We start from the raw sequence: 108,954 nt of genomic DNA, 5'->3' as shown, positions 1-108,954 counted from the left end.
TATAGCGAGGATCATGGCGTTCTGATCATCATTGCGGTGATGGTCGGCATGCTCTTCGTCCAGCCGGTGGTCGGCCTGATGAGCGACAAGATCGGTCGCAAGCCGTTCCTTGCCTTCGGCAGCACGGTGATCCTGGTGCTTTCCCTGCCGGCCTTCCACTTCATCGCCAGCGGCAATTCGGTGATGATTTTCTTCGGCCTCTTGATCCTCGCCATCGCGCTGAACTGCCTGATCGGCATCATGGCCGCCACCTTGCCGGCGCTCTTTCCGGCGCGCATCCGCTACAGCGCGCTCGCCATTTCCTTCAACATCTCGATCATCGTCGCCGGCCTGACGCCGACAATCACGGCATACCTCGTGGAACTGACCGGCAATATCTACGTGCCGGCCTTCTACCTGATGATCGCTTCTCTCTTCGGCCTTGCAACGACGCTCTTCCTGCGCGAGACGGCAAACCGGCCGCTCTACGGCGACACGCCCAATGCGTCGAGCCGCAAGGAGGCCCGCTCGCTGGTCGCGCAGCACCACGATTATATCGAAAAGAACGTTGAAGAAATCGACGAGGAACTTGCCAAGCTGGAAGAGCAGAAAAAGGCGCTGTTGGAAAAGCGGGAAGAGCTGGTAGGTCAGCATCCGCGCCTGACGTGAGGTGGAGGCGAAAGCCCCTTAGTTCTTCACTTCGAAGCGCTTTTTCAAGAAGAAGCGGCGTGGGCCATCCTCGCCGCCTTCCAGCTCGCCAAAGAGCTTGTAGCCAAGCTTTTCGTAGAAGGGTCGCGTCTGGAAATCGAAGGTATCGAGAAAGATGCCGATATAGCCGCGATCCCTGGCGACACGTTCTGCCTCGTTCATCAGGGCCGTTCCGCAACCTGCGCCTCTCAGCTCATGCGAGACCGCGAGGTATTTGACGAACAGCCAGTTGAACTCGTCCGTGGCGAAAAGGCCGCCCAAGATTTTCCCGCTTTCGGGATGACGAAGGACGATGCCGATATCGTTGCGACTTGGATATTGCTGGGTGAATGGCCGGTTATACTGCCGAAGCGGAACGAGAATGTCGTCGATCTCCTGCTTTGTCGGCACCTGCGGCAGCACTTCCAGAACCGCCCTCATTTCGAGGCCTCGAAACGCAGCGTGCCTGCCACTTTCGAGGCGCCGCCCGTGTCGTTGGGATGGGCCACACCATCCATGACGGGGACCGCCGCAAAATCGAAGGGGCTGACGCCTTCGATGCAGGCGACATTGATGCCGAACTGGGTCGGGTCGGAGCGGCGCTGATGGTGAGTGTAGATGCCGCAGGTCTTGCAGAAATAGTGCTTTGCCGTGCGCGTATTGAACTCATAGAGCGTCAGATTGTCTTCGCCTTCGAGGAATTCGATATCGGCAAGCTTTGCCGAAACGGCAATGGCACCGCGCATGCGGCAATAAGAGCAGGTGCAGCGGCGGATCGTGTTGAACTCATCGGCCAGGCGCAGGCGGAACTTCACCGTTCCGCAATGGCAGGCTGCATTATGCTGTTGTCTCTCATCGCTCATTTCGGCCGCCTTTTCTGTTGGATCAAATGCTTAACAAAGGCAGGCACAGGCTGCAATCTTTGGCTGTGAGGAAGCTGCAGATAGAGCCGCGTGGCTTCAGCGACCCCGGCGGCTATGAATTGCCGGCCGTTACCTCCTGTTGCTGGCGGAACATGCGCGCAAAAAAGGTGCGGTCCGAAAGCGCGTTGAGCACGGCAGCGATCGCGGCCGTTGCGGCGATGGCGAAGACGAGCCGGCCGATCAGCACGCCATAGGCATTGGCGCCCAGCGAGATGACGATCAGCGTGTCTTCGATGATGCTATGGGCAAAGCCCATGAAGACGCAGGACAGGAAAACCTGGCGCGGAGCAATGAGACCGGAGCGCGCCTCGCGGATCAAAAGCCCGCCGCCATAGGAAATGCCGAGGAAGAGGCCGACAGCTGTGAGATATCCGGCATCGCCCTTGATGCCGGCAAGGCGCAGAAGTGGCGCCAACCCGCTCATCATCAGCTTTAACAGGCCAATGATTTTCAGGAATTCCAACCCAAAGGAAAGTGCAAAGAGGATGACGAACATCGTCGCCATGGTCTCGCCAAGGCTGATGAAATAGGCCGTCCAGTCGGGCGTGGCGCTCATCGGGATCCAGCTCGGCGCGACGGGGGCTGACAGCCAGCCTGTGGCGGAGAGCAGATGATGCAAGAGAAAGGCATAGAGAAGCCCGCCGCAAAGGCGCAAAAGCGTGGTGGCGAGCATGTTTGGTCCCGCCTTCTGGATGATTTTCTGCTCGATGGGCAGTCCATGGGCAAAGAGGATGAGCCCGGAAAACACCGTTACGTCCGCGACACTGAGCGAGGACACCGGCACGACCGCGAACAAAAGCGCAAGGCCGCCCCACATGCCGACCATCATGGCCGTCAGCCAGGCAAGGCCAAGCGCCGGCGGCAGGCCGACGAGGCTCATGACCGGCGAAAAGATCGGCGCCACCGCTTTGATCACCCCCATGCGCGACAAAAGCTCCGTCGCAATCATGATCGGCACGGTAATGCGAACCAGTACCCAATAGATCTCGAGGGTCTCGCGCAGCTTCTTCAATAGCGCAGCCATTAAGTTCTCCGGTCTTGTCGGGCAGGGCTTTTCCGGCCGCGAAGCATCGGCCCGAAACGCATGATGCGTGTGCGGGTGTCCAATGCGGGGTCTAGAGATTGCGCGATCAACCAAACGGGTGCACCGCACGCTCTTAAGGTGGCCACAGCGCCTGGTTTGACGCTATCGCCCGTATTCCTTGCCGGCAGCGCCGCGCACCCTTTAGGTGCGCTGACATTGCTGCCGACTGTTATTCCGGTCCATGCCGCGTTCGAACGCCATAGTTCGGCCGCGACATGCTTCGAGCGGACGAGGTTAAGAAGGCACACCCAAACCGCTCTCGTTCTTTGCTTTTACCCACATACGCGTGCAGCAGATTACGGAAGGCTCCGCCCTCTCAAGACGCAGTCTGAAGCAGCGTTATACAGCGCTGCACGGCGTCCCTGACATCCTCAGCGTATTGCTCTGAATAGACCGGCGCGTTTCGAATTTTTCGTCAAAAATTGCAGCCTCCTGCAATTTTATTGCAAACTATTCGATGCTGCTTATCCTTCGGTCATGGACCGGATCGATCGAAAACTATTGAACCTGATGCAGCGCGATGCGGGGCGCACCAATCTCGAACTCGCCGACGCGGTGGGGCTATCCCCGTCCAGTTGCCTGAGGCGCGTGCAGAAGCTGCGAAGGGCGGGCGTGATCGAGCGCATCGTCGCCATCCTCAATCCTACGAAAGCGGGCCGGCCTCTCAAGGCCCTGGTGACGGTGGAGCTGAAGCTCCACGGCGAACAGCACATGCGCCGCTTCCTCGACCTCGCCGCCGCCGAACCCGCCGTCACCCAGGCCTATGCCGTGACCGGCGCATCGGACGTGGCGCTGATGATGCGCCTTAGCGACATGGACGAATTCGACCTCCTCGCCCAAAAGCTCTTCCGCGACGAAACAAACGTCGCACGCTTCGTCACCATGCTGGTCATCCGCACCGGCAAGGAGGACACGGCGATGATGGTGTGAGTGGGCATTTTGCGCTTACACTAATTCACACGCGACGGTATCTTTACATTCTCCGTGACGGTCCCGCGAATAACGACATCCTCCACGCCATTTCTGACTATAGTACCGATATCGGTGTTTTTGATCTCGTTGTTTTCAATCAGAACAGATCTAATGGAAGGTCTATCGGCTGTCGATAGTCCAACTATTCTCAATGATGATCCAGACATTAAGCGGTTGTTTCGGATTACAATTCCTTTGACCAGCGTTGCGGTGTTGCCGTCAAACTGGTTTCCATTAATTTCTATACCAGACTGCTTGTTTATAATCGGAGCCGAAAGGGTGTTGTTTAGATACTGTATGTAGAAAACCGGTTGTAGATGCTTATAATTTAGCCCCGTTGAACTAAACCCGCCGGACCTTAAGGTTTTATTTTCAAAAAATATAGATTTATATGATGTTCCAAATGCTTGCACGCCACCAGTATCGGTGAAGGAATTATCGACAAATAGTTCGTTCTCCTGCGCTTGAACGACCGTCACTTCTGAGCTTTCGTCTATGATATTTTCAAGAGGACGATCGAGTTTTATCTTGTCACTGTCTCTTGATGTGACGTGCGCAACAAGACCAAGGCCGCGCCCATTTACGACAAATAGTAAGGCGCCTCTCCAATCCTTCTTTTCAAACCATCCATAGCCATTAGAATCGCTCAACCGCGCACTATCCGCCTTAACATCCTGAAGTTTGCCGTGATAGAAGCCGCCAGGACCATCGGTCGTCATTGCTTCGCGGTCACCGCCAAACATATAGTCGAATTTATTGCCGCGCATTAAAACGTTGCGGGCAGAAAAACCTGCATTTGCTGCGATACCACCTCCCGAGCCAAGCAAATCCGCTGATGTGAGGTAATTGTTTTCGAAGAGCACGCCATCCGGCTGTGTCAACGAATACCAACCGAGGCCATTTCGGAATGCGTTTCCTGTCACCACAGCGCCTCGAGGCCGCTGCAAGACAAAAGAACGCATAGATGAAAGGACATCGCACCCTTCGACGACGATGTTCTTGCCTCCCAAAAATAGTCCGATCGCGCCACCGGGGAAATGATCTTCCATTTGCTGTTTGCGCTTTATCACGTCCTCCATTGTGGCGCGGCCGCCAAACGCGAAAGCGCGGACCACGACATTTTTAACCAAGATATTTTCGCCCGTGGGAGCGCGCTCAAAGTCGAGCACTCCAAACCGGATGACATGGAAATGGCGTTGTGCATTAATTGTGAGATTCTCGAGCCCAACATTCTTATCGCCTGAGACAAGAGCATCAGGAGGTACATCCATGTCATTCCAATTCAAAGTGGTGAGTTCTGGTCCTTCCCCAACCAGGCTGACACCGTCCGGTATAGTGAGTGGTCCGTTTAGGTGGTAAACGCCGGCGCGGAGCAACAGTCGACCGCCGCCTTTTTTTTGTAGGCCCTGCATCGCGGCATTCAACCGCGGGGCGTCGTCGAAATTAGGCTTTTCTGGCTGGTTGCTGTAGAGATTAAAGGTTGTTGGAGGCGTCGCGGGAGGCGCCGCCACGACGAGAGTTCCAAAAGGAGTCCAAGTGCTTTTATCACCTAAGCCATTCCATAAACTCACCGTGTAGCTTCCGGAAACATTGGAGGGAACCGGAAAACTCGCCGACCATTGATCAACGTCTCTCGCATTCAGGGTGATCTCGCGTCCCTCTTGCGATTTTAATTTTACGGTCGACTTCGGTGAGAAAGCGATGTTTCTTCCGGAAACCCTGAGCCAGCCGCCCGGACTTGCGATACCGTTTCCTCTATCGCCCTGTGGCCAATAAACATCGGGTGCGTTCAGCTTAAATGCAGCGATGTAGGCATTGGAAGCTTTTAGCTTCACATCGAATATTCCGGGCGTGAAATCGTTCGGCAATACAAATGACAGGCTGTTTTCTGTTTTTGCAATGATTTGCGCGGTCTTAAACAGTGTCGAGGCAGTGGCGGTATCCGGATTATCATCAAGGCGCCTGACTTCTACATTTGATACGCGTTCAAAGTCAGTACCGTTGACTTGAGCTGTCTCTCCAGGCTTTACCGGGTCGCTAACCCAAAAAACCTCTGCCGCACTGGAATAGCAGCAAGAAATAATCGTAGTAAAAAAAGACAGAAGCAGGCTTGTTAGTAAAGTCTTTAACTTATTATCCAAAGCAAATTCCGCCAAGGCAATGTCCTCGCGTTGGTAAATGTTGAATGAAACTTCCTCTCAACCTGTGCTTAAAATATTACGTCCATGTTGTGTCAATTTAGCAAGCATCAGTCTATTATTCTCCATTATTACTGCTGTACAATCCCTCTCTGTGACCTATGCTTGCAAACGTCGCGATTGAAGCTATTAGTACAAGGACGTAAGCGCCTAGGTGAGAAATGATCGGTAGATATGTTGATAGCAGTTACCTCCAAGGGGTTGGGCTTTCAACCATCCTTTCGAGCTACATGTTCTCATGGACGCTTGGCGCTGCAATTGGGCTCTCTAGCTTCGTCGGAATTGGCTTTTTTATTTTAATCGGCGCCTTCTGTATCTACTGGACTTCTTCACAAAACTACTTCTCAAATTTGACGGAAAGCATTGCCACCCATTGGTGGATTTATGTTCTCATCGCCATCTTAGTTGGCGCGAGTATATTTTTTGGCGATTCCAAAGATTTTGCTTGGTCTCTCTTTGGGGTACTTTTCATCCTCCTTCTCCCTCTGCTAGACCTCAAAGAAAAATCGCGTTTCACGTTGGGATTTGCACACGTTGCCGTGTGTGGAGCAGCATTTTACCTAGCTCTGAACCAAGATGCGGTAACTGCAGCCAGCGCTTATGGAGATGCCTCTCGCGTTGGTATTTCGGAGGATAATGGCGCCTTTTCTCTAATTGCTTATGCTGGGGCGTTTGGTCTCGTTGCTTCCTTCAACAATGCCTTTTTAGGGATCGGCAATAGAATAGTAGCACTTTTATCAATTATCATATGTGCGATGACGATTGTAATGGCCGGAACGCGTTCGGTATATGCAGGCGTTCTAATGGCTCTCCTATATATTCTTTTTTCCAAAACAGGTCGCAGTGCCGCATCGGCGATATTGTATACAGTTGTAGCTATGCTCATCGTCTTGCTGATAGTGATGCTAGGGGCTGATTTGATGGGAGATCGGCTTGCCCACATTCAAGAGCAAATTGTTAACGGCGCGTATACATTTCTGCAGATTGGGGGCGTACCGGTTGATGATTCTGCTATGGGGCGTGTCTACCAGCGAGATCATGCCTTATCGCTTTTTGCGGATAATATTGTCCTTGGTGCGGGCTACAAAACCTTCTGGGTCGACTGTCCTGTACTACAAATTTTTTCTGATATGGGACTTTTCATTGGGGCGCTTTATGTCTTCAGCGTTCTAATCTATCCGCTATATCGAATTGCCTTGTTTAGGAACATTACAGCACCTTCAGTGCGGTTGATGTTCATTCTCTATATCGTCGATATTCCGCGGCTTTTTCTTCACGGTCAGCCCTATGACTGGGCTCACTTTAGTTATGTCTTCTTGCCTTATCTAATATATCATCAACACAGTTATAGGGCTGTTGCTTCCAATCCAAGTTTTAGAGCATCGAGACGGCAGCTCATGCCCGGTAAAACAGCGTCGACTTGAAAGCCGAGCTTCGGAAGTTGTAAGGCTATCTGAATAACGTTGAAACATATAAGTACTTTTCAAGTACTAGGGCAGACATGCAACCGAAAAACAGAATAAAGCTTAGAATTCGACATGTCCGTTCGACCGCCGATTATCTAATTGGCAAGATCAAAAAACCATCATCAAAGAATTGGATCGCGATTGGCGATAGCCTGACTTCCTATGATTTGACCCATAATGTGGCTGAGGGTCTTCACGTTGTGTCGAAAAACCTGGGTTTTCCCGGCGCCAAGATGTCCGGTCCGACCGATCACCTCGAAACACTCTGGCTACAGGTTGCTGATGGCGTTCCCCTCAACTCGGACCTCGTCACCATTATGGCCGGAACGAACGATTGGAACCAAGGTCAGCCTATCGGCTCCTTGGGCGACATCAACACAAATACCTATTTAGGCGCTTACCAGACTCTCGTTAAAAAGATTATCAGTCAAAAAAGACCCAGAAAGCTTGTTCTTATTTCACCACCTTATGCAGAGCCCAATCGCTCGGACCGCCACATTTTTCAAGACGGTAACTACATCAATCATGCTGGGCACTCGCTTGAAGATTATGCGCTGGCGGTCCGTCATCTTGCCGAGCATCTGGGCGTCGGATTCATTGATCTGTACAGACTATGTGGTTTCCAAGGAAATATGCACGAATTCTTTGCTACAGAAGATCGAATTCATCCGAGACAGCATGGTAGAGATGTTCTTGAGCGCCTTCTCGTCGACAACCTGCGACTTTTTTAAAGTGCGTTTATACATGTTTAGAGCGTCCCTAAAGTAGCGTTGCGTCCGGTTAATACGTCAACCTGCAAAGGACGACAATTCTTCGAAAGAGCAGGGAACTGTCGCGTAGGACAGGCTATATGTGAGTTCTGCTGCATCAAGCTAAGCTTCTGAAGACGCGGCGCTAGTTCAGGCTCGCTGTGATTCCGCGCTAATGCAAATTTTTGGCTGTAACTTCTCCAAACATCCTGCCGCTCAAACGAAAAGAGACGCTCGAAGGCGTCTCTTTTGCAGTTCGTCAGCATAGGTTGTTATGCAGCCGGATTGGTGCCCTGGCGGCGGCGCTTCAGGTAGAGGGCCATGCCGCCCATGGCGATGGCACCGATGCCTGCGCCAGCTTCGGGGCCGGGGACGGCTTGAACTGAAGCGAGCGTGATCGTGTTGCTGTCGTTGAGGTTGATGCCTCCATTCGACCGCGCGCTGCACAGAACGGTTTTGCAGCCCTGCACATTGGCGGAGGCGGTGAAGTTCATGGTGGCCGTGTAGGTCACGATGCCATTGCTGACCGTCTTTTCCAAATCGGAAAGATAGGCGGAGAATGTTTGCTGGGCGGTCTGAGCGGTGTTCTTGCCTTGGATCTTGTCGCTGCTGACATTGCCGAGCGAGAAGTTTGCATCGACCTTCGAATAGGAGTTTTCATTCGCTAATTGGTGCCAGCCGAAATTGTCGTTGCTGCCCGCATTCTTGTTGGACTGCACGTATCCGACAGAGGTCAATTGGCCGTTGCCATCGCGGGAATATCCCCATTCATTGACACTGCTGAAATTGGCGAAGAAAGAGCTGACGATGGTGTTGGACGTAAATGCCATTGCACCGACGCTCTGGAAAAAACTCGTCGCCGTCGTCAGCTGGTCTTGAACCCAGTCATCGGAAGCCAATGTGAAATCTTTGACGGTGCCACAGCTCAGATTTGCGCCGCTGCTGGTGCAGGCGGCATTTGCTGTTCCATGGAATGCGCCGAACATCAGGGGCGCGGCAATGGTTGCCAAAATAAATTTGCTTTTCATAACGTACCCCAAATGGCTTCAATTCATCCTGGGGATCGTGTTTACCGAATCTTAATACTTCGTCAAACTCTTTGATTTCATAGAGTTAAAGCTCAATTTTTATTAAACTCCGTCGCATCCTCCGCAAAGGCATAAGGTTACCTACATCCGTAAAGATGGGTCGATTGTAAAAGTGCCGCGCTCTGTCGTTCATGTTTCGAAAGAAAAACGGGAGGCTGCCCCAACCTCCCGTTTCCCCCCCCGATGCTGAGCCCCCGCATCAGCTTCTGTTGGTAAGTCCTACCTTTTCGCATCGTCTTGAGCTGCGTTGGTGAAGGCAGGTTCACATCCGCGGCTATCACTCAATGTTTTTTCCTGCGTTCCCGGGTTTCCTGCGTTCCCAGCCGGTGTTCCATCACGCGGCTGTTTGCCGCGAGGCGCTTTTTAAAATTCGTCCCACCCTTCCGAGCTGCCACGCATGCCGACGGCGTTGGCGACCTTAGCCAGCATGCGCCGGGCAGGCGAAGGGGCCGGGGCGTGTTTGCCGGAGGCGGCTTGCGGTGCAGCGTTTTGCGAAGAGCCCGTCGGCGCCCGCGCGTGGGCGCTTGCGCTCCCACCGGCTTCCAATTTGAACTGGTGGATGATTTCGCGCAGGCGGATCACTTCATTGGAGAGGGATGCGCTTGCCGCTGTCGATTGCTCGACCATCGCGGCGTTCTGCTGTGTGACCTGGTCCATCTGGTTGACGGCCGTGTTAACCTCGGCAAGGCCGACCGACTGTTCCTTCGCGGAGGTGGCGATAGCGTCAAGCTGCGTGTTGATCGTCACGACCTGCTGTTCGATGACCTTCAGCACTTCGCCGGTGTCCTGCACCAGTTTCACGCCGGTCGAGACTTCCTGCACGGAATTGCGGATGAGGTCCTTGATTTCCTTGGCCGCTTGCGCGGAGCGCTGCGCCAGCTCGCGCACTTCCTGGGCCACCACTGCAAAGCCCTTGCCGGCTTCCCCAGCACGGGCTGCCTCGACACCGGCATTCAGCGCCAGAAGGTTTGTCTGGAAGGCGATCTCGTCGATCACGCCGATGATGTTGGAGATCTGGCTGGAGGAGGTTTCGATCCTGTGCATGGCATCGACCGCGCTCGAGACGACTTCGGCGGACCGGCGCGCCGACTGGTTGGCCTCGACGGCGACCTGACGGGCTTCTTCCGTGCGCTTGGAGGCATTGGCGACATTGGCCGTGATTTCGTCCAGCGCAGCTGCCGTTTCTTCCAGAGAGGCGGCCTGCTGCTCGGTGCGCTTCGACAAATCCTGCGCGCCCTGGCTGATTTCCCGCGCACCGTTATCGATGGAGCTTCCCGCAACCGAGACGGAGCGCATCGTGTCGGCGAGCTGAACGACGGTGGCGTTGAAATCCGTGCGCAGCGTTTCGAAGTCCTGCGCGAAGGGCTGCTCCAATCGCACCGTCAGATCGCCTGCCGCAAGGCTCTTCAGCCCCCCGGCAAGACCTTCCGTGGCCTGGGCCATAGACTCGGCGCGCTGGCGATCCTGTTCGGCGCTGCGGGCCCGCGCTGCCTCGTTGGCAGAGCGTTCTGTTTCGCTTTGGCGCGCCGCTTCCAGGGCCGCCAGGCCGTTGTCCTTGAAGATCTGCACGGCGGCTGCCATGGCGCCCACTTCGTCGCGGCGCTCAGCATTGTGGACTGTCGCCGTCAGGTCGCCGGCGGCGAGCACTTTCATGGTGGCGGCAAGATCCCTGATCGGGCGAACGACCCAGGATCGCATGGCGAAGAACCCGGCGGCCATGACGATAACGAGGCCGGCAATGAGTGCTGCAATCGTGATCTGCATCGTCTGAGCTGCCAAAGCGCTCAGTTCGTCCGAGGCCTTATCGCTTGCATTGCTGATATCGGTAACCGCTTGCGTCATCTTAGGGATGATCTGCACGAAGGATGGCTGGCACTCCTTCAGGAATTGCTGCTGCGAGACAGAAATCTCGGTATCGGTTTTCGAAGCTTGCGCCGCCTTGACCGTGGCCGCGCAGGTCTCGTTCAAGATTTGCAGACCTTCCGCCTGCAGCGCAGGAATGATCGCATCGTCCGGCAGCGCCGCCTTGGCCTTTTCGGTGAAGTCCGCAAAAGACTTCCTGTTGCCCTCAAGCTCCTTCATGGCTCTGTCGTTGTCCTCGTCCGTGCGCGCCATCAAAAGCTCGCCGATCGAGGCGCGGCCCGCCTGCAAGGAACGATTGGCGCGGGCCAGATAGGTTGCCGCGACTGACTCGCCATCGAGCAGTTTTGAGTATTTCGTGTCGATATAGCCGATGTTGAAAACGGCATAGCTGGCAGCGCCCAGCGAAAACAGGCCGAAGACGGCCATGATGATCAGGAATTTTCCGATAATAGAGATATTTTTCACGGGTGCTGCTCCACGCTCAGCAGATGGAAGACGAAACAGGGAAAATGGATTACGCGATCGTCGATCGACTGAGGCAGGAGGGCACGCCTCCTCCACCACTGTCGGCGGCTTCGTCAGCGCTCTAGTTGCGAAGATCGGCCGCTACGCTGTCGATCTCCGCTTGATAAAGGCCGCGCATTTCCTCGATCTGATCGTTCAGATTGTCCATCAGCCCCATCAGCCGCTGATAGTAGCCGGCGAGGATCGCCATGGCCGCTTCTTCCGAGGCCGGGTGGGCGGATAATTTATCGCCGCTCAACCTGATCACGCGTGAAGTCTCGCCCCGTTTTTTCCCCAATTTGGATGCGCACATTCGAGCCCCCTACCTGTGCGATTACAGTGCTCAAGTTTTACCGTCACAAATTTAAGCTTGTGCTTAATAAAGCTTCGCGGCATAAAATCTGTCGTGGGCATTTGGTGCTCAATGCGTTTGGCATGAGCACCAAATGTTCTTTCGATTGTTTAGCGATGAGCAATCTGTGTTCTCATCAATGCATTATCCATGGGGGATGGGTGCCGCATCGACAGGCGAAATCGGCAGAAGCAAAGCTGCAATTGCTCGAGACCATGCTGGGGGCGGGCACCTGGACTTACACGGTCGCAACCCGCGAGCTTTACTGGTCTCGCGGCCTTTACCGGCTGTTGGGCCTCGATCCCCAAGTCGTGTTTGCCGACCGCACCCTTTACGAATCACTCATTCATCCGGACGATCGGCTGACGCATGAGGAACTCGTCGAGCGTGCCGAAGCTGGCGAGCTCTCCCGCCGCCGCTTTCGCATGATCCGCCCGGATGGGCATTTGATATGGCTGGAGAGTCGGACAGATCGCCAATATGATCGTCAGGGCAATCTCGTTTTACTGCAGGGCGTCGTGCAGGAGGTGAGCGAGCAGGAACAACAGCGTCAGGACCATGCCCGTTTATCGACAATTGTGTCTTCGATGCGCCGCATGACCGGTGGGGAGTTCTGGCGAACGGATCCGCAGGGGCGCTTCATCGATACGGCCGGCTGGACGCGCTTTACCGGCAAAGACGCCGAGCAGCTCCGGGATCACGACGGGCTGCCCGCCGTGCATCCAGACGATCGAGAGATCCTGCGCCAAGCGCGCGAGGACGGCATGAAATTCAGACGCAAGGTCGATATGTCCATCCGCGTTCGCCGCGCGGACGGAGCGTTCCAGCGCGTCCATCACAGGATCTTGCCGGTTTTTGGTCCCGATGGCGAGTTGATCGAATGGCATGGCATGTCATGGATGCCTGAGGACGTGGGCATGCCGAATGACGAGGCGATTGTTCTGAAAGGCTCGCATGTACGCGCGGCACGCACATTGCTTGGTGTCACGGCGCGCGAGCTGGCGGCGCTGTCAGGCGTTTCCTTCTCCACCATCCGCCGCATCGAGGACGATATTGGGACCATCAAGCCTGAGAGCGTGGAAAAGGTAAAGGCAGCGCTGAAGGCGAAAGGCATTCGCTTCGGCGATATGAGGAATGGCGCCACCGGCGTCAGCCTGCGCAGCGACTAAAGTCGGACAGAGGTTCTCATATCGGCGTGCACGCCAAACTTGCCATGACATCGGTCTCCGCTAATTCCTGTCGATAGGATGTTTGAGGAGCTGTGGCTGATGAGGCTGAACCGACGCAACTTCCTGGCACTTTCGGCACTTGCCGGCGCCTACCCACTTTTTTCTGAGGCGGCGGAGACCGACCACGGGGTTTTCTGGCGTGCCCAATCGGCCCGCTATCAGCTGACAATCTTCGGTTACGCTCGCGTTCGGGCGGCTGATGTGCCCGATATGGTGCGCGATGGCAAAGGGCTGATCGACAGAACGCAAAGCCTGCTCGTCGACATGAGTCCCGATATCAAACTCGCCAATGCCGATTTCGACAGGCGTGCGCTTTCGCCAATCCTGCCGGCGCTGCCCGAACCGGCGCGAACGCAGCTGCGCAGCCTTCTGCCTCCATCGGCAGGCCAAAGCCTGATCGACAAGCTGTCGGGCTTTGAGGTCAGTCTTTTCCTGGAGGGTGAGGGGGCGCAACCAGTCACAGCTGCGACACCAACCGTCGGGCTTGAGCTTGTCAATTACGGCGTTTCGTTGCGTCGCCCGGTGACAACGCTGCTCTCGGAGAAGGATGTTCTTGGTTTCGCACATGTCCTGAGCTTGGACACGGTCAAGTCTGTCGGCCCGCAGGCCATTCTTTATCTTCTCGATCTGAGAAGGCGGGTCGGCCCGATCGGCGCCTATCTTCAAAATCTCTATCGCAGCCGGCAGACCGGCGAACTCGACAAGGTCAGCCGAGAGATCAAGGCTCACACGCATTTTTCACTTTCCGATCTCGTCGATGCCGAGCGCCTGAAGGCCTTACTCGTCGAGCGGATAGGCATGTTGCCGGCTGGAACGAGCGCATTCTTAACCGTGCCGATTGGAATTATTACGGGTCCAGCCAGCATTCTGGATGCATTGCAGGCACAAGGCGCTGAGGTAAGTTTGATCGGCTGATAAACTTTTAGGGACGGCCAGCGTGATCTCGCGGCAGCAACGTGACGTCAATCGGTCGCCCGACCCCGTTCTAAAGTTAACGGCGGTCGCGTCCTGCAGGGCTTTTGACAGATCGCAAGCATGAAGTCCAATTGAAAGGCTCTATACTAGTTGGCGCTTGGCCACAGTGAGCACCGCCTTTGTCAGCGCGGTTAGACGGTCGGCGGCAAGCCGGTTGATCTGCCAGTAAAGGGCGATATCAAGCGGCGTGTCGGCAATGAGTTCGACGAGCCGCCCGGCCTTGATATGGCTGTCGACCAGTTGCGCAGGGTTCATGCCCCATCCCATGCCGGCAAGGCTGGCTGCCACGAAACCTTGCGTGGAGGGTATCCAATGCGCGGGCGGATTGATGTCCGCCTTCAGGTTGGTGCGGATCCAGTCCTCCTGCAACCTGTCTTTCTGATTGAAGGTGAGGCGCGGCGCCTTGGCAAGAGCCTCTGCCGTCACGCCATCCGGGAAATGCCGCGTCATAAAGCCTGGGCTTGCGGTGGCGCGGTAGCGCAGCGCGCCGAGGGCAAAACGCCGGCACCCGGCGATCGGCTTTTCGAGACTGGTGACGGCGGCCATCACCCGTCCGCCGCGCAGCCATTCGGCTGTATGATCCTGGTCATCCACCGACAGATTGACGAGGTAGGGCGTCGTCCTCGTAAAATCTGCCATGGCGTCCAGAAACCAGGTGCCGAGGCTGTCGGCATTGGTGGCGATCTGCAGCGTGATCCGCTGATCGGGCGCATCGTCATCGGCCAAGGCCGGAAGTTCGGCCATCAGCTCGCCCTCCAACATGCCGACATTTTCCAGATGCCGACACAGACGCTCGCCTTGTTCCGTCGCAGTGCAGGGCGAACCGCGCAGGATCAGCACCACGCCAAGGCGCTCCTCCAGTTGCCGCACGCGCTGCGAGACGGCCGAGGCGCTGACGTGAAGCCGTGCGGCCGCCTTTTCGAAGCTGCCTGTCTCGGCCACGGCATGAACAAAGCGAAGGGCGGCGTAGTCAAGCATGATGAAGCTCCGCTTCATTTGGATAAGTATATTTAACTAGCCTAAATCTGCTCATTCTTCTAGCAGCCTCTGCGACAGGCATCAGTTCAAAAGCTCTTCCTCTTCGCGTGTGCGAAGAGGGCACAAAGACGTGGCGCAAACGACAATGAATCCAATCTCCTCTTTCGATGGCTCAGTCTATTTTACGGGCATGACGATGGGCCTCAGCCTGATCGTGGCGATTGGCGCACAAAATGCCTTCGTGTTGCGACAAGGCCTGCGCAACGACCATGTCTTTGCCGTCTGTCTGGCCTGCGCGCTATCGGATGGTGTGCTGATCACCGTCGGCGTGACAAGCTTTGCAGCAATTGCCAAGCTCCTGCCTTGGCTCGATCCCGTGATGCGCTATGGCGGCGCAGCTTTCCTCATCTGGTATGGGGCAAAAAGTATGCTGGCGGCGCTGTCGGCCTCCGGTGCGCTTGAGATTGGCGGAGGCAAATCCGTCAGCTTCGGCAAGACTATGGCCACCTGCCTTGCGCTGACATGGCTCAACCCGCATGTCTATCTCGACACCGTCGTGCTGCTCGGAACGATCTCAACCCGCTTTCCCGGCGGCCAAGCCGCCTTTGCCGCAGGCGCGGCCACCGGCTCGTTCCTATTTTTCTTTGCGCTCGGCTACGGTGCCCGCCTCCTGCGCCCCATCTTCGCCCGCCCGTCTGCCTGGCGCGTCCTGGAGGCTGTCATCGCACTTGTGATGTGGGTGATTGCCGCAAAGCTGCTGTTTGGGATGTGATGGGTATAGGATCGTGCGCACCTTAAACGCGTGTATTTTTCAATAATAAACTCACAGAATGCATTACCTGAGAAATAATGCATCGTTTTAACTTTCAGTAATATTTATAGTTGACGGAGTATTAAATGTATGGCTTCGCTGCCTTGACTTAGAATTTACTCGGGGGATCACCATGTTGAAGAAATTATCCATCGCTCTCTTGCTCGGCGCCACATTTGCTTACGCGTCCTCTGCAAGTGCCGCGATGACGACTGACCGCGACGAATTTGAAGATGCTGTCTCAAACTTCACTGTCACTTCGAATTACGGCACTATTTTAACCGATACTAAGGCCGTGGATCTTGGTGATTTGAACGCGTCGTCCAACTCTGATCTATCAATTCGCAAAATAGGTAACGGTGGCTGGGCAACCGGAGCTTGGGTCCAAAAATATACCGGCCAAGTTTTGTTCTCGAACTTTGCAAACTCGATTACGTTAACCTTCGACAAGATGGTGACTGGCTTCAGCTTTCTGGCGACCGGCAACAGCTACGGCACAAATGCAATCACTTTTAAAGCCGGTGGTGAAACGCTCACGCAGAACGTGTTAACGACCGGCCAGCAAGGATCAGCTGGCTATTTTGCATGGTTTGGCAATGCTATCAGCTCGCTAACGATCAGCACTTCGGACAGCAATGGCTTTGCGTTTGGCAAAATCGCAGTTGCCACGAACGGTGCGTCTGTACCGACGGCAGTTCCCGGTCCGGAAGCCGGTGCAGGTCTTGGTGCGCTCGCGATGGGCGGCATGGCGCTTTACCTGAAGCGTCGTCGCAACCAAGACAAAGTGGCTGCGTGATCGACACGATCATTTCACGGATGAGAGAGGCGCTTCCGGGCGCCTCTTTTTGTTTGGCTTTCCCGTTGGACGACGTTGTTTGAAAATCAAACGTCATGTGAGCTGTTTGGCGGCTGTTCGCATTGGTCCTCGCCGCTCCCGCTAAGCCGATCGTCTTGGACTCAGCGGCAAAAAAGAAAGCCCCGCCGAAGCAGGGCTTGTCGCGTGCGAACAACAGGTCTTAGTTGTTGTGCGAAGCGCAGTTCTTGTCCTGGGCGCTGGCATCGCTCATGCCGCCCTGTGTCTGCAGGGAGCCGCTCTTGCCGGAGCTGTCGGCAGCCTGATTGCCGCCGCCGCACGGGCCTACGGTCGAGCCGGTCGTGGTGGAATCCATTGTCATTGGCTTGGTGCTTGTGCCGCTGGTGCCCGACGTGCCGGATGTCGTGCCGTTGTTCACGTTGCTTTCGGCCGAACCTCTGTCCATGCCCGTACCAGTTGCGGTCGTGGCGCTCTGGGCAAAAGCAGCCGAGGCCACGCCGGCGGCGAGCAGCGAAGCTGCGAGAAGTTTCATATGCATCTGATGTCTCCGAGATTGTTTACCTTTTCGAAACTTTAGCTCTCGCTCATTGTTCCCAAAGAAAAAGACCATAAACTTCAAGCGCCGGGTTCATCTTCCCAGTAATCTCGCGCGCTATCGCTGCGCCCGACAAAGCGGAATCTCTCACCGTCGCTGCGCTTGGAGATCGCCTGGAACTTGCCGGAATCGGGATATTCGACGAGATCGGCTGCGGCATTGGCCGAGATGGCGAAGTAGATGAGAGGCGTCTGGCCTGTGTTGATCAGCTGATGGGCGGTGTCGGGTCCGCCAGCCGGCGCGCCGAGGACATTGCCGGGGCCGACATCGTAATGCTCGCTGCCGAAACGGTAGCGTCCGATACCAGAGAGAATGACGAAAGCCTCGTCGACATGGTGATGGTTGTGGAACGGGCAGCCGCTCTTGCCCGGTGGAACTTGGCAATAGCTGATCCCGAGCTTTTCGAGCCCCAGCATCTTCCCAAAGGACTGGTCCCGGCTTTCATAAAGCTCTCCTTGCGTCCAATGATCCAGCGAAAGGTCGTGCGGATGGATGACCGGCTTCATGTGATGCCTCTTTCTCCTCGGTTTTGCTTGCAAAGCTAGCTCGCCTGACGCTGGAGGGGAAGGATCAGGCCGATTTCGTCATGAAGGCGACCGTTTTTGCCGCTTTTCGTCTTGCGGGGAAAGCGCCGTTGTCGCATACCGCCATGCGGAGCAAACCGAAAATCGCCATCGGCTTTCGGGACGCACGATGCGCCTGGCATCCGCGCTTTGCGTGATCCGGCGCAGGCAGAAATTAACAAAGGTCGCCAGCATGACAGCGGAAACAAGCACGCTTGACTTCACCATCGTTCCCAATCCATCGCCTTTTCCCGAGGAAGACCGCCTGAAGGCGTTCGAGGCGCTGGGATTTGGAACCCTGTTTTCCGATCATATGGCCGTGGTGCAATGGAGCGCCGATCGCGGCTGGCATTCGGCAATGATCAAGGCGCGCGCTCCCTTCCTGATCGATCCGGCCAGCGCGGTTCTCCATTACGGGCAGGAAATCTTCGAAGGAATGAAGGCTTATCGCGATGCCAGTGGCCGCGCCGTTCTCTTCCGTCCGGATGAAAATGCAAAGCGCTTCAACGAATCCGCGCGTCGCATGGCGATGCCGGAAATTCCCGAAGAGCTCTTTCTCGCCGCCATCGAGCAATTGGTAAAGGTCGATGCGCGCTGGATTCCGCAGGGTGAGGGCAGCCTTTACCTGCGTCCCTTTATGTTCGCCAACGAGGCCTTTCTCGGCGTGCGCCCCTCGCGGGAATATATTTTCTGTGTCATCGCCTCGCCGGTCGGCCCCTATTTCAAAGGCGGCGAAAAGGCCGTCAGCATCTATGTGTCGGAGCATTATACGCGTGCTGCCATTGGCGGCACCGGCGCTGCCAAGTGCGGCGGCAATTATGCCGGCAGCCTTGCCGCGCAGGCCGAAGCGGCCGAGCATCAATGCGATCAGGTCGTCTTTCTCGATGCGGCCGAGCGCAAATGGATCGAAGAACTTGGTGGCATGAATGTCTTCTTCGTGTTCGAAGACGGCTCGATCACCACTTCGCCGCTTGGAACCATCCTGCCCGGCATCACGCGCAAATCGCTTATCGCGCTGGCACGTCAGGATGGCATCAAGGTCAGCGAAACGCCCTATTCTTTCGAGGAGTGGAAGCGTGACGCGCAAAGCGGCCAGCTCAAGGAAGCCTTCGCCTGCGGCACTGCCGCTGTCGTTGCCGGTATCGGCTCCTTCAAGTTCAAGGACGGCGCATTGCAGATCGGCGACGGGCAGACCGGCCCGGTGACCCGCAAGCTGCGCGAACAGCTCGTCGGCATCCAGCGTGGCCGCCAGCCTGATCCGCACGGCTGGGTACAGGTGCTCGAAGGCATTTAAATGCTATTCTGATGCAATTACACATGGCCGGTTGCGGTGACGCGCCGGCCTTTTTTTATTTAAGCCGAAAATGCCTTCTAGCCTTACTCGCTCGCAAGCTCCTGGCGATGGAAGATGAGGCAGGCAAGTGAGGCGGCCGCGATGAGCCATAAGATCAGGATGCCAAGACCTTCGATGGCTGGGAGGCTCGGTGCTGCGGAAAAGAGCCAGTTGCGGATGGCGTCCGCGGCGATCGAGGTCAGGGGCAGCATGCCGTCATCTTGTCCGAGATAGATCTGCAGCAGCGTGGCTGCGATCGGCAGGAGAAAAGCCGGGATGACGGCTGCGATCAGCGACCGCGTTGCGATGGTGATGGCAGAGACCAGCGCGGCAAGAACCCCCAGTTCCAGAAATGCCGTTGCGAACGCCGCGGCGATCAAGACAACACCAGAGGCTGGCCCATCGGCAGGCGGTAGAATGGGCGGACCGAGGAAGGAGAGCGCCAGCCTGAGCGCGAGATCGCCGAAAAGCGTTAGGAGAAGGCTTGCTGCAAGGCAGATCAGGCAGGCGAAGAATTTTGCGGCGAGGAGATGGGTTCGGCTTGTTCGTGGAACGAGAAGCCGCCAGGTCGAAAAGCGATATTCGTTGAAGAAAACCGAAGCGACGCCCATCGCATAGAGAAGCTGCGCCAGCGAATTGCCGGAAATGCCGAGGCTTTTGGCGCCTGATAAGAGCACGTCGGCGCCGCCATGCACGGTAAAGCCGCTGCGCAAAAGCACGAAACCCTCCGTTGCCGCCTTGAACAGCAGGGAAAAAAGCGGTGCTGCGAGAAAGCCCCAGAAGAGGATGGCGGGCTGACGGGATAGTTTCAAAAGCTCGCCGCGAAGAAGGGCCATCATGCATCGGCCCCCCGCGTTTGCGACAGAAAGAAGGCTTCTAGGTCCGGCCTGATCCATTTTGCTTCGTGAATGCGCACGCCCGATGCGGCAAGCGATGCAATGAGCTCCGGCACTTCGTCGGCTTCGGTGCGGATGTATAGGCCATCGTCAGCCGGCTCGGCTGTCGACCCGAGCCGCGCGGCAAGCGCCTGCGGCTCATCGACCTTCAGGAAGAAACGCCCTTCGCGGTCGAGAAGATCGATGACCTTGCCTTCCGCGACGAGCCGGCCAGCCTGCAGGATCGCCACGCGGTCGCAAATCCGCTCCACTTCATCGAGGAGATGCGAAGACAGGAGAACGGTAATGCCATCGCGATGGGCAAGCTCGCGGATCAGCGAACGCATCTCCAGAATGCCGTCGGGGTCGAGCCCGTTGGTGGGCTCGTCCAGGATCAGCGCCTGCGGCCGGCCGATCAGGGCCGCGCCGATGCCCAGTCTTTGTTTCATGCCGAGCGAAAAGCCTGACACTTTCTTATCGGCCGCCTTGGTCAGGCCGATCCGCGCCAGAACCGGTTCGATATCGCTTCGGGTCTCGGTAAGCCGCGCCAGCATGGCAAGATGCTCACGCGCTGTCAGGAAGGGATAAAAACTCGGCGATTCGATCAGCATGCCGAGCTTTGCCCGCATCCGTGCATCGGCGGGTTGGCCAAAGATCTGCACGCTGCCGCGATCGGCGCGCAAGAGCCCGGCGATAACGCGCAAGAGCGTGCTTTTGCCCGCGCCGTTGCGCCCAAGGAGCCCATAGACCCCTGAGGTGGGGATCGATAGCGTGAGGCTATCCAGCGCCCTGACGCCGCGCGCTCCGCCAAAGCTTTTTTCGATGGCGGTGATGCCGATCGCTTCGGTGACTGTGATGCTCAACCGGTGCCCCTGTCCGTTTTTCGCAGCCGGCAGCATAGGGCCTTTTCCCGCGATGGCAACGTGACCGATGAAGATAAGCTGTTGCTTTCCAACGGAACAGAGCGGTCAGCCGGCCGAGCGGAGAGCCGCGTCCTCAGCGGGGGTGAGCAGTGCATCGGCAAATGAGACGCGGCCTTTGCCAGTTCGCTTGACTTCATAGAGCGCGGCATCAGCGGCATGAAACAGCTGCTCAATGTCGTGGTTCTTATCTGTTGCCCGTGCAACGCCGATGCTGGCGCCCATCACCACAGGGATCAACTGGCGGATGAGGAAGGGCGCGCTGACAGCCTTGATGAGCATATGCGCCACCGCGCCGGCGCGTTGCGTGCTGGCATCTGGCAGCACGACGACGAATTCGTCGCCGCCAATGCGCGCGGCAATGTCATTCGGTCCGATCGTCTGGCGCAGAAGATCGGCAACGCGCAGCAACACCTCATCGCCCGCCGCATGGCCATGGCGGTCGTTGATCTGCTTGAAGCCGTCGAGATCGATCCAAAGGATGGAAACGCAGGACGGGCCCTGCGGCGCCCCGATGCTGTCCGTGAGTTTTGCAAGGCTTTCGCGCAGGAGAAGCCGGTTCGGCAGTTTCGTCAGCGGGTCGTGCAGGGAAAGCTGGCGGTTCGCATGTTGGGCCCTGATGGCGCCGATGAGGTTCGCGTGGCTTTTGCGTAAAAGCAGGTAAAAACCGAAGGCACCCGCGCCGCCGAGCCAGGCGAAACACCGCATGGCGTCAACATCGTTAAAAATGAGTCCGAAGGTTGCGAAAGCATCGACTATGAAAATATTGACGGTGCCGAACCGGCGAAAGGCGGCATGAAGCGCGCATATGTAACCGTTGAAACCGCAGGCGACGACAAGGCCGTAGATATTCGCGGCCTGCGAGGGCGACAGCAGCAGCGCAGCGCAATCCAGCCCCACCAGAAACATGAGCGCCATATTGATCCAGACCGTGTAGACCTCGAAATTTTGGCCCGAAACCGGTCCGTCACCGGCAAATTTATGACGCAGCCGCCAGCGCACGCCAAAGAGCACAAGATCGGCAACCATGCAGGCTACGATCCACATCCAGCCGCTGGCCATCAAAGTCCAGATCCAGCCGAGCTGGGTCCAGCCCAAAATGGTAATGGACATCAGGTCGTCGTCATAGAGCGTGCGCAGCGAAAGACGCAGAACTTCTTCCTCGACCTCATTGTCCTGCGCGATCAGAAACTCGCTGAAGCGGCCGATGGTGGTCGTTGCGCGGGCTGGCCCGGTCGGGTGCGCGCCGGCTGCCCGATCTGCCTGCTTCTGCATGCGGAAAAACGTCATGTCATCCGATCCTTGTATGCGACTTCGTCGGCGCATCCGTGCTTTGGTGAGGCGTTATCTAGCGGGCAGATCTTTAATTTTTTCTGTCGAGATCGTGTAGAAATGGATCTTTCAAGATGTACAGGCAACGCGACTTTTCCTGCCATATCGGCTTTGCAACATCAGCGTGCCTCTCAGGAGATCGGATGCACGGAGGGCGGGCTAAGTCTCTGACAGTAAAAGGCTGGCGTGCAAAATATCGAAGCCCATTTGGACGCAAATCATCGTTCTCACGCAAAGCAACAAAGTCGCAATCATATGCGTTGAGGGCTTTGGCCGGGCAAACGTGACAATGTCTGGCCCGTTTTCGATGGCATGGAAAGGCTTGACGCAATGGGTAAGAAACTGGAGCGGGTTTATCACGCGCTTGTCGAAGGTGCGGCAAAGGGTCTCAGCGATGATGCGCTCTATGACTATGTGATTGACGAGTGCCCGAAAACATCGAGCAAACGGGTCGTTAAAGCCTCGCTTCTGGCGCTCACCGATCCTGATCTGAGGGATCCTGAAAGCTTGAAGACAATCTATGCCCTGGCGATCAAATATCGCCTGCAGGATCTTGGCGTTGCGGAGGATGTCACCGAGGAAGACGATGACGATGTCAGCGTGCCGAAGGTCACGAAGAAGGCCAAGCGGCGGCTGGAAGCATCCGCGGCCGACGTGTCGGCCATGATCCAATGAGAATAGGAAGAACGGACGGGCGGAGCACGATGCAATTCCCTGACCGATCAGGCTCCGCCCGCTCGGTCATTCCTTGGAGAAGGTAGTGGCGGTCTGCGAGGTCGACACCATCATGTTGTAGTCGTTGACCAGCCATTCCAGATCCTCGCCGGCGCGACCCTTGCGGGCGTCGCCTTTGGTTTTCTGCAGCTTTTCACCGAAATTGCGCAGCTTCGACAGAAGCGAGCCCGGCTGATCCTCGAAAACGTGGAAGGAATCCGGGTGCGCCAGAGCATAATCGTCGAATTCGCGCACAGCGCTTGCATAATCGTCGAGTGCCTGTTTGTAGGCGGGCATATCCACGACTGGCTTTTCGTTTGATGGCATCAGATCCATGATCGCTTCGGCGCGGAACATGACGTTGCGGACCTGCCAGCGAGCCTTCCTGCCCTGTTCTTTTTCCAGCGCGGCCAGCGTTTCAAGGTCCAGCTTGACCTTCTCCTTGCGCAGGGCAGCATCGGCGGCCTTGCGGCGCTCCCAGTAATCGGGTGCAAGCGCGGCAATATCCTTATGAAATGCCTTGCCGGCCTCCATCTTGTCGCTCTTGTAATCCTCCCGCTCATAATATTTGTCAGCGCGGTCGATGACAGGGGCAAGCTTCTGATAGGTCTCCAGATAGGCCAGCATCGCGCTATCGAGTTCGGGCATTTTGGGCTCGGCGGCAGCGGCGGCGGTCACGGCGTCTGCCTCCTTGCGCACATCGTACAGGGAATAAAGCCCATAGATGATCCGTTCCTTGCCGGTCGGGCCCTTCTTCATGTCCACCCAGCTGTCGTAGCGCTGCAGCGATTCCGATGCCCGCAATGAGCGGTTCAGAAACTCGACATAGGCATTGATCTTGCTCATCGCGGCCTGTGAGGGTTCCGAGGTCTGCGTTGCGGGCGCCTCGGTTTGCGCCGAAGCGGGCAGCGCGCCAAGAACTTCCAACGGTGCCTGAAGCGACAGGATTGCGGCCGTCACGAAAATGCATTTGGCAAAACGGTTCATGGAAATACCCCCAACGGAAAAGACAACCTCCATCTGTAACGGCGGTGCGGAAGGTCAACGTTGAAGGGGAAGAAAAATGCCGCGGCAGGCAGTTTGATGCCCGCTCGAATGGCTGGCCCTTTTCTGTTCAGATCAACATGAAAGGCTATCCGAGAGTGCCGGCCTTTAGATTTTATAAGACCCCTGGCACTCTCAATTTGTTGCAAACGTGCTTTTGCAAAGGAATTGATATGATGGGCCATCATCAAATGTTATCGCAAAAACCTTTAGCTCGGCGGCAGAGGCACCGTATTGCCCATCTTGATAGTCAATTTCAGCCAGCCAACTGGTTGCGTCGAGGGAAACAAGCCTTCCATAGGACAATTTCATCAACTTGCGGTCCAGTGCGAAGAGAAAGTTGCATTTATAGGCCCAGACGTTCGGAAAGCGAAAAGCCATTTTTTCAATTTCGCCGTCCTCATTTTCAAATGAAAAGCGGAGAGAAAATTCTCTACCGCCTTCGTCTTTTAGGACGGGTCCGTCGTAAAGCGAGGTCGGCGCATTCGGAAAACTCAGATCACTTCCATTACTCGCCTCCTCATCGAATGTGCGTGCTTGGCGTTTAGCAAGCCTATAGAACCTCAATCAAAGATTTGCGAAGCTGATTTCCGGATGCAGTCGACATTCGTGATCAATTGGTATCTCCACCTGTGCGAAAGGCTGCTGCCGAAGATGCTGTAATGGCATCTCGGACTTACGCCCGCAGATGCTCGATCAGGGCGCGCAGGGCTGGGGGCGATTGGCGTCGGCTTGGATGGTAGAGATAAAAGCCCGGAAAGCGTGGGCACCAATCTTCCAGAACCTCGATGAGCGCGCCGGAGGCGATGTCTTCGGCCACGTCATGCTCCATCATATAGCCGAGCCCTGCGCCCGCCCGAATGGCGGCGGCGATCAGTTCGCCGTCATTGGAAATCAGAGGGCCGCTGGTGCGCATCGCGATCTCCTTGCCGTCCTTCTCGAACTCCCAGGGAAGAAGGCCGCCTGAGGTCGCGAGACGATAACCAAGGCAGGCATGGTGCTGCAGATCGAAGGGGGTTTGCGGCTTCGGGTAGCGCTCGAAATAAGCCGGCGTTGCCACAATGGCGCTTCTGAGATCCGGCCCGAGCTTGATCGCTACCATGTCCTTTTCCACGCTTTCGCCCAGTCTGATGCCGGCATCGAAGCCGGATGCGACAATGTCGGTAAGGGCGTCATTGGTATCCACCTCCACCCGCACATCTGGATGAGTGAGGAGAAAGCCCGGAAGTTTTGGCGAAAGCACGATCTTGGCAGCATAGGCAGTGGTGGTGATCCGCACCGTTCCGGAAAGGTTGTCTCGCCATTCGGCAAGCGCTTCGAGACCTTCTTTGATGCCGGCAAGAGCCGGACGCAGCGATGCGAGCAGCCGCTCGCCGGCTTCGGTCGGGGCAACGCTGCGGGTGGTACGGGCCAGAAGCCGGACGCCGAGCCGTTCTTCCAGTCCGCGCATGGCGTGGCTGAGCGCCGATGGCGACATGCCGAGGATGGCGGCGGCACGCGTGAAGCTGCGCTCTCGCGCCACGCTTGCAAATGCGAGGAGATCATTGAGTTCACCACGTTCCATTGCTGCATTCTGCTCACAAGCGCTTGCGCCTCGCAACCCCTAATCTCCATGGTTTGCCGCCGCTACATTCCGCTGCAGCAAACACAGGAGACGGCTATGGACCTCACCAGCTATCGCACGCTTGGCAATTCCGGATTGATTGTCAGCCCCTTGACGCTTGGCACTATGACCTTTGGCGCGGGCCGCTGGGGTGCGGAAGAGACAAGCGCCCGGGCGATTTTCGATGCCTATGTCGATGCCGGCGGCAACTTCATCGATACGGCCGATATCTATTCAGGCGGCGAGAGCGAGCGGATGCTGGGCGCTTTCGTCAGCGATAGCGGCCGCCGCGACCGGCTTGTGATCGCGACGAAGTCGGGGTGTTCGCGAGAGCAGGGAATGCCGCTGTCGGGCGGCAATAGTGCGAAGAACATACGGCTCGGCATTGAAGGCTCGCTGAAGCGGCTGAGGAGCGATTATATCGACATGTACTGGATGCATGTCTGGGACCGCACCACGCCGCCCGAAGAAGTGCTGCAGGTGATCAGCGATGCGGTGCGCGCCGGCAAGATCCTCTATTACGGCTTTTCCAACACGCCATCCTGGTATGTGACGCGCGTTGCCACCCTTGCCGAAGCCCATGGCCTGCCGCGCCCCGTCGGTTTGCAATATGCCTACTCGCTGATCGATCGCGGCGTGGAGCTTGATATTCTGCCCGCCGGTCAGGCGCTTGGGCTCGGTCTCGTACCCTGGAGCCCGCTTGCCGCGGGACTTCTGACCGGCAAATACGGCCGTGAGAAGCTTGCCGACGCTGCCCGCGCGCCTGCGGTGCCGGACCGGAGTGCGCCGGCAGGGGAGGGCGACAGCGAGGGACGGCTCAACGGCGACAACCCGTTTGGGGGCATGCTGTTTACCGAGCGCAACTTCACCGTGGTGGATGCCGTGGTTGCTGTGGCGAAAGAGATCGGCCGCAGCCCGGCGGAGGTGGCACTTGCCTGGGTCTCTGCGCGGCCGGGCGTTTCCTCTGTGCTTATCGGTGCGAGCCGGCCCGACCAGCTGTCGCAAAACATTGCCTCGCTCAATGTTCAGCTGTCGAACGTGCATCTCGAGCGCCTGGAACAGGCAACGGCGCTGCCGCCTATCAATCCCTATTTCATCTTTCAACTGCCGAAAAACATGATCTTCGGCGGGCATCAGGTGGAAAGCTGGCAGGCGGGCTGACGGAAGACAAACCGCCCGCAGGACGCGGGCGGTTTGGCAAGGCGTTTGTCACGCCACCCGGCGACGGGCTTGTGCGCTTGGTTGGCTGTTGCTGGCAAGCTGGAAGTGCTGCACCAGTTGCATGAGATGGTGCGCCTGATGGGAAACGCGCTGGCTGAGATCGGCCGCCATGCGACCGGACGCAGCATTGCGCTGCGTTGCGCTGTCGATCTGATGCAGGCCGGACGTGACCTCGGCAAGACCGGTAGCCTGTTCGGCAATCCCGTTCGAAATGATGTCCATATTGGCATCGACGCGAGCGACATATTCGCTGATGCTGCCGAGTGCCGTTCCCGTTTCGCCGACGAGCTTCACGCCGTTGGCAACTTCCAGTGCGGACTTGTCGACAAGCGCCTTGATCTGATGAGCGGCCGAAGACGAGCGCTGCGCAAGCTCCCGCACCTCATGGGCAACGACGGCAAATCCCTTGCCGGCTTCCCCGGCACGGGCCGCCTCGACGCCGGCATTGAGCGCCAACAGATTGGTCTGAAAGGCAATCTGGTCGATCAGGCTGGTGATGGTGCTGATTTCGCCTGAGGACGCCTCGATGCGGTGCATGGCATTGATCGTCTGCTCGACGACGGTGCCGGAGGCCGCCGCCCGCTCGCTGGCTTCGCGCACCAGCGACCTGGTCGTTGCCGCGTAATTGCGGCTTTCAGCGAGCGTGGCGTTGATTTCCTCAAGCGCTGCCGAGGCTTGTTCGATTGCGGACGCCTGCTGCTCCACCTGGCTTGCGAGCTCCTGGGAGGCTTCCAGCATCTGCCGGCTGTCGCCCTCGACGGCTGCGGTGCTTGACAGAACCTGCTCCAAGGTTTCCTGGAAGGCCTTGATGGAGCGGTTGAAGTCGGCGCGGATCTTTTCAAACTCTTCGCTGAATTTCTCATCGATCGTCATGCGAATATCGCAATCGGCAAGACGCCTCAGACCGGCGCCGAGGTTTTCAACGACGGTCAGGACCGTGCGCGCCCGTTCGGCCGCTTCCGCCTGGCGACGGGATTGCTCTTCCAGTTCGTTCTGCGCTCTTTGCCGGCGCTCGGCTTCGGCTTGCTGCAGTTCCAAGGCGTTGGTCTTGAAACGGGTGACGGCCCGGCTGATATCGCCGAGGAGGTCGCGGCGCTCCGTATAGGGCACCTCCTGCTCGATGTTGCCGCCGGCAATATCGACGAGAGCATGCACGACCTTCTTGGCCGGACGCACGAAGCGGCGCTCTGCAATCAGCAGGCCGATGATGGCCAGAAGGCACAGTCCCCCAATCACCGCATAGCCAGCATAGGCAAAATGGCGGATTGCGATCAGCTCGCTGCTATTTTCGAATGTTGCATTGGGAACCGCGCGCCACAGGGTCCAGCCGGCCTGACGGTCAGGCGTCTTCAGCTTGACGGCTTCCGAATAGATGAGGTTCGGGTCCTGCTCGCCTTTGATGACATAGGTTTTGGATGCTTCCGCCTGGCCTGCCGTTGCGGCGTTGATGCCGTAGCCTTCGCCCACATTGACGAAAGCTGCATCCTTTTCAGGCAGGAACTGTTCCAGCACGCGAAGCCGGATGATGGCCGAGACCACGCCGGCAAATTTTCCGGTACGATCGAAATAGGGGACCGAGAAGACGAGGCCCTTGCGATCATATTCGTTATGCGTGTGGTTGAAGTCCGTGTTGTCGCAGGTCGTGACCACCGGTCCAGACGTCATGGGAATGTCGAGCCCTTTGACGGTCGACAGATCTGGGTTTTCCTGGCGGAAATGCGCAATCTGCTTGGCGATCAGCGCATATTCCTCGTCCTCGATCTCGGGTGCGCCTTGCTCTTCCGTCTCGCCGCTTTCCTTTTTCGTATCCCAGGTGATCAGCTGGTCATACATCATGGCAGGCTCTTCCGGCTTGCCGGTGACGGCGTCCGGGGTGCCGGGCGAAAAGCTGGCTGGAACGAAATAGATTTCCGAAACGCTCACATTGCTGGCGATGTTGTTATAGACCTGCTGAATGGTCTCCTTCGCGCCGGGACTGACATTTTCGGCATGGCGCTGCAGCTCGCGAATATCCGGCAGAAAGGCCAGCGTTCGCAGATTCTGGTAAATCTGCTTGAACGTCATCTCGGCCTCGTCGGCATATTGATGCGTGTCGCCACGTTCTTTCGTGACGATCTTCTGCAGCGTTTGCGCTTCGTTGCGCTCCGTCATAGTGTGAAGGCCGTAGGCGAATAGCCCGGCCGTGCATACGATGCCTGCTATGAAAAGAACGGTAAGACGATTGCTGAACGTTTTGCCCTTATGCTGAGCGTGGGCGGCCGGCTTGGTCATGGTTCACCATGTCATTGAATTTTCTCAGCTAAGCTTTATCGACCTTGTCTTAAGGATTTGTTCTTGTGCTTCTCCTGGATGGCCGATTTCAGCGCGATCGTGCGAAATGAAACGCGCTGGTTGCTGCATCATGTCGGCACCATTTTGGCGCGTGCAAATTCGAGTTCTGTTGCCGCGCTGGCACAGCAGGGGGCGCCTCAAGTTGGCTGTGCCGCTACGCCCGTCAAAACCACAGATCGCGCACGCAACGACCCTTGGACGGCAGATCCTCGAAGCTATCGAGCCCCTCGAAATGATCGATCGGCAAATCCTCGACGGCATCAGGCGGGGCAAGGCGGATGTTGACGGCCATGCGCCGGCGATCGTCCTTGTCCGTGCGCAGGCCGCGCCAGGCGATGACGCAGGCGCAGGTCGGGCAAAACAGGATCTGGAGAGACGGGTTGGTGCTGTCGATGCGGGTATAGGAAGCCTGCTCTCCCGTCACGGCAATGCGCTCGCCCTCATAATCATAGGCCCAGAGCGCGCCATAGCGCCGGCAAAGCGTGCAGTTGCACGCGGTGATCGAACCGGGATCGCCCTCGAGCGTCCAGCCTGCCTTGCCGCAATGACATGAACCGATCAGCATCGTAGATCCCCCCATTGATGCCGGCTCCTCGTTTCCGGCTCCAGTTTTTGCTGGCGTCGACGATCCTGACGCAAAGACGCCTATTGCGCAATCAGGCCGACCTTTTCACCCGGAGATGATATGCGCGCTTGTGAGCCGATGATGCTCTTGATCATGACAGGCTTGCCTGCTTTGACGATCGCGATGGCCATCGAGAGAAAGGCGCCAGTGATGGGAAGAGCATGATGATCTGCATTCTCGGCCTGCACGGTTCGTCGGGGCGCCCGTCCTTGATCGAGCCCTTTATCGAAGAGCTGGCGCCGGCTTGGCCTCGATACTGCCCGCAGGGTACCATTGCTGATGGCGATGGCTTTACCTTTTTCAAGCGCCGCGCCGACTTCAGCATTCCGCCCGCCGCGCTTGTCTGCCTTGCGCGGCAAAGCTTGATGACGAACGGAAGCATTGGCAGCTGGGGTGCAAAGAACTTCCTTGCCGTCGGCTATTCGAGCGGGGCGATTTTTGCGACAGCGCTTTTATCCGTTTCGCCGCATCTCTTTGCCGGTGCGATCCTGCTGCGCCCGCAGCCGATCAGCGATAATTTCGAATTTCCCGACCTTGCGGCAAAGCCGGTGCTGATCCTTTCCGGCCAGCATGATGAAAGGCGAAAGCCGCATCATGCAATAGTTCTGGCCGAGCAGTTGCGGAAGGCACAGGCAAAGGTGACCCATCACGATCTTGAGGCTGGCCATGCATGGGCAGGCGCAGATCTGACGCTGTCGCGCGCCTGGCTCGCAGGTTTGAGAGCGTCGAACTGATCCATAAGATCAAGCGCCGGGTCAGGTCGCTTCGGGGACGATCTTGCGATCAAGCAGATGCGATGGTATTCCTCTCGGCATGCTTCGAGAGAAAGGAGGGTCACATGCATAATTTCTATATCCGGTTTTACCGGACACGTGGCCCTGTAAACGCCCTGCAGATGCGTTTGCAGGGCTGACCAGAGACCCGTTTTCTCGATAAGCTTTCCTGGTCTGCCTGCCCAAAGCCGCAGCAACGCGCATGAGCGCCTGCGCTTTTTCAAACGCTGCACACGAACTTGCATCCGTCAAGGCTGCGCGCCTGCGATGCGTTTTAATCTGCGGCATTGTTAAATTCCTGCATGGATCTGGTCCCGATCGACCGGCATGCAGAAGGCAAGAGACCTGACCTATGAGCATCCTCAATCTTCGCAATCTCGGCGTGAGCTTTTCCTATCCGCTGTTTTCAAACCTCAATCTGACCATCAATGCCGGCGACCGGCTCGGCATCGTCGCTGCCAACGGTCGCGGCAAATCTACTCTGCTGAAGGCGATCGCAGGCCTTGCCGAAACGACAGAGGGTGAGATCACCCGTGCGCGCGGCCTGACCATCGGCATGGTCGAACAGAATGTTCCGGCGGCGCTGATGGGCCTCAGCTTTCGTGACGCCGTTGTGGCTGCCTTGCCGGCCAGCGAGGCAGAGAGCGAAAGCTGGCGGGCCGATGTCGTTCTCGAAGGGCTTGGCGTGCCGGAGGATCTGCGCGAGCGGGCGCTCGGCGCGCTCAGCGGCGGCTGGCAGCGATTGGCGCTGATTGCCCGCGCCTGGGTCCGCGAGCCGGACCTTCTGTTGCTCGACGAGCCTACCAACCATCTCGATCTCCAGAAGATCGCACTCCTCGAAGACTGGCTGAACGCGCTGCCGCGCGAAACGCCCGTCATCATGGCAAGCCACGACCGGGCTTTTCTGGATGCCGTCAGCAACCGCACGCTCTTCCTGCGGCCGGAAGCGAGCCAGGTCTATTCGCTGCCCTATAGCCTTGCCCGCCAGGCGGTGGACGAAGCCGACGCCGCCGACCAGAAACGCTACGAGCGCGACATGAAAACGGCCGAACAGCTGCGCCGTCAGGCGGCCAAACTGAAGAATATCGGCATCAATTCCGGCAGCGACCTTCTGGTGGTCAAGACCAAGCAACTGAAAGAGCGGGCCGAAAAGCTGGAAGATGCGGCAAAGCCGGCGCATCTTGAGCGCTCGGCCGGAGCGATCCGCCTTGCCAATCGCGGCACCCATGCCAAGGTGCTGGTGACGCTGGAGGACGCTGCGGTCACGACGCCGGATGGAGCGCTTTTGTTTCGCACCGGCCGGCAATTCATCTGCCAGGGCGACCGCATCGTGCTGCTTGGCCGAAATGGAGCCGGCAAGACGCGGCTGGTCTCCATGCTGCGCCGGGCGATTACCGATGCATCGGCGGCGAGTGAGAGCATCAAGGCAACGCCTTCGCTGGTGCTGGGTTACGGCGATCAGGCGCTTGCCGATCTCGATGACCGGCAAAGCCCGATGGAGACCATGACACGGCGCTTCGACATCGGCGATCAACGGGCCCGCACGCTGCTCGCCGGCGCGGGCATGACGATCGAGATGCAGGCCCGTCCCGTCGCCGCCCTTTCCGGCGGGCAGAAGGCGCGGCTCGGCCTATTGGTTCTGCGGCTGAAGGAGCCCAACTTCTATTTGCTCGACGAGCCTACCAACCATCTCGATATCGATGGGCAGGAGGCGCTGGAAGGCGAACTCATGGCCCATCAGGCAAGCTGCCTCATCGTCTCCCACGATCGCAGCTTCGTGCGTGCCATCGCCAACCGCTTTTGGGTGATCGACGGCCGCAAGCTGATCGAGACAGACAGCCCCGAAGCGTTTTTCGAGGCGGCAAGGAGCTAGCTCGGCGCGTGCCAGATTGGGGCCAGTCCCGAAAGCGGGGAGCCGCCAACCGCAAGTCGGAAGGCGCGATGAGAGATCGCTGCGCCTTCATCAGCCTTGACGCTCGTATGGGGAGGCGTAGTATCGACGCGTCTGAAACAGGTTAGGTATGGGACGGTTGGCCCGGCCCCCGCATCAAAGGCGGGTCCTTCCGCTTCGTTTGGAGCGGCCCAAGACTATCGAGGCGCGCCGCATGTCGCGGACGCTGGTAGAAGGGGTATGGACATGAAACCGCGCATTTCTCTCATCACGCTGGCCGTTGCCGATCTTGAACGCTCGCTTGTCTTTTATCGCGACGGTCTTGGTTTGCCGACGGATGGCATCGTTGGTCGCGAGTTCGAGCATGGAGCCGTTGCTTTCTTCGATCTCGCAGGCGGGCTAAAGCTTGCGTTGTGGGCGCAGGACAATCTTGCCCATGACACTGGCCTTGAAAAGCAACCGATTTCCTCCACGGCCTTCGCGCTGGCGCATAATGTGGAGCATCGCCAAGAGGTGGGCGCCATCATGGCTGCCGCCGAACGGGCCGGCGCTGCCATCGTCAAGGCGGCGCAAGATACGTTCTACGGCGGCTATGCCGGCTATTTCAAAGATCCCGACGGCCACCTGTGGGAAATCGCCTGGAACCCACACATGCTGCCGGGGTGAGGCGGCTTCGCGCTCACTTCTCAGCCTCATCGTTCAACAGGGCGTCGAGATCCTGCGGGTCCATCTTGCGCAATTTGCGCTCCAGCTTGTGGTCATAGTGGCGATCGTTGGGATCGTGACCTTTTCGCGCCGGCCTTGCGACCTGCTTCAGGAAGAGATCGATTTCGGCGATTTTCCTGTCCCGCTTGCTTTGCTTCACTAACGGCTCGACCTCAGTTTCCGACTGCCAAATTCGTCAATCCGCGACAGTCACCTCGAACATATCAAGCCGAAGTCCGTGCATCATTCGCTCAACGACGGTAAAGGAAATGCGCTTGCCATGACTGGCATAATAGCAAATGGGTCGCCCTCCTGCCTTCAGCGCCAAACCCATCGTATAATGGCCTATACTGCGAGCAGGTATGTAGCGGTAGATGCCGGGAGCCGTCGGCGCGACGTCTTCAAAAATGCCGACGATCATCCCCTCGTAAAAGAAGGTCTGATACGCGATCTCGCCGTTGCTGTCATCTTGCATAGAAAGAGTTTTAGCAGACCGCTAAATTCATTCAATCCGTTTGCATTCCAGCTTTGTCGCCCGCTATTTGGAAGGCGGCACGGTTCAGGCGGCCGTTCTGCCGAGGCGGGTTTGCTAAACGAGCGTCAGCTGCGCTTCGTCCTGTGACGGCGAGAAGCCGTTTCTGCGCGCAGAGACTATCAAAACACCACACATTGCGGCTTCGATGCAATCGGCGTCATCTCCATCAATCTCGAACAGGCCGAAGCGGAGTTTGTAGCCCCAGTTGGGTTGGTCGCGTGTAAAGGCGAGGTGGGGCAGGAGCGGGCGAATGGGGGTTTCTCTGGCCTGACGCCACAGAACATTGCGGCGCCAGGGCGTAAAGCCCTGACACATGTCCACTTGATAGGGCGGCGCGTCCTTTGCCGTTCCCAGCGCGGTGAAGGCCTGCAGGCGGTCATTGCCGCCGAAGGTCTCGGTCGGCGAGTAGTAGATGACCCTGTCGCCGGGCGATATGCGCCGCAGGGGCGCGGCCTTGCCGTGGCAAACCTGCATGAAGCCTTCGGCGCGACCGAGGCGAACATGCGATGCGGAGGCGACGGCGATGAAGGAGCGCGCCATGGCTCAGCCCTCGTTCACGGTGTAAACGCGCAGGCGATGACCATCGGGATCGAGGGCAACAAAGGTTCGGCCGAAATCGAGCTCGGTCGGCGCCAGCAAAATTTCCGCGCCCTTCTCCACCCATTCGCCATGGAGGGCATCCACCTCGTCCGGCTGTTCGACCTTGAATCCGATCTCGCTGCTGCCAGGCGCACCCGCAGCCTGAGGCTCGACGCCAGCTCTGCCCCACAGGCCAAGGCCAAGGCCCGATGGCAGGATGAACATGGCGAAGGTCTGGCCTGCCTCCACCGGCTCCAGTCCAAGAAGCTTGCTATAGAACCGGGTACTTGCAGGCGCATCGCTGACATAAAGAAGGACGCTGTTGGTCATCGGGTAACTCCTTGTTGCTGATGGAGAAGCCCTAGCCCCACCTGCTGCCAAATTGTGGCAGTAGGGTTTAGAACTGGAACAGAATTTTGGAGGGGATGAACCACGCGCGTCTTTGGTGAGCTTTTTGCTGCCGTCATCCTCGGGCTCGCTTCAAGGATCGACGCGGGTGGGCGCGACGATGGCTGTGGATCCCGGAGGGTCAAGCAAGGGAATGACGGGGGAGAGGGTAGCGCCATGCGGCCACGGCAGTTTCGCCTAAACCATTAATTCTGCTTCATGACGCAGTTGTAACGCAACGTGGCAGGACAGGTGGGGTTATCATCCTGTTGAGATCGAAGGCGCGTTGCAGTGTCGAAGACCCGCGATCGCGATGGCCTCCGGTTGTTGACGTGAACCATCTTGAATGGAGAAGTACCATGTTGATCCGTCGTAATATTGCCGTCCTGATGATTGCAACCAGCGTGCTTGGCGGGGTTGCCTATGCCGCCGATACGGCCTCGCAGGTGGAGGCGCAGCAGAAGCAGACGGCGACGATCAATAAGAAGATCGATCAGGATGTCGGCAAGCTCTCGCAGGATGGCCAGCAAGCCTTGCATGATATTCAGCAGACTCGCCTTGCCATTTTCAATGCCCAGCCTGATCAGGCCAAGAGCCTGATTCATAAGGCCAAGGATGAAATGCAGAAGGCGGCCAAGGACGACGCCGTTTTCATGAAGGCGAAATCCGAGCTGACGACGCCGGGTGCGCCTGACGCGGCCGCCAAACCTGCCGATGCCAGCAAGGATCAGGCCCAGCAGATCGCCTGGCTGCCGGTCGACACGCAGCTGACCGTCGGCGAGGGTTTCGTGCCGACGCCCGAGAAAATGGCAGCGGTGAATGAGGCCAATGACAAGCTGAAGAGCGCCGATCGCAAAGGCGCACTCGAAAAGCTGGCGGTTGCCGATGTCGATGTGCAGTTCGTGACGGCCGTTCTGCCGCTGCAGCAAAGCACGACCGACATCAACAAAGCCGCCGACCTCATCGACCAGGGCAAATATTATGAGGCCAATGCCGCGCTGAAGGATGCGACCGATCAGGCCATGCTCAACATCGTCGACATCTACGGCCAGCCTTACAAGGCAAAGCCGGTCAAGACGGCCGAAAACAAGGCACCCGATAAGCCCGCTGCCGCAACGCCCGCTCCCGGCGACGCCGGCAAAACAGTGACCAAGTAAAGTGCTGCCGAGAAGGCCTTTGCCGTTTTGCGCTCTTCGTCTTCATGACAGAGGCCTCCATCCTCGGTTCGAACCGAGGATGAATGGAGCGGACGCGTGTTTGGCTGTGGATCCTCGCGTCAAGCCCGAGGATAACGGAGAGAGGGCCGGGTGATGCGGGCATTGAGATGGAGTCGCAAGGCGGAAGGCTTAGCCGATGAGAAGGCTGATGCAGCGAGCAACGATTGCATTGGAGAAATGTTCTCCTGTCGTTATGCTCGCGAAACCGAAGCCCGCCGAAAAAGCGTTACGATAGGCGCAAATCCAGACCGAGCATGGTGCTGAGGACAAAGGCGATGAGAGCGACGCCGGCCAGCGCTGCCAGGAAGCCTGCGGCCATGATGCCTCCAGAGCGCAGGAGTGCGCGGCGGTCCATCTTCTTGCTTTGGTCGTAATGCCACTTGATCGCGAAGAACATGGCTAAGCCCAAGGCAACAAGTTTGAACGTAACGAAGACGACAGGAATCCAATCCATGACCATAACCCTCAAGCGCATCGGTTCAGCGCTTTATGATCCTGTCTTCTGAAAGCACAAAGGTCTTATTCTGCAACGCTGATATGTGAGAGCCGATGGCCATTTGCCGGCGCATTCCCTTTCAGGTCTTCCCGGTCTATGGAAAGGTTTAGAGGGTTAGGTCTTTGCAAAAGAGAAATGGTGAATGAAGTGGCCGGTTTCGAGAAAGATGCCGAACTTCTGGCGCTTGCGGAGGATCTGCGCGTCACGGTCGGGAAGTTTGTTCGCGGCGTGAGGACGCACGCCAATACGCCCACCACGTCGCAGTCGGAAACGCTGGCGCTTTTGGATCGTGCCGGTCCCCTCAGCGTGGCCGAACTTGCGGAGCGCCGTAACGTCAAGCATCAGAGCATGCGGCTGGTGGCCGGTCAGCTGGAAGCCGAAGGGCTGGTGCGCAAAACGCCCCATCCGGCAGATGGGCGCAGCCAGCTGCTGTCCATGACCGAGGCGGGGCGGGAACGATTGGCTGACGCCCGCAAGGCCCGGACGTCGGAGATCGCGAAGCTGATCGAGGAGCGGCTCTCTGCCGCAGACAGGCAAACGCTCGAAGCCGCGATCGGCATTATCGAGCGGTTGTGCTAGCACGTTCGTGCGCGAGATCGTGTCCTAACGCGCATCGATTTTCGGGCAAGTTGGATGCCGCGCTCTAGGCTTTCGCCAGTTCGGCAAGCACGGTCGATAATGTATTCAGCCCCCAGTGCTCAGCATATTTGCCGTCTTCCACCCGCACGATATCGATGACGTCGATGGCGATCTTTTTTCCTGTAGCAGGCACGCCGAGCAGAGTGCCTGTGTGAGTTCCGCTGATCGTCTTGCGCGTCGTTACCTTATCGCCCTCGGCGATCTGATCGTGGATCGTCACGGTGAGGTCGGATAGCGCAGGGCGAAGAACGTTTTCGAACGTGTGCCACATGCCGTCGGGGCCGTTCGGCATGCCCTTTGGTGCGGCGTGGTTGACGAAGTTGGACGCCATCAAAGCGCGAAATTCCGCTTCATTGCCATTTTGAATGACATCGATGTTGAAGCGGCGCACTACTTCCTTGCAATCGGTCGACATGATGGATTCCTTCCTCAATATATACAGTCTAACTGTATATATAGCGATAAACCTTTCATGGCTTTCGGGCAAGATCAGACTGTCCAAGATCAGACTTCTATGTGTTCGCATCGGACGGCGATGACGCCGATTGAAGGACACTAGACACCCGCAACCATGAGATAGGCCGAAATCGTCAGCACGGAGAGTATGGTAGAGGAAAGGACGACACGGCTCGTCAGGGTGGCTTCGCGGTTGTAGAATTCTGCCAGCATGAAGGGGCCGGTGCCGGTCGGCAGGGCCGCGAGCAGAACGGCGGTATGGGCCGTCAGGGCTGGCAGGCCAAGCAGCGGTCCGGCAATAACCCAGGTCACCGCGGGCTGGACGATGAGTTTCAAGGCAACGATGATGCTCGTGGTCGCCGCGCGGTTTGCCTGGGGGGCATCTGACTGCTGCGCCTTGCTGCCGGCCAGGAACAGGCCAAGTGCCACCAGCGCGCAGGGAGAGGCTGCCCCGCCCAGGAGCTTCATGAACTGATGCACGGGTGCCGGTAACGGCAGACCCGACGCCATGACAATCACGCCAAGGACGGGCGCGATGAGAAGCGGATTCTTGGCAAGCGCTGCGAAGGTCTTGAGCGCGATATCGCGTCGGCGCTTTTGCGACTGCAGGCCGCCCTCGATCAAGATGATGGCAATGGCAAAGAGCACGCAGACGGTGAGGATGGTCGCAATCAGCGTCGGACCCATGCCGGTCTGGCCGACAAGCGCCAGCACCAGCGGAAAGCCGACGAAGCCGGTATTGGCATAGCTTGCGTTCAAGGCATCGAGCGCCGCATCGGCCAGCGGGCGACCTCCGGCCATGCGCCACCACAAGGTTGCGCCGAAGATGACGAAGCAGCCGCCGGTAAAGGCAAGGATGAAGCCGGGCTGCCAGATCTCGGCGGTCTTTGCATTCGCCATGATGTCGAACAGCAATGCCGGCAAGGCAAGATAGACCACCAGCCGGTTGACTTCCCGTGTGGCGGCAGGGCCAAGCGCGCCGGTCTTGCCTGCAAGCCATCCGGCGAGAATGATCGCGAAGATCGGCAGGACGATCATCAGATTGGTCAGCATCGAAGCCACCTGGTTGTGCGGTCCTTTTCCGTAAGGACGACGGAGGGACCACGTGCGTTGTCTTATGGTCGTGCTGCGCTGAAGCTTGGCACGCCCATCTTTCTTCTTTGCTTAAGCCTTTCGATCGATATAATCCAATGCTGATTTTGGCTAAGATCAATACTTCTGAGGTATCAATGGACACGCGGCACATGCGCTATTTCGTGGCGCTGGGGGAAACGCTGCATTTCGGCAAGGCGGCTGAGCGCATGCACATGAGCCAACCGCCCTTCAGCCGTCAGATCGCCGCGCTTGAGCAGAAGCTTGGCGTTGCGCTAGTCGAGCGCAATTCGCGGCACGTGGCGCTGACGGCGGCCGGACGGCATTTCCTGGAAGATTGCCGGGCTGTGCTATCGGGCTTCGAGGCGGCCTGCCGCGATGTGAAGCTGGTGGCCGAGGGCATGAAGGGTGAGCTGAAGCTCGGCTTCATGATGCATGCCGCCCATAGTACCGTGCCGGCCCTGGTGCGGGGGTATGCGCAGGCGCGCCCCGATGTACGCCTCGTGCTGGAAGAGCGTATCCCAACCGATATCGAAGACATGCTGGTCGAGGGAAAGCTCGATGCAGCGGTGACCTTTGGCGGATCGCCGGCACCGCATCTTAAGATTGTCCGGCTGGCGCGCGACCGGCTAAGGCTCGTGGCCCCGCTGAACCACCGGCTTGCCGACCTTGAAATTGTCGCGCCTGCGGATCTTGCCGGCCAGGCGATCATTGCCGCGCCCGCCAGCGTCACGCCGATCCTGCGCTCGGCTATTTCGAGCTATTGCGCAGCCGGCGGCAGCAGCCCGCATTTTTCGTTCGAGCCGCGCTTGCAGCAGACGATCATCCGACTGGTCGCAGAGGGGCTCGGCATCGGGCTGATCCCGCAGTCGATGTGCAGCGATCTCCCCAGCGCGGTAATATCGCGGCCACTGAAGGATGCGCCCGAATTCGATGTCGTCCTTTCTGCCCTGGCGGCAACGAACAACCCTGCCGTTCCCGCGCTTTTCGAGGTGGCGGAGGCGCAAAGCCAGCAGGCGTCATCACGGTGATACGCTCTTCCTGAAGTCTGGGATTTACAGTGATTTCGGCCCGTAGTTTAACCGCAGGCAAGATGCGGAAAAGGCAGTTGATCAATGAAGCGGTTTTTGCAGACAGCGGGTGTTCTTGCCGCCGATATGGCGTCCACCCTTGTCTTTGCGCTGGTCGTCGCCCTGACGCAAAAGACGTTTCCGGCTGTCTTGCTGGCAGTCGCCATCGGTGTCGCACAGATCGGCGCTGCGCTTTACCGCGGAAAGCCGGTCAAGCCGCTGGAGTGGCTCAGCCTCGTCTTGGTCGTCCTCTCCGGCGGAGTGACGCTCGTCACGAACGATCCGCGTTATGTGCTGTTCAAGCCCAGCCTGATCTACGTCGTCATCGGTCTTTTCATGCTGAGGCGTGGCTGGATGATCCCTTATCTGCCACCGATCGCCCGCGCCGTCGTGCCGGATGTTGCGGTCACGATCGGCTATGGATGGGCGGTGTTGATGTTCGTTTCGGCTGTCTTGAACGCAGCGCTCGCTTCCGGTTCCGGGCTTTCCACCTGGGCCGTGGTCATGCCCTCTTTCGCCATTGCCAGCAAGGCAGTGCTCTTTACCGGCGGCTTTCTCGTTCTGCGCCTCATGGCGCGCCGCCGGCTTGCCGCCATGCCGGAGGAAGAGCGCGCGCGGCTGATAAGCCTGGACGCTGCGCCACACGGCGGGGCCGTTGCTTAGGATCCCACTGCGGAGCCTCAGCGTAAAGAGAAGGGGCCGCGTTTCGTTTTACGAGACGATCACATCGCTACGGGGAAAGCCGGCGGCGAGGGCATCGATGAACTTTCTGATGGCAGGGGGAAGACCGCGCCTGGTGGTGAAGACGAGATGGACGAGCCCCTTCACGCCACGCCAGGCCGGAAAGATGCGTACGAGCCGCCCGTCGTCCAGCGCTTCGCGGCAGGTATGATCCGGCAAAAGCGCGATGCCGAGGCCTGCGATCGCTGCTGCCCGGACCGCTGTAAAATCCGCGCAGCCCATGCGCGGCGTGTGCGTGATGACGAGGCTTCGGCCGTCGTCGGTTTCAAGATGCCAGTCCACCTCATCATGGTCGTCGATGGTGGCCAGCGTTGGAAATGCGACGAGGTTTTCCAGCCTCTCAATGCGGCTTGCAAGTTTCGGTGCGGCCACGAGGATACGCACCGAGTGACCGAGCGAGCGCATCGTCAGGGAAGCATCGGTATCAAGCGTTGCGCGCACGCGCAGCGCGACGTCGATCCGCTCCTCGATCAGGTCGACAGGTCGGTCGATGGCGACCAGTTGAAGGCGCACCTTGGGAAAGCGGTCGAGGAATTGCGATACCATGCCTGAAATGGGCTCGATGAGGCCGGTCGGGCAGCTCATTCGGATCAGTCCGACGGGTTCTGCCTGCGCTTCGGCGACCAGCGCCTGCGCCCGTTCGGCCTCTGCCAGCATCGCCTTGCAGTGCTCGAAAAATTTCTGCCCGATATCAGTAACGCGAAAGCGGCGGCTTGAACGCTCGATCAAGCGTACGCCGAGTCGCGCCTCCAGCCCGGCGATCCGCCGGCTGAGCTTGGATTTTGGTTCGCGCAATGCCCGGCCCGCTGCGGCAAAGCCGCCATGCGCCACCACTTCGGCAAAATAGACCAGATCGTTCAGGTCCTGTCGCATCATCGTTCTCCTTATAGAACGCTGAGTAACAGTTTTGCCCACTAATAGCACCAGCGTTCCAATACTATCTCTGTTTCAGCGGAAAAAGAACCGCAGAATATAAGGAGTCAGACGATGACCAAGAGATTTGAAAACAAGGTTGTGATTGTAACCGGCGGTACCAGCGGCATTGGCCTTGCTACGGCGAAGGCCTTTTCTGAAGACGGCGCCTATGTCTTCATCACTGGCAGGCGCAAGGATGCGCTTGATGCCGCCGTCAAGGAAATCAGCGGGCGCGTGACCGGCGTTCAGGCTGACATGAGCAAGCTTGCCGATATCGACCGGCTATACGATGCCGTTCAGCAGCGGCATTCGCAGATCGACGTCCTCTTTGCCAATGCCGGCGGCGGCGAACTTGTGCCGCTTGGTGCGATCACGGAAGAGCACTACCAGAAGACCTTCGATACGAACGTCAAGGGTACGCTGTTTACAGTGCAGAAAGCCTTGCCGCTGCTGCGCGACGGTGCATCCATCGTGCTCACCTCCTCGACGACGAGCATTTCCGGCACGCCGGCCTTCAGCGTCTATTCCGCCACCAAGGCCGCGATCCGCAACTTTGCCCGCAACTGGATCCTCGACCTGAAGGACCGGCGGATCCGCGTCAACGCGATCAGCCCCGGCGTGACCGACACGGCTGGCCTCAACGAGCTCTTCGGCAGCGGCGAAAAGGCGGAAGGCACCAAGTCCTATCTGGCAAGCCTGATTCCGGCTGGCCGGATCGGACAGCCGGAAGAAATTGCAAAGGCGGTGCTGTTCCTTGCCTCGGACGATGCTTCCTTCGTGAACGGCGTCGAATTGTTCGTCGACGGCGGTCAGATGCAGATATAACCGAACGGGGTTGCATGCACATCTGTCCGATGCGCATGACGATTTAAAGCGGATAGGCTGCGCGGCAGACGTCAGTGACGATGTCGCGCAGCCAGCGATGGGCAGGGTCCGCATCGACGCGCGGATGCCAGATGGCTGAAATGAGGATATCCGGCAGCTCGACCGGCAAGATGAAACTACGGAGCCCTTGAGCGGCAAGGCGGCGGGCCTTTCCGTCTTCGCCCTCAACCGCCCTGCCAAGGCAAGAGCGTGGCACAGCGGCAACAAGATCGGATGCGGCGGCAATGCGCATGGCATCCGGATAGCCTGGCACCACGACCCGCACCGCGCGCTTCAACTGGCGCAGGTCGAGCGCGGCATCGATGGCATCGACGAAGATGCCGCGTTTGGAGGCGACGATATGGTCGCAGGCTGCATAGGCCTGCACCGTCACGGTTTCATTTGCTGCCCTTTTGCCAAAGAGCGGATGATCCTTGCGCGCCACGCCCATCATCCGGTCGCGAAACAGAAGCCGCGTGCGCAGCTCCGGCGCTGGTGTGCCGAGCACTCCGATTTCGAGATCGGCCTCTCCTTCACGCAGCGGATCGGCATCCCGCTCCGGTTTCAGCACAAAGCCAAGCCGTAGCTGCGGCGCAGCCTTGCTGATGGTAGCGACGAGCGGAGCGGCCAGCATTTCCAGGAAGGCTTCGCTGACGCGGATCAGGAAGGTGCGCTCAAGTTTCGCAAGGTCGAGCTTGACCTTCGCAGGACGCAGCAGGGCGCGCGCATCTGCGGCAACCTCATGAACCCGCGGTCTGATCTCCTCTCCATAACGGGTCAGGACAAGCGAACGGCCGGCCCGCACCAGAAGCGGATCGCCGGTGGCCGCCCGCAGCCGCGCCAGGGTTCGGCTCATTGCCGAAGCGCTGAGGTTCAAGCGGTGTGCCGCGCGCGTTACGCTGCTTTCGGCCAGCAGAACATCAAGCGCCAGAAGAAGGTTGAGATCAAGCTCGTCCATGCACTCAGCCTATCGTGTTCACGCGTTTTGGCATAGCGTGAAACGCAACTATTCTTTGCATTCTGTGCGTCTGGTGAAACATTGCTCGCTCAGCCATATTCCCTTCGACCAGACAAAGAAGGAGGCTGACATGGCGGATTTACCCACGCAGACCAACGGCTCCATCCTGATCATCGGTGCCTCGCGCGGGCTTGGCCATGCCATGGCCGAGGAGTTCTATGAGAAGGGCTGGCAGGTCATGGGCACGGTGCGGGTGGGCTCCCGCGAAACCAAACTGCATGCGCTCGCCAAGACGGCTGGCGGCCGTGTCGAGATCGAAACGCTTGACATTAACGCGCCCGATGAACTTGCGCAGCTGCGCCAGCGGTTGTCGCAACGGCGCTTCGACATGCTTTTCGTCAATGCCGGAACCACCAACGAGCCGACGGAAACGATCGGCGAAGTGACGACCGAAGAATTCTGCCGGGTGATGATCACCAATGCGCTAAGCCCGATGCGCTGCGTCGAGGAACTTGGCCATCTCGTGAGCGATCAAGGCCTCATCGGCATCATGTCGTCAGGCCAGGGCAGCGTCACGAACAATACCACCGGTATGCGCGAAGTTTATCGCGGCAGCAAGGCGGCGCTCAACACCTTCATGCGCAGCTATGCCACGCGCCGCAAGGCGGATGGGCGCGCGCTGGTGCTGATGGCGCCGGGCTGGGTGCGCACGGACCTCGGCGGCTCTGATGGACGCCTCAGCATCGAGGAAAGCGTGCCGAACCTCGTCAACGTCCTTCTTGAAAAGCGCTACCGACCCGGCCTCGAATATCTCGATTATCTGGGGCGGACCGTGCCCTGGTAGGCGCTAGGCACGCTCACTTTCTTCTTGTCCGAGGGCTGCGAAGAGTTCGGCGTCTTCTCCAATGTCCGCATTGGGGGTGGTGAGCAGGGTATCGCCATAGAAGACCGAATTGGCGCCCGCCACGAGACACAGGATTTGCGCTTCGCGGTTCAGCGCGGAGCGGCCGGCCGACAGCCGCACCATGGAAGCGGGCATCACGAGACGGGCGGTTGCCACCATGCGAACCAGCTCCAGGGGATCGATCCGCGGGCGCCGCGCCAGCGGCGTCCCTTCGACGGGAACGAGCGCATTGATCGGCACGCTCTCAGGATGCGGGTCCATGCACGCCAGAACCTTGAGCATCCCGGCGCGATCTTCAATGGTCTCGCCCATGCCGATGATCCCGCCGCAGCACAGATCGATACCAAAGGCGCGCACGATCGCGAGCGTTTCCAGCCGATCCTCATAGGTGCGCGTGGTAATGATCTTCCCGTAGAATTCCGGGCTGCTATCCAGATTATGATTGTAGGCGCTCAAGCCTGCCTTTGCGAGCCTCTCAGCCTGGTGCGGCTTCAACATGCCTAGGGTGACGCAGGCCTCCATGCCAAGCGAACGCACGCCTTCGACCATTTCGATGACTGCATCGAACTCTTTTCCATCGCGTACCTGGCGCCATGCCGCGCCCATGCAGAAGCGCTCGGCTCCAGCCGTCTTGGCCTTGCGGGCCATGGCGATGACGCTGGCGGGGTCCATAATGCGGTCCCGGGTCAGATCGACCTCTCGATGATGCGCCGACTGAGGACAATAGGCGCAGTCTTCCGGGCATCCTCCTGTCTTGATGGAAAGCAAGCTTGCCTTCTGCACCTTGTTCGGATCGTGATGCCGGCGATGGACCGCATTGGCGCGGCCGATCAGCTCGAGCAAAGGACGTTCGTGCAAAGCGGCGATTTCCTCGACGCTCCAGTCATGCCGGATAGCCCCGTCCATGATCGTCATGCTCCTCGGTTCGGACGGTTCAGCTTTGCGAGGGCTGCGGGCACTGCGGCACCAAGCGCGGCCACCACTCCGATTTTCAGGAGATCGCCGGGAAGAAAGGGCAGGATGCCGACGGCAAAGACGCGTCCTGCCGGAACATAAAGCGAGAGCCAGGCCGCACCGAGACTGTAGACGACGGCAAGGCCAAGAAGCATCGCGCCGAGCCGTCCCAAGGTGTGCCTGCCTTGTGCCAGGATTCCGACCAGCCAGGAAGCAGCCAAGAAGCCTGTAAGATAGCCTCCCGTAGGACCAACCATATAGGCAAGGCCGATGCCGCGCTCGGGCGTGCCCGAGAATACCGGAAGACCCACCGCGCCGGCTGCCAGATAAGCGAGGCAGATGGAAACCGCCATGCGCGGGCCCAATCCCACCGCGAACGCCATGAGGGCGAGCGTGTGAAGGGTCATCGGCACGGGCCAGAAGGGAACCTGCACTTTCGCAGCGAGTGTCATCAGAGCCGCGCCAGCAATCACGACGAGGCCCATCTTCACCTGTGCGCCTCGCCTGCTGTCGGTCGGCTTCACCAGTAGCTCGGTCATCCATTCACTCCTTTTAAAATTATAGATAATTTATTGATTCTATCGCTAAATGAATCCACAGCGCGACAAGCATGGCAAGGGCTGCGTCAAAGAAATCTATAATTTTGCGGGAGGGATAGAGTCGGAGAACGCTATCGCGGCTTTTTCTGGCTAATCGTTTGGACGTGCCGAGCCAGCACGGAGGCTGCGAAATCGACTTGCCCGGCTCTCAGAGCATCGAGAATTGCGCGATGGTCGCGATCGGTCGGTGCTTCCCATTCGGCCCGCCATCCGGAAAACAAAAAACGCGCGCTCGCCGTCTGGAGATCGTCGATCGACTTCAGCAGGCGCGGCATGCCGCACGGCGTCAAGATGATGCGGTGAAAGCGCCTGTTCGCTTCTTCCCAGGCATGCACATCGGGCGCGCGGTCCCCCGCCTTGTTGGCGTCCTCGGCTTGATCGAGAATGGCCTTGGTGAGATGAGGGGCGGCATGCCGCAAGGCCAAGGCTTCGAGTGCAGCGCGCATTTCGGCCACCTCCCGAACTTCCTGGAGGCTGAAGCCGGCCACACGGACGCCTTGCCGCGGCTTGCTGACAACAAGCCCCTGCGCTTCCAGCCGTCGAAACGCCTCGCGCACCGGAACATGGCTCGCGCCGAATTCTTCGGCGATCTGGTCCTGTCCAAGCCGCGTTCCCGGCTCGAGATCGCCGGCAATAATACGCTCGGCCAGCGCTGTGCTGATCCGCACGGAAACGGGGAGGGCTTTTGCTGTGGTCATATTTTATAGATAATTTAACGGAGATACGCCGTCGAGCCTACTCAATCACCGTCCGCAGGATTTTCGACACGGTCGGTTTCGGCCTTGCCCTGCGCCTCACCGCCGTGCCAGCGCCAATTGCACGGCGAGCGCGCCGAAGGCCGTAGCAAAGCTGCGGGCCATCCAGCGCTGGACCCGATGGCTGGCGAGAATGCGCCGGCGCAGGATGGCAGCGAAGATGCCGTAAACCGAAAAGATTACGAAGGTAAGGGCCATGAAGACCAGGCTGAGATCGATCATCAGCGCAAGGGGGTTTGGCGATGCGGGTGGTACGAATTGCGGCAGGAAGGCAAAGAAGAAGATGGAAAGCTTGGGGTTAAGGAGGTTGATGAGGATGGCCGCGCCGACCACTTGGCGCGCACTGCGCTGATCGGACTGGGCATCCATGCGCAGGCTGCCACGCTGCCGGAACATCGACCACGCCATGAAGAGCAGATAGATCACGCCTAGCCACCTCAGTGTTTCAAAGGCCAGGGCACTGGTGTGAAGCAGCAGCGACAAGCCGCTGATCGCCGCCAGCATATGCGGAACGATGCCGAGCGTGCAGCCGAAGGCCGCAACGAGACTGGCTCGTGCGCCGCCCGATAGGCCCGCTGCCAACGTATAGATGGCTCCTGTTCCGGGTGAAGCGACAATGATGAGGCTCGTTGCCAGAAATTCCCATGTCATCGCGGTTGCTCCCTTGTTCGATCTGCCCTTGGCAGAGGTCCCGCCGGGTCTGGTGCAGTCGGCCGATGTCACTGTCAGCATGGCGAGATTGACTGCCGAGCGGTCCTGACGTCTTGGACAAAATTGCAGGAGATCTTGTCGATCGTCAGTGCGCCGTTTGTCGAAAATGGGCGGCGCATTGGCCTGGAGTCATGCCGAAGCTGCGCAGGAAGAGGCGGTTCAGGTGGCTTTGATCGAAAAAGCCGGCGGCAAAGGCAACCTCTGCCAGCGCCTCGCCCTTCAAGATCAGCCGGCGTGCCAGATGAAGGCGGCGCTGGATGAGATAGGCATGCGGCGTCAGTCCCGTGGCGCGGGCAAAGCTGCGCAGAAGCTGGAAGCGGCTGAGGCCTGCGAGCGCTGCGAGCTCTTCCAGCGCGACGGGCAGGGCGGGATTATCGTCGATCCGCGCTTTTGCCGCGGCAATGGCGGAGGACATCGGCAAAAGGAGCTTTTTGTGGCGCGCAGTGGCTGGGTTTTCCCGCAGCGTTGCCAGCATCAGGAAAATGCTTTCTTCCAACTTCAGCGCATCATTGCCGCTAATCGCCTGAAACAGTCGGTGGAAGGATGCGGCGGCTGCCCGTGCGACAAAGACAGGGCGGGTGAATTCATAGTCGGTGTGGGCTCCCTCGGTCATATCAGCATAAAAGCGCGAGAGGATATCGGGATCGAAATAGAGTATGGACCAGGCGCGCCCGTCATCGCCGATCGGCGCGCCATCATGCACCTCTCCAGGATTGACGGTGATGATATCGCCAGCGCCGGCTTCCACCATGCCGCGCCCGCTGAGCGAGCGTTGCGCGCCGCGCCTGATGAGGCCAAGGCCGAACTGATCATGCATATGCCGGCCAAAGGAAAAGCCCGTGTCGGCCTCGACGATTTCGACGCCTGGGATCAGGCCGGCGCGGAGGGAAAATCCGGATCCGCCCTTTCGTACAACTTTGGCTTTATCGGCCGCCAGCATGTCTCCTCCCTCGGGCAACTGCCTGTCCCGCTTGCATGCAACACGATATTCGCGCGGCCTTCAATCCGGCTTGACCGGCCAGGTCTTTTATTGAGGTCGCGTACACCTCATGCGCGTTGCCGATCCTTGCCGATCTCGGCGGAAGGCGCTTAAGATTTATCGGCGGCGGAGGAAGGGTGTGGCGTGTGGTTTTGCTGTCCGACAGCGGTGAGCAGGGCGCTAGATCATTGAAATAGTTAGCTGCGTTAACAGCCTGTTACAGCCGTTTTCCGAGCGGAAGGCAAAAAAAGCGGCTGGTCAGCATTGCAAAATTTTAAAAAACCCCTACTTTATGAACATCGACCATTGCTTGTGATGCCGGTTGAAGCCTTTGGCTTTCGTCGGATTTCCTTTCAACTAATCGATCCAATCCCGCAGGGTATCGCGGGCCCACAACGATTACTAGGAAAGGAAATCGTTATGAATACTGGCACTGTAAAGTGGTTTAATGCAACCAAGGGTTTCGGCTTCATTCAGCCTGACAACGGCGGTACGGACGTATTCGTTCATATCTCTGCTGTTGAACGCGCTGGCATGCGCTCGCTCTCGGACGGTCAGAAGATCCGTTTCGACATCGTGCAGGACCGCCGTTCTGGCAAGAACTCTGCCGATAACCTTCAGGCAGCTTAATTTGTTGCTCATGCTCGCTGACCACGGATGTACTGGCAGCCGAGCGGAGTAGCTGAGAGAGGTCGGGTCAACGCCCGGCCTTTTGTTTTTCTGCGCCCTGCGCCGCGCATGACTGTTCATCAAGTGCTTAAAACCTGCGGCATCATCTTCGGCCTGTAGCTTAGCCTATCGGCGCCGGTATCTGACACTTCCCCGCTCTCCAGAGCATGTATCTGTTTCTGATCCGACGCCTTGCCTTGCACCCACTATCTCAATGCCTGGCAATTTGCTTTTCTACCCAAGCTTTTCGCGCTTTTCTTCCTATATTGCCTTGATGCCGACCATTCTTTTTGACGCTGCTTGCTTTGGCAGCTGTTTTTCAACCACCATAAGGGGCCAATGTGCGCGATAGCCGTGATCAGCGACAGCATCTAACCGAAAGTCCAGGTGAGTTTTCGCGTTATCCGATGCGCCAGATCAAAGTCCACGCGCGTCCTTTGTGTTTCACCAACGTCGCTCCGTTTGTTGGATCAACCAACGCCATAAAAACAACCAAACAGCAGGAAGCTGCATAAAGGAGACATGCTTGCAGGTTATTGTCAGGGACAACAATGTCGAACAGGCCCTTCGTGTGCTGAAACGCAGGATGCAGAAGGAAGGTATCTTCCGCGAAATCCGTGCGCGTCAGTCCTATGAGAAGCCATCCGAACGCCGCATCCGTGAAGAGGCCGAAGCGATCAGTCGCCACCGCAAGCTGGCAAGAAAGAAACTGCAGCGCGAAGGCCTGCTGCCAATGAAAAAGGCGGCCCGCCCACGTCCCGGCAGCGAGCGTCCGGCGCCGCGTCGCGAAGATGCCGGCGAGGCTTAAACTTATGCCGACCGTTCCCGGACCGAATTCCGGTTCGGGCGCGGCTTGCATAAGAGGAATGGGTCCAAAAAGGGAAATGGTTTTCGGACTGTCCGATGCGGAGCCAGCAAGACACGAGGCGAAGATGCGCAGGCGGGACTTTCAAGGTTCCGTCGCAACAACAGAAAGGGAGATTGTCATGACAGCCACGAAAGAAGAATTCTTCAAGCCTGCCAAGGTTTCACCCCAGCAAAAGGCGACCACGACCGATCAGGCCGCGCGCCAGATCATCGCCAGCGAAGCGGCTGAACGTTTGAAGAAGACGGAACGACTGCGCCTCTTGCGTGAAGCCAAGGAGGCCGAAGCGCCGGTCGCCGCACCGGCCCGCAAGAAGAAGACTGCGGTCAAGGCATAAAACCCGCTACAATCTCCCCTACGCCGATCCAAGCGCGGCAGGCGCCACGCTTGCTGCGTAAAGCCCGTTCGCGGCACCATCAATGGCGGTTACGCCATCACATCGAGATCGAGCGTCCATAGTCATCGGCATTCAGGCTCACGATCAGACCCTGCCATTGGCCGTCAAGACCCTTCAAGATAGCGCGATTGCGCACAGCGACATCACGCAGACGCCGGAGCGCCTGGCGGCTGTTCAATGTCACTGTATCCTCGTTCAGATGCTCGACGAACAGTTCGCATCGAAGGCTTTTGGCGATGGCGGCGTCCCATATTGACGCGTTCATCTCTGTGTGGCGGCCCAGAGAGTAGCTGTGCAGGTTGCACGAGCCGATCGTTGCCCAGACGTCATCAACGATCATCGCCTTCCCATGAACATAGACAGCTTTTGCCGTATGTTCCCGTAAGACGGCGAGGCCCATCAGGGCAAAGTTGTCGTATCGTGCGAGCGCGGCAAGGCAACTGAAAAGCTCGACCTCGGCAGGACTGCGCTCAGTTGCATCCCTCGGCATGTCTGTGTTGGCTGGAACCACAAGGGCCACCTCGATGCCGCGCCGCAGGGCCGCCTCCAGCCGATGCGCAATCGCGGGAATAGGGATTGCCTGATTTTCAATGTAGATCGTTAATTGCGCTGCATCGATCGCTTGCTCGTATTGTTCAAGAATCGATCTTTCGCCGCCGGAGATGTTGTGATGCAGGCCGTTCGGGGCTGCGTGGCCGTTTGTATAAATTCCGGGCGGGATCATGCGCTGTATCTGGACAAGGCTCGGACCTGCGGGATCAGATGCTTTGACGGGGAAGGCAAGCGTTGTGGCAGCCTTCGGTCCCCACCAGCCGTCTGGCTTGTTGCGTTCGCTGGCCTCATTCCACCGCTGCACAAAATTGTGGTGAACGTCCGTGGCGGAAGGACCAGCAATCTCCACATAAAGGTCGTGCTGCCCACCGTCCCGATGTCCCGGGGAACCGAGAGCTTTGGCTGTCAGATTGATGCCGCCGATAAACGAGGTTTCCGTGGCATGGCCTGCATCGATCATCCAGCACTTCTGGTGGTGGCAAAATGCGGCGGGCGCTTCATCCCACCTGATGTTGAACTGCGCGTCGCGCATTCCCAAAAGGTGGAAATCGGCAGGCGTGCCGGCAAATGTTCTGCCATCTCCCTCGCTTTGCCGGTTTGGCCGCCAGCATAAGACACGCACATCGAGCCCGCGCTCCACAGCGTGATCCAGCATATCGAAAAGCGCCTCGTCGCTATCTGGTAATCGGAAGTCTGGTGCGTAAAAGGCAAGTGTAAGCCAGATGCTATGCTGCGCTTTGGACGTTGCTTCCGCAATTCGCCGGAAGGCCGGCACTCCGTCGATCAGGGGCCGAACCATATTTCCGGCGCGCCGCGGATAACTTCCTGCCATTGCCGGAGGAATACGGGCGGCGGTGTGTGGGACTGCGGTCGCATCTGACGGTATCATTTCGTGCCTCCCAAACGCCCCATCGATCTAAGGCATGAAGCTGCAGCAAAAGATGGCTGGCGGCAGGCCCGACTTTGATCGAACGGCTCTAAGCTGAGCGGCCACGAGGCTATGCGTTCTCGATTCTATTTGCCAGTTCTTGTCCCGTCATCATCGGGATAGCCTTGTTACTCCCGATGATGACGGCACGTGTTCTCATTCAGTTGCAGATACGCTCTTTGCTGCCTGATCAATCGTGTCTGCGACGACTTTTGGCTGGGTCATGAAAAGAGCGTGGCTTGCCGAGACTTTGGTGATCTTGGCGTTGATGCGTTCGGCCATGTGGATCAGCATCGCCTGATCGAAGGCTTTGTCTTCGGTTGCGATGACGGCCCAACTCGGCCGGGTGTGCCATGCGGCATTTGTCAGCTTGGTGGCAAAGGCCGACATGTTGATCGGGACCTGTGCATCCCTCATGAAGGCGACGTCGGCGTCGCTTGCGTCATGCGCAAAACCTGCCTTGAACTTTTCCGGGCTGACATAGCCGAACCCGTCTTTCGTGGTTTCGATCACAAATTCCGACGCGGGGGCAAATCCTTGATATTGCTGAGCTGTCGTTTCGCCCGCATCGGGAGAAAGAGCCGATACATAGACGAGGCCCTTCACTTTTTCATCGATGCCAGCTTCGGTGATGACCGTGCCGCCCCACGAATGTCCAACGAGGATGACCGGCCCATCCTGACGCTCCAGCGCCCGCTTCGTGGCCGCAACGTCATCTTCAAGGGAGGTCAGCGGGTTCTGGACGATGGTCACGCGGTAGCCGCGCTGCGTGAGGTTTTCGTAAACGCCTCTCCAGCCGGAACCGTCAGCAAAAGCCCCGTGGACCAGCACGATATTTTTGACGGTCTGGTTTTGCGGAATTGTTTCGGCGGCGCCTGCCGAGATAGCGGCAGACAGTGAAGCGGCGGCGGCGATTGCGGCAACGGTGATTATGGTCTTGCGCGACATGGTTCAATCTCCTCTTATTTGCGATAATTGTTATCGCGATAACTGTAGGCTGCCAGACTTGTATGATTGCGTCAAGATAATTTTTATCGCGATATTTAATTTTGCGATGTCGGACGCTATATGAAGGTCAACAGGAGCCTCCCGATGAGCGAAGACCGCAACGATCCACCGCCTCTAAAAGATCAATTGTGCTATGCGATTTATACCGCCGGCATTGCGATTCAGCGTGCCTATAAGCCGCTGCTCGACGAGCTTGGGCTCACCTATCCGCAATATCTGGTGCTCAATGTCTTATGGAGCGAGGACGAGCAGACGGTGGGCGCCATTGCCCATGCGCTGGCGCTGGAATCCAGCACGCTGACACCGCTTCTCAAAAGGCTTGAAACCTCAGGCTTGTTGCGTAGGACGCGCAACCTTAGCAATGAGCGGCAGGTGTTGATCGGGCTGACCGAAGAAGGGCGCGCTCTCAAGCACAAGGCCGGCTGCCTCAGCGATGGTCTGCTGGCTGCCTCTGCACAGACGCCGGCGCAACTCGGCGCATTGAACCACGATGTGCGGCAGTTGCGGGATGCGATCTACTCCCAGATTGGGGGCTGGTCTGCGCCTGTCTGATTTTCGGGTCGGTCAGCGGGCGAGATCGCGGATGCGGGCGGCCTGGCTGCGGTCGAAAGCGGAAAGGAATGGGCGGCTGAGGAGGGGAGGCTCGCGGTACGGGCTCTGGCGCTCGCTATGGGCGCGCAGGTCGAAGATGTCTGAAATGTCCTCACCGACGCGCCGGTCTCTGCCATAACGATCAATTGGCGCGATGCGGCAGGTCTCGCTGATGGTGTCATCGATGATATCCTGGATCTCGCCCTGTTCGTAAGCGCGGATATCCAGTTCCATCAGATTGCGCGTGCCCCGGTGAATGCCGCCGGTCCATTCGACGGTGATCAGCAAAAGTTCGCCAGGCGCGATTGTCGCAATCTGTGCCATTCCCATGGTCTCCGCTGTCTCTTCTGCTTGCCTCCAGCCCTTTGTCTCTGGCTTTTGACGGGTCGGCTGAGCCACCTGCTGCTGCCTGCGGCGAGGCATCATATGTCTTTTATAGAGCGGTCCTTCTTGCATGGGCCGCAGCAGGTGGTGAACAGATAAATACAAGTAAACTAGTTAATGCGTCAACTAGGAAACTAGTGGATTTTTTTAGAGATCTGGCTTACGGGGGAGGCAGAGCCCGGGAGCGGGAGTGAACTGTGCGCTTTCTCCGCCCTCAGTGCGGCGCGAAACCTCTAGATTTCGTGCATCACGCGGACCGAAGCTTCTAGTCGGTGCCGTCGGTCGATGTCCCGGCTGGGCAGTTCCCCGCTTTTCCTCCCGTGCCACCCTTACCGCTTCTGCCGCCCTTGCCGCCCTTGCCGCCGTGTGCGCCCGACCCATCGGCGCCGTCTTTCCCGTCCTTGCCGGGCAAGCCGCATTTTGAGCTGCCGGATTGGCCGTTGTTTGCGTCAGCCTGCTTGTCGTTATTGTCAGGCGTCATCGTTTGCGAAGCAGCAGGGGTCGCGGTGGTATTTTCTGCCCGAACGGTTCCTCCTGCAGTGACGATAAGGGCAAGCGTCAGGATCGCGCCTTGAATGATCCTCTTCATCTTTTCGTTCTCCCAGAACCTCGGCATGCTTCTTCTTCGCGTCGATGCTCATGCCAAGGCATCCTCTGCTTGTATTGACAGTTTGCCCTTGACTTATGCCCGTGCCTTAAACTCCGGATGCCAGCCAATGGCCTCTCGCATGGCGGAAACGGCCGCTTCCATGGCCTTGGCGTCGGCCGGCGAGCATTTCTGATGGGGTGGATCGACGACAAGGCGGCGCACGAAGGCGATCGTATCGCCGCTGTTGTTGACCGACAGTGAGAAGGAGGCTGGGCCGGCGCTCACCGCGCTTGCCGCCGGTAGGTTATCGATCGTCCAACCAGGCGGAAGATGCAGCGTCACATCCTGCTCGAAGGTCTCGGCGCGACAGACGAAATCCTGCTTGAAGCCTTCCTCTACCGCTTGCCCGATCACCGCATAAGCGGGCACCACAAGGCGCGGGATGATGGGGAGCGGATGCGATTTACCCTTCAGGAAATTGGTGGTGGCCGACATCGTGGCCTTCAGGCGGTAGGGCTCGTCATAATCGTGGGCATCATGCGCCTCGATCGTGCCGGTTCCTTGCCAGTTCTGCTTTTGCATCAGCGTATGCGCCAGGTTGTCGCCGCCGGCGAGAGCAACGTTGGCGGCAACTTCGCGCAGGTTTATGGCAACCGCGCCAGTGCCCGTCGTTTCCGAGGAGCCCGACATCGTTCCCTCCGGCGAAAGCGTCAGAGCCATCTTGACGATCAATTGGTTCGAGGCGGCATGGAGGGCGGGGGTGCGCTCCAGTTGCGAGTTATCGGCATTGATGCGCAGCACGACCTTGTCTGAATCCAGGGCAGGCAAGACCCAGGCCGAAGCCGGATCGGCAGTCGGATCGGTATAGCGGTTGAAGGCTGGCAGCCACAGGATCACATGGTTGAACCAGTATGCGCCCGGTATGGATGGTTCGGCGTAATTGTTGCCGAGCGAGATGAGGGCAAAATCTGCCTGAATGCCCTTGGCCGCCAGGAGAGCCCGCATCAGCGTCACATGGTCCTTGCAGTCGCCATAGCGATTTTGAAGAACCTGGTCGGCCGGATGCGGCACGAAGCCACCTTGCCCAAGGATGATGTTGAAGTAGCGGATGTTCTTTGCGGTCCAGTCGCGGATGGCCTGCGCCTGAAGGAGCTTGTCGTCGATTCCGGCTGTAATCTGTTCGGCCAGGGCCTTGATCTTGTCGGAAGGGCGGCTGGCTGCGTCGGCCCCTTTGAAAAAGCTCTGCCCGACCGCGTTCCAGTCCGGATAGCTGGAAATCGCGAAGTAGGCGCCGTGGTCTAGAATATCGGTTTCATGCGGCTCGCGCATCCGGAAGGGCTGGGGGTTGAGGGTCAGCGTCATGCGCTGCCGGTCGCCGACTTCGTCCAGGCGCTTGCTGAAGCCCGCATCGGCTTCGTTGAGCTTCAGGTTTTTTGGGGCATCGAGCGTCAGCTGGTAGCTCGTATAGCGCTGCGTAGGCGCAAGCGCGGTTAACAAGCTGAAGTTGCCGCCAAGGACATGCTCCTTCTCCTTCATGTGGATCTTGTAGTGAACGGTATCTCCAACCGCCAGATCCGGAAATACGATCGTCCTCAGCTTGCTGTCAGCCTCAAACATGCTGAGCGTGGGTGCGTCGGGAACAGCCGAAACGAGGATCTTATCGGGCGCTACATCGACGTGCCGGCCATCGGCCTTCAGCGTATAGGCCTCCAGAATCTCGAACTTGTAGAAGTGCTCATTGACGGGAAAGCGGATCTGACCAACCTCTGAGATCGCGGATGGGGACCCGATCTTGATGTCTTCGGTGAAAGTCTCATCGAGCAGCCGGCCAGGAAGAACTTTGTCCTCGATGCTGACGCTGCGGGAAAACGGCGTGTCCTCTGCCTGAGCGGTGCCAGTCGCGCCCGCGCAAGAGGTGACCAAAAAAAGGCTCAGCACTGTTCGCCGCATCATTCTGCACTCCCCCAAATAGCCTTGATCGGGTTCTCTCAGCTCGATGAATGCGCATCGGGCAGCAAAATCCTTCCCGCTGCGGTCAGCGCCGCAACGGAGAATCCTGCCTTGATGTCATCGATCTCAGAACCACGATCAGCCTTAAAAATCGCCCGGCGCTTTGGCCGATGACCTTGATGAAACCAAATAGCTGAATGCCTGTTCAGCCCCTGAAAATGAGATGTTTAAAAATACGAACGCAATAATCTCAGAGATGCACAAGCAGCCCAGCGTGTAAAAGCTTTGGCTCAAATAAGGCGAAACTGCGGCAGTTTCTTCAGCGGCGAAGTTCATTACGAAAGTTTAATCCCTTGCACCACGCTTGCTCTTCAAAAGGTGCTCTGCTGAGCCTGTGCGCTCTTGCGATAGCTCTGCGGCGAGCAACCCATCACGCGTTTAAAGGCGGTGCTGAAGGCGCTTTCGGACTCATATCCGACAGAGAAAGCAGCGGATGAAATGGTCTCCCGTGGTCGCTTCAGCGCATTTGCGGCAAGCAGCATGCGCCAGCGGATGAGATAATCGATGGGGCTGAGGCCGACGCTTGCCTTGAAACGCAGGGCGAAGACCGTGCGCGACATGCCGGCAATCCGTGCCATGGCCTCGACCGTCCAGCGCCGCGCAGGTGCGGCGTGAACGGCTTCGATGACCGTGGCGACCGGCGGATCGCCCAGCGCCGATAGCCAGCCCGCCCGCGCCCCATCCTGTTCAGCCATATGCAGCCGCAGCGCCTGGATCAAAATCAGATGAGACAGATGCTCGACCAGAAGATCCGTCCCGGCGCGCGGCGCGCGCAGTTCCGCCATCATGCGCTCGAGCGCCCAGCGCATCGCGGCCTGATCCTCTTCGTTGCCGAGATGGACGATGGGCGGCAGCACGCTGAGGAGCAGACTGGCATCGGCTCCCTCAAAGTCGAAATGCGCCGCGCAAATGAAGCATTCGCCTCCCTCTCCATAGGTCACGACCTGGCCATTTCTTCGGCTTTGAAGCCAGACGCTTGCGTCCACCGGCGTCAAAGCGGGATCGCTGCTGATCTGAAAGGATCGTCCGCTGGGCAGGAGAACGCAGTGTCCTTTCATGAGGCGAAGCGGCGGCTCGCCCTCCAGCGTCAGCCAGCATGCGCCGTCCAGCATCGCATAGTAGTACATGCCCCGATGCGGCGGAAAGCGGATTGCAATATCGCCGCTGGCATCGGTTGCGCCAGTCTTGACGTTCCGAGGCCTCAACATGGTGAGGATTTCAGAGAGAGGATCCATTTGCGAACGATCTCGAAGATATTACGCGCTATGCAGCATAGATCGTTCCAGATCGAAGCGATAGTCTGATGTTGAAGAAACCGCTCGAAGGCGCAGCGTTGCCGCGAGGCGGATTTTCAGCAGCGCCGGCCATGGCCATTTTTGGAGAATGCGAATGCGAATATTCATGACAGGAGCGACCGGCTTCATCGGCCCAGCCTTGATCCGCCACCTAAAGGCACACGGCCATGAGATTGTCGGGCTGGCGCGTTCGCGGCAATCGGCAGAGGCCTTGCAGGCTATGGGGGTGCGCTCGCTGATCGGCAGCCTCACCGATCTTGACGTTCTGCGACGCGGCGCTGGAGAGTCGGACGGTGTCATCCATCTGGCCTATACGTTTTCACCGGGCGAACTTGGGCGCGGCCGGCTGTTGTCGGCTGTGCTCGGTGGATGGCCAGGCGCGATCGTCAGCCGCATGATGAAAGCCATCACGGCTACTAACGATGCGGCGACCAATGCCATGGCGGAGGTTTTGAGCGGTTCCGGGCGTCCGCTGATCTCAGCTTTCGCCACGATGGGGCTCGCCGGTCCTTCGGGCGAGAGGGCAGAGCGTGCTGCAACCGAGCGCGACAAGCCCAATTTGCAATCGCCCGGCTATGTTCGCGCAGTCAGCGAAGGGCTGATGCATCGCTGGGCCGAGCGGGGCGTTCGAACCTCTATCGTGCGGCTCGCGCCCGCGGTGCATGGCAAGGGCGATATGGGCCTGATCCCGCAACTCAGCCAAGCTGCCCGCAAACATGGCGAAGTGATCTTTGTCGGCGATGGCGCCAATTGCTGGAGCGGCCTTCACATCGATGATGCCGTCACGCTGTTCAGGCTGGTGTTGGAAAAAGGCCAACCCGGCGGAATCTATCACGGCGTGGGAGACGCGGGATGCGGGTATCGGGAGATTGCGGAGATCATGGGACGGCGTTTGAGCCTTCCCGTCAGATCCGGTTCGCAGGCCGATTCTAACCGGCAGTTCAAATTCATCGCGCCTTTCGTCTCTACCGACAATCCCGTTGAGAGCATACTGACCCAGGAGCAACTGGGGTGGCGGCCTGTCGGGCCAACGCTGCGCGAAGATCTTCTGGGGCCGGACTACTTCCGATGATCCCGTCGATGCTTGATGAGTATGCTAGATGACAAGGGCGCATGCCTTGAAATTGCGGGTCTGCATCCACATCTAAGCTTCACCACCCACATACCGGCCGGCCAATGCGACATGATTGTCGCAGACGTTTGCCGTCTGGGTGACGAGGGCGCTCCGCCATGATGGCGTCGAGCGCCCTTTGTGTGTTCAATGACAGGATTCAAATGCCCGATTCATCTTGTCTGATCATCTTCCTGCATGGGATCGGTGCATCCGGCGCGCAGCTCATGCCGCTCGCCTCTGCCTGGCGGAGCCGTCTTCCGCAGGCGCGCTTTGCCGCGCCCGATGCGCCGATGCATCACGCCTATGGACATCAATGGTTTTCGACGGAGGGCAATCCGCTCGATCCAGCCCGCATCTGTGCCGCGCGCGCGGCCTTCGACACGGTGATCACGGATGTGGTTGAGCGCGCCGGCTTTGCCGAGGCGCATGAGCGCATTGCTTTCGTGGGCGTGTCGCAGGGCGCCATCGTGGCGCTCGATGCGGTCGCCTCCGGTCGGTGGAGGGTGGGGGCGCTCGTTTCCTTTGCCGGGCTACTTGCCCCGCAGCCAATATCGCCGGCCGCCAGCAAGACGCCCGTTCTTCTCGTGCATGGTGAGAGCGACAGGACGATCCCATCCGCCGCTTCCAGCCTTGCCGCCGCACAGCTGCGCACTGCAGGCTTTTCTGTCGATCTCGAGCTTGAACCCGGCATTGGCCACACCGTCTCGGCGACGGGTGCGCAAAAGGCGCTGGCGTTCCTTCAGCAAAAGTTGGGCTAACGCATTTTCAGCCAATGTTGAGGCGCTTTGGCGTCGGATCGTGCGGCAATACGAGCCATAGGACCGATCCGGCGAGCTTATGCTGACCGGTCCTTTTGAGAGCGAGGATCGGTGCGGCCTACATCTTGATCTCGGCCGGCGGACCACGAAACGCATCCAGCTTGGGCGCCGGTTGCAGCTTGACGGGCTGGCCCGTCTGGGCGGACTGATAGATGGCCTCCATCAGGATATGGTCCTGCATGCCTTCCTCGCCCGGGGTGCGCGGGATGCGGTCTTCAATGACGCAGCTCGCCATATGGTCGATTTCCGCAGCGAACTGGTTCGGCGCATGAAGCGTCAGGTTTGCTTCCGATGTCGCATCGTCCTGCCGGCTGGTGATCGCCAGCTTCTGACCCTCATATTGATAGGCGTTCGGCATATCGGCGACGGCGGTTTCGAAATTGAGGCGCTGGTGCTTGTCGTCGCGCGCACCATAGCTGGTAAAGCAGTTGGCAATCACATTGGAGGCAAAGCGCAGCGTGAAGGAGACGGTTTCCTCGACCTCCTTATAGCGCGGGTCGCCGGGCGGGCTGTACATCGTCGCCATGATCTCGACCGGTTCTTCGCCGGTCATGAAGCGGGATGTATTGAGAAGGTAAAGGCCGATATCCGGCAGGGATCCGCCGCCCGACATCGCCTTCTTGTGTCGCCACTGCTTGTATCCGTCTTCGGCCACGGTCTGCACATTGATGGCCGAGATGCCGACGAGGCGGCCGAATTTCTTCTGGCGGACGAGTTCGGCAAGGCGCAGATTATAAGCCTCATACTGGATGCGGTAGGCAATCATCAGCTTGACGCCGGCTGCCTTACAGGAATCGATCATCTTCTTCGCCTCAGCCGAGTTGATCGACATCGGCTTTTCGCACAGCACATGCTTGCCCGCTTTGGCGGCACGCTCGGTATACTCACGGTGCATGCCGTTCGGCAGGACGATGTAAACCGCCTTGATCTCGGGATTGTCCTTGATGGTGTCGAAGGCGTCATAGCTGTAGCAGGCTTCTTTCTTGATGCCATATTGCGCGGCGACCGCTTCAAGCTTGTCCGGCGTGCCCGAAACAAGCGCGACGACCTTGGCCTTTTTGGACTCGGCAAAGGCCGGCAGGATCTGCTCCAGCGCCAGCCTGCCAAGACCGACGATGGCAAAGCCGACGCGCTGTTCGGGAGGCAGCGGGGCAGGGAGCGGCCCGGAGGGCGTATCGGCCGGCGAGCGCCAGGGATCGAACATCACCTTGCCGTCCTTCACATGTCCGACATCCACCGAGGACGGCGAAGGATAGGTCTGCGCCGATGCCTTTGAGGCAATCAGCGCCCCGGCCGCCCCGACACTGGTAAGTTTCAACAGACTGCGGCGGTCGATGGCTTTCTTGTCCGGCATGGGAGGCTCCAGGTTCCAGGTGTGATGGCCGAACGTCCCTGGATGGAGATCGTTTCCTGGAAAACGGCGCAGTGTTTTGCGCAATCTGAAATTATGGTTCAATGCACGATGCCGGCTTGTCCGGCAGGCATATGTTCAAACGTCGACGGGAAGCCAGGATGGACCATATCGAAATTGCGCCGATGGCAGCCGATTATATCGAGGACTATCATCAGGCTCTCGACACAGTCGCGAAAGAGCGCCGATATTTGACTTTCCTTGAGGCGTTTCCGCTGGCCGAAACGCGCGATTTTGTGCTGTCCGTGCTGGAAAAGGGCAATCCCTTCGTCGTTGCCCTCAAGGATGGGCGCGTTATCGGCTGGTGCGATATTTCCCGCCACGCCTTCGCCTCTCATGCCCATTGCGGCTCGCTCGGCATGGGCCTTTTGCCGAGTTATCGAGGGCAGGGCATTGGTCAGCGCCTGATGACCGCCGTCCTTGACCAGGCCCGGCAGGCCGGCTTCATCCGCGTTGAACTCGCCGTCCACGCCGACAATACAAGAGCGATCGCCCTTTACGAAAAGGTCGGCTTTCAAAAAGAAGGCGTCAAGCGGCGCAGCGTCTTCATCGACGGTCACTTCAAGGATACGGTCATGATGGCGCTGATGCTGGATGAGGGGTGAAGTAAGCTACTCGCCGCATGTATCGCTGCACCGTTTTCCGCACGGCGACGGGCGTCAGTCGGCTGTCGCGGATCGAAGCATTCGTTGCGCCTTCAATTCGACAAGGAATCGGACCGTTCCTATCGAGACCGTCATAAGCATGAACTCGCCGCACGCCACCGCGAATGTCTGCTGCGACGGATCTGTCATGAAGCCCATCAAAAGAACCCAAAAGGCAGCGACGATCATGCCTTTGCAGACGGAATATTCGGCTGTTCTTGCCAAGGAGCGATCGTGACGTTGTTCCAAAGGAAAATGCACCATGAGGCCTTTGATCGCCAGCAGGCATAGGGGAAAGGTCAAGCCGATTTTGAAGAGATTGATGTATTGAACCGACTTACTGAAGAAAAACAGGAGGCCTGGAAAGATAATGGCCGGAGCCCAATAAAATGCGTAATCGAAAAAAACCCTGCGCGTCATGAAAACCTCCACGCGAGCTATGCCGCATTAAAAACGTCTTCCGACCCTGCGGCGGGGTATGGACAACTTTAGTTGGCGGATGGTGCGAAGACAAGATGGCTGGATCAGGCAGCGATCGCCGATGACTTGTTTTAAGGACGCTTCGGAGGGAGAAATAGATCCCGTATCGCTCGACTGAAGAGACTTAGGAAGCCCGCTCGATGTCAGCTGTTTTCAAGAAAGGGATCGAGCCTGACCACCGGTTCCTATCGCTGCTTTAAAAGACCTGCCTTTTGTATTCACCTGCATCACGAAACTGCAGGCTGACATAGCAATTGCTGTAGACGCAAATTGCCAGCACAGTGCGCCAAGGCTTGATCGCGCCTGAGGATCAATGAGGGGGCGCCCGATCAGCAGGCAGGTTGCCAAGACCGATCCTTGAAAGACGGCAAGGACAACCAAATGAAGACGCCATCAGCTGGCCGCTGGTGGCAACAGCTGGATGCAAACGGCATTCTCCAACGATTGCTTTTGCCATCGGTTTCCTGTGAAGTCATTGCGCAAAAAGGGTCGCTGCAAGAGGAGATGTGCCGTGACGGATGAGCCGATAATTGTTGAAACCACGATCGATGCGCCGCTGGAGCGCGTGTGGAAGGCCTACACTTCCCCTGAAGATATCACGCAGTGGAACTTTGCCTCCGACGACTGGCATTGCCCCGGCGCGAAGGTGGACCTGCGCGAAGGCGGCATCTTCTCCGCCCGTATGGAGTCGAAGGACGGCAAATACGGCTTCGACTTCGAGGGGACCTATACCAAGATCGTCGAGAACGAGTGCATCGAATATCGTTTCGGCGAGCGGCATGCGGCGGTCGCCTTCCTGCCGGAGGGCGGCAAGGTCACGGTGCGCGTCAGCTTCGATCCGGAAACCGAGCATTCGCTGGAGCAGCAGCGCGAGGGATGGCAGTCGATCCTCGACAACTTCGCGAGGCACGCGCAGCAGATCGCTCGCTGAACAGGCTTAATCTTCGTGAGTGGCGGCACTGTGCAGGCGATGTAAAGCGCAAGCCCCGCTCACCCGTGGTGATAGCGCTGGAAGAAGTTCCAGACTTCGACGGGCGTTTCGAAATCGTTGCTGCATCCGCCGAAGCGGGGGCCGTCTTGTTGATGATCGCTGGTAGCGGTGGCAAGACGCGGGGCGCAGTGGCCCCCTGTTTCGATGCGGAACCGCTCAACGCCCGTGCCGGCCTGGCAGCCGGTCCATTCGGTGCGGTTGGCGCGTGTCAGGTCATGCGGGTTGAGGTGAGGCAGGAAGTTGGCGGTCTGCCCGGTGCAGCCGTCGATCCGGCGCCAGTATTCGGTGGTTTCCGGCACCGACGTCAGCCGGCCATAGGTTCTGATGGCGCCATCATAGGGCTGCACGTCATCGCTATTGCCGTTCACCACCATCACGGCCATCGGATGGCCCGGCTTGCAGTTTTCCATCTGCGCTTCGTTCATCGCGCTGGAAACGGTCGCGATCGCCGCGATCCTGTCCGGCAGGGAGCAGGCGAGGGTGTAGGACATCAGCGCGCCGAAGGAAAAGCCGGTCGCATAGATCCTCTTCGGATCGGCGATTTTTTTCTCGACAAGATCATTCAGCATCGTGCGGAAAAAGCCGACATCATCGACCGGCTCGCCGTTGATGACAGGCTTTCTGGCGATGATGTTCCAGGCCCCGTCGATGGCCTCCGGGTAAAGCGTGACGAAGTTTTCCTTATCCGCCACAGCATCGAAGCCGCTGTATTTCTGGAAATTGGCGGCCTTGTCGTCCGAACCGTACATGACGACGACGAGCGGTGCGGGATGGCCGGCAGCGCCCGGCGGAATATGCAGGATCGCGGTGCGCTCGACACCCTGCCACGGATAACGCAGCAACTGATCTTCGGCATGGGCCGATATCGCGCCGGCAACAAGGAAGAAGGCGAGGAGAGGCAGGCGAAGCGATACGCGGAACATGAAGGGGGATCCGGATGAAGGAGGGAATGTTCGACAGGTGACATAGGTCGCGCGCGGGCCGCTGGCAATGGCGGGGTAGCAGGCGGGCGCGAAGAAAGGGGATGGTCGCAATGCGTGCCGGCGCTGATTTGAAATCTTGTTTCCTCGCGGTTGGCAAAGGGATAAACCCCACGAAGAGCACCGAGGATGAGACATGACGGGCGAAACGGAACGTGGGCTGCACAAAGCGGACTATATTGCAAAGCTGCTGACGCTTGCCAGGCACGACACGCGGGAGGCCGCAGCGGGCGAGCATCATCCTCCTGTGAATGCCGCCTTTGTTGCCCGCAACCGGGAATGCATAAAGCAACTTGTCATGCCGGCTGTCGGGCTGTGCATCGTCCTTGAGGGCGCCAAGGAGATCACGTCCGGAGCCGAGCGCCGCTTTTACAGGAGCGGCGACGCCTTCATCCTTCCCAACGGCGTACGGCTCGACGTCGTCAATGAACCGGATGAAAAGAGCGGGTTTTACAGGGCGCTCTTCATCCGGTTCGATCGCGCCCTTGTTATCGAGGCGTCGCGGCTGTGGCCGCAATTCGTGAACCAGCAAACGCGTTCTGCCGAGCCTGATATCACTCATGATCTGTGCTCCGCCATTCTGCACGCCGCCGAAGCTCTGTCTCACCGGCTGCCGGTGTCGCGCCGCGTTATCGAGCACCGTCTCCTCGAGGTGCTGTTGATCCTGGCCGAACAGGGCGTGCTGTCACTTGTGCCGAAATATGTGGAGGATTCGGTGGCGACGGCAGTGCGGCTCCTCCTCCGGCACCGGCTTCATCAGCCATGGAGCGCGGCATCGGTGGCGTCCCATTTCGCCATGTCAGAAGCCACGCTGCACCGGCGTCTTCGGGCGGAAGGTTACACCCTGCGGGATCTGCTGCTGGACGAGCGAATGAAGGCGGCCTTTCTTATTTTGAATGACCGTGATGCCGATGTTGCCGATGCGCTCGCCGCCACAGGCTATCGCTCCCGATCTCATTTTTCGCGGCATTTCCAAGAACGCTATGGGGCAACGCCTTCGCAGGTCCGCCAGCGCCGGGTTCTGGTCCCGCAAGCCTGACGGGATCCGGCTCAAAGCTGATCGATCTCGGATCATGTCCGGGCAGACCTGTCGATATCCTCGTCTTATCAACAGATGAGGGTTTATCGATATGCATCATTTTCTGCGAACAATCATGATGGCCGGCGTTGCGGCATTTGCAACCATAGCCGTCGGAGCGCAGGCTGCGAGCCTGAAGGTCGAGATCGATGGGGTCGATCAGGCCGGCCGGCTGCCGAACAAAGCGGCTTTCTGCCCGGCATCATCCGCCGGCCAGAAAAACGTCAGTCCCGGCATCGCCTGGTCGCCAGGCCCGCGAGGCACGAAGTCCTATGTCCTGCTGATGACCGATCGGGACGTTCCCCAAGATTTCAGCCAGATCAACAAGCCCGACGTGGTAATCCGGCGCGCCGATCCGCGCATTTCGGTCTATCACTGGGTGCTCGTGGACATTCCGCCTGGTATACGGTCTCTGGAAGAAGGCGTTGACAGCCGCGACCTTACCCCGCACGGCAAGCCTGTGGGCGAAACGAAATATGGCCGCAGGGGCTCCAATATCTATGCCAGCTTCTTTGCCTCAAGCGCGGAGATGGCAGGCCCTTATGGCGGTTACGACGGTCCCTGTCCGCCCACCAATGACGAGCGCCGTCATCGCTATGTGGTTGAGGTCTTTGCGCTGGATACGGCTTCGCTTGGCCTTTCCGGCACGTTCGACGGCGCCGCCGCCCGCGATGCGATGAAGGGGCATGTTCTCTCGCAGGGGATGGCGACGGCGACTTATGCGCTCAATCCAAACGCGCAGGACGCGCCTGTGCAGTAAGAAAACCATCTTCTGATAAGTCTTGAGATGGACCTCAAGCAGGTGCCGGCATCGCCGTACCTGCCTTCGGCCGTGCTCATGCCCGGCCGGCTACCCCCTCGGGGCCGGCCACCGAGACAAACCTACAAAGCGCTCAGCACGGACTTCAGCCGCGGCGCGGCATAGTCCAGGAAGCGGCGCATCTTGAGCGGCATCTGGCCATAGGCGGCGTGAACGAGGCTGACCGGAACAGCGGGCGGCTCAAAGGCTTCGAGAATGATCTGCAGTCGTTTGCCCGCTACAGCCTCCGCCACCTGATAATGCAGCAACCGAACGACGCCGGCATGGCGCAGCGCAGCGCGCAGCGCGCCTTCGACCGTGGAGACGGAAAGGCGCGAGGCGACCTCCAATTCCTCATCGATCTTCGTTGCCGGGTTGACGAAGCGCCAGATTGGGGCGGATCCCGCCCCATCGAATTGAACGCACGGCATCTTGCGCAAGTCCTGCACCGTCTGCGGAATGCCTGTCTCCCCCAGCAATTGCGGACTGGCGCAGTGAACCGTGCGCATCTTGCCGACGCTCGTTGCAATCATGCTGCTGTCGGCAAGCCTGCCGATGCGCACGGCCATGTCGACATGATCTTCGACCAGATGAACGTTCCGGTCGAGCAGCATGAGGCGAATGCTGATTTCCGGGAACAACGCCAGAAAATCGGTGACGATGGGCAGGACGTGCAGATGCCCGAACTGAACGGGCGCGGTGATGACGAGTTCGCCGCGCGGCTCGGTGAATTCGCCGGCCGCTTGCCGCTCGGCCTCCTCGACCTGATCGATAATGCGCCGCGCCGCCGCAAGATAGGACGCGCCGGTGTCGGTGAGGCTGAGCTTGCGCGTGGTGCGCACCAGAAGCTTTGCCCCCAACACCGCCTCCAGGTCCGAAACCTTGCGGGTGATCGTGGTCAGCGGCAAGCGTCGTTTGCGCGCTGCTGCGGAGAAGCTGCCGGTGTCCACGACATCGATCAGCAGAGACATGGCCTCCAGTCTGTCCATCGATCATACCATTTTTCGGTTAGGTGATGACCGATATTAGCGAATTATCCCAAAATTCGAAATAGGCGATAGTGGCGTCATGAAAGAGATGAGGAGAAGGCCAATGGCTTACGGATTTCTCGATATTGCCGTGACGCCCAGCGTGCGCGCTGCCCAAGCGGAAATGGGCGTCGATGGCATGTGGGCCGATTTCAAGGGCCACCGCGAATTCGATCGCTTTTCCGCCAGCGAAAGAGACTTCATTGCCCAGCGCGACAGCTTTTACATGGGATCGGTGTCGGAGACTGGCTGGCCCTATGTCCAGCACCGGGGCGGACCTCGTGGCTTTTTGAAAGTCATCGACGATGCCACGCTTGCCTTTGCCGATTATCGCGGCAACCGGCAGTATATCAGCACCGGCAACCTTGCCGCCAATGACAAGGCCTGCTTCTTCCTCATGGATTATCCGCGCCGGGCGCGTTTGAAGATCTACGCCCATGTCGAAAAGCTCGATCCGGATGCAGATCCTGATCTTACCGCCGCCGTGACCGATGCATCCTATGGCGGGCGGATGGAGCGGATCTTTCGCCTGAAGCTGGCGAGCTTCGACTGGAACTGCCCGCAGCACATCACGCCGCGGTTCACCGAAGAGGAAATTGCCGCTGCCGTTCGGCCGCTGCGTGAGCGTCTTGCCGCTTTGGAAGCCGAAAATGCCGAGCTTCGCAGCCGGTCTGCCTGACGCGTCCTGCGCTTTTGCCACAACCAACCTCAACCTGCCGGGCCGTCACAAAGGCCCCGGCCTTCCTGGAGTGCGACCATGACACAGATCCATTATCGCAGCGTCGAAGTCGACGGCTTTGAGATTTTCTATCGCGAGGCGGGGGAGGCGGGGAAGCCGACGCTGCTTCTGCTGCACGGCTTTCCGACGTCCGGTCACATGTTCCGTGACCTCATTCCGCTGCTTGCTCAGGATTTTCACCTCGTTGCGCCGGATCTTCCCGGCTTCGGCCGTTCGGCCCTGCCGCCGCGCGACAAGTTCAACTACACCTTCGACAACCTCGCCAAGGTCATCGGCCGCTTCACCGAGGTCATCGGGCTGCAGAATTTTGCCATCTATATCTTCGACTATGGGGCGCCGACAGGTTTGCGCCTGGCGCTGGCGCATCCGGAGCGGGTGACGGCGATCATTTCGCAAAACGGCAATGCCTATGAAGAAGGCCTGAGCGAGGGGTGGAACCCGATCGAACGCTATTGGCGCAACCCGAGCACGGAAAACCGGGAGGCTCTGCGCGAGATGCTGAGCGCTGATGCCATCAGATGGCAATATGAGCATGGGGTGAGCGATCCCTCGCGCATTTCGCCCGACGGCATTGCGCTCGACGTCTTTTATATGCAGCGGCCGGATGCGGATGAAATCCAGCTGGACCTGATGCTGGACTATGCCAGCAATGTTGCGCTCTATCCCGCCTTCCAGGACTATTTCCGCCGGTATCAGCCAAAGCTGCTGGCGATCTGGGGCGATAAGGACCCCTTCTTCCTGCCGCCCGGGGCAAAAGCCTACCAGCGGGACATTCCAGCGGCGAGGGTCGAGTTTCTCGACACAGGCCATTTCGCGCTCGAAACCCACGCTGCGGAAATTGCCGATGCCATCAAGGATTTTCTGGCGGGCTCAAGCCGGTGAGGCGCCGAGGCGAGCTAGCAAAAGCGGGATGATCGGCAAGATTGCCTTCCAGCTCGATCAATGATCCTGACGTGCCCTTGCCTGGCTCTCAGATGAAGGAATGGCCCGCCTGCACCAGCAGATCGCGGGCCTTTTCGAGGTCGCTCTCTTTGACAAGCATGTGGTCTCCATCAAAGGTGGACACCACGAATATCCCGATGCCCTTCGTGGACAGAGGCTCAATCACCGACAGCACGATGCCGGTCTCGTCGAAGGCGAAGGGCCCCTGGAGCTTGATACAGGACCAGTCGCAATCGGCTTTCACAGCCGGCGCAATGCGGTCCTGCAGGCAGACGATGGAAAGCTCCTCGTCCGTGCGGCTGATGCTGACAAAGCCGCTGCCATCGGCCCAGGCCGGAATGGCTTCGGAGGGCTGCAGCCGGGCGACGGCATAGGAGCCTTCCAGGATGCGAAGACGAACACGAGCAGCCATCGGATTTTCCTTTATTGGGGCGTTGCCTGTCGCGGCCCCATTTGTTGCAAGGGTTGAAGGCTAAGCGCAAGCTTTGCGGCGCGCCGGCCTCTATTCCTTGATGGCGATGCCGGCTTCGTGCGCCGCGGCGATAAAGGCAAGGCGGGCGGCCTCATCACTCTTCTTGCCTTTGTGCGCGGCCTCGAGGATGAGCAGGGCCTTGTCCAGCGCCGGACCTTCCTCCAGCGGCCAGTCTTCGATCAGCGCCCATGAGGCTTCCTGATTGTTCTTGATGGTGATGAACTTGCCCGGTTCTTCCAGCGCCACGGACACGCTTTTGTTCCAGTCTTTGCTCACGCGTTTTCTCCAATGCCTTTTGGCCTGCTTCCTACAGCATCGCTTCGCCATTCGAAAAGGATTTTCGGTCAGGCGGATGCGAGATGAAGAGAGTGAGCATCCGCTTCGGATGGCGCGGCGAGATGACCTCCCTCAGGCGAGCACTCACCCGGCGCGCTTTGCCGCTGGACGCCTTCTTCCAAGACGGTATCCTACGACCATGGATGGCTATGAACTGATCCTCATTCAATGCGAAGACGATGTGGAGGCCTATCACCGGATCAGGCATCATGTGTTGTTCGATGGCAGCAGCGCTTACTTGCGCGAAGGGCCGGATGAGGTCAGGGAGGAAAACCTTTCGCTCCTTCTCAAGCGCCATGACCAGCCGCTTGGGACCGTGCGGCTGGATCAGAAGCGCGATCGCAAGGCGATCATCCGGCTGGTGGCCATCGCTTCCGACATTCAGCGGCAAGGCCACGGCACCGTTCTGATGACACTTCTGGAACAGCGCGCCGCCTCGCTCGGTATCGAAGAGCTTTTCGTCCATGCGCGGCCGGCAGCCTTGGGATTTTACACCAAGCTAGGCTTTAAACCCTTTCCATTCGAACCTGACAATGGCGAGAGCGTGCAGCTTCACAAAGTGCTGGTTTAGAGGCTCGCACTTAATCGAAAAGCCTCATGATCTAAACGCATCAGGACGCTCGTGAGAAGGGGAAAGCCCAGGGCGCGCCTGGGCTCTGCGTGTTAGGACAGCACCCGCCGCAATGGCGGGATGAGGCGCAGGACGATCTGGTCGAACAGCACCATGACGGCGATGGCGATGCCGCTGATCGGGAAGGCGATGCCGAAGACCACAGCGATGAACCAAAGGCCTATGTAAACGCTCCTCGTCGGCGGCATGGGCGGCACGCCGAGCCGGCCGGAGGGGCGGCGCTTCCACCACATGATTGCGGCGCTGACGCACATCAGGATGATCGAAAGGCAGGTTGCCAGCATTAGCAGCTGGTTGAAGAGGCCCCATTCCTGGCCCTGGTGGACATTGATGCCCCATTCGATCCAGCGGCCGACAGGCGCATATTGCCCATAGGAGAGATCGACGAGCAGGGTTCCCGCATATTGGTCGATATGGATCGTCCGTTCTTTTGAAAGGTCGTGCGGGAAGATCGAGGCGGTATAAACGCCCTTTTCATTTTCCGGAATGGCCATGTCGAAACCGGGCGCCATGCCGGCCTTTTGTGCAACCTCCACGGCCCGATCAAGGTCGATCGGCGCTGGCATGGCATGGTCCATGCCGGGCATATCAGGCATGTCAGCCATATCGTCCATCTGCATCGTCGAGGCGGGCACCGGCGCATTTTCCATCACCCAGCCGGGGTCTGCCGTCACATGATGCTGGTTCTTGGACGAGTTCGGCACGGCATCCCACAGCTGTGCGGGATAGCCGAGATCATGGGCGGTCAGCCAGGCATTGGCCTTGCTGCCCCAATAGCCGGTCCAGGGCATGCCGGTGGCGGCGAGGAAAAAGATCATCAGCCCGGCGACAGCGCCCGTCACGGCATGAAGGTCGCGCCAAAAGACGCGCCGCGCCGGCGTTGCGCGCACGCTAAGGACCCCGCCGCTCTGCTGGCGCGGCCACCAGAGGTAAATGCCCGTTGCGACCAGCATCAGGGCAAAGCCGCCGACAACCTCCACCAGCCTGTTGGTGAAGATGCCGAAATATTCGAGGCTGTGGATCCTCTTGACGACCCAGTTGAACTCGTTGTCTGGCGCGACCTGATCCAGCACCTTGCCGGTGTGGGGATCGATGAAGACGAGCCGCTTTCCGGCAGCGCCCGAGACGGTCACGACGGCCGAGCGCCCGGCATCGGCCGGCTCACGGTAATTGACTGCCTTCGCGCCCGGCACGGCCGCAACGGCGGCGGCAACGATCTCGGATGGCTTCAGCGTGGTAGGGCTCTGCGCAACGATGTTGCGATAGGCAAAGACGGTGTCGTTGATCTCGTCCTTGAAGAGATAGAGGCTGCCGGTCACGGCAAGATTGAGCATGAAGGGAATGACCAGCAATCCCGCAAAGAAGTGCCAGCGCCAGATGGCGCGGTAAAGCGAAAGCGAAGAAGGGCCAGCCGCCCGGCTGGTGTCGAGTGTTTGGTCGAGCATGGATTTATCCGTGTGCAAAGGCGTGTACGCCCGCATTCATCAGGGTATCGCGGCAAGCCGCGGGTTCAGGCCTGAAAGACGGAAGAGGGCGGGGCGCGCGGGCCCGAACTTGGCGGATAGAGCCGCGGCGACAGATAAAAAGCTCGTTCGAGCACGACGGATGCCGCCGTCAGCGCCCCGCCGGGCAGGGCCACCAAGGGCGGCTGCGGCAGAATGATCGAGGCAGAAAGCCGGCAGGCCTCGCAGCCATTTTGCGGCATCGCATCCTTGCCGGGCTTTTCGCCTGTATGCGTGAGGCAAAGCGAAGGAATGCTGCCATCCGGCAACTGATAGGCGGCAAGCTCTGCAGTGGGCGAAAGGGCGACGACAGGCTTAAGCGCAAAGCCCAGCATCACGAGCGCAAGGGCGCACATGATGCGAAGAAGGCTAGCTGTCATCGTCCGGCGTTGAACCATCATCGGCCCTGTTGAAATCGTCTGCCATCTAGCGGGGCGGGGGAAACACGGTCAATGCGGCATTTTAAACTGTTGGGGGTGTTTGTCTCCTGTGTAAACTTGGCGAAGAAGTAAGTGTGCATATTGCCCGAAATGGCTTACAAAAGCTTTCCTTCCTCGAATATGATGAATTGGTAATTTATTCAGGAACATCATCATTAAGCCCGTACCGACGATCTCAGGTGCTCAGTTTGCTACCGCCTTTGACCTCCGGCCAAATCTTTTGGCCTGGTTTTTAGGTGCTGGCGCCTCTGCTGCTTCCGGTATTCCAACTGGATATGCGATGATACGGGATTTCAAGGCGCAGATTTTTTGCCGCGAAATGAACCTTTCAAAGCGTGAGATCGATACGTCTGATCAGATATGGATCGACCGCATCGACGCCTTCTTTCGAAAAACGTCATTGCTGCCACCTGATGGTGATCCAACTGAATACGCTAAAGCTTTTGAAGCAGTGTATCCCCAGCCCCGTCATCGCCGACAGTACATCGATGACGCAATATCGAAGGGGTCGCTCTGCTTTGGACATAAGGTTCTTGGGAGTTTAATAGCATCGGGTCAAACCGACTGTGTCTTCACCACCAATTTCGATCCACTCATCGAGGAGGCTGCACATTTAGCAAATTCGATTCTGCCAATAGATAATCAAAACCGCCCAACCGTAGCGGCTATCGATTCAGCTGATCGTGCTATGCGGTGTCTCAATGAATCTGATTGGCCTTTGGTTGCAAAGCTCCACGGAGATTATCAGTCAGTCTCAATCAAAAATACCGGATCGGAACTTGAGGAACAGGATGCCCGGATGCGGCACGTCCTAGTGGAGGTCGGCAAGCGTTTAGGAATGGTATTCGTGGGCTATAGCGGACGCGACGCTTCGGTTATGGAGGTTCTGAACGCGGTTCTGGATGCACCGTCGCCATTTCCCAATGGGTTGTACTGGCTCACCTCCTCCGCTTCCCGCTTGCTTCCAGCCGTCAGCGAATTCTTAAGCCGGGCGCTGGCGACCGGTGTGGACGTGGCAATTGTCGAATGCGCCACCTTCGATGAACTTGCTGCTCAGATCATCAAAGCTACTGATCTCCCTCAGCGCCTATTTGATTGGGTTATGGAGGGGCGCCCGACACCGCGATTGGTGCCTGTACAGCTGCCCACCGCCGAAGCTCGATCCTTCCCCATCCTGCGTTATTCCTCGCTACTAATCGAAAGTATGCCGGGTAAAGCGCGTCGTATAAAACTCACGCAGCATGCAACATCTCCTGTAGTCAGAGAGATGTTAAAGGAGAAAGGCGTTAGAGCGACAGTTGCATCGAAGGGGCGAGAGATCGCGGTTTTTGGCAAGGATCGAGATATTATTGAAGCACTCGCTCCACTGGGCGCAACGCTCGACGGCGAAGTTGAGCTAGATCTGACGACAGATAGCTGGGCCATGGGGCTAGTTTACGACGCATTAGTAAGAGCCCTGACGCGGCATCTACCGCTTATTCCGCTCTACAAACGGTTCGGACATTCCGTTGTCATAGCCTCGCCTCGAAAGGGAGAGGATTTAGAAGAGGGCCGTCGCAACGCTTCGCTGCTGTATAACCTTAGGCAAGCTTATAAGAGCGACCTAACCGGTACGGTTCCTGGTCTTGGACTTCCGTTCCAAGAGGGCCTGTTCCTGAAGTTAGAACAGGCAAATGGACGCTGGTGGCTAGGCTTCGAGCCCTACACATTCGTGCAAACCCCACACCGCCACGAAGGCAATCTAGCGTCCGTGGAAGAAGCCAATACCGATCCCATGAGTGTGCGTCGTGACCGAGGTGGCGATCCTGCGGGTGATTGGCGTCGGGAACGTTGGGCACAACGATATAATAGAAATTGGGCAAGTATCATCGATGCTTGGGCTCAACTTCTCACTAAAGCAAATGGAAACACGAAGCGGGCGTTTGGATTGCCGGACGGCACTGGGATTGATGCTGTCTTTACAATTTCCTCTATGACGGGTTGGAGCCGCCCGGGTCATCACGACGTCTATTTCGACAGGACCACCTGATGAGCAGCCCGGCCCTTTTGACAAAGCTCCCGCCGTTCACCCTGCTCAATGAGCCTTCTCTATCCTTTTCGCCTTCAGATGCTACGCATGTTGATGTCCACCCGCTCCGCGGCCTCGTAAACTTCGGACCATACTCGAAAGGATCGTTTGGTGGTTTCACCTCGAGCATAAGAATTGCTACCATAGGGCCTAACAGCGCATTCAAACGGCGAGGCGAGCTAATGCGTCTACTGTTTAACGTGCACCGTCCGTCTGACAGGTCTGAGTACGTCCCACAGTATCCAGGCTTTGAGCAGCTTTTTCATGTAGCGCTTGCCTCAGCGCCACCTGAAGCGCACATTAGATGGCCAGAGCATCTTCATGAGCTGCCTGGAGATGGCGATGTAGAGTCTCGACTTTACGACGCGATGGAAGCAGCGCTCCGACGGCTTTATATTGTTCGTAATTCGTTCGATGTCGTACTTGTCCACTTCCCCGATAGCTGGAATCCCGCGACGCGTAGCAAATCTTTCGACGCCCATGATGCGCTCAAGGCGCTAGGTGCCAAGTACAATATCCCGACGCAGGTGTTGAACGACAGGGTGTTTAACTTTCAACACAAGGCGTCACTTGCATGGCGTTTAGCTACTGCCCTTTATGTGAAGGCTGCCGGCACGCCCTGGAAGCTGGCGCGTTTGCAAGGAGTGCCAGTAGACACGGCTTACATCGGTCTCGCTTATGCCCTGCGCGGTGATCATGGGAACGTACATTATGTGACGTGCTGTTCCCAGGTGTTCGACATGGATGGTGGCGGCATGCAGTTTGTGGCCTTCGAGGCTCGGGACCCCGTCGTCGACGTTGCCGAGGCTCGCAGAAATCCGTTTTTAAGTCGTGAGGACATGCGAGCCGTTCTTGCCAGGAGTCTATCCCTTTACCAAGGGCGCAATGGCGGTAATCTGCCTAAGCGGATGGTCATCCACAAAACGACGGCGTTTAAGGACAGCGAAATCGAAGGAGCGTTTGATGCACTGGCAGGCGTCTCTGAGATCGAGTGCGTGGAAGTCAACTCAGCATCCTGCTGGCGTGGCGTTTGGCTAATTAAGTCTGGCTTCCAAAGTCCACCTTCCAAGCCCTCGAATTACCCCGTTCCCCGTGGCACAATGGTAGTGCGTTCAGGGAATTCCGCAATGGTGTGGGTCGCAGGTAATGCACCTACGGTGTCAAACAAAGGTGACTATTATCAAGGAAAGAAAAGTATCCCGCGCCCGCTGCAATTGATTCGTCATTCTGGAAGTGGGCCGCTTGAATTAATTGCGCACGAAGCGCTGGCGTTAACAAAGATGGATTGGAACAATGATGCACTTTACGATCCTGTACCGGTAAGCATCCGTTATTCACAAAGACTAGCGCGCACGATCGCGAACGTTCCTGACCTGCCACGCGATGTCTATCCATATCGTCTCTTCATGTGAGCTTTAAGAGCATCACGTTTACTAGGCTTCAATTGTAAAGTTAACTCCCTTGCGGGCGTGTGACTGGCAATCAGGTAAGACTTATTCTCATCTGCCTCGCTTTGCCCCTGCCGCTCACCCCACCCTCCGCCGAGCCTCCGTATCCTCTCGCAACAGGTGGACCAGATGCGACTGGCGTTGTTCGAAGAGGGCGGCGAATTTTTGGTATTCTTCGGGCGTCACCTTATTGAACATATGGCTGTAATAGATGGAGCCGCCTTGATGGCTTTGAAGGTGGCTGAGAAACGACCAGTAGAGGGCCTCGATCCTATCCTGCGGGATGGCTTTGCCGATGTCGTAGGAGACGCCAAGCCAGAATTGCCCGGCCGGATGATGTTTATAGGCGGCGGCGCGCCAGTATTTGAGGGCGAGGTCCGGATTCTGCTCGACGCCCAGGCCCTCGTGAAAGCTCGTGGCAATATCGACCATGGCTTGCGCATCGCCCGCATCTGCGGCGGCCTGGAGTTCGTGGGAATAGGTATAGTCCTTTTCGGGAGCCGGCTCGCGGTGCTTATTCTCTTCTTCGATGACTTTTTCGGCCTCGGCAAGGATCAGATATTGTGCGCCGGCATGGCCGCGGTCGCGCGCGGCGCGCCACCAATATAGGCCGCGCTCGCGGTCCTGCTCGACGCCATATCCAAAGGTGTAACTGATGCCGATATGAACCATGGAATTGATTTTGCCGGCTCGCGCCATCTCTTCGATCTTCTCGGAATAGCCAAAGGCAATTTCGCGCGGCATGAGCGCAAGCTCCTTGTTGTCAAGCAGCTTTGGATGATCGGTGCAGAGCAGCACCGTATAGGCCCAACGGTCGTAATCAGTAGCCATCGATGCGAGCTCTTGGTAAAAGTCCCGGCTGATCGCACTGCCGTTCAGCATACTGAGCGTTGCCCAGTAAAGTGCCGAGCCAATATTGCTCTCCTTTGAATACCTGGCGTGTTCGATCAAGGCGAGCATGAATTGCGCACCTGCATGTCCCAGCTGGGACGCTTTGTTCAGATAATCCGAGCCGCGCTGTTCATCGATCGGCACGCCTAGGCCCAGGAGATAGCTGACGCCGACATGTGCCATGGCGTCTGCATTGCCGCCCTTTGCCGCCTTTTCGGCCTCTTCGGAGTAAGCAAAGGCGGGGAGGGTCAGAGGGCCTCGGATGGTTTTGTCGTTATAAAAGTCCGCAAGGGTATAGCCTTTCAGCGACAGGACCTTGAGGCGTGACTCGAATTCGCCATAGCTGGCAGCCTTTTGCCAATAAAATAGCGCCCGTGCGCGGTCGGGCTTTACGCCGCGTCCTTCCTCATAGGCACCGGCGATGGCCATGATCGCGGTGAGATCGCCCTCTTGCGCCGCCTTTTCCAAGGCCGGCGAATAGGCAGGCCGTTCGTCTCCGCGCGGATCGGCCTTGCCGCCAAAAATTTTGCGGATGCCGCCGCGAACGCGCCCCAAAAAATCCGTCACAATTTCGATCCCCCGCTGCTTCTTATCGCTCCTGTCATAGGCGCGCCAGCCGGATGAAGGCAAGCGGCATTCAACCGGGGCGAGCAGGGGGAGATTTTGCCGTATCGCGCGATTTTCTGCTTGAGCCGGACCTAACGTCATACCCTATTGAAGATGCTCAACGGGAGTTTTCGATGCGCGAGCGGGGCAAGCAGGATGAAGTTTTACTGACGGCGCAGGAATGTGCGGAGCGGATCGGCATCAGCATTCGCTCGCTGCGGCTTTACGAGCAATATGGGCTGATTGCTCCGCGCCGCACCTCCAAGCAATGGCGGCTTTACGGCGGCGCGGAGATCGTTCGCCTCAACGAGATATTGGCGCTGAAAATCCTCGGCCTCAGCCTGCGTGATATCGCCAAGCTTCTCAATGGCCAGAGCGCCGATCTCGAGCAGATCCTTTCGCTGCAGAGCGAGGCCCTGGCCAATAGCAGGGACCGCGCGGTTCGCGGCTTGCAGGTCATTGAAAATCTCCAGGCGAAGATGCGCTCCGGAGTGACGCCGACAGTCGACGATCTCACACATCTCGCAAGGGAGACCCACATGAGCGAGCCTTCCAGGGACAGCGCCGCATGGCGCAGATACGAGCAGATGCGTCCGAGAACCGAAGTTTCCATCGCGGCGCATTTGCTGAATGATTACGCCGGGGCCTATGAGATGGCGGATGGAACACTTTCCATCGTCACCAATCACGGCGGACAGCTTGCCTACCGGATCGTAGGCCAGTCCGATATCGATATTTTCCCGGAAGGCGAGGCGGCGTTTTTCATGAAGGCGCTGCCGGTTCAGATCACCTTTCGCCGCGACGCGCAGGGCAAGGTAACCAGTCTTGTCCACCACCAGAACGGATTTGAAGATCATGCCGCCAAAACGGCCATCGAGCCGATCCTTGCCATCGAGGCTGAAGTGTGCAAAAGCGCATCCGCACCCAAACGCCCATGCCGGACAGCGAGAGGATCCTGCGCCGAGTGATCGAAGAGCATGCGCGGGGCGAGCCCGACCTCGACGGCATGTCGCCGGCCTTGGCGGCGGCGGCCATCGAACAGAAGGACGCGATTTGCCGCGAGTTGCAGGCCGCCGGCGCTTTGAAACACCTCACCTTTAAGGGCGTGCAGAATGGCCTCGATATATACGAGGTCGCGTTCGAGCATGCGAAACTGGAATGGGGTTTTGCCTTTACCCATCGCGGCAAAATGAGCCACCTTTATTTCCGCCCGGTTTTGTGACGGGGCTGGTGCGCAAGCGCGTCGGTTCTATGGTGACGGCTTAGAGAGGGCTCACCCAAAACAAAGCAAGCCTCCATCCCGCGTTGCAGAAAAGCCGCAGCGTGATTGCTTTCGGCGCCGTGCCGTCGCGGGGGGCTGCATTCCGGCCCGATCTTTTGCTATCGCTTATGTGAAGAGCATTGGCGCATCGAGGTAGACTTTGCCTAAGTAAGGACCGGTCTCAATCCAGTTTCACCCCATACGGCCTGGCGGCGATCTGCTGCCGGCGTATGATCATGTTCATCGGGTGGTGGCAAGAGACCGGTTTGGCATTGTTTTCCTGTGCCAGTACAGCTGCGCTGTCTCTGCTCTTCACCCGCCCATCAGCATCGCCATGCCGCGCCCATCAGGGTTTTCTCAAGCACCATCGTGGTGGACTTCCAGACGGAAGACCAAGACGATATGTGCAAGACACTTCGGGTCCGGTGGACCCTTACTCCGCGCAAAGCGCCAGAGCCCTTCATCGCATGCAGCGGATGCAAAGGCCTTCGCGCCTTTCGCTGCAGCGGAAAAATCCGGCTCAATGCCAATGGCCGAAGGCTGGATGCCTGGCTAATCTATAAATGCGTTGACTGCGACAAGACCTGGAACAGGGCGATTTTCGAGCGGCAGACCCTTCGCGATATCGACCCCACCACGCTTGCCGCGCTGCAATCGAGCGATCCAGGCTGGGTTCGGGCGGAGGCGTTCAACCTCGAAGCACTGCGGCGCAAGGCGCAGCGGATCGACGAATTCGACGATCTGCTGATCGAAAAGGCCATCGTCCACGAGGCGAGCGGCTGGACGAGGCTGGCGATCGAGCTGGCAGTGCCGCTGCCGGTCAGCACACGGCTTGACCGGTTACTGGCCTTCGAGCTGAAGGTCTCGCGCTCGGCGCTTCAAAGGCTTGCCGAGGCGGGCATGGTCCGCATCGACACCGGCCATGCCGACGCGCTGCGGCGCCGGGTAAAGAGCGGCACGGTGATTAACATCGATCTTGCCGGATGGCTTGAGAAAGATCGGCAGTTAAGGCCGCTTGCGACGGGCAGTCCGTCATAGCGCGCCGCGCATCCGAACGCAGGCGCAAAGGACGCGCTCACTCTGTGAATCTGCGCATCAGGCTTGCCGAAAATCGATTTCGATTTTCGGGCCGATGCTGCAGGCACGCGCGGAAGGCCTGGGACACTCCGGGCCTTCCGGCCCGAGGGGTCGCCGTCTTTAAAAATCCGAACCGTAGTCTTCGAGGTCCTTGATCCGCTGCTCGATCACGCCAGCCCGGCAAGCAGGATAGTGGATCACCTGCCCCTCCCGGCCGAAGTCGCTTTGATAAAAGGTGCAGGAGCTTTCCTTGTACGTGTTCCATGCCCGTTGCTCTTCAAGCAGCGATTGTTTGGCGTCCGCGCGGTCGCCCAGCCGGGCCATGAGATCTTTCCAGACCTGGTTCAATTTCGCATCGGCCCGCGCCACCCACTCGCCGCCGCATTTGCCGAACCCGTAGTTTGTCCCGCCCGACTCATCCATGCATTTGTCATAGATAGCGTCCGCCGAAGCGTGGGAGGCGGGAAGAAGCAGGACGAGTGCGATAAGCAGTTTTCTCATGGTCGTTTTCCGAGGGGCGAGGGGTATGAGTTGAGCGCGGAGCCCGTAATGGAAGGTGTTTGCTGAAGCGCTGTCGCCTCAGCTTTTCGCTTTTTCATAGGCCAGAAATAGATCGCTTACGAGGACGCCATTGATCCGCATTCCCGTCAGATCGGCATCTTTGATCTCGGCATCTGCCAAGGTAACGTCACTGATCGTCAATCGCGACAGGTTTGCATCCGTAATGGAGGCACCGGATAGATTGACGTTGTTAAACCGAGCATCGGCCAGATTGACGTCATCGAAAGCCGCTTCGCTTAAATTGGTGTCGGTGAATTTCGCTTTGCTCAAGACAGCGTAGAAGCGCGCGTCTTCAAGGTTCACGCCATCGAATTCAGCACCCGATAGATCGGCTCGCTCGTAACGCATCCCCTTCAACTGAGGTCCATCAAATGGATTATGTTCCTGCTGGTCGCTCATTCCCGCTCCTCAAGTCAGTCTTCGCCCCAAATCAAAATATGCCAGATTGCGCAAGCTATTGCGACGATTGGATGTCAAATGCGGCATCGGTGGCTAAAGGAAGCAACCCGTAATTTCGAACGATCAATCTTGCGCAGTTGCGGTGCGCGGCGAACAATGGATCGAACGTGATGAGAAGCATCGCTACGACGTTGATATCGCTTCAGGGCAGCTTCTCGTTCTCGATAATGCAGGCGGTTCTCTTATGGCAGATGTTGATCCGGCAGTGGTTTGGGCGAAGGAACAGTTGGGTGCGCACGGGGTCTCGGCGCTCGGCGAGCCTGCGCTTGTTCGCGCTGTGCCCTGGTCGCGGGTCTATCGCTTCGAGACGCAAGAGGGCCGCTTTTATCTGAAGGTGAGCGCGCCCGCTTTTGCCCGGGAGGCGGGGCTGATCGGCTTTCTGGCGCCGCGTTTTGCCGATGCGGTGCTGCCGGTTCTGGCGCATGACGCCGATCTTGGCGCTTTCCTGATGCCGGATGGCGGCGAGCCGCTGCGGGTCAGACTGAAGGACGGCTATGATCGCGATCTCGTTTGCGGGCTTTTGGGGCGCTATGGGCGAATGCAGCAGGTGCTGGCAACGGATGTGGACGGGCTTCTGGCGCTCGGCCTTCAGGACTGGCGCATGGCGATCTTTCCGAAGTTTTATGCAGATCTCGTGGCCGATGAGGATCTGCTGACCGGGGAAGGTTTTACCATCGGCGAGATCGACGCCTTGCGGAAAAGGAGTGCCGATGTCCATCGCCTTTGCCGCATGCTTGAGGCGTTCGGCATTCCCGAAACGCTGGAGCATTGCGACTTTCACGACAACAATGTGCTGGTCCGCGAAGGGAAATTCGTCATCAACGATTGGGGCGATGCGGTGATCACCCATCCGTTCTTTTCGCTGGCAAGCTTTCTGGACAGTGCTACCCGCCATCATGGGTTCGATCCAGCCTCAAACCTCGCCGGCGATCTGAAGCGTGCTTATTTCGAGGTCTGGCTTGCGCAGGAAAGCCTTGACCAGCTGGAGCGCATCCTCTGTCTCGTACAGACCCTGCGCCCGCTCGAATTTTGCTTCAACTTCCGGCGGGTTCGAGAGACGACCGGTGTCGAGGGATTTCAGCCCTACATGGGTCACATCGGCGCAGCGCTGCGGCGCTTTCTGGCAATGCTCGGGCAGAGCTGAGCGCTCGCTTTCAGTCGATGGCCACGCTGCCGATAGAGCCAAGGAGCGATATCATCAACGATGAGGAAAGCACATTCGAGGCCATCCTCACCGCAACGCTCCCTGGGACTATGGGGCTGGCGCCGGCAGGTCGGGAGGGGTATCAACGATGTGTACCCCGCCGAGCTTTGCCGCGTCCTATCGGCGCGGCCGAGTCGATTGTCAAACTTGATTTTCAGTCGCTTTTTTAGCCACGACATTTCAGGAGATGCCCAATGTCAGATCACGCCGATATCAGGCCCACCCTTGCAGCGCCCGATGACGATCCGCGGCTGTGGCTGGAGGAGATCGAGGGCGCGCAGGCGCTTGCCTATGTGGCGGGCGAGAATGCCAAGACGCTTGCCGCCTTTGCCGATGCCCGCTTCGAGCAGGACCGCGACAGGCTGGCCGAAGCGCTCGATCGTTCCGACAAGATCGCCTACGTGACCCGGCGGGGCGGGCTTCTTTATAATTTCTGGCAGGATGCCGACCATCCGCGCGGGCTCTGGCGGCGCACGACGATGGAGCAGTATCGCTTGGAGCGTCCTGAATGGGAGGTGCTGATCGATATCGATGCGCTGGCTGAGGAGGAGGGGGCCGATTGGGTCTGGCGCGGCGCTTCCAGCCAGCACGGGCATTACGATCGCGCCATCTTATTTTTATCGCGCGGCGGCGGCGATGCGGTGACGCTGCGCGAATACGATGTCGACAGCAGAAGCTTCGTGGGCGACGGCTTCAACCTGCCGGAAGGCAAGAGCGGGATCGACTGGCTTGATCGTGACACGTTGCTGCTGGTCAGTCCGCTTGGCGAAGGCATGGCGACGAGCTCGGGCTATGCGCGAACGGTGCGGCTGTGGCGGCGCGGCGCCGATCCGCTGGCGGGTCCCGTGTTGTTTGAAGGCGCGGCAACCAGCATGAGCGTCGGCAGCGACGTGCAATATCGCGGATCGCAGGAATTGTGCGTGTTCGTTGAGCGGACGGGCTTTTTCGATGCCGTCATTCATGTCGGCGATCGGACGGGGCCCAAAATGCGTCTCGATCTTCCTGCCGATATCCGGGTGTACTGGGACGACGATTTCGTGGCGCTCAGCCCGCGAAAAGACTGGGTTCTAGACGGGCGCATCTATCCATCCGGCTGCGTTCTTGGACTTGATCTCGATACGTTTCTCGCGGGCGGGCGCGACTTCCGCCTTTTGTTTGAGCCGACACCGCGCCGCGCTTTGGAGAGCTTCTTCTGGTCCAACGGGCGGCTTGTCCTGTCGATCCTCGATGATCTGCGCGCGCAGTTCCTGGTGCTCGATCCCAAGCAGGGATGGCGAGAACAACGCATCGAAGGACTTCCGGAGCTTGGAACGGTCAGCGTCTGGTCGCTGGACGCCTTTTATCAGGAATCCAACGGCGATCTTCTGGCCTATTCATCCGATCCCGTCACGCCGCCGACGCTTTACGAGATCAGCCCGGCGCTGAGCGCGCCTTTGGTGCTCAAGCAGGCGCCAGTCCTTTTTCGCGCCGACGGTCTCGTCGTAACCCGGCATGAGGCAATCTCCGTCGATGGCGAGCGCATTCCCTACGTGCAGGCCGGTCCGCCCGGCGAAACAGGCGATGCGCCTGTCCATCTGTCAGGCTACGGCGGCTTCGAAGTCTCGAATATTCCCGGCTACTCGGCCTCGCTCGGTCAGCTCTGGCTGGAAAAGGGCGGCACGAGCGTCGTTGCCAATATTCGCGGCGGCGGCGAGTTCGGCCCCTGGTGGCACGAGGCGGGACGGCGCGAGAAAAAGGCGCGCTCGCATGACGATTTTGCCGCTGTCGCCGAGGATCTCGTGCGGCGCGGCGTAACGCGGCCAGGCCGTATCGCCGGGCATGGCGGGTCGAATGGCGGTCTGCTGATTGCCAATATGCTGGTGCGTTACCCCGAGCGTTTCGGTGCGCTCTTATGTACCGTGCCGCTCATCGACATGCGGCGCTATCACCGGCTTCTGGCCGGGGCGAGCTGGATTGCCGAATATGGCGATCCCGACAAGCCGGAGGATTGGGCGTTCCTGCAACATATGTCCGCCTATCACACGGCAGAACCTGGCCGACCCTATCCGCCCATCCTGATTGCCACCACGCAGCGCGACGACCGGGTGCATCCCGGCCATGCCCGCAAGATGGCCGCCAAGCTGCAATCCATGGGCTATGAGGCCTATCTCTACGAGCAGGAAGGCGGCGGACACGGGGCAGGGCGCAACAACAAAGAAGTCGCCGCCTTCTCCGCCCTCGGCCTTGCTTTCCTGCGAAAGAAGATCGGCTGGGAGGCGTGATGGCCAGATATGTTTCGAAAGGGGCGCGCCTGCATCGGCGCTCTCTTCTTAATGTCAATTCGCTCTAAAACAATGTGATGAAATCGAAGTATATTTTCATTGTTCTTATGTCCGCCTTGGCAGTGAATGCCCATGCGGCAGAGCCCGCTTCGGCTTTTTGCAGGCAGGTGAAAAAGCTTCCGCTTGGCGATGTAAACAAGGTTAAAGCGATGATCGGCTCGATCGAACCTTCGAGAACTTCCGAAGGAAGCACCTCGGGCGGACGCTCCATCGAGGACCTCGAGAGGCTGGTCAAACCCTTCGCATTGTCTGAAGGCTTGAAGGACAGCCTCTTGAAAAACCTCGACGATATCGACAGCGATTATTCGCTCTACCATAACGCCAGCCGCACGGTCTTCGACTTCATGGGCGTGGCCGGTTCCGAGAAATGCGCGCTCGACGTTTGGGCGGAGCGTAAGGGCAACCAGTTGACCGAAATGCAGCCGGAGCCCGATCTCGGCGACGCCTGCGATGTCGTTCGGCTTGTCGGAACATACCAGAAGCAGCCGATCCTGATCCAATATGCCTTCGGCCCCGACGAGGATCAGGACGCTTCAAAACTGCCGCCGATCGCTGAAGTTCGGATCGTCAAGATGAACGCCAGGGACATGGGAGACGTTTGCGTCGTCAAGCCGCCGTTTTGACCGTCAGCCCGCAAACTTCAAGCCAAAGAATTTTCGAATTTCATCTGGGTCGTTTGTATCAAGCCCTTCGTTTCGCATAGCCTCGTAGAAGCGGACAGCCGCATGAGCCATGCCGGGGCTTTTCGCATGCGGCCCGACATGCTGAATCCAAAGCTCTATTTCCCGGATACCGATTTCACGTTTTGGCACGAGAATTCCGGCGACGGTAACAAGCATGCTGGCCAACCGTTCGTCTATGACCTCCGGCGGCTCCGACCAATGCGCCTTACCAAGGCAATCCGTGTAGAATCCAATCTGCTTTATGGCGTCTAACAGTGCAGGATGATCGCTGTCACTATCATATATTGGCCTTAAGTCACATAAGCTCCAGGCACCCTTCGCGGCCAACTCCGTGATGATCCACGCGACGTTTTTTGCCGTGTGTGAACGGTAATCTTTCCATGCAGCTTTCAGGGCCGCATCATCGGGGGCCGTAGACATACCCCTGAGAATTGAAATCTTCCCGGCTTCCTCGATGGCTAAGATTGCCAATGATGCGGCAGACGGAAACCGCCCATTGGCGAGCAACAACTTTGCATCATCATGCATCCGCTTCGCGCTACGGCCTGCTGCATTCATGCCAAAAGCGATTTTTTCCGCTGATAATAGGCCTTTGTAGGAGTCCAACCGCTTGAAAGTCATTGGTCAGGTCTCTCTAAAAGCTAAAAAATAGCAAGAAAAACCAGTTATTTCATGTACTTAGTCAAGAAAATGGCGTATGATAACTTCTATTATCAACGCCTCAAGGAGACGGCACATGAAAAAAATAATCCACTGGACAAACCGGCTGCGCCATGCTAGAATCGTAAGCCTTATCAAGGGCCTTCGGCAACCTTACAGGCTAAAGCCGCACACTTACGCTTATCCGTTCGCTTCGCTCTCTCGGCTTTAGCCTGTAAGGTTGCCGAAGGCTTACCATATTTTTCATAAAAAGTCAATGCCTGGAGTGCGTTATCTCCAACTAATGCTTGCCACGAAGCTCTTCCGCTTTAGCCTTTAGCCGCTCTATGCGGGCTTTTTCTTCCGGATTTCCGGCCCGATTCAGCAAGATCACCTCATAATTTTCTGCATCATTCGTTATCCATGACGCCTCGGCCTCGTACGAGTGACCCTGCTTAAGCTGGGCGGGCGAAATCACCATGCTTTGCAGTCTATGGCCCTTGTCGATCCACCAAACAATAGCGCCTGAATCTTTCATATGATCCGCTCCATTGAGAATATTGTATGCATGAGAAATTGTATGCATGGCAAAGCGGGTGTTGTGCTGAAACAATTGGTAAACATATAGCCCGTGCGAATGTGATGGCAATTCACACGGGAAGCTACCGTTCGTGCCAAAGCTCAAAACGCCGCAATGTTGTGCCTGGTAGCGCCCTCAATGATCAGCCAATAAAATGACGACCTTTGCTTGCCTGCCTCCGATTGCGCTCTCAACGCATATTTGGCTGGCATCAGTGAGACAGGTCGGAACGCTCCACTGAGGCTCTTCGCTGGGGTATTAATGGACCTAAGAAAAAGCCAGCCATTGCCCAGAGAAGGCAGAAGGACAGGATGATTGTCGGTTTATGGACGATGGTCAGTGCCGGAGAGGGAAATGAAGAGCCCTCTCTTGCGGCAAGCGAACCGACGAGGAAGGCTGTAACCCAGCCGGCAGAGGCGAAGAAGAACCATGTAACTGCCATGGCGAAGCCAGACCGGGTCTTCGGCCATCGCAGCACGTAGGATGCCAGGATGAGCGCTACAATCACGGCGTTTCCTGCGAAGGTTCCAATGGTCAAATCGATCGGGATGCCTTCGGTCTCGATGACCTGTTGCAGGTAGCGAGTGGGGAATGAGAACAATAGAATTAAAAGTTGTACGCTCCAAAGTAAAAAGAAGCCTACCAGAAGCACAGCCAGCAGCTTCTTTAGTACGAGCTTTATTCGCATTGATCCCCGGTCCCCGGCTCGCTGACAGATCCGCACCGGATCGTCCGCGAGCAGCATTTCGACGCTTCCCCCATGGCAGCGACCTATATTCTTTCTTCTTGTGTGAACGTTCCTGTCGGTTCCTTCCGATGCAAGGCGTTCTTTTTCTATGCATCCATGATGGCGTTGAAAGCATGAGCTGCAGTGCCAGCGTGTTCATATAGCATTGCTAAATTATCGGCACCAGTGACCTTCAGCATGTCAGCGAGCTTGAGGTCAGCTGCGCATCAGGATCACCGAGATCGGTGTCCGGCAGCCAGTCCATTTGCGCCCTCCGTCATGCTGTCAGCTGAATGTCTCGGGAAGGAGAGCAGCCTGTCGGCGATCTGGTCTGATGATGGCCCAGAAGGTGGCACCCACCACCGCCCATAGGACGCCGAACCGCAGCGGCACGAACGGCCTTTTGACCACCGTCTCCCCCAGATAGGAGAGCGCGAAGCCCGCTCCCGATGTCACCCAGCCGGCGAGGAAGACGACGAGCCATCCGATCAGGCCAGCGATGAACCATGTCGCAAGATAAGCCCGTAGAGAATGACGCGAACGCCGTTGGAGGATTTTGTACGAAGGTAGTCCGAGCACGAGCATCGCTACATACCCCAGCAGCACTCCGCCCGCTGCGGACATACCCAGCATTTCCGTCCGGCTCATGTCTTTCCAAAACTCGGGCCTCGTCAATAAAAGCCCGTACGCCATCGCGGCAAGGACACACCAAAGCGGTGCGATCAGGAGGGCTGTCAGCAGGCGCTTCATGATGTTTCTTCCCTGGAAAACGAGCGGTCTGGGATCGTGGCCAGAGACCTGCCGCCGTCATATCAAACTGCCTCCAATTCGAGCGTCTTATCGCATCCTTGTCGACGGTGGCACAACCAGGCTTTGCATAATCTCGGCTGAGATCATGCCCATTGGCCGGTTGGGCTGGGGCACTGTCGTCTGGCTGTCCGCAGCGCCATGGACCCATCCCAGATCACGATCCGGTGAGGTGCGGCGATTACGGGCTGTTTACCGTTCCCGGTAAGCTTTCGTTAAGCATTCGAGCCCAACTCTTGGTCCAGAGCACTGATTTGCCAAGCATGCTCGACGATGGTCCGGCCAAGTCCGCATCATTGTTTTCATTGACATTATCTTTTGCATAACAGGTATTCAGCGGGCCGCCGATGTCCATTCTTTCCTTTCTTGCCGCCAGAAGCGGCCGGCTCGTCACATTGAAGCTCGGCGGCGCGCGGCAGCGACGGACACTGCCGGAACAGCGGCAAAAATCGAAGCTGGCCAGAACGCGCATCATCACGCTGTTCGGCACGCTGGTCACCGTCTATTGCGTCATTTTCGGCAAGCTCGTCTATCTGGGCATGGCCCAGGATATGACCACCAGCTCGATCCCGCCGGCCCCGGTCGTTGCTTTCCGTCCCGATATCCTCGATCGCTATGGCCAGGTTCTGGCCACGGATGTGCATACGGTCTCGATGTTTGCCGAGCCGAACCGCGCCGTCAACGTCGATGAGACGGTGGAAAAGCTGACAAGCGTCTTTCCCGATCTCGATGCAAAGGCGCTTTATCAAAAGCTCTCCGACAAGCATTCGCATTTTGCCTGGCTGCGCCGCGAGCTGACGCCGAAGCAGCAGAGCCAGGTGCTGGCGCTGGGCCTGCCTGCAGTCGGGTTCCGGCCCGAGGTGAAACGCTTTTATCCGGGCGGGCGAACCGCCGCGCATATTCTGGGCTATGTCGACATCGACAATCACGGTGTCTCGGGCATGGAAAAATATCTCGACCAGCAAGGCCTTTCAGACCTGATGGCAACCGGCATGGTCGGGTCCGACGCGCTGAAACCGGTGCGCCTGTCCATCGATCTTCGCGTCCAGAATGTCGTCCACGATGTGGTGACGGATGCGATCGGCCGCTATCAGGGCCAGTCGGCCGGGGCCGTGATTTTGGACATCCATACCGGCGAAGTGCTGGCCATGGCCTCGGTTCCCGATTTCGATCCGAACGATCCGAAGGCCGATGTCAAAGGCTGGCTGAACCGCATGTCGAACGGCACGGACGAGATGGGGTCGGTGTTCAAGACCTTTTCGATTGCCATGGCGCTCGATACCGGCACGGTCAAGATGTCGGACAGTTTCGATGCCGCAACGCCCTTGCGGTATGGCGGCTTTACCATTCATGACGACCGCGACGTGCCCCGGCGCGTCCTGTCGATCCCGGAAATCTTCCGCTATTCTTCGAATGTCGGTACCGCCAGGATGATGGACAAGGTCGGCATGACGATCCAGAAAAACTACCTGACGAGCTTTGGCCTCCTGTCCAAAATGCAGACCGAACTGCCCGAGGTGAAGGCGCCGAGCCAGCCGCGCGTTTGGAAGAAACTGAATTCCATTACCATCGCCTTCGGCCACGGCGTTGCCACCACGCCGATGCAGACGGCCGTTGCGGGCGCGGCCCTCATCAATGGCGGCGAGCTGATCGAGCCGACCTTTTTCCCGCGCACGCCGGACGAGGCTGAAAAGACCGGCACGGTTGTCGTCCAGAAGAAGACGAGCGACGAGATCCGCTATCTCTTCCAGCTGAACGGCGAACATGGCACGGGCAGAACGGCCGATGTTCCTGGCTTTCATGTCGGCGGCAAGACGGGCACCGCCAACAAGGTCATCCACGGCGTTTACTCGCACAAGCTCAGCTTCAATTCCTTCCTGGCTGCCTTTCCGATGCAGGACCCAAAATATGTCGTGCTTGCCTTCATCGACCAGCCGCTCACGGGCCTCAACCATCTGAACCTTGCTACCGAAACGGCAGCGCCCATGGTGCATGACATTATCAGCCGGGCCGCGCCGTTCCTCAATGTCGAGCCCGATTTCGGCGCGAACCTGCTGACGTCCTTTTAAGGCCGCCTTTCTTTTAGGATGACCCTGCCGTTAAGCGGCGAGCGGACCTTTCTCGGTCTGCCGGCGGCGATGGGCTGGAACCTCTTGTGACTTCACCGCTTAGAAGGTGAAGCAGACGGAGGGAATGCCGTTTGGCATCGCAATTTCATGAGCCCGAAGCGCGACGAAATGATGAAGCGCCAGCAGGTGCTTGCCGATTTCGGCGAACTGGCAATCCGGTCCAACGATCTTGACGAGATTTTGACGGAGGCCTGCCGCCTGGTCGGTGGCGCGCTGGGGTCCGGGCGGGCCAAGATCTTGGAAATCCAGAAGGGCCGGCAGGAGCTTCTGGTGCGAGCTGGTGTCGGCTGGCAGCCCGGTATCGTTGGTCATGAGCGGCTTTCCATGGACGAGGCTTCCTCCGAGGCCTATTCCATTCGCGTTGCGGAACCTGTGATCACGCAGGATGTCGCCGAGGAAACCCGTTTTCATGTTCCCGCCTTCATGCGCGAGGCGGGCGTCATGTCGCTCGTCAACGTGCCGATCTTCGTTCCGGGCCAGCGACCCTATGGCGTCCTGCAGGTGGATGATACGAAGCCGCGCGCCTTTGGCAATGACGAGATCCAGTTTCTGCGAACTTATGCGACGATCCTCGGACCGGTCATAGATCGTCTGCATCTCGTGGAAGAGCGGCGCGCCGAGCGCGAGCAGATGTTCCTCAGTCTTTCCCAGGCCGAAGGCGGTCTGTCGGCCCCTTCAGGCGACTTGCGCCGGCATCGGGATGTCGAGATGGAACTGTTGAAAATCATCTCGCTGCTGCGCACGACCTTCGATAACTCGGTCCAAGTGATCCAGCGTTTCAAGGCAGTTCGAAACGAGGCCGATGAGGTCGTCGATTTCGAGTGGGTTTTGACGAACAAGCGGTGGAACGAGCGCTGGGGCACGATGACAGGCAAGCGCCTGCTGACGGAAAATCCGGGCGTCGTTTCCACCGGCATATGGGACAAGTTCCTGCAGGTCATTGCCACGGGCGAGCCCGTCCTGCACGAGCAGTTTTATGCGCATGAGCAGTTCGATGGCTGGTTTCTCCAAGGCATCGCAAAGGCCGATGACGGCATTCTGCTCTCAACGCTCGAGATCACCGAGCACAAGCGCATTCAAGAAGCGCTGCGCGAAAGCGAGGCGCATTACGAGATGCTGTTCAACTCCATCGACCAGGGGTTCTGTGTCATAGAGATGATTTTCGACGAGCGGGGCAAGCCGTTCGATTACCGGTTCCTGGAAGCCAACGCCTCTTTCGAGAGACAGACCGGCTTGAAGGATGTGATCGGCAAGCGCGTGAGCGAACTTCAGCCGGATCTCGAGCAGCATTGGTTCGACATTTACGGGCAGATTGCGCTTTCGGGCGAGCCGCAGCGTTTCGAAGAGCGCGCCGATACGATGGGCCATTGGTACAGCGTCTATGCCTTTCGCGTCGGCGAGCCGCACAAACGGCGTGTTGCCGTCCTGTTTGACGACATCAGGGAGCGCAAACAGGCAGAGGATGCATTGCGTGAGAGCGAGGAGCGGCTGCGAAGCGCCGTGGCCGTCGGGCGGCTCGGCCTTTGGGACTGGGAAATCCCCACCGGAAAGGTGCATTGGTCGGATGAGCATTTTCGCATGCAGGGCTATACGGTTGGGGAGGTTACGCCGAGCTATGAGGCCTGGATTGTCCGGGTTCATCCTGACGATCGGGAGCGGGTGGAAGCCTCCTTGCGCAACGCCATGGAAACCAAGGAAGAATATGTTGACGAGTTCCGCTCGCTGCATCCGGATGGTTCGGTGCGCTGGCTGAATGGGCGCGGGCGATTTTTCTACGACGCGAAGGGCCGGCCGCGGCGCATGATCGGCGCGATGATCGACACCACCGATCGGCGCATGTGGGAGGACCGCCAGGAAGTTCTGGTGAAGGAACTGCAGCACCGCACGCGAAACCTGATGGGCGTGGTGCGATCCATTGCCGATATGACGGCTTATAAGAGCCAGGACCTTTCCGATTTCAGCACAAGGTTTCGCGATCGTCTCAACGCCCTGGCCCGCGTGCAAGGGCTTCTGTCGCGGCTTGGCGCCTTTGATCGCGTCACTTTCAACGAGCTGATCTCGACGGAGATCAATGCAATGGACGGCGGTTCCGGCCGGGTCTCGCTCAAAGGGCCCTCCAACGTGCGGCTCCGCTCTTCCATGGTGCAGACGCTTTCCCTTGCTCTCCACGAACTCGCCATCAATGCCGTGAAATACGGCGCGCTGTCGCAGGAAACGGGCAGGCTGACCGTCTCATGGTCGCTTGAACATCCGGCCGGAGACGACCGGCCATGGCTCGTTATCGACTGGCGCGAAAGCGGCGTCATCCTGCCTGAGGGTGCTTATCATCATGGTGAAGGGCAGGGGCGCGATCTGATCGAGAACGCATTGCCCTATCAGCTGCAGGCAAGGACATCATACGTCTTCTTGCCTGATGGGGTTCACTGCCGCATCTCGCTGCCGATTTCGAAGGCGAAGCGGGACGGCGGGCCTGCATAACGCATGAGCAGCGACATGAGGCCGGCGCAATGTCGAAGGGAATTTTAGGTGGCGTTCCATGGCTTCAGGACACTGCCTTGCGCCGCACCGTACTCGCCACGACCGAGACAAGACGCTCATTGTCGAAGGGCTTGCCGAGATATGGTGTATCGGCAAAGGCCCTCGGCACCGACGCGCGATCATAGCCGGTGACGAAGACAAAGGGGATGAGTCTTGAGGCCAAAAGCTCGGCGGCAGGATAGATCATTTCGCCATTGAGGTTGATATCGAGGATAGCCCCGTCCAGCGTGAAAGAGCCCCCCACGATCTCCATGGCGCGCTCGACATCCGAAACCGGACCGTAAACATGTGCACCGGCATCTTCCAGCGTTCGCATCAGGTCCGAGGCCACGAAATATTCGTCCTCGACCACCAGCAGCCGGTAGCCCTCAAGTTCGCGTTGCAGCATTGTTGTATCCTCTCCACCGGTCTAACCAGAGATCATCCTGCAGGTTCCCGAGCGTGAGGCGGAGCTGGTGGAGAGTGCAGCGCTCATAGGAGTGCGCAATGGTTGCTATGCGTGCTTTAGAGCATAGAGGGCGCGGTCAGCGTTTCCTCGTCTTCCAAAAGGCGCGCGATCGTACTTTCGCCAAGTGCGCTCATGGTTGGATTCGTGGTTCGATAATACCACACAAGACCCATCGCCTGCTGAAAGGCCCAGGCCGCGCCGCGCCGCCATTCGAGATCGCCGATGGCAAGCGTTTGCCGGAAGATCCGCCGGTTCTCGCGGGAAAGCAGATGCCAGGCCGCAACGAGATCAAGCGCAGGATCGGCCGGACCGAAGCCGCCGGTATCGATGACCCCGACAAGGCGATCGCGCTTCACAAGAAGGTTGGCCGGAATGAGATCCTTGTGGCTCATGACCTCATGACCAAGCTTGGGAAGCGTACGCAAACTTGCCCAAAGGCGCATAAGACGCGGTACATCGATGAGGCCTTCGCTTCTTTCAAAGCAGAGGTCCATCCATTGATCGTGATCGCGCAGATTGCCGCCGCGGCCCCTGCCGTCGAAGTGCCGACCTTTGAGATCGACGGTGCGCAGCCTCGCAACGAGACGGGCAAGATCGCGTGCAAAATCGGCCGATCTGCTTTGCCCCGCGGGCGTTGCGGGCTCGCCTTCAACCCAGGTCTGGATGAGAAAGGGCAGGGGATAGCCGTCGCCCGGCCGGCCGATGCCAACAGGGTTTGGACTTCCAAAGGGGCAGCAGGCGTGAAATTGACGGCTCGCAGCCACTTCCGCCTGCAGAAGCGCAAGGCATTCTCCGGCGTCCATACCACGCAATGGAAAACGCGCCGCATATCCATCCCCGATGCGAAAGATCGCATTGACCGTCCCTGCCGCCTGCAGCGCGACAACATCCTGACCGGCAAATTGCGGAAACTGCGCCGCGATCAGCGCCTTTGCGGTTGCAAGGCCAATGGCAATCTGATCATCGTGCATGCTTGCTCCTGAAGCCTTCGATCCGCCGGCCGTGATGTCGTGTAGGCACGCCAGGATAGCGCGCTCGCCACGGCCCGTCATCCCAAGGCTTGGTGTCAGCCTCCATCTGTCGGGAGTGCGGGCGGCTTCGGCCCGTCGATGCGGGTGTAGTTCCCTCTCATAAGATGGAGCTAGGACCACCCCTCCCCAACCCCTCCCCACAAGGGGGAGGGGCTACCGAGACGCAACCGGCGCGTTTCCTTCGCGAGATTGCTCATCATGGTGTGGGGCGATCATTTCGACGCAGCCTTCGCCTCTCTCGTCACCTCGTGCTGGGCCTGGCGATCCATGGCCTAGGACGACCTGAAAGGATGGATCCTCGGGTCGAGCCCAAGGATAAAGGGAGAGGGAATGTCGCGATTGACGTTTGAGACAAGCGACCGGGGACCCTTTGATGACACCTCTTCTGCTTTTATGGATCGATAAACGCGGCTGTCGGTTTAAGCCCTTGCCACCTGTGAGGAGGGGCGTATCGTTGTCGGCAGCTAATGTTATTGCGCTTTCACCAAGAGTTCTTTCTGGAAGAAAGCCAGCAAATCCTCATTCAGCGATCTTTGAAACGCAGCTCGATCAAAGCCAGGCGCATCTGAACAGGTTTCCATGCTTTTCGCCTTCAGTGCTTCGCTGCATGGTTTCAGGAACGAATAATGTCTGGCGTTCGGAACGTCGTGTACGGCCACAACATTCGGCAGATAGTTTTTCAGGTACGCCACGTTGCTGGCAAAAGGCACGTTCTCGTCAAGGCTTCCGCCCCATAGCTCGATGGGAACGCCAATCGTGCGAAGTGACTTCGGATCGAAAGCAAATCCATAGCCGGGCGAAACAAGCACTGCTGCTTTGATGCGCGGATCGTGATGCCATGTCGATGATGTTAGGGTGGCGGTCTGCGCCGAGGACAGATGGTTGGCTCCGCCCACGCTGCATGTCATTTCCGATTGATACTCCGCACAGTGCTCAGCAAATACGGTCCAATCCGGCACGCCGCCAAGTTCCAATAGTCCTGTGTAGCCGCCCGCCGAAAAGCCGTAAAAACCGATCTTCGACTGATCGAGATGACCACGGCCGCTCCAGCTAGTCAGCATGTAGTCGAGAACCTGGCTGGTCACGATCGGGCGGCTCGTCATTTGGCGGCGAACGCCGTCACTCCTGTCTTTGTAGTTATCGCCGGGATAGGTAAGCGAAACCGCAACGAAGCCGTGCTGTGCAAGCAGGGTCGCGGAATCGGAGCGATCCCCATACCAGCCGCCATTGCCATGCGAAAATATGACGGTAGGCAAACCGCTTCCCTCGACTGCGCCGTCAAGAGCAACCGTCTGAGAAATCATGCCCACTGTGGTCTGCTTTTCTTGCGATGCGCTTGGGTACCAAATGCCAACCTCGATAGGCCGTCCGTTGTCATCGGGGAGTGAAAAATACTGGAAGCCGATCGACCAAGCTGGAGAAGCAGATGCCATGACAAGAAATACGGCTATGGCCCTCAGGAATGAAGTCATTCAGCGCCCTCCATGCAGTGAGACAAACTTAGCCAGGCCAGAGCGGTGGAGACAGTCAAGCTTTGGTGATTGAGGCCGCGCGATGATCGCACTTCTTTGGTTTTGGATGGAGCGCTCCTCGTTTCCATCACCCCCGGGCTTGCCGAGGAACCATGGCTTAGCACGACCGTCAAAGATGGCTCCTCATGCCACGCCCGAGGATGACGGGAGAGGGAATTCGCGATTGACGTTTGAGCGAAGCGACCGGGGGACCTTTTGATAGCGCCTCTTCTGCTTTTATGGATCGATAAACGCGGCCGCCGGGTTAAGCCCCTCCCACCTGTGGGGAGGGGTTCTTTTTCCCGAGGTGACCACCTCTCACGTCAACCGGTCATACCCGCCGAGTGCTACCGGCGAGGGTCAGGTGCGGGTGATCGATGCGCCGCCGTCTACCAGCATGGCCGTGCCACTGACGAAGCTGGCGTCGTCCGAGGCAAGATAGAGCACGGTGCGGGCGACCTCGTCTGGCGTAGCAACGCGCTTGAGGGCATGCAGGTTGGTGATGAAGCTCTGTTTTTCCGGCGTGTCGTTGACGTCGCGATACATATCCGTATCGACGGCGCCGGGCAGAACCGCATTGACGCGGATGTTCTTCGGTCCGTATTCGGCCGCCAGCGCCTGCGTCAGCCCGATCAAGCCGGCCTTGCTGGCCGCATAGGCGGCAACCCCGGGAAAGGCAAAGCTGTAGCCGACGAAGGTCGAGGTGAAGATGATCGATCCGCTTGCCTCTTTCTCCATCTGCGCGATCTGATGCTTGGCGGCGAGGAACGAGGCCGTGAGGTTGATGGTCAGCGCTTCGGTAAAGCCCTCTTCGGAAATGCCTGTGCTGGGGCCTGCTTCGCCAATGATGCCGGCATTGTTGAAAGCGATATCCAGCCTGCCGTAATTGTCCATGGCGGCGGCCACCAAGGCCTTGTGGTAATCTTCGGAGCGCACGTCTCCGGCCACTGCCACGGCTTCCTTGCCGAACGATTTGATTTCGGCCACCAGCCGGTCGAGCTCGCCCTGGCGGCGCGCCCCGACGACGACATTCGCGCCTTCCTTGGCAAAGAGCAGAGCCGTGTTGCGGCCGATGCCGGAACTTGCGCCCGTGACGATTGCGGTTTTTCCAGTCAATCTGGACATGGTCTTCATTGCCTCCTTGTTCGACATGGCGTGTGAGGCGCGGCGTATCCGCCCTCGCTGAAACAGAAGATGGCATTTCGGCAGCGTTCGGATTAGCCTCCAAATCAGGGAACTCGAATTCGGAAAGACCGAACGTGGTCAGGATTGAAGGCATTGTTGCATTCGTGACGACAGCCGAGGCAGGCTCGCTCAGCGAGGCGGCCCGGCGATTGCGGATTTCCAAATCGGTGGTGAGCGAAAGACTGGCAGAGCTGGAGCGAACGCTCGGCGCAAAGCTGCTGCACCGCACGACGCGAAAGCTGACGCTGACGGAAGACGGAACGACCTTCCTGCAACGCGCACTGCGTATCGTCGAGGAGATCAAGATCGGCGCCTCTGAAATTGCCGAACGGCGCGGCACCTTGTCCGGCCCGCTTCGCATTTCCGCGCCCGTCACCTTCGGGCGCATGCATCTCGGTCCTGCGCTTTATCCCTTCCTTGCCCAAAATCCCGAATTGCAGCTTGTGCTCGATCTCAACGACCGGCGCGTCGATGTCGCCTCGGAAGGCTATGATGCGATCCTGCGCCATGGCGCGATCGAAGATTCCCGCCTTGTCGTGTGGACCCTTTGCCGCAGCCGGCGCGTGCTGGTTGCTTCGCCTGCCTATCTGGAGCGTTACGGCCAGCCGAAGACGCTGGCCGATCTCGATCATCACAGGGCGATTCACTACACCTATCGCGGCGTTGCCGACTGGCGGTTCGTCACGTCAGCCGGGCCGGCCGTGGTGCGGGCACGCCCGGCGCTCGGCCTCAACAATGGCGACATGATGCGCGATGCAGCCGTTGCCGGGCTCGGCATTGCCCTTCTGCCAGCCTTCATCATCGGACCTTCGGTGCAGGACGGATCGTTGCGCCACATCGACATCGGCCATGAGACGCAGGAGGAATTCATCTACATGGCCCATCCCGACGGCCGCAATCCCTCGGCAAAGCTGCGTGCCGTGGTCGAGCATCTGCGGGAAGCATTCGGCGATCCGCCCTATTGGGAAAAAGCGCTGCCGGGCCGGAAATAGGAGCTGGCGTAGCGTCATGCGGCTGGGTGATGATCAACCCTTGCCGCAATGGGGAGAGGCTTTGCGAGCCGCACCCGCGCGTTTCCTTCGCGAGATTGGCAAGAGGCGGTGCGTTCATCCCATCGGCCCGGCACTCACCTCTTCCGTCATCCTCGGGTCAGGCTCAAGGATGACGTGGAGGGAACGACGACCTTTCGATAAGGTCTCTGCCGTTTCCATGGATCGACAGATGTCTATAGACTCATGCGGACAACAGGCGTTCAAGGTCCTCATGATCCCGCATCATCCAAGATTTCACATGCGCCCATCGGTCCCAAAACGTTTCATAGCCGAAAGCAAAGCGGCTTTGGGACTGGTCAGCGGGGCGGGAGCGTTTGTTACTTTTGCGGCAGCGCGGGTCATGGAGGCCTGGGCGAAGGCGATGGTGGCGATCCCCTCGGCATAGGCCTCCTCTGCGGCTTTGGCGATGGCGGTGAGGTAAGCCTCGATATGACCGGAGCGGAAGTGCGCCCATGCGTCCGGCACGAGGCGGATGTCGCAAAGAGCGCCGGTTTTTTCTGCGGCAGCGGAAAAGAGAGCGCCGGTCGGGGCCAGCGTTGTTTCAACGGTGCATAGCACGGCAACCCGGCCGCCCTTGGCGACGGCCTCTTCAGCCAGCGCGGCATCGACCCTGATCGCGCGCTCTGCCGCATGACCGGTGAGATTTGCAATGCTTGGCCCGAGCGTCGAACAATTGAGAATGACGGCATCGGCCTTGTCCGCCATGCGGGCCAGATGCTGCGCCGTCTCTGCGGCGATGTGATCGGACAGGCCGCCTTCGCGCTCGGCCGCTGCCAAAAGATGCGGCGTCACCTCATGGGTCAGGCATGGCGCGGAAGGCCCAAGCATCGCCGCCGCCTCGTCAAAAATCTCGATGTTGCTGGCGGCCGTGTGCAGGCAGGCGATTTTCAGGGCGGGCTTCATGGCAGGACCTTGGGCGAGAACGAAGGCGCCCTCTCCGTAGCGGGCTCTGGCCGCCAATCCTGCCATTGCTATTGCTGAAAGGCGAGAGCCAATTCGTTCGCTCTGGGGTCAGGAAGACCAGCGGTCTTCCAGGAGCAGCAAAGGGCGGGCCGAAGCCCGCCCCACGCGCCTTAACGGCAGACTCTGACGGTCTTGACGACCCAGTGGCCGTGGACCCGTGTCTTGTGACGCTCAACATGGCACACTTTTCTGTGCATGCCGTGGTCTCTCCAGTCACGCGCCTGGGCTTCTGCGGACAGAGGGGCAGCAACGAACAAAGTCGCGACGGCAGCAACGATCACTCTTGATGACAGCTTCATTATTAGTGTCCTTATTGTTGACGCTGACGATATGGAGCGATGGTGGTAAAGGGAAAGTTAAGAGAACATGAAGCTTTGGTAATCTTCGGCTAGGCGTCGCCGCAAAACACATGTGTCGTGTGTTCGCGGTCGATCGGCTGAAATCCCATCGACGGGATTACGCTCACTTTTGTGCGCAGAGGGCGAAACGGACCGGCTTCATTAGCCTGAATGGCGAGGATTTAGACAAGTGCTACAATTTCTCTGAATTATGTCTAACGCCCAATACCCGTTATTTGTGCATAAATTTCGTTTTCGGATGTTTATATTTACCTCACTGAAGTATTGTTATTTGGATATATAGACTTTCCAAAGAAATTCGTTATTAACATGATGTAAAATTATCTTCAAAGGAAAGGGCCTTGAAGACATGAATATAAAATATGCAACGATAGCTGTTGCTCTCCTCTGTGCGACTCCCGCTCTTTCTGCCCAAGACGTGATCAGCAACGGACAGTTTAAAGGTAATTGGGCATCTCCCACAGTATGGACCACCAATGGGACAACCAGCACCGGAACTTTAAAGGGTCAAGCTGCAAAGCTCGGCTCGGGTAGTGCATTCGGCATCATAGCGCAGAGCTTCACTCTCGCTAATCCCGGCAAGCTCAAGTTCAGCTTCGATTTCGCAACAACGAAGTCGTTGTCGGTTCTTCTGACATCTTCCACCGGTTTCCTGTGGGCGAAAGATATTGGGAAGAACATTACTGACAGCTTCTCCAAAAACTTCAACCTTGACGCTGGAACGTACACACTCTCGTTCAAGAGCAAGGGGGCAACGGTGGATAATGTCAGCGCTCGCTTCACGGCGGTGACTGCGGTCCCCGGCCCCGAAGCCGGGGCTGGCATTGGTGCACTCGCCATGGGCGGTATGGCGCTTTACCTGAAGCGTCGCCGCAAGGACGAAAACCTGGCCGCGTAACAAGCCAGGTTACTGAACTGTAACTAGGGAGGCGCTTCGAGCGCCTCTTTTCGTTTCGGCGATCGGTGACCGCTCGTGGTAGGTAGCGTGTATCCAGCTTTCATCATTTTATCATTGGGCGCTGCTCGCATGTGTCGTTTTGGAAATTCTGGGAAACGCTGAGGTTATGAGCGGTGATGCCAAAGAAGCGCAATGCCCCTTGCTCGCCATAGCTTCAGTTGCTTGGTCAGCAATGCTAAAGCGGCATAACACCTCCGGGAAAACTTGGGTCTGTCATGGGGCGCCCGAGAAGGTTAGAACGCATATCTTGTTCGCGACCGAGCCGCTCTTGGGCTGAAAGGAGAAGCAAGATGGTGCCTTCGACGCCGAACCGTGTGCGGGTTATTCTTTTGTCTCCATTCAAACGCGTTCTGTTGATCCATTATCGCAATACGGATCGATCCGGCGTGGACAATCCCTGCTGGATCCTTGCCGGAGGCGGAATGGATGCAGGGGAGACCATTGCCGATACCGCTCTTCGCGAGATCAAGGAGGAAACCGGTCTTTCCCATGTCAGTCTTGGCCCGGTCGTCTGGTACGGCGAAGACAGCATCAGGAGCGGCAACTGGGGGATAACCTACAAAGAGCACTTCATCGTCGCCCATTCGCAGACGGAAGATCTTTGCAAGGACGGCTGGACCGAGCATGAGCACCGGCAAATCACGCAGATGCGATGGTGGAGCGTTGAAGAAATCAGGCAGAGCCGCGATGCCATCTATCCGCTTGGCCTGCATGACCTTCTTATTCCAATCCTGGCGGGAGATTATCCGGCCGAATTGAGAATCATCGGGGCGCCTTAGCAGGAACAGGCATTTATCCCGCCCGTATGGGCTATTGTCATGGCGTTCAGCGCTCGCCGTCAGCCCGGAAAGGCTCGCCGTTTCTTGAAGGCGGATTGCTGTTATTGGCGGACCAGCCAAGACAGGTGGCGTCATGATCCCAATCGATGATACGGCGCTCGACGCGGATGATGCTCATGCGTCACCCGGGCCATAGGCCAAGGCCTTCCGCGCCATCACGCGCAAGGATCTTTCGGAGTTTGCTGCGCCTCTCTTACAGCTGTTCCATTGGTTTCAGCCGGCGCGCGACGCCTGCGACCCTCGCACCGTAAAGACGCGCTGTGTCGAGGTCGCCAACCGACATTTCCTCCGGCGCGGCATCGGCATCGGACTGTGCCATCGGGCCGATATAAGATCCCATCCGATTTGGGTCATCGCGCAGCGAAGACTTCAGGTTCGATGGCTTGATGCCAAGGCTTACCCAAAGGCCGCCATGCTGGCCCGCAAGAAGGACGAAATATTGCAGGGTGTTCAGCTTGTCGCCATTCAGGCTGGCGCTGTTCGTAAAGCCGCCGAAGACCTTGTCCTGCCATTTTGCCGAAAACCATGGCTTTGAGGATGCATCGGCGAATTTCTTAAATTGCCAGCTCGGCCCGCCCATATAGGTCGGCGCGCCGAAGATGATGGCGTCAGCGGCATCGAGGGCGGCCCATCCCTCTTCAGAAAGGTTGCCGTCCGCGTCGATGGCATGGAGCGTGGCGCCGGCTCCCTCGGCGACGGCCTGCGCCATACGGTGCGTGTGGCCATAGCCGGAATGGTAGATGACGACCGCGCTTACTGCTGGACTGGATGTGCTCATGCTTGGGCTCCTTGAGCGTTTCCAGGCGAAGCGGCGTTGCTTCGGGGCTGGAAACTTTGTTGAAACAAGAGGGTAGAGTGTTTCCGGCGCCCAGATTTCGCCAGGGAAAGACTCCGGCATCGGCTTTTGCGCTGGGCTGAAAGGGAAAGCGCAGGTTCAAAGGCGGTGATGTTCGGGGGCAGGCCGACCAGAAATCGGGCGTCGGAATTACGAGAACTGAATGGATGCTGCGACCAACAGGATCAGCAGGAATGCCGCTGGCGGTGCGGCGTGCCGTGGCTCATGCGCGCGCAGCACGGCGGCGATTGCGGCCAGCATGATGCATGTGCCGAGTGCGACGCCGGCGAGAAACGTCGGACGGAAGACAAGAAGAACAGCCGTCATCAGCTCGAGGGCGGCTGTGACCCAGCACCACCAGGACGGAAATCCGTAGCGGACGAATTGCTCGCGGATAGGCTGGCGCGCAGTCGCATTGACGAGGCCGCCAATGGTAAAGGCCGCTGCCGCGAGGAGCGTTGCAGCATCGGCGAGCGAAAAAGATATCAGGTTCGACATTTGAAGACCTCACAGGCGCAGTTGCTATCTGATTTATAGCACCGATCATAAATCTAGCATCGCTATATTGTCAATCATTGCATTTATAAATTTTGATTGCTAGTGTTTATGCGGTGAGAGGAAAGGCAAACCAATGGGCATTAACGAGCGCAAAGAGCGGGAGAGGGCAGAGCGGGAGCAGCGGATCGTTGCGGCGGCACGCATGCTGGCCGAGCGCGATGGCTGGCCTTCGGTCACGGTGCGGCGCCTGGCCGACGAAATCGAGTACAGCCAGCCCGTTCTCTATGCTCATTTTGCGAACCGCGATGCGATCGTCGGTGCCGTTGCGCTTGAGGGGTTTGCCGAGCTTGGCCCGACCTTGCGCAAGGCGGTGCGCGGCAATGCCACTCCTGCGCAGGCGCTTGAGGATGTCGCCACCGCCTACCTCGACTTTGCCTTCGAGCGGCCGGCGCTTTATGAAGCCATGTTCGTTTTGCCGACCGGCATTCGTTTCGCAAAATCCGATACGCCGCAGGTTCTGCGCGACGCCTTCGGCGCGATGATGGCGGTGATCGAGCCGGTTTCCGCCGATCCTGAAATCTCCACCGAAACATTCTGGGCCGCTCTGCACGGCCTGACGGAGCTTGAGCGGCATGGTCGGATCAGAGCGCCATTCCGGGCCGAGCGCGTCAAGCGTATCGTCGGCATGTTCGCAATGGCAAAGTGAGCCACGTCAACAGGTGCGCCATGGCCAAGATGGGGGCCGCTCGGCAATTTCGCGGCGTTTGCCGGAACTTTGCGGGGCGCTCGCCTCTCGTCCGCCGTCAGGGCTTGCTGATCTTGCCATATTCGATTTTTTGCCGAGTCAAACGCCGGGCCGTCTCCACTCGGGCGCTCCCAAAAAACCGTTTACAGCTAAAGGCGCTCACCGGGTTTGTCAGCCGGACTCGACAAAGGCATAGACTCGCGAGAAATCTGCTTGAGCGACGTCCTTTCTGTTGGCCATGAAAATCAAGTCTCCATGATCGCTGAAGCTGAAATCCGCTTCACCCCCGGATGCAAGCTTGATCAGAATGAACCAGTCGTCGGGCGTCGCTATATCGGTCCAACCGCTTTTTGCGGCGTGATGTGCAGCCATTTTCTGGATTGCAGGCATCTCTCTGACACCACTGATACCGAACATCTGATGGTTTGGGCCAGATCCAATCTTGAACTGCTCACTCATCGCAATGGCAAAGTCCGACGGGTTTTCGATACCGATATCGGCATAGGCCTTCGGATTGCTACCGATGCCCGGCAGGCCGAAGGGAGCGCTGAGCGTGCGGGCAAAGCGCAATGTCTGCGCCGAGCAGCTGAACTCATATTCGGAGGCAAAAACCGAGACAGGCGTGCCATCGCGGTGGAACGTCATACGGCCGGCGTCATTCACGGTGACGGACAATCCATCGACGGTTTGTCCATTCGGCACAAACCGCCCGAGGTCGCTGTCCCACACGATCATTTGTGAGGCCGAAATGGCGATCTCCGCAGCATCGGCCGCCAACCCGTGCGCGACAAGATCGGTGCCCCCAGGCGCGTAGAGGACACGCCCGTCCGTATAGTCCGTTCCAATGAAAAAGGAGATGAGGCCGGATTCGGGCAGTGTCTCCGGGCGATCAGGTAGGTCAGCCAGATTGATCTGGGCCAGAAAATTCAGGTGGAAGCCATTGTCGTTGGACGGCCAATCTGTGCCGGCGGGCAGATCCGGTCCACCGCCAATCCGGCTGAGACCGGTTATGCCGGGGTCGGCGATACCACCTTCAATCATCGCAACCGTCGGCAACACGATCAGGCGCAGCGCGTCCCGCTTGTCCTTCAGGCCAGCCTCTCCGACCGCTGCATTGAAACGCTTCTCGATGTCATCGGGGGTTGCAAATTCGCCTGCGGCTTTTTCGCCGCGTTGTTCTTCGGAACTTTCTCGATCGAGCGCATCTGCCATGTGCTCCATGCCGTGTTTCAGTCTTTCAAGCACGGCCGCCTTCTCGGCTTCAGCCTCAGCTTTAGCGTCAACCGCAGCCTCTCCTTCGATCTTGATGCGAAGGGAGGCCAGCATGCGCGTAAAATCAGCCTCGATCTGCGCAAGGTCCGGCGCACTGGCCATGGCGGTCGCGTGAAACCATGTGGAGCCGTCGGGCGAGGCAAGAATAGCGCGCTGGCGGTACCAGGCACGCTTTTCCCGCGTCTCCCAATCCTCGAGGCGATCCTTGACTTTGCTCATTTCGCCCGTCATGCCCGCGAAACTGACAGCCCTGCGCTCGACGACCTTGGCGCCGTCTCGCTTTAGGCACTCGCTCAGCCATTTCTCCGGCGTTTTTCGTTTCTCTCGCTCGGTAGCCCACACGCTCATCTGAGGTGAAAACGTCGTCTCCGGGTGAGGCCGCAACCTGATCGATCCAGCAAAGACGCTGACATTTTCGAACATAGGATTGGCTTCGATGGAGAATTCCGGCGTTTCCACTGGCTTCATATGAGGCTCCCATGCGAATATCGTGGGTAAATCCTCGCCCAGATCAGACATTTGCGCAACCGTCGCTTGCAGTAACGCGCTGCCTCTGCGCTGAGACCGTCTTTGGTGCCTGGGAAATGCTCTCTAAAGCACGTCCCGCAGATGATGCTTGATATGGAGATTGGGGATCACGCCTGCCTCATGTGCCATGCGGTATAGATCGCGGGAGCTATCAAAAGCTACCAGCCACGACAGCGCGCTTAAGAGCGACACGATGATCAAAATCTGAACCCGCATGGGAATTATCTGCCCGACGATCTTGGCCATACTAGGGCGTTGGCAAGGGCTGTTGCGGCGATTTCCGAATTGTGACTTTTTCGTCCGGATTAATTGACTTTGGCAATGCACATGGCTGCGCCGCATCGGCGTACGCGCTGCACCGGATGCGCCTAGCAACATCATGGATGCGCTGAAACGCACGGCGAGAACGTATCAGCAGCAAGCTGGCATCACCGCCCGAAAGGCTTCTAAGTCGCGCCCAAAGATATGGTAACAGCGCCTATTCAGTCTGTGAGCATTTGTTTTACAACAGGCCATGATCACACTCATTGCATATGCGGGCGCTGCCCTTGCGGAGATTGCCGGTTGTTTCGCCTTTTGGGCCCATTTTCGGCTGGAAAAATCATCGCTTTGGCTCATTCCCGGTATGCTGAGCCTTGCCCTGTTCGCCTATCTCCTGACCTTCGTCGAAAGCGAGGCCGCAGGGCGCGCCTATGCGGCCTATGGCGGTATTTATATCATTGCCTCAATCCTGTGGCTGTGGCTGGTGGAGCGTCATTGGCCCGACAAGTGGGATCTGATCGGCGCCTTCATCTGCCTCAGCGGCGCTGCCGTTATCTTGTTCGCTCCCCGATCCGCCTAGTTGTCTTGCCGCAGCTTTCTCGTGTCCGCTTGTTGCTTCCAATATAAATCTGGAGACGTGGCCCGATTTCCTCTGCTGCTTGTAGTCGACATCGCTAATAAGACCGGCTAAGCACTTGTAAAACATCGTTGCGAATCCCATGACATACAGAGCTGATATTGACGGCCTTCGCGCAGTCGCTGTGCTAGCCGTTATCCTTTTCCATGCTGCACCCTATGCTCTGCCCGGTGGGTTTGTGGGCGTCGACATCTTCTTCGTGATCTCGGGTTACCTGATCACAAGACTGATCAGCGAGAATCTCGAGACAGGGCGCTTTTCGTTCATCGGCTTCTATGAGCGCAGAGTTCTGCGGCTAGTTCCTGCGCTCATTGTCGTATGCGCCGTCACCTTGATGTTCGGCCATCTCTTTTATGGTCCCGCCGATTACGAACGCCTGGCGAAAGCCTTGAAGTCCGTCATTCTCATTCACTCAAACAATTACTACCTCAAGACGAGCGGCTATTTTTCAGCGCCGCCGGAGACGACGCCACTTCTGCATGCCTGGTCGCTCTCGGTGGAAGAGCAGTTCTATTTGGTCTTTCCTTTCGCTCTCGTCATGTTCCGAAGGTTTCGCATCAAACCGGCCGCCTGGATGGGGCTGGCTGCGCTTGTGTCCTTCGCGCTGTCTTGCCGTGCGCTCATCAGGCATCCGGAGGCGGCGTTCTTTCTGCTGCCATACCGCGCTTGGGAATTCCTGGTCGGATCGCTGATGACGCTGCCGATGGCGCACCGGATCGTAACCGTCAGGATCGCGCCTCTCATCGGCATCGTGCTGATCGGCGCTTCCTTCGTTCTGCTCGATAGCACGTCGTCTTTCCCTGCCTGGGGCGCTCTCGCGCCTTGTCTCGGTGCTGCACTGATCATCCGTGATGGAAAGACCATGGTTGCACGCGCACTGGCGTCCAAAGTCCCGAACTATATCGGCAGGATCTCTTACTCTCTCTACCTGTGGCATTGGCCAATTCTCTGTTGTGCAGAATATTGGCTGGCAAGGCGCCTGGGATTCGGGGAAGCGATGGGCGCGCTTCTTTTATCCTTTGCGCTCGCGTCGCTCTCTTATCACCTGATCGAACAGCCCTTCCGACGCAAAGGCTCTGTCGCCAAGCCGATCGCCGCCCTTGGGTTGACGAGCCTGTTGTTCTTCGCGGCTGCGGGAATATCCGCACTGCACGGCCTTCCAAACAGGCTTCCGGCCAGCGTGGCCGGGTACCTGACGAAAGATGCGCTTCATGTGGGGCTGCCGGATGAAAATTGCAGGATCGACGAACTCATCTCGCAGGATGGCCGGCTCCGGCAATTGAAGGACTACCGCGAACCTCAGGTCTGCAGGGTAGGGGCGCAAGATCAGAAGCCGACGGTCCTCTTATGGGGGGACAGTCATGCTCAAGCCCTCGGCCCCGCCATGGATCTGGCTCTCAAGCAGTCATCCAAGGCAGGATACGCGATCTCCACGCCAGGCTGTCCGCCTTTGCTGGGCATCTTCAGGGCGGACAGACCGAAATATGATTGCCGGGAATTCAATGAGGCTGTTTCCAGGCTCATTGAGACCATGCACCCGGCAGCCGTCGTGCTGGCTGCGCGATGGCCGTTCTATTTCGAGCGATCAACCTTCGGCAATGAACAAAACGAGCCGCCTCAGGTCCAGGAGGATCATTTCGACATTGGCGCTCCATCGATGGCGGCGGGCATTCAGGCCACGTTCTCGTGGCTGGCCGACCGTCACATCAAGACATTCGTGGTCGATACCGTCCCTGAGATGGCGGCACCCGTTCCGCAAAGCCTGGCCCGAATGATCCTCACCGATCATGCGACCTTGGTCGATGTGCCGCTTCAGGTTGTCCAGCAAAGACAGCACAACAGCCAAATTTCCTTGCAGGAAGCGGCAAAACAATTCGGGTTCGATCTGGTCGAGCCGAGCGAAGTGTTTTGCAGCCAATCGATCTGCGTCGGCGGGACGGACCACGAGGTGCTCTACGTGGATAACAACCACTTATCCACGGAGGGGGCCGCCAAAGTGGCGCCGCTGCTTGAACGAGCGATGAAACAGTAATTGGCTCGAGCTGGGCAGGGTTAAAGCGCGCGCGCTTTCAAAGCTGTGTCCGGTGCGCCATCAGGACCGAGGCGGTGTGAAGGGCTTGTCCAAGAAATCCATCGCGAACTCGCGCAAGAAGCTCATGAAATGCCACCAGGTGCACGGTCAGTCCCTCTTCACCTTCATCAAGTCGCTGGCTTCCTACCAGTTTTGCTCCAGTGGCGATGAATATGTGGAGCCGATTGGTTTGCAAGGCCGGATCCGCGTCAGTCGGATCGACGGCTTCACCTGGGACCTCCCAAAACGTCTCGCCCGCGGCATGTCTGTATTGTTTTATCAGCAAAACTTTGTCGCTAGGGGTTATCGCTATAATATTGACCAATCAGGATAGGTCAGCACGTAATATGGATATGGGCTGATTTCCTGCCCGTTCGACGTGAGGCATTTGTCGGCGCGAAGCTCGATCCAGTGATCTTTTATAAGCCTGTCCGATCCAATCGTTTTCAAGCCTTTTCGAACAATCAAATTTCTTAAACTATGGTGTTCAACGACTGTAGGGTGGAATGCGTGTAGAGGCTACGGCCAGATTCCGACGCGGGGCTGTCAGGGTGTTCTACAGTCATCTGCAGCAAGATGCTCTGCGGCAATCAGGATGAAGCGAATTTAGCACCTAAGCTAGGCGCGTCGTAATTCTAAAATCCGTGGTATCACTATATTGATAGTTTTCTTTGCCTCACGATGCAGTCGGTAGTCATGTTTTTGCTTTGCCTGAGAGTAAGTGTTGCATTGAAGCAACATTTTATTTTTAGTTATTTTGGATGCGATACATTGAGGTTTACAGTAGAAATTATGCAATACTTCGCATTGACTCTCTGTTAAACATGTTTTGGTCGCTAGTATTTGGCAGGGTTTGCCGTCGGGGGAATCATGAGATTTAAAACTGTCTCTTTAGTAATAGCGTTTATTGGCATGAGCATAGCGAGCGCTGCCGCTATGGGCCGCATTCCGGCAAGTGGCACCGTGGACTTGAGCAGCAGCACTCCACTTACCTCAGACATAACTGCGCTGTTTACGCCCGCTGTCACCGCATATAATCTTACGGTATCGTGGTCATCAATCGAAAGAGTTGGTGAGGGGTTCGGAGCCTTCGGCGTAAGCGTGCTGAATTTACCGAGCAACAACACGGCTGGCTTCGTTTATATCCCCAGTTCTGTGAGTGCTGCAACCACTTCCATTACGCAGCGTATCTCTGGTCTGACGGTGGGGGCAACCTATGTCCTGTCGGCCAACGCGATAGCTTCCCCGGGGTCTTCGTTTACAGTTAAAGGCTTCTCAGCATCGGTTCAGGCAGTCCCTGGCCCAGAAGCAGGGGCCGGTATCGGCGCTCTTACTCTTGGCGGCGCGGCGCTTTACCTGAAGCGTCGTCGTAAAGACGAAAAGCTGGCCGCTTAACCCATCGTGCGAGCATCACGAAGTGAGGCGCCCTTGGGTGCCTCATTTTCTTTTGATCATAACGCGTCCCGTCAAAGCGTTTGCCAAGACGGTTTCGCGTTTGGGCGTGCGTCGTAACCTTCCTGATGCTTTTGAAATTCGATTGGCATCTGGACCATCAAGGTCCAGAGCGGGATCATGCGGGTCAAGAGCCCTTTGCCGAATTCGGTCAGCTTGTATTCCATGCGCGGCGGCATTTCGGTCAGATCGTGACGAGCGACCAGTCCATGAAGTTCACCTCAGCGCAAGAGTGGATCAAGGAAAATCTTCGATCCTGACAGAAAACGGCTCGGCGAGATTATCCCGCCGAGCCGTCCTGACAGACCGTGAAATGAAGGTGCTGCTTAATCCCCGTGTCCACCGTGAGGGGAGGGGGCTATAGGGTCACCTTGACCCGGATCTTAGAACTCTTCCCAGTTCTGGTCGCCTGCTGGGGCGGCCGGTGATGCTGCGGCAGAGGCTCCCCCGCCGCCGAAGGCGCCGGCAAGCTTGGAGCGCAGCGAGCGGGCCGGTGACGAGACCGGACGAGCCGTGGGCGTGGCCGCCTTGACGGGTGCCGGAGCGGCAGGACGAGACGCCATGGGACG

118 protein-coding genes (1 of these 118 only partly in view) are annotated in these 108,954 nt (G+C 58.3%); 51 read left to right on the top strand and 67 right to left on the bottom strand.

Going from position 1 to position 108,954, the window contains the following annotated elements; genetic code table 11:
• Positions 1 to 648, top strand: partial view of a glycine betaine/L-proline transporter ProP gene (gene proP / locus VQ830_RS13905; protein WP_337268724.1) — the 3' portion only. Its footprint begins 873 nt before the window's first position; 648 of the gene's 1,521 nt are visible here — the last part of the coding sequence; its start codon lies beyond the left edge, outside the window; its stop codon occupies positions 646 to 648.
• Between the two features lie 18 nt (positions 649 to 666).
• On the opposite strand, the gene VQ830_RS13900 is transcribed toward proP, so the two are convergent.
• The 3 genes from VQ830_RS13900 to VQ830_RS13890 form a co-directional block, all read right to left on the bottom strand.
• On the bottom strand, positions 667 to 1,107 hold the full coding sequence (locus VQ830_RS13900; protein ID WP_337268723.1) for a GNAT family N-acetyltransferase: 441 nt from the start codon (positions 1,105 to 1,107) through the stop codon (positions 667 to 669).
• Complete coding sequence (locus VQ830_RS13895; protein ID WP_337268722.1) at positions 1,104 to 1,529, bottom strand: GFA family protein; 426 nt, start codon at positions 1,527 to 1,529, stop codon at positions 1,104 to 1,106. The genes VQ830_RS13900 and VQ830_RS13895 overlap by 4 nt, the downstream gene beginning before the upstream one ends.
• A gap of 112 nt (positions 1,530 to 1,641) precedes the next feature.
• Positions 1,642 to 2,613 (bottom strand): nucleoside recognition protein, encoded by a 972-nt coding sequence (locus tag VQ830_RS13890; RefSeq protein ID WP_337268721.1) that lies wholly within the window; start codon positions 2,611 to 2,613, stop codon positions 1,642 to 1,644.
• A 537-nt stretch (positions 2,614 to 3,150) separates the two neighbouring features.
• Here VQ830_RS13890 and VQ830_RS13885 point away from each other — a divergent pair.
• Positions 3,151 to 3,603 carry an Lrp/AsnC family transcriptional regulator gene (locus VQ830_RS13885; protein ID WP_337268720.1) on the top strand — a complete coding sequence of 151 codons (453 nt, stop codon included), beginning with the start codon at positions 3,151 to 3,153 and terminating at the stop codon, positions 3,601 to 3,603.
• 20 nt (positions 3,604 to 3,623) lie between these two features.
• Here VQ830_RS13885 and VQ830_RS13880 read toward each other — a convergent pair whose 3' ends face one another.
• The gene (locus VQ830_RS13880; protein ID WP_337268719.1) at positions 3,624 to 5,801 is read right to left on the bottom strand and encodes a hypothetical protein; all 2,178 of its coding nucleotides are present in this window, start codon (positions 5,799 to 5,801) and stop codon (positions 3,624 to 3,626) included.
• A 203-nt stretch (positions 5,802 to 6,004) separates the two neighbouring features.
• On the opposite strand from VQ830_RS13880, the gene VQ830_RS13875 reads away from it, so the two are divergent.
• Together VQ830_RS13875 and VQ830_RS13870 are read left to right on the top strand one after the other, a co-directional pair.
• Complete coding sequence (locus tag VQ830_RS13875) at positions 6,005 to 7,267, top strand: O-antigen ligase family protein (protein ID WP_337268718.1); 1,263 nt, start codon at positions 6,005 to 6,007, stop codon at positions 7,265 to 7,267.
• A gap of 77 nt (positions 7,268 to 7,344) precedes the next feature.
• Complete coding sequence (locus VQ830_RS13870) at positions 7,345 to 8,040, top strand: SGNH/GDSL hydrolase family protein (protein WP_337268717.1); 696 nt, start codon at positions 7,345 to 7,347, stop codon at positions 8,038 to 8,040.
• 290 nt (positions 8,041 to 8,330) lie between these two features.
• Here VQ830_RS13870 and VQ830_RS13865 read toward each other — a convergent pair whose 3' ends face one another.
• The 3 genes from VQ830_RS13865 to VQ830_RS13855 all read right to left on the bottom strand — a co-directional run bounded on the left by VQ830_RS13865 (position 8,331) and on the right by VQ830_RS13855 (position 11,826).
• Positions 8,331 to 9,068: a hypothetical protein gene (locus VQ830_RS13865; protein WP_337268716.1), complete on the bottom strand. Its 738-nt coding sequence runs from the start codon at positions 9,066 to 9,068 to the stop codon at positions 8,331 to 8,333.
• A gap of 441 nt (positions 9,069 to 9,509) precedes the next feature.
• A complete protein-coding gene (locus tag VQ830_RS13860) occupies positions 9,510 to 11,474 on the bottom strand; it encodes a methyl-accepting chemotaxis protein (protein ID WP_337268715.1) in 1,965 nt (654 codons plus the stop codon).
• Between the two features lie 121 nt (positions 11,475 to 11,595).
• Positions 11,596 to 11,826, bottom strand: a complete 231-nt coding sequence (locus VQ830_RS13855) for a hypothetical protein (protein WP_337268714.1) — start codon at positions 11,824 to 11,826, stop codon at positions 11,596 to 11,598.
• A gap of 200 nt (positions 11,827 to 12,026) precedes the next feature.
• Between VQ830_RS13855 and VQ830_RS13850 the strand changes: the two genes are divergently transcribed.
• Together VQ830_RS13850 and VQ830_RS13845 are read left to right on the top strand one after the other, a co-directional pair.
• Positions 12,027 to 13,034 (top strand): PAS domain-containing protein, encoded by a 1,008-nt coding sequence (locus tag VQ830_RS13850; RefSeq protein ID WP_337268713.1) that lies wholly within the window; start codon positions 12,027 to 12,029, stop codon positions 13,032 to 13,034.
• Positions 13,035 to 13,133: 99 nt separating this feature from the next.
• Positions 13,134 to 14,009, top strand: a complete 876-nt coding sequence (locus VQ830_RS13845) for a hypothetical protein (protein ID WP_337268712.1) — start codon at positions 13,134 to 13,136, stop codon at positions 14,007 to 14,009.
• 141 nt (positions 14,010 to 14,150) lie between these two features.
• Here the strand turns inward: VQ830_RS13845 and VQ830_RS13840 are convergent, their stop codons facing one another.
• Complete coding sequence (locus tag VQ830_RS13840) at positions 14,151 to 15,047, bottom strand: LysR family transcriptional regulator ArgP (protein WP_337268711.1); 897 nt, start codon at positions 15,045 to 15,047, stop codon at positions 14,151 to 14,153.
• A 145-nt stretch (positions 15,048 to 15,192) separates the two neighbouring features.
• On the opposite strand from VQ830_RS13840, the gene VQ830_RS13835 reads away from it, so the two are divergent.
• Positions 15,193 to 15,819 carry a LysE/ArgO family amino acid transporter gene (locus VQ830_RS13835; protein ID WP_337268867.1) on the top strand — a complete coding sequence of 209 codons (627 nt, stop codon included), beginning with the start codon at positions 15,193 to 15,195 and terminating at the stop codon, positions 15,817 to 15,819.
• A 172-nt stretch (positions 15,820 to 15,991) separates the two neighbouring features.
• Positions 15,992 to 16,654 (top strand): hypothetical protein, encoded by a 663-nt coding sequence (locus VQ830_RS13830; protein WP_337268710.1) that lies wholly within the window; start codon positions 15,992 to 15,994, stop codon positions 16,652 to 16,654.
• 220 nt (positions 16,655 to 16,874) lie between these two features.
• Here the strand turns inward: VQ830_RS13830 and VQ830_RS13825 are convergent, their stop codons facing one another.
• Together VQ830_RS13825 and VQ830_RS13820 are read right to left on the bottom strand one after the other, a co-directional pair.
• On the bottom strand, positions 16,875 to 17,210 hold the full coding sequence (locus tag VQ830_RS13825; RefSeq protein ID WP_337268709.1) for a hypothetical protein: 336 nt from the start codon (positions 17,208 to 17,210) through the stop codon (positions 16,875 to 16,877).
• A 77-nt stretch (positions 17,211 to 17,287) separates the two neighbouring features.
• Positions 17,288 to 17,773 carry a cupin domain-containing protein gene (locus VQ830_RS13820; protein WP_337268708.1) on the bottom strand — a complete coding sequence of 162 codons (486 nt, stop codon included), beginning with the start codon at positions 17,771 to 17,773 and terminating at the stop codon, positions 17,288 to 17,290.
• A gap of 250 nt (positions 17,774 to 18,023) precedes the next feature.
• On the opposite strand from VQ830_RS13820, the gene VQ830_RS13815 reads away from it, so the two are divergent.
• On the top strand, positions 18,024 to 19,124 hold the full coding sequence (locus VQ830_RS13815; protein ID WP_337268707.1) for a branched-chain amino acid aminotransferase: 1,101 nt from the start codon (positions 18,024 to 18,026) through the stop codon (positions 19,122 to 19,124).
• Between the two features lie 83 nt (positions 19,125 to 19,207).
• Here VQ830_RS13815 and VQ830_RS13810 read toward each other — a convergent pair whose 3' ends face one another.
• The 3 genes from VQ830_RS13810 to VQ830_RS13800 form a co-directional block, all read right to left on the bottom strand.
• Complete coding sequence (locus tag VQ830_RS13810; protein WP_337268706.1) at positions 19,208 to 20,002, bottom strand: hypothetical protein; 795 nt, start codon at positions 20,000 to 20,002, stop codon at positions 19,208 to 19,210.
• Positions 19,999 to 20,901, bottom strand: a complete 903-nt coding sequence (locus VQ830_RS13805) for an ABC transporter ATP-binding protein (RefSeq protein ID WP_337268705.1) — start codon at positions 20,899 to 20,901, stop codon at positions 19,999 to 20,001. Before VQ830_RS13805 ends, VQ830_RS13810 begins: the two co-directional genes overlap by 4 nt.
• A 105-nt stretch (positions 20,902 to 21,006) precedes the next feature.
• The gene (locus VQ830_RS13800) at positions 21,007 to 22,248 is read right to left on the bottom strand and encodes a GGDEF domain-containing protein (protein ID WP_337268704.1); all 1,242 of its coding nucleotides are present in this window, start codon (positions 22,246 to 22,248) and stop codon (positions 21,007 to 21,009) included.
• Between the two features lie 372 nt (positions 22,249 to 22,620).
• On the opposite strand from VQ830_RS13800, the gene VQ830_RS13795 reads away from it, so the two are divergent.
• Positions 22,621 to 22,965, top strand: coding sequence for a hypothetical protein (locus VQ830_RS13795; protein ID WP_337268703.1), 345 nt, complete (start codon positions 22,621 to 22,623; stop codon positions 22,963 to 22,965).
• Positions 22,966 to 23,031: 66 nt separating this feature from the next.
• Here VQ830_RS13795 and VQ830_RS13790 read toward each other — a convergent pair whose 3' ends face one another.
• The 3 genes from VQ830_RS13790 to VQ830_RS13780 all read right to left on the bottom strand — a co-directional run bounded on the left by VQ830_RS13790 (position 23,032) and on the right by VQ830_RS13780 (position 25,612).
• A complete protein-coding gene (locus tag VQ830_RS13790) occupies positions 23,032 to 23,991 on the bottom strand; it encodes a YiiG family protein (RefSeq protein WP_337268702.1) in 960 nt (319 codons plus the stop codon).
• Between the two features lie 192 nt (positions 23,992 to 24,183).
• Positions 24,184 to 24,615: a hypothetical protein gene (locus tag VQ830_RS13785; RefSeq protein ID WP_337268701.1), complete on the bottom strand. Its 432-nt coding sequence runs from the start codon at positions 24,613 to 24,615 to the stop codon at positions 24,184 to 24,186.
• 109 nt (positions 24,616 to 24,724) lie between these two features.
• Positions 24,725 to 25,612 (bottom strand): LysR family transcriptional regulator, encoded by an 888-nt coding sequence (locus VQ830_RS13780; RefSeq protein WP_337268700.1) that lies wholly within the window; start codon positions 25,610 to 25,612, stop codon positions 24,725 to 24,727.
• A gap of 96 nt (positions 25,613 to 25,708) precedes the next feature.
• On the opposite strand from VQ830_RS13780, the gene VQ830_RS13775 reads away from it, so the two are divergent.
• Positions 25,709 to 26,812 carry an aldo/keto reductase gene (locus VQ830_RS13775; RefSeq protein WP_337268699.1) on the top strand — a complete coding sequence of 368 codons (1,104 nt, stop codon included), beginning with the start codon at positions 25,709 to 25,711 and terminating at the stop codon, positions 26,810 to 26,812.
• 48 nt (positions 26,813 to 26,860) lie between these two features.
• Here the strand turns inward: VQ830_RS13775 and VQ830_RS13770 are convergent, their stop codons facing one another.
• On the bottom strand, positions 26,861 to 29,143 hold the full coding sequence (locus VQ830_RS13770) for a methyl-accepting chemotaxis protein (protein WP_337268698.1): 2,283 nt from the start codon (positions 29,141 to 29,143) through the stop codon (positions 26,861 to 26,863).
• A 223-nt stretch (positions 29,144 to 29,366) separates the two neighbouring features.
• Positions 29,367 to 29,768: a GFA family protein gene (locus VQ830_RS13765; protein ID WP_337268866.1), complete on the bottom strand. Its 402-nt coding sequence runs from the start codon at positions 29,766 to 29,768 to the stop codon at positions 29,367 to 29,369.
• A gap of 221 nt (positions 29,769 to 29,989) precedes the next feature.
• On the opposite strand from VQ830_RS13765, the gene VQ830_RS13760 reads away from it, so the two are divergent.
• The 3 genes from VQ830_RS13760 (at position 29,990) to VQ830_RS13750 (ending at position 33,158) form a co-directional block, all read left to right on the top strand.
• Complete coding sequence (locus tag VQ830_RS13760; RefSeq protein ID WP_337268697.1) at positions 29,990 to 30,562, top strand: alpha/beta hydrolase; 573 nt, start codon at positions 29,990 to 29,992, stop codon at positions 30,560 to 30,562.
• A 391-nt stretch (positions 30,563 to 30,953) separates the two neighbouring features.
• Positions 30,954 to 32,474: an ABC-F family ATP-binding cassette domain-containing protein gene (locus tag VQ830_RS13755; RefSeq protein WP_337268696.1), complete on the top strand. Its 1,521-nt coding sequence runs from the start codon at positions 30,954 to 30,956 to the stop codon at positions 32,472 to 32,474.
• 264 nt (positions 32,475 to 32,738) lie between these two features.
• A complete protein-coding gene (locus tag VQ830_RS13750; protein ID WP_337268695.1) occupies positions 32,739 to 33,158 on the top strand; it encodes a VOC family protein in 420 nt (139 codons plus the stop codon).
• Between the two features lie 13 nt (positions 33,159 to 33,171).
• Here the strand turns inward: VQ830_RS13750 and VQ830_RS13745 are convergent, their stop codons facing one another.
• The 4 genes from VQ830_RS13745 to VQ830_RS13730 form a co-directional block, all read right to left on the bottom strand.
• The gene (locus VQ830_RS13745) at positions 33,172 to 33,357 is read right to left on the bottom strand and encodes a hypothetical protein (RefSeq protein WP_337268694.1); all 186 of its coding nucleotides are present in this window, start codon (positions 33,355 to 33,357) and stop codon (positions 33,172 to 33,174) included.
• A gap of 36 nt (positions 33,358 to 33,393) precedes the next feature.
• Positions 33,394 to 33,672, bottom strand: a complete 279-nt coding sequence (locus VQ830_RS13740) for a hypothetical protein (protein WP_337268693.1) — start codon at positions 33,670 to 33,672, stop codon at positions 33,394 to 33,396.
• 114 nt (positions 33,673 to 33,786) lie between these two features.
• Positions 33,787 to 34,272, bottom strand: a complete 486-nt coding sequence (locus tag VQ830_RS13735) for an EVE domain-containing protein (protein WP_337268692.1) — start codon at positions 34,270 to 34,272, stop codon at positions 33,787 to 33,789.
• A gap of 3 nt (positions 34,273 to 34,275) precedes the next feature.
• The gene (locus VQ830_RS13730) at positions 34,276 to 34,641 is read right to left on the bottom strand and encodes a VOC family protein (RefSeq protein ID WP_337268691.1); all 366 of its coding nucleotides are present in this window, start codon (positions 34,639 to 34,641) and stop codon (positions 34,276 to 34,278) included.
• 416 nt (positions 34,642 to 35,057) lie between these two features.
• Between VQ830_RS13730 and VQ830_RS13725 the strand changes: the two genes are divergently transcribed.
• A complete protein-coding gene (locus tag VQ830_RS13725) occupies positions 35,058 to 35,855 on the top strand; it encodes a YfdX family protein (RefSeq protein ID WP_337268690.1) in 798 nt (265 codons plus the stop codon).
• Between the two features lie 286 nt (positions 35,856 to 36,141).
• Here the strand turns inward: VQ830_RS13725 and VQ830_RS13720 are convergent, their stop codons facing one another.
• Entirely contained in the window at positions 36,142 to 36,369 is a 228-nt protein-coding gene (locus tag VQ830_RS13720) for a hypothetical protein (protein WP_337268689.1), read from the bottom strand.
• 177 nt (positions 36,370 to 36,546) lie between these two features.
• Here VQ830_RS13720 and VQ830_RS13715 point away from each other — a divergent pair, with 177 nt between their 5' ends.
• A complete protein-coding gene (locus tag VQ830_RS13715; RefSeq protein WP_337268688.1) occupies positions 36,547 to 36,990 on the top strand; it encodes a MarR family winged helix-turn-helix transcriptional regulator in 444 nt (147 codons plus the stop codon).
• Positions 36,991 to 37,054: 64 nt separating this feature from the next.
• On the opposite strand, the gene VQ830_RS13710 is transcribed toward VQ830_RS13715, so the two are convergent.
• Together VQ830_RS13710 and VQ830_RS13705 are read right to left on the bottom strand one after the other, a co-directional pair.
• Entirely contained in the window at positions 37,055 to 37,465 is a 411-nt protein-coding gene (locus VQ830_RS13710) for an ester cyclase (RefSeq protein WP_337268687.1), read from the bottom strand.
• Positions 37,466 to 37,605: 140 nt separating this feature from the next.
• Positions 37,606 to 38,559: an AEC family transporter gene (locus VQ830_RS13705; protein WP_337268686.1), complete on the bottom strand. Its 954-nt coding sequence runs from the start codon at positions 38,557 to 38,559 to the stop codon at positions 37,606 to 37,608.
• Positions 38,560 to 38,735: 176 nt separating this feature from the next.
• Here VQ830_RS13705 and VQ830_RS13700 point away from each other — a divergent pair, with 176 nt between their 5' ends.
• Complete coding sequence (locus VQ830_RS13700; RefSeq protein WP_337268685.1) at positions 38,736 to 39,629, top strand: LysR family transcriptional regulator; 894 nt, start codon at positions 38,736 to 38,738, stop codon at positions 39,627 to 39,629.
• Between the two features lie 84 nt (positions 39,630 to 39,713).
• Positions 39,714 to 40,331 (top strand): septation protein IspZ, encoded by a 618-nt coding sequence (locus VQ830_RS13695; protein WP_337268684.1) that lies wholly within the window; start codon positions 39,714 to 39,716, stop codon positions 40,329 to 40,331.
• A 48-nt stretch (positions 40,332 to 40,379) separates the two neighbouring features.
• Here VQ830_RS13695 and VQ830_RS13690 read toward each other — a convergent pair whose 3' ends face one another.
• Positions 40,380 to 41,282, bottom strand: a complete 903-nt coding sequence (locus VQ830_RS13690) for a LysR substrate-binding domain-containing protein (protein ID WP_337268683.1) — start codon at positions 41,280 to 41,282, stop codon at positions 40,380 to 40,382.
• Positions 41,283 to 41,396: 114 nt separating this feature from the next.
• On the opposite strand from VQ830_RS13690, the gene VQ830_RS13685 reads away from it, so the two are divergent.
• On the top strand, positions 41,397 to 42,149 hold the full coding sequence (locus VQ830_RS13685) for an SDR family NAD(P)-dependent oxidoreductase (protein ID WP_337268682.1): 753 nt from the start codon (positions 41,397 to 41,399) through the stop codon (positions 42,147 to 42,149).
• A gap of 43 nt (positions 42,150 to 42,192) precedes the next feature.
• Here VQ830_RS13685 and VQ830_RS13680 read toward each other — a convergent pair whose 3' ends face one another.
• Positions 42,193 to 43,146: a LysR family transcriptional regulator gene (locus VQ830_RS13680; RefSeq protein WP_337268681.1), complete on the bottom strand. Its 954-nt coding sequence runs from the start codon at positions 43,144 to 43,146 to the stop codon at positions 42,193 to 42,195.
• Positions 43,147 to 43,276: 130 nt separating this feature from the next.
• Here VQ830_RS13680 and VQ830_RS13675 point away from each other — a divergent pair, with 130 nt between their 5' ends.
• On the top strand, positions 43,277 to 43,990 hold the full coding sequence (locus tag VQ830_RS13675) for an SDR family NAD(P)-dependent oxidoreductase (RefSeq protein WP_337268680.1): 714 nt from the start codon (positions 43,277 to 43,279) through the stop codon (positions 43,988 to 43,990).
• 3 nt (positions 43,991 to 43,993) lie between these two features.
• Here the strand turns inward: VQ830_RS13675 and bioB are convergent, their stop codons facing one another.
• The 5 genes from bioB to VQ830_RS13650 form a co-directional block, all read right to left on the bottom strand.
• Positions 43,994 to 44,965: a biotin synthase BioB gene (bioB, locus tag VQ830_RS13670; protein WP_337268679.1), complete on the bottom strand. Its 972-nt coding sequence runs from the start codon at positions 44,963 to 44,965 to the stop codon at positions 43,994 to 43,996.
• Positions 44,962 to 45,543 (bottom strand): biotin transporter BioY, encoded by a 582-nt coding sequence (locus VQ830_RS13665; protein WP_337268678.1) that lies wholly within the window; start codon positions 45,541 to 45,543, stop codon positions 44,962 to 44,964. Before VQ830_RS13665 ends, bioB begins: the two co-directional genes overlap by 4 nt.
• Positions 45,544 to 45,674: 131 nt before the next feature.
• A complete protein-coding gene (locus tag VQ830_RS13660; RefSeq protein WP_337268677.1) occupies positions 45,675 to 46,301 on the bottom strand; it encodes a GntR family transcriptional regulator in 627 nt (208 codons plus the stop codon).
• A gap of 96 nt (positions 46,302 to 46,397) precedes the next feature.
• Positions 46,398 to 47,009, bottom strand: coding sequence for a LysE family translocator (locus VQ830_RS13655; RefSeq protein ID WP_337268865.1), 612 nt, complete (start codon positions 47,007 to 47,009; stop codon positions 46,398 to 46,400).
• Positions 47,010 to 47,154: 145 nt separating this feature from the next.
• Positions 47,155 to 48,009: an AraC family transcriptional regulator gene (locus VQ830_RS13650; protein ID WP_337268676.1), complete on the bottom strand. Its 855-nt coding sequence runs from the start codon at positions 48,007 to 48,009 to the stop codon at positions 47,155 to 47,157.
• A gap of 459 nt (positions 48,010 to 48,468) precedes the next feature.
• On the opposite strand from VQ830_RS13650, the gene VQ830_RS13645 reads away from it, so the two are divergent.
• The 3 genes from VQ830_RS13645 to VQ830_RS13635 all read left to right on the top strand — a co-directional run bounded on the left by VQ830_RS13645 (position 48,469) and on the right by VQ830_RS13635 (position 49,919).
• Complete coding sequence (locus VQ830_RS13645) at positions 48,469 to 48,678, top strand: cold-shock protein (RefSeq protein ID WP_337268675.1); 210 nt, start codon at positions 48,469 to 48,471, stop codon at positions 48,676 to 48,678.
• Between the two features lie 565 nt (positions 48,679 to 49,243).
• The gene (gene rpsU / locus VQ830_RS13640) at positions 49,244 to 49,525 is read left to right on the top strand and encodes a 30S ribosomal protein S21 (RefSeq protein WP_337268674.1); all 282 of its coding nucleotides are present in this window, start codon (positions 49,244 to 49,246) and stop codon (positions 49,523 to 49,525) included.
• Positions 49,526 to 49,703: 178 nt separating this feature from the next.
• Positions 49,704 to 49,919, top strand: coding sequence for a hypothetical protein (locus tag VQ830_RS13635; protein WP_337268673.1), 216 nt, complete (start codon positions 49,704 to 49,706; stop codon positions 49,917 to 49,919).
• 97 nt (positions 49,920 to 50,016) lie between these two features.
• Here VQ830_RS13635 and VQ830_RS13630 read toward each other — a convergent pair whose 3' ends face one another.
• Positions 50,017 to 51,420 (bottom strand): phospholipase D-like domain-containing protein, encoded by a 1,404-nt coding sequence (locus tag VQ830_RS13630; protein ID WP_337268672.1) that lies wholly within the window; start codon positions 51,418 to 51,420, stop codon positions 50,017 to 50,019.
• 195 nt (positions 51,421 to 51,615) lie between these two features.
• On the bottom strand, positions 51,616 to 52,407 hold the full coding sequence (locus VQ830_RS13625; protein WP_337268671.1) for an alpha/beta fold hydrolase: 792 nt from the start codon (positions 52,405 to 52,407) through the stop codon (positions 51,616 to 51,618).
• A gap of 144 nt (positions 52,408 to 52,551) precedes the next feature.
• Here VQ830_RS13625 and VQ830_RS13620 point away from each other — a divergent pair, with 144 nt between their 5' ends.
• Entirely contained in the window at positions 52,552 to 53,019 is a 468-nt protein-coding gene (locus VQ830_RS13620) for a MarR family winged helix-turn-helix transcriptional regulator (RefSeq protein ID WP_337268670.1), read from the top strand.
• 12 nt (positions 53,020 to 53,031) lie between these two features.
• Here VQ830_RS13620 and VQ830_RS13615 read toward each other — a convergent pair whose 3' ends face one another.
• From VQ830_RS13615 to VQ830_RS13600, 4 genes are all read right to left on the bottom strand, one after another.
• Positions 53,032 to 53,382: a hypothetical protein gene (locus VQ830_RS13615; protein ID WP_337268669.1), complete on the bottom strand. Its 351-nt coding sequence runs from the start codon at positions 53,380 to 53,382 to the stop codon at positions 53,032 to 53,034.
• A gap of 325 nt (positions 53,383 to 53,707) precedes the next feature.
• On the bottom strand, positions 53,708 to 54,031 hold the full coding sequence (locus tag VQ830_RS13610; RefSeq protein ID WP_337268668.1) for a hypothetical protein: 324 nt from the start codon (positions 54,029 to 54,031) through the stop codon (positions 53,708 to 53,710).
• A 93-nt stretch (positions 54,032 to 54,124) separates the two neighbouring features.
• The gene (locus VQ830_RS13605; RefSeq protein WP_337268667.1) at positions 54,125 to 55,984 is read right to left on the bottom strand and encodes a DUF3857 domain-containing transglutaminase family protein; all 1,860 of its coding nucleotides are present in this window, start codon (positions 55,982 to 55,984) and stop codon (positions 54,125 to 54,127) included.
• Positions 55,985 to 56,352: 368 nt separating this feature from the next.
• Complete coding sequence (locus VQ830_RS13600; RefSeq protein WP_337268666.1) at positions 56,353 to 57,276, bottom strand: AraC family transcriptional regulator; 924 nt, start codon at positions 57,274 to 57,276, stop codon at positions 56,353 to 56,355.
• Positions 57,277 to 57,430: 154 nt separating this feature from the next.
• On the opposite strand from VQ830_RS13600, the gene VQ830_RS13595 reads away from it, so the two are divergent.
• Both VQ830_RS13595 and VQ830_RS13590 read left to right on the top strand, forming a co-directional pair.
• On the top strand, positions 57,431 to 58,408 hold the full coding sequence (locus VQ830_RS13595) for an SDR family oxidoreductase (RefSeq protein ID WP_337268665.1): 978 nt from the start codon (positions 57,431 to 57,433) through the stop codon (positions 58,406 to 58,408).
• 203 nt (positions 58,409 to 58,611) lie between these two features.
• Positions 58,612 to 59,208, top strand: coding sequence for an alpha/beta hydrolase (locus VQ830_RS13590; protein WP_337268664.1), 597 nt, complete (start codon positions 58,612 to 58,614; stop codon positions 59,206 to 59,208).
• 118 nt (positions 59,209 to 59,326) lie between these two features.
• Here VQ830_RS13590 and VQ830_RS13585 read toward each other — a convergent pair whose 3' ends face one another.
• On the bottom strand, positions 59,327 to 60,622 hold the full coding sequence (locus VQ830_RS13585; protein ID WP_337268663.1) for a Gfo/Idh/MocA family protein: 1,296 nt from the start codon (positions 60,620 to 60,622) through the stop codon (positions 59,327 to 59,329).
• Positions 60,623 to 60,780: 158 nt separating this feature from the next.
• On the opposite strand from VQ830_RS13585, the gene VQ830_RS13580 reads away from it, so the two are divergent.
• On the top strand, positions 60,781 to 61,284 hold the full coding sequence (locus VQ830_RS13580) for a GNAT family N-acetyltransferase (protein WP_337268662.1): 504 nt from the start codon (positions 60,781 to 60,783) through the stop codon (positions 61,282 to 61,284).
• A gap of 54 nt (positions 61,285 to 61,338) precedes the next feature.
• On the opposite strand, the gene VQ830_RS13575 is transcribed toward VQ830_RS13580, so the two are convergent.
• Positions 61,339 to 61,743 carry a hypothetical protein gene (locus tag VQ830_RS13575; protein ID WP_337268661.1) on the bottom strand — a complete coding sequence of 135 codons (405 nt, stop codon included), beginning with the start codon at positions 61,741 to 61,743 and terminating at the stop codon, positions 61,339 to 61,341.
• 571 nt (positions 61,744 to 62,314) lie between these two features.
• Between VQ830_RS13575 and VQ830_RS13570 the strand changes: the two genes are divergently transcribed.
• The gene (locus tag VQ830_RS13570; RefSeq protein WP_337268660.1) at positions 62,315 to 62,734 is read left to right on the top strand and encodes an SRPBCC family protein; all 420 of its coding nucleotides are present in this window, start codon (positions 62,315 to 62,317) and stop codon (positions 62,732 to 62,734) included.
• Between the two features lie 59 nt (positions 62,735 to 62,793).
• On the opposite strand, the gene VQ830_RS13565 is transcribed toward VQ830_RS13570, so the two are convergent.
• Complete coding sequence (locus VQ830_RS13565; protein ID WP_337268659.1) at positions 62,794 to 63,717, bottom strand: CE1 family esterase; 924 nt, start codon at positions 63,715 to 63,717, stop codon at positions 62,794 to 62,796.
• 193 nt (positions 63,718 to 63,910) lie between these two features.
• Between VQ830_RS13565 and VQ830_RS13560 the strand changes: the two genes are divergently transcribed.
• On the top strand, positions 63,911 to 64,813 hold the full coding sequence (locus VQ830_RS13560; protein WP_337268658.1) for a helix-turn-helix transcriptional regulator: 903 nt from the start codon (positions 63,911 to 63,913) through the stop codon (positions 64,811 to 64,813).
• A gap of 91 nt (positions 64,814 to 64,904) precedes the next feature.
• Positions 64,905 to 65,612 (top strand): YbhB/YbcL family Raf kinase inhibitor-like protein, encoded by a 708-nt coding sequence (locus VQ830_RS13555; protein WP_337268657.1) that lies wholly within the window; start codon positions 64,905 to 64,907, stop codon positions 65,610 to 65,612.
• A 122-nt stretch (positions 65,613 to 65,734) separates the two neighbouring features.
• Here the strand turns inward: VQ830_RS13555 and VQ830_RS13550 are convergent, their stop codons facing one another.
• Positions 65,735 to 66,622 carry a LysR family transcriptional regulator gene (locus VQ830_RS13550; protein ID WP_337268656.1) on the bottom strand — a complete coding sequence of 296 codons (888 nt, stop codon included), beginning with the start codon at positions 66,620 to 66,622 and terminating at the stop codon, positions 65,735 to 65,737.
• 121 nt (positions 66,623 to 66,743) lie between these two features.
• Between VQ830_RS13550 and VQ830_RS13545 the strand changes: the two genes are divergently transcribed.
• A complete protein-coding gene (locus tag VQ830_RS13545; protein ID WP_337268655.1) occupies positions 66,744 to 67,358 on the top strand; it encodes a pyridoxamine 5'-phosphate oxidase family protein in 615 nt (204 codons plus the stop codon).
• Between the two features lie 78 nt (positions 67,359 to 67,436).
• Positions 67,437 to 68,300 (top strand): alpha/beta fold hydrolase, encoded by an 864-nt coding sequence (locus VQ830_RS13540; RefSeq protein WP_337268654.1) that lies wholly within the window; start codon positions 67,437 to 67,439, stop codon positions 68,298 to 68,300.
• A gap of 88 nt (positions 68,301 to 68,388) precedes the next feature.
• On the opposite strand, the gene VQ830_RS13535 is transcribed toward VQ830_RS13540, so the two are convergent.
• Positions 68,389 to 68,772 carry an ACT domain-containing protein gene (locus tag VQ830_RS13535; protein ID WP_337268653.1) on the bottom strand — a complete coding sequence of 128 codons (384 nt, stop codon included), beginning with the start codon at positions 68,770 to 68,772 and terminating at the stop codon, positions 68,389 to 68,391.
• Positions 68,773 to 68,862: 90 nt separating this feature from the next.
• Positions 68,863 to 69,108: a DUF982 domain-containing protein gene (locus tag VQ830_RS13530; protein ID WP_337268652.1), complete on the bottom strand. Its 246-nt coding sequence runs from the start codon at positions 69,106 to 69,108 to the stop codon at positions 68,863 to 68,865.
• Between the two features lie 76 nt (positions 69,109 to 69,184).
• On the opposite strand from VQ830_RS13530, the gene VQ830_RS13525 reads away from it, so the two are divergent.
• On the top strand, positions 69,185 to 69,739 hold the full coding sequence (locus tag VQ830_RS13525; protein ID WP_337268651.1) for a GNAT family N-acetyltransferase: 555 nt from the start codon (positions 69,185 to 69,187) through the stop codon (positions 69,737 to 69,739).
• A 92-nt stretch (positions 69,740 to 69,831) separates the two neighbouring features.
• On the opposite strand, the gene VQ830_RS13520 is transcribed toward VQ830_RS13525, so the two are convergent.
• Together VQ830_RS13520 and VQ830_RS13515 are read right to left on the bottom strand one after the other, a co-directional pair.
• Positions 69,832 to 71,244, bottom strand: coding sequence for a PepSY-associated TM helix domain-containing protein (locus VQ830_RS13520; RefSeq protein WP_337268650.1), 1,413 nt, complete (start codon positions 71,242 to 71,244; stop codon positions 69,832 to 69,834).
• 65 nt (positions 71,245 to 71,309) lie between these two features.
• A complete protein-coding gene (locus VQ830_RS13515; RefSeq protein ID WP_337268649.1) occupies positions 71,310 to 71,702 on the bottom strand; it encodes a hypothetical protein in 393 nt (130 codons plus the stop codon).
• Between the two features lie 259 nt (positions 71,703 to 71,961).
• Between VQ830_RS13515 and VQ830_RS13510 the strand changes: the two genes are divergently transcribed.
• A complete protein-coding gene (locus VQ830_RS13510) occupies positions 71,962 to 73,770 on the top strand; it encodes an SIR2 family protein (RefSeq protein WP_337268648.1) in 1,809 nt (602 codons plus the stop codon).
• A gap of 221 nt (positions 73,771 to 73,991) precedes the next feature.
• Entirely contained in the window at positions 73,992 to 75,221 is a 1,230-nt protein-coding gene (locus VQ830_RS13505) for an argonaute/piwi family protein (RefSeq protein WP_337268647.1), read from the top strand.
• Positions 75,222 to 75,335: 114 nt separating this feature from the next.
• Here the strand turns inward: VQ830_RS13505 and VQ830_RS13500 are convergent, their stop codons facing one another.
• Positions 75,336 to 76,715 carry a tetratricopeptide repeat protein gene (locus tag VQ830_RS13500; protein WP_337268646.1) on the bottom strand — a complete coding sequence of 460 codons (1,380 nt, stop codon included), beginning with the start codon at positions 76,713 to 76,715 and terminating at the stop codon, positions 75,336 to 75,338.
• A gap of 173 nt (positions 76,716 to 76,888) precedes the next feature.
• Here VQ830_RS13500 and VQ830_RS13495 point away from each other — a divergent pair, with 173 nt between their 5' ends.
• The 3 genes from VQ830_RS13495 (at position 76,889) to VQ830_RS13485 (ending at position 79,053) form a co-directional block, all read left to right on the top strand.
• Entirely contained in the window at positions 76,889 to 77,722 is an 834-nt protein-coding gene (locus VQ830_RS13495; RefSeq protein WP_337268645.1) for a MerR family transcriptional regulator, read from the top strand.
• The gene (locus VQ830_RS13490; protein ID WP_337268644.1) at positions 77,719 to 77,976 is read left to right on the top strand and encodes a hypothetical protein; all 258 of its coding nucleotides are present in this window, start codon (positions 77,719 to 77,721) and stop codon (positions 77,974 to 77,976) included. Before VQ830_RS13495 ends, VQ830_RS13490 begins: the two co-directional genes overlap by 4 nt.
• A 441-nt stretch (positions 77,977 to 78,417) precedes the next feature.
• On the top strand, positions 78,418 to 79,053 hold the full coding sequence (locus VQ830_RS13485) for a DUF1062 domain-containing protein (protein WP_337268864.1): 636 nt from the start codon (positions 78,418 to 78,420) through the stop codon (positions 79,051 to 79,053).
• A 159-nt stretch (positions 79,054 to 79,212) separates the two neighbouring features.
• Here the strand turns inward: VQ830_RS13485 and VQ830_RS13480 are convergent, their stop codons facing one another.
• Positions 79,213 to 79,593 carry a lysozyme inhibitor LprI family protein gene (locus VQ830_RS13480; protein WP_337268643.1) on the bottom strand — a complete coding sequence of 127 codons (381 nt, stop codon included), beginning with the start codon at positions 79,591 to 79,593 and terminating at the stop codon, positions 79,213 to 79,215.
• A 78-nt stretch (positions 79,594 to 79,671) separates the two neighbouring features.
• A complete protein-coding gene (locus VQ830_RS13475; protein ID WP_337268642.1) occupies positions 79,672 to 80,052 on the bottom strand; it encodes a pentapeptide repeat-containing protein in 381 nt (126 codons plus the stop codon).
• 142 nt (positions 80,053 to 80,194) lie between these two features.
• On the opposite strand from VQ830_RS13475, the gene VQ830_RS13470 reads away from it, so the two are divergent.
• The 3 genes from VQ830_RS13470 (at position 80,195) to VQ830_RS13460 (ending at position 84,260) form a co-directional block, all read left to right on the top strand.
• Positions 80,195 to 81,256, top strand: coding sequence for an aminoglycoside phosphotransferase family protein (locus tag VQ830_RS13470; RefSeq protein ID WP_337268641.1), 1,062 nt, complete (start codon positions 80,195 to 80,197; stop codon positions 81,254 to 81,256).
• A gap of 254 nt (positions 81,257 to 81,510) precedes the next feature.
• Complete coding sequence (locus VQ830_RS13465; protein ID WP_337268640.1) at positions 81,511 to 83,577, top strand: prolyl oligopeptidase family serine peptidase; 2,067 nt, start codon at positions 81,511 to 81,513, stop codon at positions 83,575 to 83,577.
• A 77-nt stretch (positions 83,578 to 83,654) separates the two neighbouring features.
• Positions 83,655 to 84,260, top strand: coding sequence for a hypothetical protein (locus tag VQ830_RS13460; protein ID WP_337268639.1), 606 nt, complete (start codon positions 83,655 to 83,657; stop codon positions 84,258 to 84,260).
• Positions 84,261 to 84,263: 3 nt separating this feature from the next.
• Here the strand turns inward: VQ830_RS13460 and VQ830_RS13455 are convergent, their stop codons facing one another.
• The 4 genes from VQ830_RS13455 to VQ830_RS13440 all read right to left on the bottom strand — a co-directional run bounded on the left by VQ830_RS13455 (position 84,264) and on the right by VQ830_RS13440 (position 87,016).
• The gene (locus tag VQ830_RS13455; RefSeq protein WP_337268638.1) at positions 84,264 to 84,941 is read right to left on the bottom strand and encodes an AbiV family abortive infection protein; all 678 of its coding nucleotides are present in this window, start codon (positions 84,939 to 84,941) and stop codon (positions 84,264 to 84,266) included.
• Positions 84,942 to 85,260: 319 nt separating this feature from the next.
• Entirely contained in the window at positions 85,261 to 85,644 is a 384-nt protein-coding gene (locus VQ830_RS13450) for a hypothetical protein (RefSeq protein WP_337268637.1), read from the bottom strand.
• 106 nt (positions 85,645 to 85,750) lie between these two features.
• On the bottom strand, positions 85,751 to 86,284 hold the full coding sequence (locus tag VQ830_RS13445) for a hypothetical protein (protein ID WP_337268636.1): 534 nt from the start codon (positions 86,282 to 86,284) through the stop codon (positions 85,751 to 85,753).
• Between the two features lie 267 nt (positions 86,285 to 86,551).
• The gene (locus tag VQ830_RS13440) at positions 86,552 to 87,016 is read right to left on the bottom strand and encodes a hypothetical protein (RefSeq protein WP_337268635.1); all 465 of its coding nucleotides are present in this window, start codon (positions 87,014 to 87,016) and stop codon (positions 86,552 to 86,554) included.
• 404 nt (positions 87,017 to 87,420) lie between these two features.
• On the opposite strand from VQ830_RS13440, the gene VQ830_RS13435 reads away from it, so the two are divergent.
• Positions 87,421 to 89,142, top strand: a complete 1,722-nt coding sequence (locus tag VQ830_RS13435) for a peptidoglycan D,D-transpeptidase FtsI family protein (RefSeq protein WP_337268634.1) — start codon at positions 87,421 to 87,423, stop codon at positions 89,140 to 89,142.
• A 147-nt stretch (positions 89,143 to 89,289) separates the two neighbouring features.
• On the top strand, positions 89,290 to 91,680 hold the full coding sequence (locus tag VQ830_RS13430; RefSeq protein ID WP_337268633.1) for a PAS domain-containing protein: 2,391 nt from the start codon (positions 89,290 to 89,292) through the stop codon (positions 91,678 to 91,680).
• 64 nt (positions 91,681 to 91,744) lie between these two features.
• Here VQ830_RS13430 and VQ830_RS13425 read toward each other — a convergent pair whose 3' ends face one another.
• The 4 genes from VQ830_RS13425 to VQ830_RS13410 form a co-directional block, all read right to left on the bottom strand.
• Complete coding sequence (locus VQ830_RS13425) at positions 91,745 to 92,128, bottom strand: response regulator (RefSeq protein WP_337268632.1); 384 nt, start codon at positions 92,126 to 92,128, stop codon at positions 91,745 to 91,747.
• Between the two features lie 116 nt (positions 92,129 to 92,244).
• Positions 92,245 to 93,159 (bottom strand): aminoglycoside phosphotransferase family protein, encoded by a 915-nt coding sequence (locus VQ830_RS13420; RefSeq protein ID WP_337268631.1) that lies wholly within the window; start codon positions 93,157 to 93,159, stop codon positions 92,245 to 92,247.
• A gap of 530 nt (positions 93,160 to 93,689) precedes the next feature.
• The gene (locus VQ830_RS13415) at positions 93,690 to 94,691 is read right to left on the bottom strand and encodes an alpha/beta hydrolase family protein (protein WP_337268630.1); all 1,002 of its coding nucleotides are present in this window, start codon (positions 94,689 to 94,691) and stop codon (positions 93,690 to 93,692) included.
• Positions 94,692 to 95,090: 399 nt separating this feature from the next.
• The gene (locus tag VQ830_RS13410; RefSeq protein ID WP_337268629.1) at positions 95,091 to 95,855 is read right to left on the bottom strand and encodes an SDR family oxidoreductase; all 765 of its coding nucleotides are present in this window, start codon (positions 95,853 to 95,855) and stop codon (positions 95,091 to 95,093) included.
• A 134-nt stretch (positions 95,856 to 95,989) separates the two neighbouring features.
• Here VQ830_RS13410 and VQ830_RS13405 point away from each other — a divergent pair, with 134 nt between their 5' ends.
• Positions 95,990 to 96,907: a LysR family transcriptional regulator gene (locus VQ830_RS13405; protein WP_337268628.1), complete on the top strand. Its 918-nt coding sequence runs from the start codon at positions 95,990 to 95,992 to the stop codon at positions 96,905 to 96,907.
• Positions 96,908 to 97,201: 294 nt separating this feature from the next.
• Here VQ830_RS13405 and VQ830_RS13400 read toward each other — a convergent pair whose 3' ends face one another.
• Both VQ830_RS13400 and VQ830_RS13395 read right to left on the bottom strand, forming a co-directional pair.
• A complete protein-coding gene (locus VQ830_RS13400) occupies positions 97,202 to 97,936 on the bottom strand; it encodes an Asp/Glu racemase (protein ID WP_337268627.1) in 735 nt (244 codons plus the stop codon).
• A 104-nt stretch (positions 97,937 to 98,040) separates the two neighbouring features.
• Positions 98,041 to 98,229 (bottom strand): hypothetical protein, encoded by a 189-nt coding sequence (locus VQ830_RS13395; protein WP_337268626.1) that lies wholly within the window; start codon positions 98,227 to 98,229, stop codon positions 98,041 to 98,043.
• Positions 98,230 to 98,638: 409 nt separating this feature from the next.
• On the opposite strand from VQ830_RS13395, the gene VQ830_RS13390 reads away from it, so the two are divergent.
• Positions 98,639 to 99,187, top strand: coding sequence for a hypothetical protein (locus VQ830_RS13390; protein WP_337268625.1), 549 nt, complete (start codon positions 98,639 to 98,641; stop codon positions 99,185 to 99,187).
• A 350-nt stretch (positions 99,188 to 99,537) separates the two neighbouring features.
• A complete protein-coding gene (locus VQ830_RS13385; RefSeq protein WP_337268624.1) occupies positions 99,538 to 100,026 on the top strand; it encodes an NUDIX hydrolase in 489 nt (162 codons plus the stop codon).
• A gap of 46 nt (positions 100,027 to 100,072) precedes the next feature.
• Here VQ830_RS13385 and VQ830_RS13380 read toward each other — a convergent pair whose 3' ends face one another.
• The 3 genes from VQ830_RS13380 to VQ830_RS13370 form a co-directional block, all read right to left on the bottom strand.
• Positions 100,073 to 100,204: a hypothetical protein gene (locus VQ830_RS13380; RefSeq protein ID WP_337268623.1), complete on the bottom strand. Its 132-nt coding sequence runs from the start codon at positions 100,202 to 100,204 to the stop codon at positions 100,073 to 100,075.
• A 75-nt stretch (positions 100,205 to 100,279) separates the two neighbouring features.
• Positions 100,280 to 100,864, bottom strand: coding sequence for a flavodoxin family protein (locus tag VQ830_RS13375; RefSeq protein ID WP_337268622.1), 585 nt, complete (start codon positions 100,862 to 100,864; stop codon positions 100,280 to 100,282).
• A gap of 207 nt (positions 100,865 to 101,071) precedes the next feature.
• Positions 101,072 to 101,419, bottom strand: a complete 348-nt coding sequence (locus VQ830_RS13370) for a DoxX family protein (protein WP_337268621.1) — start codon at positions 101,417 to 101,419, stop codon at positions 101,072 to 101,074.
• 133 nt (positions 101,420 to 101,552) lie between these two features.
• Between VQ830_RS13370 and VQ830_RS13365 the strand changes: the two genes are divergently transcribed.
• Positions 101,553 to 102,125, top strand: a complete 573-nt coding sequence (locus tag VQ830_RS13365) for a TetR/AcrR family transcriptional regulator (RefSeq protein WP_337268620.1) — start codon at positions 101,553 to 101,555, stop codon at positions 102,123 to 102,125.
• Between the two features lie 210 nt (positions 102,126 to 102,335).
• Here the strand turns inward: VQ830_RS13365 and VQ830_RS13360 are convergent, their stop codons facing one another.
• Together VQ830_RS13360 and VQ830_RS13355 are read right to left on the bottom strand one after the other, a co-directional pair.
• Entirely contained in the window at positions 102,336 to 103,904 is a 1,569-nt protein-coding gene (locus VQ830_RS13360) for a DUF1963 domain-containing protein (RefSeq protein ID WP_337268619.1), read from the bottom strand.
• A gap of 123 nt (positions 103,905 to 104,027) precedes the next feature.
• On the bottom strand, positions 104,028 to 104,180 hold the full coding sequence (locus VQ830_RS13355) for a hypothetical protein (protein ID WP_337268618.1): 153 nt from the start codon (positions 104,178 to 104,180) through the stop codon (positions 104,028 to 104,030).
• Between the two features lie 298 nt (positions 104,181 to 104,478).
• Between VQ830_RS13355 and VQ830_RS13350 the strand changes: the two genes are divergently transcribed.
• The 3 genes from VQ830_RS13350 (at position 104,479) to VQ830_RS13340 (ending at position 107,267) form a co-directional block, all read left to right on the top strand.
• Entirely contained in the window at positions 104,479 to 104,805 is a 327-nt protein-coding gene (locus VQ830_RS13350; protein WP_337268617.1) for a YnfA family protein, read from the top strand.
• A gap of 139 nt (positions 104,806 to 104,944) precedes the next feature.
• Positions 104,945 to 106,894: an acyltransferase family protein gene (locus VQ830_RS13345; RefSeq protein ID WP_337268616.1), complete on the top strand. Its 1,950-nt coding sequence runs from the start codon at positions 104,945 to 104,947 to the stop codon at positions 106,892 to 106,894.
• Between the two features lie 85 nt (positions 106,895 to 106,979).
• Positions 106,980 to 107,267: a hypothetical protein gene (locus VQ830_RS13340; protein WP_337268615.1), complete on the top strand. Its 288-nt coding sequence runs from the start codon at positions 106,980 to 106,982 to the stop codon at positions 107,265 to 107,267.
• Here the strand turns inward: VQ830_RS13340 and VQ830_RS28990 are convergent.
• The gene (locus tag VQ830_RS28990) at positions 107,243 to 107,383 is read right to left on the bottom strand and encodes a hypothetical protein (RefSeq protein WP_497812706.1); all 141 of its coding nucleotides are present in this window, start codon (positions 107,381 to 107,383) and stop codon (positions 107,243 to 107,245) included. The genes VQ830_RS13340 and VQ830_RS28990 overlap by 25 nt on opposite strands.
• Positions 107,384 to 107,845: 462 nt before the next feature.
• Between VQ830_RS28990 and VQ830_RS13335 the strand changes: the two genes are divergently transcribed.
• Positions 107,846 to 108,328 carry a hypothetical protein gene (locus VQ830_RS13335; RefSeq protein ID WP_337268614.1) on the top strand — a complete coding sequence of 161 codons (483 nt, stop codon included), beginning with the start codon at positions 107,846 to 107,848 and terminating at the stop codon, positions 108,326 to 108,328.
• A 71-nt stretch (positions 108,329 to 108,399) separates the two neighbouring features.
• Here VQ830_RS13335 and VQ830_RS13330 read toward each other — a convergent pair whose 3' ends face one another.
• Both VQ830_RS13330 and VQ830_RS13325 read right to left on the bottom strand, forming a co-directional pair.
• A complete protein-coding gene (locus VQ830_RS13330; RefSeq protein WP_337268863.1) occupies positions 108,400 to 108,591 on the bottom strand; it encodes a hypothetical protein in 192 nt (63 codons plus the stop codon).
• 177 nt (positions 108,592 to 108,768) lie between these two features.
• The coding region (locus tag VQ830_RS13325) for a hypothetical protein (protein WP_337268613.1) at positions 108,769 to 108,954 on the bottom strand (186 nt) is incomplete at its 5' end.

Origin of the sequence: Oryzifoliimicrobium ureilyticum (assembly GCF_037199735.1) — a bacterium.
Lineage (GTDB): Bacteria > Pseudomonadota > Alphaproteobacteria > Rhizobiales > Rhizobiaceae > Rhizobium > Rhizobium ureilyticus.
The sequence above is the reverse complement of the archived record's forward strand: the minus strand, read 5'-3'. Positions and strand labels throughout refer to the sequence as shown.

Bases quoted from the DNA above. Each gene is read 5' to 3' on its own strand.
- VQ830_RS13900 (WP_337268723.1), bottom strand. From the start codon at position 1,107: ATGAGGGCGGTTCTGGAAGTGCTGCCGCAGGTGCCGACAAAGCAGGAG.
- VQ830_RS13895 (WP_337268722.1), bottom strand. From the start codon at position 1,529: ATGAGCGATGAGAGACAACAGCATAATGCAGCCTGCCATTGCGGAACG.
- VQ830_RS13890 (WP_337268721.1), bottom strand. From the start codon at position 2,613: ATGGCTGCGCTATTGAAGAAGCTGCGCGAGACCCTCGAGATCTATTGG.
- VQ830_RS13885 (WP_337268720.1), top strand. From the start codon at position 3,151: ATGGACCGGATCGATCGAAAACTATTGAACCTGATGCAGCGCGATGCG.
- VQ830_RS13875 (WP_337268718.1), top strand. From the start codon at position 6,005: ATGATCGGTAGATATGTTGATAGCAGTTACCTCCAAGGGGTTGGGCTT.
- VQ830_RS13870 (WP_337268717.1), top strand. From the start codon at position 7,345: ATGCAACCGAAAAACAGAATAAAGCTTAGAATTCGACATGTCCGTTCG.
- VQ830_RS13855 (WP_337268714.1), bottom strand. From the start codon at position 11,826: ATGTGCGCATCCAAATTGGGGAAAAAACGGGGCGAGACTTCACGCGTG.
- VQ830_RS13845 (WP_337268712.1), top strand. From the start codon at position 13,134: ATGAGGCTGAACCGACGCAACTTCCTGGCACTTTCGGCACTTGCCGGC.
- VQ830_RS13840 (WP_337268711.1), bottom strand. From the start codon at position 15,047: ATGCTTGACTACGCCGCCCTTCGCTTTGTTCATGCCGTGGCCGAGACA.
- VQ830_RS13835 (WP_337268867.1), top strand. From the start codon at position 15,193: ATGAATCCAATCTCCTCTTTCGATGGCTCAGTCTATTTTACGGGCATG.
- VQ830_RS13830 (WP_337268710.1), top strand. From the start codon at position 15,992: ATGTTGAAGAAATTATCCATCGCTCTCTTGCTCGGCGCCACATTTGCT.
- VQ830_RS13825 (WP_337268709.1), bottom strand. From the start codon at position 17,210: ATGCATATGAAACTTCTCGCAGCTTCGCTGCTCGCCGCCGGCGTGGCC.
- VQ830_RS13820 (WP_337268708.1), bottom strand. From the start codon at position 17,773: ATGAAGCCGGTCATCCATCCGCACGACCTTTCGCTGGATCATTGGACG.
- VQ830_RS13815 (WP_337268707.1), top strand. From the start codon at position 18,024: ATGACAGCGGAAACAAGCACGCTTGACTTCACCATCGTTCCCAATCCA.
- VQ830_RS13810 (WP_337268706.1), bottom strand. From the start codon at position 20,002: ATGATGGCCCTTCTTCGCGGCGAGCTTTTGAAACTATCCCGTCAGCCC.
- VQ830_RS13800 (WP_337268704.1), bottom strand. From the start codon at position 22,248: ATGACGTTTTTCCGCATGCAGAAGCAGGCAGATCGGGCAGCCGGCGCG.
- VQ830_RS13795 (WP_337268703.1), top strand. From the start codon at position 22,621: ATGGGTAAGAAACTGGAGCGGGTTTATCACGCGCTTGTCGAAGGTGCG.
- VQ830_RS13790 (WP_337268702.1), bottom strand. From the start codon at position 23,991: ATGAACCGTTTTGCCAAATGCATTTTCGTGACGGCCGCAATCCTGTCG.
- VQ830_RS13780 (WP_337268700.1), bottom strand. From the start codon at position 25,612: ATGGAACGTGGTGAACTCAATGATCTCCTCGCATTTGCAAGCGTGGCG.
- VQ830_RS13775 (WP_337268699.1), top strand. From the start codon at position 25,709: ATGGACCTCACCAGCTATCGCACGCTTGGCAATTCCGGATTGATTGTC.
- VQ830_RS13770 (WP_337268698.1), bottom strand. From the start codon at position 29,143: ATGACCAAGCCGGCCGCCCACGCTCAGCATAAGGGCAAAACGTTCAGC.
- VQ830_RS13765 (WP_337268866.1), bottom strand. From the start codon at position 29,768: ATGCTGATCGGTTCATGTCATTGCGGCAAGGCAGGCTGGACGCTCGAG.
- VQ830_RS13760 (WP_337268697.1), top strand. From the start codon at position 29,990: ATGATGATCTGCATTCTCGGCCTGCACGGTTCGTCGGGGCGCCCGTCC.
- VQ830_RS13755 (WP_337268696.1), top strand. From the start codon at position 30,954: ATGAGCATCCTCAATCTTCGCAATCTCGGCGTGAGCTTTTCCTATCCG.
- VQ830_RS13750 (WP_337268695.1), top strand. From the start codon at position 32,739: ATGAAACCGCGCATTTCTCTCATCACGCTGGCCGTTGCCGATCTTGAA.
- VQ830_RS13740 (WP_337268693.1), bottom strand. From the start codon at position 33,672: ATGCAAGATGACAGCAACGGCGAGATCGCGTATCAGACCTTCTTTTAC.
- VQ830_RS13735 (WP_337268692.1), bottom strand. From the start codon at position 34,272: ATGGCGCGCTCCTTCATCGCCGTCGCCTCCGCATCGCATGTTCGCCTC.
- VQ830_RS13730 (WP_337268691.1), bottom strand. From the start codon at position 34,641: ATGACCAACAGCGTCCTTCTTTATGTCAGCGATGCGCCTGCAAGTACC.
- VQ830_RS13725 (WP_337268690.1), top strand. From the start codon at position 35,058: ATGTTGATCCGTCGTAATATTGCCGTCCTGATGATTGCAACCAGCGTG.
- VQ830_RS13720 (WP_337268689.1), bottom strand. From the start codon at position 36,369: ATGGATTGGATTCCTGTCGTCTTCGTTACGTTCAAACTTGTTGCCTTG.
- VQ830_RS13715 (WP_337268688.1), top strand. From the start codon at position 36,547: ATGGTGAATGAAGTGGCCGGTTTCGAGAAAGATGCCGAACTTCTGGCG.
- VQ830_RS13710 (WP_337268687.1), bottom strand. From the start codon at position 37,465: ATGTCGACCGATTGCAAGGAAGTAGTGCGCCGCTTCAACATCGATGTC.
- VQ830_RS13705 (WP_337268686.1), bottom strand. From the start codon at position 38,559: ATGCTGACCAATCTGATGATCGTCCTGCCGATCTTCGCGATCATTCTC.
- VQ830_RS13700 (WP_337268685.1), top strand. From the start codon at position 38,736: ATGGACACGCGGCACATGCGCTATTTCGTGGCGCTGGGGGAAACGCTG.
- VQ830_RS13695 (WP_337268684.1), top strand. From the start codon at position 39,714: ATGAAGCGGTTTTTGCAGACAGCGGGTGTTCTTGCCGCCGATATGGCG.
- VQ830_RS13690 (WP_337268683.1), bottom strand. From the start codon at position 41,282: ATGCGACAGGACCTGAACGATCTGGTCTATTTTGCCGAAGTGGTGGCG.
- VQ830_RS13685 (WP_337268682.1), top strand. From the start codon at position 41,397: ATGACCAAGAGATTTGAAAACAAGGTTGTGATTGTAACCGGCGGTACC.
- VQ830_RS13680 (WP_337268681.1), bottom strand. From the start codon at position 43,146: ATGGACGAGCTTGATCTCAACCTTCTTCTGGCGCTTGATGTTCTGCTG.
- VQ830_RS13675 (WP_337268680.1), top strand. From the start codon at position 43,277: ATGGCGGATTTACCCACGCAGACCAACGGCTCCATCCTGATCATCGGT.
- bioB (WP_337268679.1), bottom strand. From the start codon at position 44,965: ATGACGATCATGGACGGGGCTATCCGGCATGACTGGAGCGTCGAGGAA.
- VQ830_RS13665 (WP_337268678.1), bottom strand. From the start codon at position 45,543: ATGACCGAGCTACTGGTGAAGCCGACCGACAGCAGGCGAGGCGCACAG.
- VQ830_RS13660 (WP_337268677.1), bottom strand. From the start codon at position 46,301: ATGACCACAGCAAAAGCCCTCCCCGTTTCCGTGCGGATCAGCACAGCG.
- VQ830_RS13655 (WP_337268865.1), bottom strand. From the start codon at position 47,009: ATGACATGGGAATTTCTGGCAACGAGCCTCATCATTGTCGCTTCACCC.
- VQ830_RS13650 (WP_337268676.1), bottom strand. From the start codon at position 48,009: ATGCTGGCGGCCGATAAAGCCAAAGTTGTACGAAAGGGCGGATCCGGA.
- VQ830_RS13645 (WP_337268675.1), top strand. From the start codon at position 48,469: ATGAATACTGGCACTGTAAAGTGGTTTAATGCAACCAAGGGTTTCGGC.
- VQ830_RS13635 (WP_337268673.1), top strand. From the start codon at position 49,704: ATGACAGCCACGAAAGAAGAATTCTTCAAGCCTGCCAAGGTTTCACCC.
- VQ830_RS13630 (WP_337268672.1), bottom strand. From the start codon at position 51,420: ATGATACCGTCAGATGCGACCGCAGTCCCACACACCGCCGCCCGTATT.
- VQ830_RS13625 (WP_337268671.1), bottom strand. From the start codon at position 52,407: ATGTCGCGCAAGACCATAATCACCGTTGCCGCAATCGCCGCCGCCGCT.
- VQ830_RS13620 (WP_337268670.1), top strand. From the start codon at position 52,552: ATGAGCGAAGACCGCAACGATCCACCGCCTCTAAAAGATCAATTGTGC.
- VQ830_RS13615 (WP_337268669.1), bottom strand. From the start codon at position 53,382: ATGGCACAGATTGCGACAATCGCGCCTGGCGAACTTTTGCTGATCACC.
- VQ830_RS13610 (WP_337268668.1), bottom strand. From the start codon at position 54,031: ATGAAGAGGATCATTCAAGGCGCGATCCTGACGCTTGCCCTTATCGTC.
- VQ830_RS13605 (WP_337268667.1), bottom strand. From the start codon at position 55,984: ATGATGCGGCGAACAGTGCTGAGCCTTTTTTTGGTCACCTCTTGCGCG.
- VQ830_RS13600 (WP_337268666.1), bottom strand. From the start codon at position 57,276: ATGGATCCTCTCTCTGAAATCCTCACCATGTTGAGGCCTCGGAACGTC.
- VQ830_RS13595 (WP_337268665.1), top strand. From the start codon at position 57,431: ATGCGAATATTCATGACAGGAGCGACCGGCTTCATCGGCCCAGCCTTG.
- VQ830_RS13590 (WP_337268664.1), top strand. From the start codon at position 58,612: ATGCCCGATTCATCTTGTCTGATCATCTTCCTGCATGGGATCGGTGCA.
- VQ830_RS13585 (WP_337268663.1), bottom strand. From the start codon at position 60,622: ATGCCGGACAAGAAAGCCATCGACCGCCGCAGTCTGTTGAAACTTACC.
- VQ830_RS13580 (WP_337268662.1), top strand. From the start codon at position 60,781: ATGGACCATATCGAAATTGCGCCGATGGCAGCCGATTATATCGAGGAC.
- VQ830_RS13575 (WP_337268661.1), bottom strand. From the start codon at position 61,743: ATGACGCGCAGGGTTTTTTTCGATTACGCATTTTATTGGGCTCCGGCC.
- VQ830_RS13565 (WP_337268659.1), bottom strand. From the start codon at position 63,717: ATGTTCCGCGTATCGCTTCGCCTGCCTCTCCTCGCCTTCTTCCTTGTT.
- VQ830_RS13560 (WP_337268658.1), top strand. From the start codon at position 63,911: ATGACGGGCGAAACGGAACGTGGGCTGCACAAAGCGGACTATATTGCA.
- VQ830_RS13555 (WP_337268657.1), top strand. From the start codon at position 64,905: ATGCATCATTTTCTGCGAACAATCATGATGGCCGGCGTTGCGGCATTT.
- VQ830_RS13550 (WP_337268656.1), bottom strand. From the start codon at position 66,622: ATGTCTCTGCTGATCGATGTCGTGGACACCGGCAGCTTCTCCGCAGCA.
- VQ830_RS13545 (WP_337268655.1), top strand. From the start codon at position 66,744: ATGGCTTACGGATTTCTCGATATTGCCGTGACGCCCAGCGTGCGCGCT.
- VQ830_RS13540 (WP_337268654.1), top strand. From the start codon at position 67,437: ATGACACAGATCCATTATCGCAGCGTCGAAGTCGACGGCTTTGAGATT.
- VQ830_RS13535 (WP_337268653.1), bottom strand. From the start codon at position 68,772: ATGGCTGCTCGTGTTCGTCTTCGCATCCTGGAAGGCTCCTATGCCGTC.
- VQ830_RS13525 (WP_337268651.1), top strand. From the start codon at position 69,185: ATGCGAGATGAAGAGAGTGAGCATCCGCTTCGGATGGCGCGGCGAGAT.
- VQ830_RS13520 (WP_337268650.1), bottom strand. From the start codon at position 71,244: ATGCTCGACCAAACACTCGACACCAGCCGGGCGGCTGGCCCTTCTTCG.
- VQ830_RS13515 (WP_337268649.1), bottom strand. From the start codon at position 71,702: ATGATGGTTCAACGCCGGACGATGACAGCTAGCCTTCTTCGCATCATG.
- VQ830_RS13505 (WP_337268647.1), top strand. From the start codon at position 73,992: ATGCGTCTACTGTTTAACGTGCACCGTCCGTCTGACAGGTCTGAGTAC.
- VQ830_RS13495 (WP_337268645.1), top strand. From the start codon at position 76,889: ATGCGCGAGCGGGGCAAGCAGGATGAAGTTTTACTGACGGCGCAGGAA.
- VQ830_RS13485 (WP_337268864.1), top strand. From the start codon at position 78,418: ATGTGCAAGACACTTCGGGTCCGGTGGACCCTTACTCCGCGCAAAGCG.
- VQ830_RS13480 (WP_337268643.1), bottom strand. From the start codon at position 79,593: ATGAGAAAACTGCTTATCGCACTCGTCCTGCTTCTTCCCGCCTCCCAC.
- VQ830_RS13475 (WP_337268642.1), bottom strand. From the start codon at position 80,052: ATGAGCGACCAGCAGGAACATAATCCATTTGATGGACCTCAGTTGAAG.
- VQ830_RS13465 (WP_337268640.1), top strand. From the start codon at position 81,511: ATGTCAGATCACGCCGATATCAGGCCCACCCTTGCAGCGCCCGATGAC.
- VQ830_RS13460 (WP_337268639.1), top strand. From the start codon at position 83,655: ATGAAATCGAAGTATATTTTCATTGTTCTTATGTCCGCCTTGGCAGTG.
- VQ830_RS13455 (WP_337268638.1), bottom strand. From the start codon at position 84,941: ATGACTTTCAAGCGGTTGGACTCCTACAAAGGCCTATTATCAGCGGAA.
- VQ830_RS13445 (WP_337268636.1), bottom strand. From the start codon at position 86,284: ATGCTGCTCGCGGACGATCCGGTGCGGATCTGTCAGCGAGCCGGGGAC.
- VQ830_RS13440 (WP_337268635.1), bottom strand. From the start codon at position 87,016: ATGAAGCGCCTGCTGACAGCCCTCCTGATCGCACCGCTTTGGTGTGTC.
- VQ830_RS13435 (WP_337268634.1), top strand. From the start codon at position 87,421: ATGTCCATTCTTTCCTTTCTTGCCGCCAGAAGCGGCCGGCTCGTCACA.
- VQ830_RS13430 (WP_337268633.1), top strand. From the start codon at position 89,290: ATGAGCCCGAAGCGCGACGAAATGATGAAGCGCCAGCAGGTGCTTGCC.
- VQ830_RS13425 (WP_337268632.1), bottom strand. From the start codon at position 92,128: ATGCTGCAACGCGAACTTGAGGGCTACCGGCTGCTGGTGGTCGAGGAC.
- VQ830_RS13420 (WP_337268631.1), bottom strand. From the start codon at position 93,159: ATGCACGATGATCAGATTGCCATTGGCCTTGCAACCGCAAAGGCGCTG.
- VQ830_RS13415 (WP_337268630.1), bottom strand. From the start codon at position 94,691: ATGACTTCATTCCTGAGGGCCATAGCCGTATTTCTTGTCATGGCATCT.
- VQ830_RS13410 (WP_337268629.1), bottom strand. From the start codon at position 95,855: ATGTCCAGATTGACTGGAAAAACCGCAATCGTCACGGGCGCAAGTTCC.
- VQ830_RS13400 (WP_337268627.1), bottom strand. From the start codon at position 97,936: ATGGCAGGATTGGCGGCCAGAGCCCGCTACGGAGAGGGCGCCTTCGTT.
- VQ830_RS13395 (WP_337268626.1), bottom strand. From the start codon at position 98,229: ATGAAGCTGTCATCAAGAGTGATCGTTGCTGCCGTCGCGACTTTGTTC.
- VQ830_RS13390 (WP_337268625.1), top strand. From the start codon at position 98,639: ATGAATATAAAATATGCAACGATAGCTGTTGCTCTCCTCTGTGCGACT.
- VQ830_RS13385 (WP_337268624.1), top strand. From the start codon at position 99,538: ATGGTGCCTTCGACGCCGAACCGTGTGCGGGTTATTCTTTTGTCTCCA.
- VQ830_RS13380 (WP_337268623.1), bottom strand. From the start codon at position 100,204: ATGAGCATCATCCGCGTCGAGCGCCGTATCATCGATTGGGATCATGAC.
- VQ830_RS13375 (WP_337268622.1), bottom strand. From the start codon at position 100,864: ATGAGCACATCCAGTCCAGCAGTAAGCGCGGTCGTCATCTACCATTCC.
- VQ830_RS13370 (WP_337268621.1), bottom strand. From the start codon at position 101,419: ATGTCGAACCTGATATCTTTTTCGCTCGCCGATGCTGCAACGCTCCTC.
- VQ830_RS13365 (WP_337268620.1), top strand. From the start codon at position 101,553: ATGGGCATTAACGAGCGCAAAGAGCGGGAGAGGGCAGAGCGGGAGCAG.
- VQ830_RS13360 (WP_337268619.1), bottom strand. From the start codon at position 103,904: ATGAAGCCAGTGGAAACGCCGGAATTCTCCATCGAAGCCAATCCTATG.
- VQ830_RS13355 (WP_337268618.1), bottom strand. From the start codon at position 104,180: ATGCGGGTTCAGATTTTGATCATCGTGTCGCTCTTAAGCGCGCTGTCG.
- VQ830_RS13350 (WP_337268617.1), top strand. From the start codon at position 104,479: ATGATCACACTCATTGCATATGCGGGCGCTGCCCTTGCGGAGATTGCC.
- VQ830_RS13345 (WP_337268616.1), top strand. From the start codon at position 104,945: ATGACATACAGAGCTGATATTGACGGCCTTCGCGCAGTCGCTGTGCTA.
- VQ830_RS13335 (WP_337268614.1), top strand. From the start codon at position 107,846: ATGAGCATAGCGAGCGCTGCCGCTATGGGCCGCATTCCGGCAAGTGGC.